We start from the raw sequence: 115,343 nt of genomic DNA, 5'->3' as shown, positions 1-115,343 counted from the left end.
TCCGCCGTGCTACGTTGTGCTGAATCTGCCCTTCGATGGTTCCTAAACGTTTTGCTCCTGCCGAGTTAATAATCCCCGTCCAGTTCTCTTCAAGATAATGCAATAGCTTGATGAGCCTCTTTTTCCGGTTGCCTCTGGTTTTTTTGATTGCTTCTGTGAGTATTGCTTGGGTTTCCTGCCAGTTGCTATGAGAGATGGCTGCGCCTACTTTCTGAAAGGTTTCTTCGTCATACCAAAGGGCTTCGGTTAAATGCCTGTTTAGATGGTATGGGTCTAAGCAGTATACGGCACCAGGGAAGTATTCCAGCCCCTCTTTGATCCATTTTGCTCCATCGCCACCTATGTAGATCTCTTTGATCTGTTCTAAATCCCATTTCCCCCCAGCCCGAGCATAGCTCTCTTCCCAGGCCACTTGTCCTTCACTTAGGGTGCTTACAACAAGCTTGTTTTGCAGGGCAAAGCGGTTCCGGCTAACTTGTTTCTTCCCTTCGTAGGTTACTATGTGTTTGATTTCTCCTCGCTTCTCTTTTTCCCGTTGCAGATTGACTATCACTCCGTCACCTTCAATATGCAACTCCCGAACCACTTCTTTCCCACTTGGTGCTTCTCCGTCTTCAAATACCGCCGCTCTCTTCTCTTCCCCTTCTTGCTGCAGTATTTCGCCTGCTTCCTGGGTGATATGCCAGATGGTCATGGTGCTTAATTTAGGTACAAGATAACTCAATATCTCCGCTGCCCGGCCAAAGGAAAGTTCGGTGCTTAGTTTGATTGCCAACTCTTTTAGGTAAGGAGTAACCCTGGCCCGCTCCGGCCAGCCCAGCAGTTCGTCTAAAAAGAATTTGGTTTCCCCGGTTTCTTTGTTCCTGTACAGGCGCCTTTTTAAGGGAAATTCCCCAAAGGTGCTGATGGCTGTTTTTGTCCGAAAACCGACAACCTCCCAGATGCTTCGGTCTCGTTCATTCATCAGATGGGTATCGATCTTTTCTAATGCCCAGGTGAAAATCTGGTTACACACGTCCTGGCAGAGTTCGTGAACTCCTTTCTCAAGCTCAGAAAAGTCTTCGCACTCTCCAATTAATTTGACTAAACCTTTGACAAAAAGAAGGACTGCCCCCACTATGTGGCGAATATCTAACATGAGACCTCACACTCCTTTTTGGGGTGATAGATTTTGGGTGCCGAGGTCTCTTTTCTTTTTAAGAAGCCGATCCCCTTCTTTTACCTACTGAAATTTTACATGGCCTTGAGCAAATTGGAATAAATTAACTTTATTGATTTTGTATAAAATTGCTGAAGCGGGTAAAAATAGTAGTGGCTAAAGGGTCTTCATGGGGAGGGCAAATGCAATAAGGTAACTTCTCTAGCAGCAGCAGAGGTTACTGAAATTCCCACCCCATGAGCTCTTCCTCCAGTTTCTCCTCTCCCACGCCATTGAGAACGCTTTACCTCCTGAAGGTAAGCGTCTCAATGGCGAGACAAATCGGCCGCAAACCATTGCGGCCTTTTTTATTCATTTTTTTCCAGGCATTCCCGATAAAGATTCCTGATCAACTGAAAGTCCTGCCAGGCGGGTTTTTTCTTTCCCGGATCGCGCAGCAGGGCTGCCGGATGATAGGTTGCTATGATCTTGATGCCGCCCTTTTCGAATACCTGTCCCCTGACCGCCGATACCTTAACCTGATGATGGATGAGGTACTGAGTTGCCAGCGTGCCCAGGCAAACAATCAGGCGCGGCTTGATCAGTTCTATCTGCCGAACCAGGTAGACATAGCAGCTATCCGCCTCATCCTTCCTCGGCAGCCTGTTCCCCGGCGGCCGGCATTTGGCGATATTGGTAATGTAGAGATCCTCCCGGCGGAATCCGGCCGCTGCCAGGATTTTATTCAACAACTTCCCCGCCGCTCCAACAAAAGGACGCCCCAGCCGCTCCTCTTCGGCGCCAGGCGCTTCTCCAACGAGCATCAACCTCGAATTCTCATTCCCCTCACCAAAAACCACCCTTTTCGAATTTTCTCGCAGTCCGCAGCGACGGCACTGAAGGCAGACATCCTGAAGCTCTTGAATAGTATTGCACCGGTCCAATTGCGGCAGCCAATCCATTCAAAAAGTTCACCTCTTCATATTTCTTAATTCGACCTTTTCGCTCAAAATCATTTTTTTCCGGCAAAAAAGAATGGTAATTTGTATAAATCGTAAACATTCTGTTAAAGATAAGAAAAGTAAGAATCAGAACACAACAGGAGCGGAGAATTTTGAGCGAACACCATGAAATATTCAATTCGGGTAACATCGGCATGCAAACCGATCTGGCTTTAGAGGCCCGGGATCTGATCCGGGGGGCTACCGGCAAGGAAATCCCGGGAGTAATCGAGGAAAAGCAGAGTTTTGCCCATGGAACCATCACGGTTATTAAAATATTAGACAACAATGCCGCAAGTGTGATGGGCAAACCACCGGGAACCTACGTAACCATTGAAGCGCCCGAGCTTAAGTTTAAATCCCCGGAGGTTCAAAAAAGCGTCGCCGCTATTTTAGCACAACAACTGAGGTCGTTGATAAGGATTTCTGATAACTCAACCGTTATCATTATCGGACTGGGGAACTGGCAGGCAACACCCGATGCTCTGGGGCCAACAGTTGTTAAATATTCGCTGATCACCCGTCACCTCTTCCAACACATGCCGGAGAGCGTTCCCAATTACAGCTCTGTCTGCGCTCTGGCCCCCGGTGTTCTGGGAATTACCGGCATTGAAACGGCAGAGATCATTCAGGGTGTCGTCGAGAAGGTTCATCCCGATGTCATCATTGCCATAGATTCTCTTGCTGCAACCAATATCTCCCGGCTGGGGACGACCGTTCAGATCGGGGACACCGGGATCTCGCCCGGTTCCGGCGTAAACAATAAAAGGACGGAAATCAGTTATCAAACGATAGGGGTTCCCGTCATCGCCATAGGAGTGCCGACGGTCGTCAGTGCTTCTGTAATCGCCCAGTTTGCCATAGAGGCATACCACAAAAAAATTCCCCGGGCGGAAAAATTTCATCCTGTCTACGCCCAGGAGAGCATTCGGGAGCTATTAGAGCCTTTTCAGGGGAACCTGATCGTAACACCGCGGGAAATCGATGATTTAATTGAGAATGCCGGAAGGACCATCAACAGAGGAATAACGATGGCTTTACATCCTAGAGTGCCAGTGGAAGAATTAGAAGCCTTAATGTATTAAAATAATAAAAGCGGACAGCAGAGAACTGTCCGCTAGGGGTTCATGTTTATCATTTATCGGATTGTGGTTGTGGTTTGTGGGTTCTGGCCGGCCAAGCTCTGCTGGTACTGCTGAATCATGCGCCGTACCATGGCCCCCCCAACCGCACCACAATCCCTTGAAGATATGTATCCCCAATAATCACCCTGAATCTGGTTGGCGATACCTACTTCATTGGCCATTTCATACTTGAACTGATACATGGCCTTGCTGGCTTCGGGTACGAGAAGCTTATTGCGCTTTTGTCCTTGACCCATTGAAAACCTCCTCCTTTCCGTTGGTTTAATCAATTAGGTGGTCTGAACGGTGTTGGTGCTGGCTATGGTCTGCCCGGGGTTTCCCTGTTGGGCAATCTGCTGTTCAATCGTCTGGATCATGCGCCGCACCATGGCTCCTCCAACGGCGCCGCAGTCACGGGAGGAGATATAACCCCAATAATCACCCTGAATCTGATTGGAAATACCTACTTCATTGGCCATTTCATACTTGAACTGATACATGGCCTTGCTGGCTTCGGGTACGAGAAGCTTATTGCGCTTTTGTCCCTGTCCCATCCTTTTTCCCTCCTTTCTTTTATTTTTAGTATTTGAGCCTTAAAGTTTTTTATCCTAGAAAGTATTTCCCACAACAGCTATTTTTAATACAAAAATATCGTTTTTACTTTGTACTTTTATTGTGAACAAAATATTAAACCACATACGAGTAAGATCAAACCAATAAGCCTCGCCTAAACGGCGAGGCTCTAAAACAAAAAATTAATATCCTAAATTTCACTATATCTTGAGGCCCTGAAGAAGATTAGGGAAACGAAAGTTGATCTCTTTCCAGACAATGGGTTCTATTTCATTAAAATTACAATTATTGAAATAATTTTTTATTTTCTTATAAACAGGCATATCCCTGAATATGTCCACCACCCGGAAATCGGAGTAGCCGTGCTGCCGCGTCCCTAACAGTTCCCCCGGGCCTCTTAAGGCCAGGTCATGCTCTGCCACCTGAAAGCCGTCATGGTATTTAACAAGTATTTTGATTCGTTCCCGTGCCTCCGGCGTCTGAGGGGCTCCTATCAACACGCAATAGCTCTCATGCGAACCCCTACCGACGCGCCCTCGCAGCTGATGCAGCTGAGCCAAACCAAACCGCTCCACCCCTTCGATGACGATGACCGAAGCATTGGGCACATCGATCCCCACCTCAATGACAGAGGTGGCAACCAGGAGCTGGATCTCCCCCTTTCGAAAGGCCTCCATAATTCCTTCCTTCTCTTCAATTTTCATCCTTCCGTGAAGGAGCTCCACACGGAAACCCGCAAACTCCTCTTTTAATTCCTCATAGCGGGCAACCGCCGCCTCAACATTCAGGTGCTCGGATTCCTCGATGAGAGGGCAGACAACATAGGCCTGTCTCCCGGCCATCAGTTCCTTTCTAACAAAGCGGTATACCCTTGACCTCTCGGAGGCCGGCAGAAAATAGGTCTTAACCGGTTTCCTTCCGGCCGGCAGCTCATCGATGACAGATACGTCCAGATCGCCGTAAACCGTCATCGTCATGCTGCGGGGAATCGGCGTCGCCGTCATCACCAGCACGTCAGGAGAGGCAGCTTTGGATAATAACAGATCTCGCTGCTGCACGCCAAACCTGTGCTGTTCATCTATAACGATCAGGCCGAGGTCGCGGAAGGCCACCTCCCTCTCCAGGAGGGCATGCGTCCCGATGATAATGTCGATCTCTCCGCTTCTCAGCCCGGCTAGATTTTGCTCTCTCTCCTTTTTGCTCAGAGAACCGGTGAGGAGGCCCACCCGTACACCGAGCGGAGATACGATTCTGTTGATCCCAAGGTAGTGCTGTTCGGCCAGGATCTCAGTAGGGGCCATCAGTGCCCCCTGATAACCAGCTGCCACAACCGATAAAAGGGCATAGATGGCAACGATGGTTTTGCCGCACCCGACATCACCCTGCACCAGGCGGTACATCCGCCTTGTGGACAGCAAATCTCGTTCGACTTCAGCAATCACCCGCCGCTGAGCTGCCGTCAGGGGAAAGGGCAGACTCTTTATGAAGGCCTTTGCCAGATCGGTCCTGGGCGGGCGAGCAACCCCATCTCTGCGCAAACTTTCCCGGATTTTGGAAAGTCCTGCTTCAAAGAGAAAAAGCTCTTCGAAGACCAGCCTCTCTCTCGCTCTCTCCAGGCTGACAGCATCCCGAGGAAAATGGATTTCTCTCAGGGCTTCGGAAGCGGAGTAGAGATTGAACCTCTGACGCAATTCCGGAGAAAGGACATCCTTCACCCTGGAGGCATACTTATGAACCAACTGAAAGATCACGCGCCTCAAATATCGCTGGCTCAGCTCCCCGGTAGTTCCATAAACAGGAACCAGACGCCCCACATGTACCGGTTCCTTACAATTTCCTATCTCGTAATCCACCACCGATATTTCATAACCGTAAAGGGTCTTTTCAACCTTTCCCGTCACCATCAGCGGTGTTCCCCGGCGCAGGGACCTTTTTAAAAAGGACTGGTTAAACCACAGGGCGGTACAGGTGCCGAAATTGCCATGCAGGATAACCCGGAGCAGCGTCAGGTTCCGGCGCAGTTTTACCTCCTCCCAACTATCGATTACCCCTGCAACGCTAACAGGCCCTTCCTCTGTAGCATTCAAAGAATCTCGTAGCCGGCGGTCCTCGTACCTCCTGGGAAGGTAATATAACAGGTCAAAGATGTTGGTGATACCGATTTTCTGAAAGAGCTTCGCCCGCTTCTCCCCGATCCTGGGCAGCGACGATATCTTGATCTCGGCGAGCTGTTCTCCCGTTAATAAACCTGCCCCTCCGATTCTTTCTCCACCTCTATTCTACACTGATCAGGAAGTAATAGACTGGCTGCCCACCTTCCTGGGCATCAACCTCCACATCGGGATAGGCATCCCGAATTCTGTTTGCGATTCTTTCCATCTCTGCAAGCTCAACACCGGCACCGGAGTACAGCGTCACCAACTCATCACGCTCTTCAACCATTCTCTCGAGCAAGGCGAGCACTGCCTCTTCTAGAGAGGAACCGGAGGCCACAACTTCCCCCCGGTAAATGGCGACAATGTCCCCCTCTTTGATCCGTTGGTCACCTATTACGGCATCGCGAACAGCATATGTCACCTCTCCGGTCTTCACGCATTCCAGCTGCTGGCACATCCTTTTTACGTTTTCCTCAAGGTTTAGGGAATCGTTAAACGCCAGCAGAGCGCTGATACCGGCAGGTATGCTCGTAGACGGCACGATCTCCACAGGGCGGCTTATCATTTGTTTGGCCTGTTCGGCCGCCATAACCAGATTTTTGTTGTTGGGAAGAACAATTACCTGTCTAGCAGGCACCTCCGCAATGGCCTGGATAAAGTCCTCGACAGGCGGGTTCATCGTTTGACCGCCCTCGATTATCCGGGCTACCCCTAGATTTAACAGGATGTTCTTAATGCCTTCACCGGCGGCTACGGCGACAATGCCGACCTCGGCCGTGCCGCCATCCTCTACGGGAGGTGCATCATCTTTTTCTTCCTCTCCGGTCCGGGACTCTTCATACTGATCGCGCATGTTGCTGATCTGAATATTATGCAGGGTGCCGTAGCGCTGACAGCGGTCAAGGATGCGGCCGGGATAATTGGTATGGATGTGAACTTTAATGTAGTCCTCGACATTCCCCGTCACCAGGCTGCCGCCCAGACCTTCTATCTCCTTTTTTATCTCCTGAATCTGGGATGGGCTTGCCTTCAATAAAAACTCCGTACAGTAAAGGTAAGTAAAATCATCCTCAGCTTCGTTAGGTGAAAGGAGGGGCGTTACCACATTTATTTCCTGCTGCCTATCACTAACAGCTGGTTGGAGCATGCCGTCACCGAGCGCCTGCAGCCCGCCTTCCAGAATCACCAAGAGGCCCTTGCCGCCGGCATCCACCACTCCCGCCTTTTTCAATGCGGGAAGCATTTCCGGAGTCTGCCTCAGAGTCTGATAGCCCCGCTGGATGGCGTGAGCAAGAACCTTTTTCAACTCCCCGCTACTCACTGCGGCCTCGTTCATTCCTTGAGTAAATCCCCTGGCAACGGTGAGCATTGTACCCTCTACCGGTTTAATAACCGCCCGATAGGCGCTGGACACGGCATTTTGCCATGCCTGGGCAAACTCCTGGACGCTGATCCTTTCCTTGCCTTTCATGCTGTCTGCCAGGCCGCGTATCAATTGGGACAAGATCACCCCTGAATTGCCGCGCGCTCCTAGCAGAGAGCCCCTGGCAACAGCTTCTCCAACAGATCCGATCCCCACACCGTTAACCTTATCCAGCTCTTTAACGGCCGCAGCCATGGTAAGGTACATATTCCGGCCTGTATCGCCATCGGGAACAGGGAAAACATTCAGGCGGTCGATCTCCTTCTGGTGCTCGGCGATCGCCGCCAGGCCACCCAAAAATAACTGTCTGACCTGCTCCCCGGTCACAACATCGTGATCCAATCCAGTTCCCCCTCACAGTTACTTGAAGAACATTTACTTGATGATCCGTACCCCCACCACATTGACATTAACTTCTATCGCATGCAAACCGGTCATCTTTTCAACTTCGTAACGGACGGTCTCCATAACATTGCGGGCGACCTCCGCCATCTTTACTCCATAGCACATAACCACCCAGAGATCGATTTTAACGTTCGACCCCTCCTGCCTTACCTCAACCCCTTTATTCAAGTCATCTTTGCCCAGTATCTCCGAGACCCCCTGTCGTAGCCCCCGGGGAACCATCCCCACGATCCCGTAACAGCGAACTGCTGCGGCACCGGCGATGGTAGCCAGCGCTTCCTCGGTGATCTCAATCTTTCCGTAATCCGTTTGCTGGCTTTCGCCCATGATCATGGCCTCCTTTTCCGGACTGTTTCCGGCCAAGTCATATTATACAATATATTGCCACACATTGCCCAGCATTACGGCATTTTGGCAACAGATAGCTACCAGTATAACTATATTTTACCATTTAGTCCCCAACGCTTAGCGGGCTTTTCTGGCAATCTCATCCTTAATCATGGACGCGAAATCCTCCAACCGGGCCGCACCCTGGTCGCCATAACCTCTCCGGCGAACCCTGACAGTACGGGATTCAACCTCCTGGTCACCTACCACCAGCAAATAAGGCACCTTCTCCAGTTCTCCCTCCCTGATCTTATACCCTACTCTTTCATTGCGGTCATCCTGCTCTACCCTAATTCCCTCCCTCTCCAGGTAACCGGCTACCTCACTGGCATAATGGGTGTGGCGGGAGGCGACGGTAAGCACCTTCACCTGCACCGGAGCCAGCCAGACCGGAAATGCGCCTGCATAATGCTCCGTAAGAATACCGAGAAACCGCTCAATACTTCCGAAAATAACGCGATGGATCATCACAGGGCGCTTCTTGCTGCCATCCTCAGCGATATAAGTCAGGTCGAAGTTCTCCGGATTCACAAAATCAAGCTGAATGGTGCCACACTGCCAGCTGCGGCCGAGGGAATCCGTAAGGTGAAAGTCGATCTTCGGCCCGTAAAAGGCACCATCACCCTCATTCACCCGGTACGGAAGTCCCTTCTGCTCCAGGGCAGCGACCAAAGCCCTGGTCGCCGTCTCCCATATTTCATCCGAACCCATGGCGTTTTCCGGCTTTGTAGAGAGCTCCACCCGATATGAAAAACCGAACGTCCGGTAAAAGTCATCGATCATATCCATAACATTGATGATCTCATCGGTGATCTGTTCGGGCAGCATGAAGATGTGGGCGTCATCCTGCGTAAAGCAGCGCACCCGCATTAAGCCATGCAAGACACCGGAACGCTCGTGGCGATGCACCAGCCCAAGCTCCCCGATGCGCAGCGGTAATTCCCGGTAAGAATGCAGTCTTGTTTTATAATAGATCATCGCCCCCGGGCAGTTCATGGGTTTGACTGCATAGTCCTGCCCGTCGATCTGGAGAAAATACATATTTTCCTGATAGTGCTCCCAATGGCCGGATCGCTCCCAAAGGGCACGGTTCAAAATGATCGGGCTTTTGATCTCCAGATAGCCCCTCTTCCGGTGTTCCGAACGCCAGTAGTTTTCCAACTCCGTCCTGATGATCATCCCCTTAGGGTAAAAGAAGGGAAATCCCGGGCCCTCATCGGCAATACCGAAGAGGTCGAGTTCCTGCCCCAGCCTCCTGTGATCCCGCCTCTTTGCTTCCTCAATCCGTTGCAGGTATTCGTCCAGATCCTTCTTCTTGGGGAAAGAGGTGCCGTAAATCCGCTGGAGCATTTTGTTCTTTTCGCTGCCCTTCCAGTAGGCCCCGGCCACGCTGAGCAGCTTGACCGCCCCGATACTCCCGGTACTCGGTAGATGCGGCCCCAGGCAAAGATCGCAGAATTCCCCCTGTCTATAAACGGTTACTTGAACATCCGGTGGTAATTCTTTGATCAATTCCACTTTGTAAGGTTCATTCCGCTCTTCAAAAAGGGCAATGGCCTCTTCATGAGATACCTCCTCCCGGATCACAGGGTAATTCTCCTTGATAATCCTCTTCATCTCTTCCTCAATCCGCCCCAGGTCTTCTGTTGTGAAGGGATGGTCGGTGTCGAAGTCGTAATAAAAACCATCCTCAATGGCCGGTCCGATGGCCAGTTTCGCATCGGGAAAGAGCCGTTTCACAGCCTGAGCAAGCACATGAGAAGAGGTATGGCGGTAAACAGCCCGCCCCTCCTCTTCGGCAAAAGTAAGAAACTCCACCCTTTTACCGGATTCGGCAAGACAGCTAAGATCCTGCAAGTCCCCGTCCACCCTGGCGGCAACCGCTTCCCTGGCCAGCCTTCTGCTTAAACCAGCGGCCACATCCCCCCAGGTGCTTCCCCAGGGTACTTCGCAACTGCTTCCATCCTTTAAAATAACAGTTATCATCCTCTGAGCTTCCTTCTGCTCCATCGCACTACTTACCTCCCGGCTATTCTTTTATAAAACGTTCATCCTCCGGCATAACACCCGAAGGACGGTGGTTTTGACGAAGACAGCCTTCCCGTATTTCATCAAAAAATCCCGTCCCATTCAGGGACGGGATATACCCGCGGTTCCACCCCGGTTAGCAGAAGACTTCTTCTGCTCACTCAAGATGCACCTTTAACGGTGTGCCACCGGGCGACGTACCTGCAGGGCGGTCTTCCCCAGACCTTTTGACAGGGGCGCTTCCAGCCGCGGCACCCCCTCTCTGTGACCAGTATCTAGGTACTCTTCCCTACCGTCGCCTGATCGTAATCGCCCTTTCTCGGCTCCTTGTGTGCAATTGTACAGCACCCGAAAAACCTTGTCAACAAATTGAGAGCTGTCTGTCCTTCCCTCCGTCCCCCAGGATTTTTTCACCCTGCAGCACCATCCGCTTCCCTGCGCAGTTCCAGCCATTGCCGTCTGGAGGAGCGGAATCTCCATTCCGAATACCTCTAACTCTTTTGGGAGAAACTAAGAGAGCCTTCAAAGCATTTTCTATTGCAAAGAAAAAACTCGACGACCGCCCGGATTATACACCTAAGGTATCCAACCCGCCCAGCAAACGCTTTCGGTGGTGATCAAACTGGAATGGACGGTCGGCAATGTTAAACCCATGGAACCCCAACCGTACCCCGAGCCCTTCGATTCCAGCAACCATTTTTTTGAAATCAAATGGGACGGGATGCGCCTGCTCGCATTTATCAAAGATAAAGAGGTGCGCTTGCAAAACCGCAACCTCCAGGAGCGTACCACTTACTTTCCGGAGCTAACAGAACTCTACCTGAGCTTTAAGGCTCGAAACGCCGTAATCGACGGGGAACTGATTGCCCTGGCCGGTCACAAACCCAGCTTCCCCCTCTTGATGAAGCGCATTGCAGGATCACCGGCAACGGCAGCAGCAAGGTCACACCTGATCCCGGTTATCTACATCCCGTTCGACATCCTGTTTCTGGAAGAAAAAAGCGTTACGCAATACGCATTTACAGAACGCAGAGAGATGCTGGAAGGCATCTTTCAAGGTGGAGAACACTGCGTTCTCTCACCCCTATTCCGGAAAGAAGGACGTTCCCTTTTCCAGATGGTCAAAGCTAAAGAACTTGAAGGTATCGTTGCCAAAGACAGGTCTTCACCCTACCTGATGGGGAAGAAGAGCAGGTACTGGTTGAAGATCAAAAACCGCAGAAGGCTGGCAACGGTCATCGGAGGCTATGTGACCGCTTCCGGTTGTCTGAACAGCATTCTGGTCGGGTGCTATCGGGATCGACACCTGCATTACCTGGGCCGCGTCGGCAGCGGTTTAAAAAGAGCAGAAGCAGAACTCGTCTCCCTTCTCCCTTCCCTGGTCCGTGACAGGTCGCCCTTTCATCTTTCACCCAGGTCTACTCTGAAGGTGAACTGGGTGGAACCGCTTCTGGTTGCAGAAATCGAATACCTGGAATGGACGGCCGATCTTAAACTCCGGCAGCCGGCTTTTATAAAACTGCTCTCATTGCCCCCGGAATCCTGCCGGCTTGATCTCGATTCAAAAGAATAACATTTAACAAAATTAAAACAATATTATCAAGGGATGTGGTCAAAGTTGCTGAGAGCATCACTGACAGGTTTATTATTTCTGATTACATTGCTCTATCCTTTACAGGATCTCTGGGGAATGCCCTGCGCCTGCGGTGAATACAACAGGGTTTTATATGAAACAACTCCTCCCCTGCAGGGGGAGGATGTGCGCGAACTCCAAAACCGGCTCCAACAGCTGGGCTTTTTCACCGGAAGGTGCGATGGTGTTTACGACAGCACCACGGCAACGGCCGTTCGCAACTTTCAAAAAGCAAGAAAACAGCCGGTTACGGGAAGTGTTGACCATGCCACCTGGAAGGAATTGGGGAAAGGTTGCGAACACCAGGCTGCAACCGCGCCGCCCACCGCCCCCCGCAACGTCAACATCCTCGTCGATCTTGAAAAACTGACACTGACCGTATTTGACGGTGACCGCCCTGTTCGGGAGTATCCGGTGGCAGCAGGCAAGCCCAGTACACCATCACCTGTAGGGGAGTGGAAAATAATCGACAAGTCCTCTGACTGGGGAGGTGCTTTCGGGGTTCGCTGGATGGGGCTCAACGTGCCTTGGGGCAATTACGGCATTCACGGAACAAACAATCCCTGGTCTATCGGAACCGCTGCCTCCGCCGGATGCATCAGGATGTTCAACGAGGATGTTATTCAGGTCTATGAATGGGCTCCTGTCGGTACCAGGGTGAAAATTCAAGCCCCCCTGACCTGGCTGGCCGGTTCCAGGTACCGCCTCCTGAAAGAGGGAGACTGCGGTCCGGATGTCGTTTACGCTCAGCTCTTGCTCAGGGAAGCCGGTTTTAACCCTTATTACTGCGACGGTTGGTACGGGCATCTCACCGAATTCGCAGTGAAGTGTTACCAATTGCATAGGGGACTCCCCATTACGGGAAAAATCGATGAGAAAACCTTTGAGGATCTTGAGAGGCGCGCCGGTCTTCTCGAATCAGAAGAATCAGAGATCACCACTGGCCCCTCGTTAAACCGGATAAAAACCGCCGGCAGGTGCCGAAATTCCGCAACAACAGCGGAAGCCGGCGCAGCATTCCACGGAATCCAACCCGACTGTACTCTCCGGCAATCAAACCGGCCAGATCATCTAGGGCCTTCCGGTCAAGACCTCTCCAGATCTTACAAAGGCGCCTTTCCACTTCCCATTTCGGCTGCAGAAGGCGCCTGATCTCACCGGAGAAGTCACCTCTGCAACCGGCGGCTATCCATCGCGCCGCCAGTCGTCCGGTGATCAGCGCTGCGTCAATTCCTCCACCATGCAAGGGTGAGGCGCAACCTGCGGCATCACCTACCAGAAGGATGTTCCGGTAGGTGAGTTTCTCGAGGACACGGATGGGAATAATCCCCCCATGCTTCCTCAAAATCGTCCCCTTTATTCCCTCCTGGGCTATAAAACGATCGAGTCTTTGCCAAAGAGCCTTTCCCCACCCGACACCTTCACCCTCGGGAAGAAACGAACCCACACCGACGTTGGCAATTTCACCGTTCTTAGGAAAAACCCAGAAATATCCCTCATAATAGGGCAAGAGGACGAACTTTAAGCGCTTCCCCAGGCGGGAGAAGTCCCCTTTGATCACACACTGCGCAGTTACCGCACCATAACGCCTGTAGTAATCCCGAAACCCGTACCTGATCGAGGTAACCGACGGGACGCCGCCGGCATCGATCACCCAATCGTAACTTTTCTGCAGCTCCTCCAGATCATCTGCCGTAATCCTGGTGTTCTCAACGACTCTGACCCCCGCCTTCCTCGCCTGCCCGGCAAGGTGGCGCTGCCACTCCCCCCGGTCGATCATCCAGAGGGCGATTTTCCGGCAATCCACCCTGTATTCCCTGTTTACCTTGAGTATTGACTCATCCACCTTAAAGCGCATACCGGCTGGTGGCTTACCCAAAATTTGCAGTGAGTCGTAGAAACCCTCCGCGCACCTGATGTTCTCCCCGATCCGGTTCCGCTCGAATAAGTCCACATCCAATCCCAGCCTGGCGCCCTCCAATGCCGCAGCAAGGCCTGCAGGGCCGCCACCGATCACACACACCCTGCTAGCAGGCATCTCTTTTGTCGCCTCCCACTCACAGCGAACTCTGCTCCTGGTCTCCGATTATCCGGTGATAATCCCTTGCAATAAAACCAAGTGCAGCAAAGGATAGCACCTTCCCCCACAAACCCTAAGAACGAATCCTACTCTTTCAAGTGGTCAGGTGATGAGCAGCGAACTCCCCGTCAGTAATCATCTTTTTGAGCCACTGCAAGCCCTGGAATTGTTTCTCAAACTCATCGTTGACTTCACTGATCAGGTATAGCTCAGGGTAAGACGCCAGCTCTCTGGAAATCCTCAGGTAATCGATGTTCCCACAGCCGATCCCCAGATGGCCGTCATTTCTTCCGTTATTATCGCTGATATGTAAATAATACCCTCCGACCCTCTCTATCCATCGGCAGGGATGATAATCCGACAAGCAGTTGGCATGGCCGAGATCGATGCAGGAGCGAAAGTGCGGAGAATTGATAATTGCTATTAGCTCCGCAAAGGTCTCCGGATTCCGGTCGTAAACGTTTTCCAGGAGAATGGTCACACCGCTCCCCCTTATTTTATCCAAAAAAGCCGTCCAGAATTTAACATTATCATCCAGCCACATCCGATCGTACCCCTGATACCCCGTTGTGGTATCGTAGAAGGAATGAACTACCAGGTGCTGCGCCCCGATCTTTTGCGCCGCTTCAACACCCTGGAGGTACCGCCGTTCGGCTACTCCTTTGACCAGCTTATCAATACTGGTAGGCGCCAGGTTTAGATAGGGACCGTGAAGGGTTATTTCTCCCTCGAAACCCGCCAGCATCACTCTATATTCTTTGATCAACGCGGGATTCTCAAGGTTATCAGGCATAATAAAATCCTGCAACTCCAAAACATCAAAGTGGGAAAGGCAATAGTCGAGACTTTTCGTCAGCCTTTCCTTATAGGATCCCGTTCCTAACTTGATGCACCCCATGGGAACTCCTCTCTCAACAATGCCTTAGGCGATCAAACCAGCAAAGAACTGAAAATAACCCGTCACCAGTAAAATCCGGTTCAGAGGTATTGAACTTAGTATTATCTTCAGCCAGCAATTTTCCCTGCCGGCATACTTACCTAAACTTAGATGCAAAAAGGTAAGCATTCTTCTTCCTTAAGTAAATTAAAAAACCCTCCCCTGACGACAGGGAAGAGGGCTTCTCCATTGCCATACCTGCCTACAACGGCGGTCGCGCCAAAAAATGGTGCCGAGGGAGGGAATCGAACCCTCACGAGCCGCGAGGCTCCCGGGATTTTAAGTCCCGTGCGTCTGCCAATTCCGCCACCCCGGCATAAAAATGGAGGGCAAGACCGGATTTGAACCGGTGCATGGCGGATTTGCAGTCCGCTGCGTTACCACTTCGCCACTTGCCCTCGCTTTGGCACTTACTATTATATAACAAAATGCTGCTCGAGACAACACCTGATTTTGCGTCGGTAGGGAGTCGGGAACGAAGTCTGACAACCATTTTTGGTGTAGAGATTCGTTACAGGCGGCGGGGGTATCGGAAGCAGAGTCTCAATGGTTACGAGTACCGTTATCCTCTGATGAGGTTTTTGGGATCAAGGGGGAAGAGCGTTTTTGTCCCTTGATCCAGCAGATAACAGTAGAGCTTGCGGCGAAGATGTCCTTTAGAAATCAACACATTTCATGCACTCCCTGATCGAGTGGGTCTGCCGTCATGAAAGGCTCGCCAAGTCAGGCAAACAGGCGCTGTTCATGTTTCGCATGCAGGCGACTCTGCGGCAGGGATGCCATCACAAGAGCCGGTCGGCTAAAGTCTGCGACAAGCTTAGGGCGAGCCAAACTGAAGTCCGGGAGCAACGACAGGATACAGGACGTATTCTCACGGCAGCCATTCAAAGATAAAAGGCTCCGCACTTGTCTGCGGAGCCTGACTTTTCTGGAGCGGAAGACGGGATTTGAACCCGCGGCCCTCGCCTTGGCAAGGCGATGCTCTACCGCTGAGCTACTTCCGCTAATCTGGTGGCTCAGGGCGGAATCGAACCGCCGACACGCGGATTTTCAGTCCGCTGCTCTACCAACTGAGCTACCGAGCCGGATATGGTTGGCGGAACTGACGGGACTCGAACCCGCGATCTCCGGCTTGACAGGCCGGTGTGTTAGACCAGCTACACCACAGTTCCACATTAATCAATTTATCATCAAATATCATCTTCCTGGTGGGCGATGACAGGCTCGAACTGCCGACCTCCTGCTTGTAAGGCAGGCGCTCTTACCAGCTGAGCTAATCGCCCCCGCCACCGTTCATCAATCTTCAAGGCAAGCTTATTATAACATCCCATTCCAGGTACGTCAATATCAATTTGAACATAATCAATCAACAGATTTGCCGCCTTTTCTGTCCCCGGTCGGCGAATTCCGCCCCTCAACCCCCCGGGAAAAAGCCAGCAGAGCTTCCCTCACCAGTTTGGCGGCGAGGAGCGAGGTAATCCCGCTCCGATCGTAGACGGGAGCAAGTTCCACAAAATCGCAACCGACGATACGGCAGCCCTCTAAAAGCTCAAAAACACGAAAAAGTTCTTGAGGCGTCACTCCACCGGGCTCCGGCGTTCCCGTCCCCGGAGCGTAAGCGGGGTCAATGACGTCGATATCAACCGTCACATAAACAGGGTGCCCCTCTAAGGACTGTAAGCAGGATTCCAGACCGGGTAAGATCTCAAAGGGATAAAAAACGGTGCAGGATCTGCCATATTCAAACTCTTCTTTCGTCCCCGATCTGATCCCGAACTGGTATACATTGCCTGCTCCGACGATCTCACAGACCCTCCTGATCACAGTGGCGTGGGAGTACTTTTCCCCCAGGTAGTCGTCGCACAGATCGGCATGGGCATCGAAATGCAGAACCTTGAGGCCGCTATATGCCTCCGCCAGCGTTTTGACTACCGGAAAGGTGATCAGGTGTTCCCCCCCGAGAAATACCGGTATTTTTGCATCGGCCAGCAGCACCCTGCAGAGGGCCTCAATCCTCTGAAAAGCTACCTGGAGATTCCCGAAAGGCAGGGCCAGATCCCCGCAATCAAAGATTAAGTGGTCGTTTAAATCTTCCCGCAAATAGGGGCTGTACTCTTCCAGCCCCTGGGAGGCCGCTCTTATTGCCTGGGGCCCTTCCCGCGTTCCCGGGCGAAAGCTTACCGTGAGCTCCAGAGGCAATCCCGCCAGGACCAGCCGGGCCTCTTTATAGGAACCCTTGGCGGCCAGATATTGCCATTCCCGCACACAGAGCTCATTTAACATCACCCGGCCGTACCTCCCCGTCGAGGAGTTTGCGCACAAAATTCGGCAGTTGAAAGGCCGCCTTATGGACACCCGCATTGTAGTAGCGCAGCGACCCCTCAAGACCACTTTCCCGGAGAGGCAGTTCCGGGTCGTAATGCTTGGAGCCGATAGTAAAACTCCAAAGCCCGCTTGGATAAGTGGGGACAGGCGCCAGGTAAAGTCTCGCCATCGGGAAGATACCCCTCACCTCCCGATAGACCCGAGCGATCAAATCGGAGTTGACAAAGGGGGATTCGGTCTGCGCGGCGAAGATCCCATCCGGGCGTAGGGCTCGTAAAACCCCCTCATAGAACTCCCGGCTAAAAAGCCGCGCCGCCTGCCCGATAGGCTCCGGCGCATCGACGAGTATTATATCATACTCCGCCTGTCGGCCCAAAAGATAAGTTACTCCGTCTTCAAAAAGCACCTCCATCCTCTGGTCGTCAAAGGAACAGGAAACCTCCGGCAGAAAGTGCCTGCTGACATCCACAACCCGCCGGTCGATTTCCACGAGGGTAACCTTTTCCACCTGAGGATGGCGCAGCACCTCCCGGGCAGTGCCTCCGTCACCCCCGCCGACGATCAAGACATGGCGCGGAGCGGGGTGGCTGTGCAAGGGGACATGGGCCAGCATCTCATGATAGATGAATTCATCACCGATGGTCAACTGAACCATCCCGTTCAGGACTAGCATGCGCCCATACTGCTCGGTATCCAGAACCGCTATTTCCTGAAAAGGAGTTTTCTCCCGGTGGAGGGTTTGCAGTACTTTGCAGGTAATTCCCAAAGCCGGTGTCTGCTTCTCAGTGAACCAGAGTTCCATCTGCCTTTTTCTCCTTGCGCTATTAATGCGTTAGAATTTTGAGTTTATAAATCAATCAGGCTGGTTCAATACCAGAGCGGCACAGCTGCAAAAACACACCCGCAGCGGACAACACGGTGTTCGACGCCGACAACCTTGATCTCCTTTAAAGGCATTTCCCGGTAGCGAAAAGCCTCGATCACCATTTCCCTCACTTCACGCTCGGCTTCCTCCTGGCTGCAGAACCCGGAAAATTCCATGATCACCCCGAAACTCCCGGCGTCAGGCCCAACCCCTACAGCAACGGCAGCCGCAATAAGGGCACCCGGTTCGGTGCTGGAAAGACTTCCATAGGCAATCGGGACCAGAGACCCGGGGGGAATGTTCAACTTTTCCCTGTACTCGGCACCCGGCGGCAGGATGCTGCTCACCCTGACGAGGTTAACATTTCCGATTCCTGCCAGGAGAAGTGCCCGGTCAAAGGCTGTAAGTTCTTTTTCTCCTTCCGCTGCTGCTGCTACTAGTGTATAACTCTTCGGCGTCGGCAGCATCTCTATCACTTCTCCCCTCTCTCCCTGAATTCCGGTTCCTCTCCTGCGCTTGCCCCGGGCACCCTTAAACACCAACGAACGTCGGATAATCAGAGGTGGATAGTCGAATAAGGCCCGTGGGCAAGAGCGCCTCCCCCGAAATTACACGCTGAGCAAAACTAGAGAGATTATAACAACATTTTATATCCCGGTCAATTTCCGGAGCACCTTTTTTCCTTCGGCAACAGTGCGAGGAAGCAACTGTTTGTTGCCTGTTATGAAGTCCTGAAAAACCTGACTTACCAGAGGAAACCGCAATCCCGCCGCCTGAACCAGCTCCTCGTTAACCAGGAGGCAGGTGTCCCCCTGTGCCAGTACCCGCCCCTCCTTCAACAGGATGATTGAGGTTGCCCATTCCGCAGCCATGTCCACATCATGGGTGGCAATAATGACAGTCTTCCCCTCCCCATGCAGCCCCTCCAGGATCTTCAATAGAGCTCTCTGCCCCGCCGGATCGAGGAAGGCCGTCGGTTCATCCAGAACAACCACATCCGGGTCCATCGCCAGCACTCCCGCTATGGCCACGCGCTTCTTCTGACCATAGCTGAGGTGATGTGGAGCGCGGGAGCGGTATTCCCACATTCCTACGGCGTGGAGGGCTTCCTCAACCCGCCTTTCTATTTCCTGACGCTCCAGACCTAGATTGAGGGGGCCGAAGGCCACATCATCCCATACTGTGGGGGAAAAAACCTGGTCATCGGGGTCCTGGAACACAAGCCCCACCTTCTCCCGTACCCGGTGTTCGTTGTCCCGGGTTACCACTTCACCCGCCACCCGTACCGTACCCTGCTGGGCAAGGAATATCCCGTTCAGATGGAAAAGCAGTGTCGATTTGCCGGCACCGTTGGGGCCGAGGATGGCCACCTTTTCTCCTTCCCCGATGCTCAGGGAAACCCCCTTTAAAGCAGGTGTCCCATCATGATAATAAAATGATAAATCCTCAATTTCTAATAATGCAGCCATCCCCACCATCCCCGATCAATAATCAAACTCACAATCCCGTAAACGACAAGTGCCGTACCGATAGCGAAATCTTTCGAAGAAACTTGCAGGTCATCCAGCACCCTGACCTCTCCTCGATACCCGCGCGCCAGCATGGCGTAATAAATCCTTTCCCCCCGATCATAGGAGCGGATAAAAAGAACCCCCATCAATCCACCGAGAGTGCTGAATGTCTGCCTGTTCCAAAAATTTTTACCAGGCCGAAAATTCCTGGAGCGCCGCGCCCTGCTCATGCGAATGACTTCATCGTAAAGCACAAAAAAATAGCGCAGCGTAAACTGAATGAGCTGGATAAAGATCGCCGGTACTTTCAGGTCGATCAGGGAGCGCAGCAGTATATGGAATGGAGTAGTAAAGGTTACCAGGATAATGATCAGCGCCGCACAAAGAAGTCGCAGGAAAAAGAGCCCGCTTGCCTGCAGTCCCTGGAGGGTATAGTTCAGAGTAATACTTCCCGCGTTTAGCGAAAATAAAGGGATGCCCGGCCGGGCAAAGGGGAGAAAAAGGCATAAAACAACGACGATCGGTATAACAAATCCGAGTCTCATGAGAATTCGTCCAGCAGGAAGCCGGGCCAAAAAGGTGAGCAAAAAGATCCCACAAAGAGTAAACCCCAAACCCGTCGGAGTCTTCAAAGAAACGGCCACAACGAGCAAGAACAGACAACTGATAATCTTGGCCCGAGGGTCGAAGCGGTGAAAAAATGACTGGAGATGCGCGAATTCATCCAGGTGAATGTGCGCCCTGTCCAAGAAACGCCCCCCTATTCCTCTTCCTTCCGGAAGATCTCCTCATTTCCCTGAAACCATTCGGAAAGGGCATCCGCCAGGATCTTTTGGATATCCATCATCACCCGGCCGAAGCGGTATTCGGCGGCAAGGTAATCCTGCACTGTGGAGTTGGCACCCACCAGTTCGGCCAGCTGCTGAAAACGGCGCTTTGTTAACTCATCAACTTCCTCTTTCAGAGCGCGTGCTTTCTCCATCTCCCACTGGCACCGTCTGAAATCCAAGAGCATCTCTTTATTTTTAGGATCGGACTCCAGCTTTTTTCTCGCCTCCAACAAGTTACGATATTCTTCCGACTGCTTTAGAGCGCGAGCCAAGCTGTGGGCATGATCATAAACATTCATTTAAAATACCTCCCTTCGCAATCTCCCTTTTAATCTCCTTTTAAAACAATTGCACCGCCGCCTGAAAACCCTGAAAAGTAAAGAGTAAGGCCAGGACAACCACAAGAAGACCGCAGACAGCCATGATCCACCTGTAAACGGGAACGCTCAAAAACTTCTTTCCTGTGGCGATGAGAACGGCTACCAGAACGTACCAGGCAAAATCCGCCAGAAAATGGCCGGAATAGAACAAACCAATTCCAACCCATCCGAATTTCAAAGCCTGAGTCACATAGAGCATACCGATGGTCAACCACCAGATTATCCAGGTGGGATTGGCCATACTGACGACAATACCCGCACCCAGAATGCGCCAGAAGGCACTTTGTTGATGGCATCCGCCACCAGTACCAGACACCCCTTCTCCCGTCAGAGCAAGATCCTGCTTTTCCTTCAATGCCCCGGCAATCATATCAACTCCCATCAGTAACAAAACCAATCCCCCGGCAACACCCACCACGGCGCTGATCCACTGTGCCTGAAGTACTCTGCCCAAGCCGAGAACGAAAAGCCCGATCAGGAGAACCTCAGTAAGACCGTGTCCTATAGAGATAAACACTCCGGCAGGCCATCCTTCCTGCAAGCTTTCTTTAACGGTTACTGCCAGCATTGGACCCGGCATCATGGCACCGGACATGGCGATAAGAAAAGACGTTAAAAAAATGAGAGTCAACTCCATAAACAACACCTTTAAACTTTAAACTATAGTAAATAACAGAAAGATGACATAAAACAATCCACCGGCCAGGAGGGCATAGGCATTGAGCTTTTTCAGCGTCGCCAGGGAAAGAAAGACCAGTCCGGCGGAGACATAGGTCAAGAGCACAGGAACCAGAGCACCGAAAACGAAATGCCAGTCTGTAAAGAGGATCCCGATGCTCGGCAGAACCACACTTTGAAAAACCATGGCTCCGGTGATATTCCCGATTGCCAGGGTATCTTTCTTCTGTGTGAGCCAGATGATGCTGTTGAACTTCTCCGGTAGCTCTGTTGCTATAGGAGCGATGATCAGCGACAAGATAAAGGAAGGGATCCCGATCATCTTAGCTATTACCTCGACATTATCCACAAAAAGATCGGCACCTGCGATCAGCACCAGCAAAGCGAACAATACCTGGATGATAATCAGCAGCAAACGGGGATTTCTTCTGGAAGAGCTGAAATACAAAGGGTGGAGCTCGGAGTCATGGCCCGTCGTATGGCCTATCCTCAGCGTCAGCCAGACATAAAAACAATACCAGGCGAGCAGAAAAACGGCGATCAGATTCTCGAGCAGTTCGTTGTTGATAAAGGCCGCACCGATACCCAGGCTGTATCCCACAAAAAAGAAAGCCAGATCCCGCCTGACCACCCGCTCGTCAACGATGAGAAATGGAAAATCAAGGCGCTGGCGGGCTTCCAGAACCACCACAAGACCGCTGATAAAAAAGGCCAGGGTGCTCAACATGAAAGGTGCCCCGATGATCGCCCCCATGCCGATATGCTGCTGTTCCAATCCTTTTCCGAAAAGAAAGGCGATCAAGGGAATAAGGGACTCCGGCATCGCCGTCCCAACTGCAGCCAGAATACTGCCGACGGCCCCTTCGGTCAGCTTCAGGCGCACTCCAAGCCATTCCACGCCGTTGGTAAAGATCTTCGCCGCAAAAAGAATCATGCCGAGGCTTAATATGAGCAAGAGGAAAGCCAATCGCATCACTCCACAGCTAAATTGAAATAAGACTTCGCACCCTTTGTGAAAAAACCGCTATCTTGCGGTAGCCGACACGGAATAAAAGCTCATAAGCCTTAGCGAAATCTCTCCCCACATCACCGGCGGTATGGGCATCAGAACCGACGGTTACCGGAATATCCAATTCATAACACCTCTCCAGCAACTCCCGGGAAGGATAGATCTCGGAACATGGTTTGCGCAGTCCTGCAGTGTTGACTTCTACCGTCAGGTTCGCCTTCTGGACTGCTCTGATCGCTCGTTCAGCATAATCGGCGATCCTCCCTGCCGGCCGATAGCCGAAGACCTTAATCACATCCAGATGTCCTACTATATCGAAGAGCCCGGACATAGCCAGCTTTTCCAACACTAAGAAATATTTTCGATATAATTCATCGGCATCCCAGACGCGGTAAACCATCTCATACGCGGGATGATCGAACATCCAGGCATCCAGATCGTGAACAGATCCTATCAGGTAATCAAACCTGTGCCTTGCAGCAATCTCCGCGATCTCCCTTTCTCTGCCAGGTCGGTAGCTGATCTCCAAACCGAGTCTCACTTTAAGGGAAGGGAAGCGTCGCCTCACTGCAGCAATGCTTGTCTCATCCACACCTGTAAGAAACTCCTCATGATCGGAAAAACCGATCTCGCAAATCCTTTGGGCCCTGGCACTTGATAAAAATGAAGAAAGCTCCTCTTCGGTGTAGCGCCCTCCTCCATGGCCCAGAGGATGAGTGTGATAGTCTACGTACATAAAACTATTCACCGGCATTCGTTATTATTAGAGTTCACCACGGACAACCCACATAAAAAATTAAAACACGAAAAGCCCAAAGTTGCAATCTTCGCCCCGCCGGAATCAATACAGACTCCTTGTATCCCGGGTGTAAAAAAGATAAAATGAAAGAACAACAGACGAGGGGTGAGAAAATGGCAACTGTCATCCCATTTCGGGGAGTTCGCTACAATCCGCAAATTATTAAAGACCTGGCAGCGGTAGTCACGCCACCTTACGATGTCATCGACAGCGCTGCCCAGAAAAAATACTATGAGAAAAGCCCTTATAACATCATCCGTCTGGAGCTCGGATACAGCTTCCCCACCGATACGGAAACAAATAACAGGTATACCAGGGCTGCTAAGGATTTCCGGCAATGGCTGCAAAACGGCGTCTTGCTCCGGGAAAAAGTGGAGTCGATTTATCTCTTAGAGCAGGAGTTTACGGTAGGAAGCACCGTTTATCGCAGAACCGGCTTCTTCTCACGGGTACGACTGGAAGAATATCAAAACGGCAAAATCCTGCCCCACGAAGAAACCCTGGTTAAGCCAAAAGCCGACCGGCTATCCCTGATGACGGCCTGCATCGCCAACTTCAGCTCGGTTTTCGCTTTTTACGTCGACCCCGACCGGAAACTGGATCGGGAATTCACCCAGGTCAAAGAAACAATAGCACCCGATCAGGTGTTAACAGATGAAAATGGAGAAAAACACCGCCTCTGGGTGCTGACAGATACCGCTCTGCACAGAAAAATAACGGATAAATTGGCCTCTGAATCCCTCTACATTGCCGACGGTCATCACCGCTATGAAACGGCCCTGGAATTTAAACGCATAACAAAGGGAAAGTACCCCGGCAGCGATTACATCCTCATGTACCTTGTTAATGCCTGCGACCCCGGTATGGTCATTCTTCCAACCCACAGAGTCGTTCACGACCTGCCCGACTTCGATCTGTCACAACTCAAAAGACAACTCACGGCCGATTTTGCGGTCGAACAAATACCGCGGTCATCCCTAATGGATGTCTTAAAAGAACGGCGGCAAGAAGGCAGGATCTCCTTTGTCATGGCAACCCCAGAGCCTGCCGCTTATTTGCTGACAGTGCGCGACACAGACAGTGTCCAGGCCCTGCACCCCGACAAATCCCGCACCTGGTGCAGCCTGGACGCGGCAGTCCTTCAGACCCTGATCTTCCAGAAGCTGTTAGAAATGAGCAGCGACCAGATTTCCCGACAGGAATTCATCTCCTATACCAGAGATGAAGCTAAAGCCCTGAGAGCCGTTGACGAAAATAAAGCGCAACTCGCCTTCTTGCTCAACCCTACCAGGATAGAACAGATCGTCGAAGTAGCCCTGGCAGGAGAGAAAATGCCGCAAAAGTCCACTTACTTTTACCCAAAACTCCCGACAGGGCTTGTTATTAACGATCTCAGTGTCTAAGAAGACTTTGCTCCGGAAAGTAATTTAAGAGGAGAGGCGACAGGTTTCAATTCACTTGAGAGAAAAGCGCCTGACCAGGAAATCCGCCAGCCTCTCCACTTCATCCGGGGTAAAAGTTGGTATCTTTTCTTCAGAAGGGCAGTCGCTGACAACTGCAATCAGGTCACTTCCCAGATTCAGCCTCTGAGTGGTATAGCCCTTTCTCAGCACCTCGATTTTAGGGCCCGCTTGTTTTTTAAAGCCTTCGACAATTACCAGATCGACATCATTCTCTATCCTCTTAATGATATCCGGTAAAGCAGGTTCCTGCCGGTAAAAACTGTGATGGGTAAGTGACTCCGGCCCCACCACAACGACCTCATCCACCCCTGCCCGGCAGTAGCGCCAGGTGTCCTTTCCCTGGACGTCCGGCTCATATCCGTGGGGAGCATGTTTAATAACTGCGATCCGGTAATTCGACTTCTTGAGGACACCCACCAGCCGCTCTATCAACAGGGTTTTGCCCGTGTTGGAATTACCGACGATAAAAACAACCGGAACCAAATGAAACCTCCCCTTCCTGCTCACCAATTCGACCGGCAATTCCACTTCCGGCTCAACAAATGCCAGTTTTCCAAAAGACTGCCATGAAAATACGTTTCGGTTTATCCTTGCGCTTGCTCCCGGAATCCGGTTTAACTCGCCCTAACACTCGTCGATAGATAAGCAGCCGACCGGCTCCTATGCGCCTTCCCTGGCGCAGAGTCGCCTATCTCGACATCCTATCTCGATTCGGCTGCTCGCTATGCTCCTTCGTCAAGGGCGAGTAACAACCTCCGTCAGGTCGCTGCGCCGACAAGGATAAACCCTTTTTTCGTTCCTCTGTTGGTGCCGCCGATGGCGGCATGGTGGTCTACGGGAATAAAATCGGCCAATCTCGATCTTACTCGAAAGGGGAAGGTTTCACAAGGTCTGCTGAGGGAAAGGCGCAGTAGAGCGGAAAATATAGGGCGCGCCTTTAGGTCGCGCCCTAAATAAATCGTTAACTGCGCTTAAAGGTCTCACACTTTGTCTGATCGGAGGAATCGGCATCACTCGTGCCGTTACGGTCAACCTGAATCATAGGAGCACCGCATTTAATATTCTTATTATAGACACATTCGGTAACATTGCATTTTATTTCCGGCATCGCTGTCACCTCCTTGACCGTTATTCTCCCCCATCGTCGTGATTTCTATTCCCCCTTCGAAGTCCCCCGAATAAATTTCACCATCCCCCTGCATAATAATAAGGGTTTCATAAAAACAAAACATTTTTAAGACGGAGGTGGGAAGAATGGGATCTGTCGTTCTCGGCGTCTTCGATACCAGGGAACAGGCAGAGCAGGCAGCTTCAAGATTGCGAGATCAGGGCTTCCATAAGGACATCTCCATCGTAGCCAAAGAGGAGAAAGCAGAAAGACAAGAAGAAGGCGAACTCCGCATGGGTGGGGATGATACGGCTGTTGAAGGAATTACAACCGGAGGCGTTCTCGGAGGCATTGCCGGTCTGGCCGCTGGAGCTGGAGCACTGGTCATTCCGGGAATCGGTCCCCTAGTTGCCCTCGGCCCCATTGCCGGGCTGCTCTCAGGCGCAGCCACAGGAGGCCTGGCGGGTGGACTCCTCGACTGGGGAATTCCCGAAGAAGAAGGAAAGCATTACGAAGAAGATGTCCGGCAAGGAAAAATACTGCTCAGCGTTCAAGGGAGCGGTCCACGCCTGGATGAGGCAGCCAATATCTTGCGTCAGTCCGGCGCCCACGATGTCAAGGTCTTCTAAGAGTCAAGGGGAGGCTCAAGCCTCCCCTTAAATTTACTTGAAGAGCATAGATGCCTAGGGAGGCGTCAATTACTCCTACTCTGCATCAGACGATTCCGAGCCTTCTTCCTTCCGCTGCCGCTCTCCCTCCAAAGAAAGGGGCCCACCTTCTTCGGGCGCCGCTTTGTTATCCTTCCCCAGATCGCCATCCCCATCTGAGGACTTTTCAATCTTGAAGCGTTCGGTTAGTTTTTTCAATTCCCAAGCTATATCGCGCAGAGAAGAAGCGGCTGTAGCAAGTTCCTGCATATTAGCATTCTGTTCCTCTGTACCTGCTGCAACCTCTTCCGAGCTGGCAGCCGTTTCCTGAGCTATAGAAGCGATATTCTCCACAGCAGAAGCCGCCTGATTGGCAGCAAAGGTCATCTCCTGCATCTCTGCCGCCACTTCTCGGGCTCGCGCTGCCACGCTCTCGATAGCATCTCCGATCTCCTTAAAAGAAAGGCCGGCCTGCCGCACAACATCAATTCCCTGCTGCACTTCAACGGTGCCCTGTTCCATTGCCTGAACGGCTTTCTCAGTCTCCTCCTGAATTTCTCCGATCAGAAGGGAGATCTTCTCTGCGGCCTCCGCCGATTGCTCTGCCAGTTTGCGAACCTCTTCCGCCACAACGGCGAATCCTCTCCCCTGCTCACCGGCTCTGGCAGCTTCAATAGCAGCATTTAAAGCCAAAAGGTTGGTTTGATCAGCAATCTCCGTGATCACAGTTACAATCTGGCCGATTTCCTGTGATCTCTCCCCGAGACTTCTGACGGTTCCCGCAGAAATGCTTACTGCACTGCTGATCGCCTGCATCTGCTCCACAGTTTGAGTAATCGCTCTGTTGCCATCTTCCGTCGCCCGGTCCGCCCTTTCCGAAGCAGCGGCAACGGCAGTAACACACTGATTCACCTTTTGAACGCGGGCAATCATACCCGCCAGGCGGTTTGAGGTCTCTTCAATGCTCTTGGCCTGATTATCGGTGCCGCTCGCCACCTGCTCAATAGCAGCAGCGATCTGTTCCGTCACCTTAACAGCTTCACCCGTCCCGATACTGAGCTGTTCTGTAGAAACGAAAACGCTCTTCACCAACTCCACGACCTTAGTCAGCAGCTGTCCCAGCAACTCCATCATCTGATTGAACTTCTCACCTGTTTCTTCGAATTCATCCCGCGTCCGGATCGCAGCCCGGACGGTAAAATCCCCGTTCTGAGCCTCATTCATGACATCTGCGAGCTGATGGAGCGGCCTGCAGATGTAACCCGCCAAAAACCAGGATATGAGCGACATTCCCACTAAACCCAGAAGGGCAAAGCCGCCCAGTTTTAATGCAAAATCCACTGCCATCGCCCTGTAGGGGGTATCGGGTACTCCAACATACCAGATCCCGATGACCTGACCCTTGCTATCCCGAATGGGCTGATATGCCGTATGGTTGAGGGTTCCCACCACATCTGCTTTTCCAATGTACGTTCTCCCCTCATCCAGTACCGTCTTCTCCACTTCCGGAGCAACGGTAGTCCCTATTGCCCGTTCGCCGTCTTTGAAGACATTCGTGGCAACTCGAGTGTTGCCCTGAAAAATGGTCACCGTATCCCCAGTCAATTCACCTATTTTATCAACTGCCTGATTGTTGCCGTTCATCAGAGTATCTCCTTTATAAAGCTTCCCATCCCTGATCTCCCACGAACCCGGATATAGGAGATCCAGGTAGGCCTCTCCCAAAGCCAGATCGCTCTTTAATTTTTCATGAGAAGCTGCAGTCACCTTTCCGTACATGGTCAAGACACAGTAAAACCCCATTACAGCCGAAAACACCAGGAGCGATCCTGAGAGAAGCACCAGCAACTTCCACCGTAGCCGCAATCGCACCCCTATCTCCCCCCAAAGATAGTTCCTCGACCCCCTGTAAACTTACGGCAGAGAAAACTCTCCTGCCGTCATCCTCACCCTCCATTAAGCCCGCCCCGCCGAAAATGAGACAACAATCCTATCGAAAGCATATTCGACATATTATTGTAAATTCCTGCTTTTTTCGGTCAATGTTTGTTAATAACGGCAATTGGTAAAAATTAAGCCCCACGCGGGGCTTTTGCATGGGCCCGAATTCAATCTCGATTTCTAACTGACCGGCAGCGCCCACTTCGTGGTGGTGATACTTTACGGGAACGCCCAGCTTTTCAAGGCACAGACACATCTCATTTCTGAGATCCCGTGTTATATCCCAGGGCGCCGTCACGTGATAACCGCCGTGATGTGGGGTTTTATAACCCAGGTTCTGCCCTGAGTTATCCCCCATATTCCAGTTGGCCTGATGGGAATCGATTTCGAAAAAGGCGCGCTGAGGCAAATTCTCATAGGCAATATGGCTGAATACATAAAACTCAAACTCGGGCCCGATAATAAACTCATCGGCAACCCCCTGTTCTCTCATATCGCAGCACATTTTCTTTAAGGGCTCTTGCCGGGGAAGACCATAAATTAAAACGCCCTCAAAAGGGGGAAATTCCCTATTGAGGACTGACTTTACGTCTTACCGCCTGGTAAACACTTTTTTAAAACAGCATATTATTTCCTTATTTTTCCCTTCTCTGATCATGTTTTTTGTTATGAATTAAGCCGGACCAAATGTCAACAGGTCGAGCAAGAGTATACATAATTCATAATCCTCGTTTTTCCACCTTCATTCGGGCAATCAGCGCTGCCCCTAAAGCCCCCACAATCTGGGGCTCAGGAGGAACGACAACCTCCATTCCCAGCCTTTCCGTAAGCGCCTGGACAACCCCCGGATTCTTAGCGACCCCTCCTGTCATCATCACCCGGGGAGCCAAACCCAGCCGGTTGGCCATCGCCCCGATGCGGTCGGCAATAGCCCTGTGCAGACCCCGCACGATCTCCGAACGGGAAACACCCTGTGCGATCAAAGAAACCACCTCCGATTCGGCAAAGACCGTACACATACTGCTGATCGCCGCCGCCCCGGATGCTTTTTCATCCTCAGCCGCCAGATCCTCTATGGGAAGCCCCAGCCGTTCGGCCATCACTTCCAGGAAACGGCCGGTGCCTGCAGCGCACTTGTCGTTCATAAGAAAGTCAACAACGCTACCCTGTCCGTCCAGTTTGATCACCTTGCTGTCCTGGCCGCCGATATCGATGACCGTACGGACCTCCGGCGCCAGGAAGGCGGAACCCCTGCCGTGGCAGGTTATCTCCGTTACCTGCCCATCGGCGAACGGAACACTCATTCTCCCATAACCGGTAGCCACCACATAGGCTACATCCCTTGCATCCAGGCCTGCTTTCGCCAGTGCCTCTTTGTAGGCGTGCTCCACGGCCACCTGTGTCTGAGAACCGGTATTGACTATACTGTAAGCCAATACCTCTTCTCCCTCCAGCAGGACAGCATCTGTTGTCAACGACCCTACGTCAATCCCGGCGGTAATCATATTTATGCACCCAGCCTCCTTCTCTCCTCCAGCACCTCAAAAAAGGCCTGGAGCCGTGTCAGCATTCCAGCACCAGTCTCCGCCCTACCATCAAGGCAGTCCCCCTCCAGCAGAAGAACCGGAACTCCAGCCTCCTGAAGGGCGGCCTTCAGGAGCATCGATCCTCCCGTGCTCTGACGGCAGCCATGATGAGAAAAATGAACAACACCATCCACCCGAAACTTACGGGCGAGGTCTTTGACGGTCCTAATCCTGTAATCCAACGGTTTGTAATCGAAGTTAGCCATCACCTTCCGGGCCAGACTGAGAAAGGGCTGCTCTGGATCCAGGGGCGGCCAGTAGACATGGCTCATCTCTTCGCAAGCCAAAATGGCCCCCATCTCCTTTTCCACGAAATCCATCAACTCCCCGCTGTAGTAAGGCTTCAGATGGAGCCAGAGAATACGGAACCTCTCCCTTTGATCCGTGGGATGATTCTCCCCTATCTTTGCCGCCACCTCCCTCCTCAGGCAGGCGCTGATCTCCTCCGCTTCCCTGCTCCCCTGTCCGAGGAAGAAAAGGTAGATAAAGCCCAGCATGATATTCCCCGAGATGGGTGCCGGCACCTGCTGCCGCATCCTTTCCACAGCCTCCATATTCTCCCTGAAGGCGTTGCTAAAGCGGATGGCCTCTGCAAGCCGCGCATAATCGGGCTTTTGTCCGGCCAGTTCTGCCAAAGAGCGCCATATCTCCTCAAGTTGCCCCGCCACGTAAGCCTCCGCCTCCGGCAGGGGATGATAAGGAACGTCGAGGGTATAAAAAGGGGCTCCGTAGTATTCGGCCATATTCTGAAAGAGCAGCGGCGCCCCATCACACAGATGAGTGCTCGCCAGCAGCGCCACCGGGCGGGGCAGGCAATCACTATGGGCGGCACCGGCAATACAGCGGTGGAAAGAGCAGATATCCCTGCTGTAACCTGCTTCTTCACCTGCACTCAGCATCTCCGCCCCAAAACCCAGAGCAGCGATAAAGGCAGCGGCGATCTCCGGTGAAAAAGGGCAAAGCCCCAGGCTCCAGGCGATCTCTACCGGAAAGAAAGCGCTCGTCCAAACAACAGGCACCTTGCGGGAATAGGCATTTTCCGTCGCCTGAAGGGCGAAGCGCCCCAGCAAATAGGTGGACTGCCAGGAAAAGCTTTTCCTCCCCATTTTTAGAACACCGCCTAAAAGGCGATAGGAAAAAGGCGAAGAAAGCACCTTCCCCCATCGCTGGCGGTCCCTCAAGAGGTCACGAATAACCGACTTCCAGTCCAAGGTCAACACCACCGTTCTCGTGATTCACAACAAAATGCCGGAGGTTAGCCCAACAGGGCTTTACCCCACCATCTCCAGGAAGGCCTGAACCCGCGTTCTGGCCTGTTCCAATCCCACCCCCCGGTATTCGGTTTCCAGATAGAGCACCGGCAGCCCTTCATCTGCCAGGAACTGACGGATTAACGGAAACTGATACAGGTAACTGTCGCAGAACTTCAGAGCGTGGTAGACGACCCCATCCGGTCGACAGGACTCTAGCCGCTTCCGCAGCTGCTCCTTGTATTCCCCGGCGGACAGCATGCGCGGGCAGGGAACGCGCTCTAAATAGCCGCGGGCAAGGGCAGCAAAGGGGTCCGCTTCTTCGGCGATCTCCGGAAGACAGTACCGGTATCCCTGACAGAGATCATCCCCGACAATGTCAGCCCCCATTTCTTCAAACAGATCTAGATAAACTGAAGGAATAGAATTCCCCAGCACTAGAAGGCGCGGCCCTCCTGTAGAGCCCCGCCTTCGCATCCCCGACAGCAGCTTCTCCGCCCGAGAACCGGGAGCAGGGACCTCTCCGCCCAGCAACCCCTCAACTACACTCCGGAGAACAGGATAAAAATCGCTTTTTTTGCTTCTCCCGGCGGCGCGCACTGCTTCCAGCAAACCCGCTGCCCGAAGGCTCTCAGGGCGCTCCTGCTGGAAGAGGTAAATCCGGCGCAGGAGAGAGCGCACCTGCCGGTGTTCCTCCACGGCATTCCAGAATTTCCCTTCATCCCAAGTGACGCCATAAAAAGAGCTCAATTCCCGGACGAGATCGCGCAGGGATAAAGAAAAAGACACCCGGGCAGCCCTGTTGCGGAAGCCGCAAGTCCGGGGCAGGTCGAGCAGATAGACAAACAACCTCCTCTTTTGCCGGCAGGCGTTATCTTTAAAGCCGTTTGCCAGGTGCACCAAGGCATGGCAGGAGGCTGTTAGAACGATTCCCGACAGAGAAGAGTCTCTGAGCATCTCCTCCCCTTCACAGAAACACCCCCTCGCCAAGGGGCAAAAGTTCGCCGGAAAGTAAGATAAGGAAGCCGCTGCGGCTTGCCCAATGCCGTAGAGTCGGAAGGAATCCAGTCCCAAGGCAGAAAAAATCTCTTCCGGTGTATAGGCACAGATCCAACCCAGCATCTTTTCTTCTCCCATAAAACGCGTAAAAGATAGGATAATCCAAATAATAAAATAATAATAAAAACAAGGAGGTGAACACTATTGACAACCGGATGTCCGGTTTGCAATGGCCTCACCCCCATTGAAGAAACCTGCCCCTCCTGTGGGGCCTTGATGGAGGATTGTGGAAGCATGGCCGACCTCTCCGATCCCTACGGCCCTTATGAAGAGAAAAGAGAAAATATTGCAGGCTACACAGGAGATAACCTCTGCCTCCACTTCCTCCAGTGTCCCAATTGCGACGAGAGTATCAGCCACACCGTCACCGGCAGCAACGTTATTTAATTCTGCTTCCGGGCAGCCCAGATCGAGTCCGCAACCTCTTTCCAGGCGGCAGATCGCTTGTCGAGAAAGTCCCCGATTTCCCCTGATAACACCGTGTCCGCTCCCGGATGTGTGGGGCGGGCACCACTTTTAGCGACCATCTCCCTTAAAGCTTCGGGGTTGTCGATGATCGGACAGGGGCGCAGCAAATTCTCGGAGAACGGCTGCCGCCTCTGATACTCAGCAAACAGAGGGTTATTGAGGACCTCCTTAAGGCTCTTCTCTTTGATATTGTCCACGGCGAAGTGCACAAAGGCACAGGGTTCAACATCACCGCGTGCCGTTATATGGAAATAACTCTTGCCTCCGGCTATACAGCCGTCCGTCAACCTCCCGTCATTCCAAAAGTCAGCAACGGCAATAGGCTTACTCTTTCTGATCTCCTCCACGCGCTCAACCAGATAAGCTCGCTGCTCCGGAAGGATCATCAAATCCAGGTCCGGCTGCCGCCCGATTGGTATATAGTGGAAGCTCCAGAGGAAGCGGACGCCTTTGTCGACCAGAAAATCGATAAACTCATCGCTGGTAACCTCTTCAACATTATGCCTGGTTACGGTGATTGAGGCGCCGAATACAACCCCTCTTTCTTTCAATCGGTCCATTGCCTCAGTGATCTTCTTGAAAACACCTTTACCCCGCCGCTTATCTGTTGCTTCTTCCCATCCCTCCAGACTGATGGCCGGAGCGATATTTCCCAGCAACTGAAGCCGGTCCGCTACCCGGTCGTCAATTCTGGTGCCGTTGGTATAGATCATGAAGGCCATATCGTTGTGCTTCTCGGCTATGTCCAGGAGATGAGGGTAGACGAAGGGCTCCCCTCCGGACATCACAACTGCATAGATCCCCAAGTCTTTGGCCTCGCTCAAGATACGGTCGAGAAGTTCAGGTTCCAGCTGGTCATGCTTGGCATACTCCCCTGCCCAACAACCGGCGCACTTAAGATTGCAGGCACTGGTAGGATCGATGAGGATGGTATAAGGAATATGAATGCCCTCCTCCTTTTCCACCTGCTTTCGACGCGAGGCAGACAACATCATGGTATTGATCACAAAGTTGCACATCAGCTTATTGCGCACCTCGCGATCGATCTCATTAAAGATACTGTTAAAATAGGTTCTTATAGCGGGGTTTTGTTCATAATAGTTGCGCACATTGCGGAGCATCTCGCGGTAATGGGGAAATGGAGCGATCGTTTCCAAAATCCTAAACAGGCGCGGTATGTTGGTATCCGGGTTGCCCTCCAGGTAGTTCAACAGCTGTCTGAGAACGCTTTCCCCGATATAGCGTTTGGCAAAACTAAAGTTCAGTTTGCTCCCCGTCGTCTCAACACTGCCGGACATTCCTTTTCACCTCCATACATGGATAGCCAAAATTTCGCCCTCTACCCAAAAAACCAAAATATCACCTGAAAAACATCCCCCCGGCAACACTTCTCATCTCCTGGAAGTCTCCGGCGAGCATTACTATTTCAGTTTAACCGAAATCCCCGGCAATTATCCCCACCATCAGCAGGACACAGCCTGCAACAGGTCGTCAAGAAAACCTGCCAGCAAACGGTGCTGCTTCAGATCGATTCCGGCCAGGTACTGATGAAACTTATCGATCATTCCGGCCAGGAAACCTTCTTTGGTGGCAATGGCATCGCCATCACCACTACCGGGCATCTCCCTGGAGAAGATGCCGGCCACCGTCCCCGAAAAGAGGGAAAGGCGCTGCTCGGGGCCGGAGATCATGGCCACCATCTGCCGCACCATCTTCATCCTCTGCTCATTGAAGGTCTTGAGATAGGCAACAAAGAGAGCAATCAAACAGGCACAGGAGGCCGTAGGACCCTTGGCTTCCGGGAGCATGGCCAACAGTTCCTCGATCAGAGAGCCGCATTCACCGCCGTTCGAGCCCGACCGCAACCTCTCAAAGCGCTGAAACAGCATTCCTTTCCAGGCCTGCCATTCCCGGCGCAGAGAGGCATCCTCCTGCTCCAGCAACTTTTTCAACCCTGCCCCCGGCTCAAATAACAAAAGGGACCGCCCGGGAAGGCCTTTCTCGTTCACAGAGTAGCGGGAGGAAAGATAACCATTCCGTTCCAGACGCTTGAGCATGTCATAAGCCGTCCACTTGCTCACCCCCATCCACTTGGCTACGGTAGTATAGTGAACAGGCTCCTTATTCTTGAGAAAATGATCGCAGATCCGGTTTAAAAACTCCCTCTGACGCGGAGTCAGCCGCAACGAAGTCACTCCTTCATCCCAAAAAACCCAAGAAACCTCACTCATTACCCTCCTCCTTCTCATTATAAACATGTTCTTCTAATTGTCAAGAAATGGCTCTTCAGCCCGTATTCCAAGGAACTAACAGAAATGGGTAAAACCAACAAAAACTAACTTCCTTTGCAGGATAAAACAGGATAAAAGGAAATGACAGCTCTCCCCTTCAACATCTCTCCAGAAGGGGCAGCAAATCGCTCTTACATAAGGCATGTTTACCCAATAGCAATAACATTTTACCACAGGGTAATCAGCGGGGAAAGACAGATCATTCCATTTCAGTAAATACTGACGCCTTCTTCGCGGAGCTGCTTCTCAAAGAAGCTGACCTGTTCTGGTGCAGCAGGTGGGATAGCGGCGAGGGGATCGCAGAGACCCAGCTCCCTCCACTTCACAGCACCCATTTTGTGGTAGGGAAGAATCTGGACGGGAACATCCCTGGGAAAGGACTTTACAAGGTTAGAAAGGTCACGCGCATCCCGGGCCGAATCATTGATTCCGGGAATGAGAACATAACAGATCACCAGCTGCACCGGAAACTGCACGGCCAATTGAAGATTTTTCAGAATTTCCTCATTCCCCGTAGCAGTTAATAAGCGGTGTTTTTCCGGTTTGACGGCCTTAATGGAAAAGAGGACAAGGTCGGTGTGGGGCAAAACTTCGAGAATATTTCCTTTTCGGCAGAAACCAGAAGTGTCCAGAGCCCGGTGAATCCCCAACTCCCCCGCCCGGACGAACAGCTCCTTCACAAAGTGCGGCTGCAGCAAGGGTTCACCCCCTGAAACCGTCAGCCCCCCACCGGAGAGATCGAAAAAAGGTTTGTAGTCCTTCAGCTGTTCGATTATTTCCTCCACCGTTACCGGACGCCCCCTTTGAAGCCAGGTGTCCGGGTTGTGGCAGAACCGACAGTGAAGGGCACAGCCTTGCAGGAAGAGGACGAAGCGAATGCCGCCGTTGTCGACTGTACCCAGCGTTTCAATGGAGTGGACGTAGCCGGTCGTCACCTTAGGTCAATCCCCTGCTGAAAATTGTTCGCTTAATAACCTCTTCCTGCTGCTCTCTGCTCAGCTTCACAAAATTAACGGCGTATCCGGATACCCGAATGGTCAACTGGGGGTATTTCTCCGGGTGATGCATAGCATCGACCAGGAGTTCCCTGTCAAAGACATTAACATTGATATGATGCCCCTTCCTTAAAAAGTACCCGTCGAGCAGGGCTACCAGGTTTTTTATGCGACTATCCGTGTCGCGCCCGAGACCGCCCGGGGTAATGGAAAAGGTGTAGGAAATGCCGTCCAGAGCATGCTCGTAGGGGATTTTGGCCACCGAAGCCAGGGCGGCCAGGGCGCCTTTGGTATCCCTTCCATGCATGGGATTGGCGCCGGGGGCGAAGGGTTCCCCCGCCCTTCTTCCGTCCGGGGTAGTCCCGGTTTTCTTCCCGTAAACCACATTGCTGGTAATGGTCAGCAGAGAAAGTGTATGCCGCGCCCCTCTGTAGGCCGGATGCTTCTTGAGCTCGGTGTCGAAGAGCTTTGTTACTTCTACGGCGATCTCATCAGCCCGGTCATCATTGTTCCCATACTTGGGATAGTCGCCGCTGATCTGAAAATCCACAATCAAACCCTTCTCATCAAAAACCGGCTCCACCCGGGCATATTTAATGGCGCTCAAGGAATCGGCCACAACGGAGAGGCCGGCCAGTCCAAAAGCCATCAGCCGGTCTACCCGGGTGTCGTGCAGGGCCATCTGCAGGCTTTCGTAAGCATACTTGTCATGCATATAGTGGATGATGTTCATGGTGGCCACGTACTTCTCTGCCAGCCAGGCCACCATCCTTTGAAAGGCCGGCCATACCTCGTCAAATTTTAAAGGGCCGGGGCCCGGCACATAAACCTCCGGAGCGATCTTTTCTCCGCTGAATTCCTCCCGCCCGCCGTTCAGGGTCAGGAGCAGGCATTTGGCCAGGTTGGAGCGCGCCCCGAAAAACTGCATCTGCTTTCCCAACTGCATAGCCGACGTGCAGCAGGAGATGCCGTAGTCATCCCCGAAAATGGGGCGCATGAGGTCGTCATTTTCGTACTGGAGGCTGCAGGTCTCGATGGACACCCGGGCACAGTACTCCTTGAACGCCCGGGGAAGGTTCTGCGACCAGAGAATTGTCATATTGGGCTCAGGAAAGGGACCAAGGTTATACAGGGTGTGCAAGAAGCGGAAAGAGGTCCTGGTCACCAGAGTTCTCCCATCCAGGGCCATCCCGCCGATGGATTCGGTGATCCAATTGGGATCACCCGCAAAGAGCTCGTCGTACTCCTTCGTTCGCAGGTGCCTCGTTAAACGGAGCTTGATGACAAAATCATCGATCAGCTCTTGGGCCTCACTTTCGCACAACGACCCCTCTGCAAGGTCGCGCTCTAAGTAGATATCAAGAAATGTGCTCACTCTCCCCAGGGACATGGCCGCACCGTTCTGCTGCTTGATGGCCCCCAGGTAAGCGAAGTACAGCCACTGCACGGCTTCCCGGGCATTGGTCGCCGGACGGCCGATGTCATACCCGTAGCCCTCCGCCATTCTCTTGAGATCGTGAAGAGAATTGATCTGCTGCCTCACTTCTTCCCTCAGTCTGATCTTTTCTTCCCCGTCGATCTGCAGCATCTCCGGAGTGTTAAGGTCGGCTTCCTTTTGGGCGATCAACCGGTCGACGCCGTAGAGGGGCACGCGCCGGTAGTCGCCAATGATTCTCCCCCGCCCGTAGGCATCGGGCAACCCCGTGATGATCCCGAAGTGCCGGAGACGGCGCATTTCCGGCGTATAGGCCATATAAACCCCGTCATTGTGCGTCACCCGGTACTTCATAAAAATCTCTTTAAGTCGCGGGTTCAGTTCCTCCCCGTACTGGCGGCAGGCATTGTCCGCCATGCGGATTCCGCCAAATGGGTTGACCGCCCTCTTTAAAGGCTCGTCGGTCTGCAACCCGACTATGATCTCCAGTTCTTTGTCTATATAGCCTGGCCCATAGGCCGTGATGGTCTGGACGGTATCTGGATCGATCTTATAGACACCCCCCCTTTTGTATTCCTCCTGCAGCAGCTCCCGGCAGCGCTCCCAAAGCTCCCAGGTGCGCCGTGTAGGCCCCTCCAGGAAAGATGAATCTCCGTGGTATGGTGTAACATTGGACATGATAAAGTCCCGCACATCGATCCGCTCCCGCCAGGCGGTACCCGAGAAATTGCGATAACAATCCTTCTCCAGAACTGCTTCCATAAAAAATCACCCCGGAAATATCTTTTCCGGAGTGAGACATTTCATGCGCCACTGACTGCGCCAAATTACAAAAGGCTCCCTTATTCCTCTTCTCGGTAACCACAGGGCTGCGGACATTCGGCACATCTCTGCTTGATACCAGGCACCGGCGGTTCTCCTTTGATCCCCTTGATCAGTTCCATAACTCCCTTGACTGCCTCCTCCTCACCGGAGATGGCAATCGCAACTGCTCCTTCCGATCCGCCGACTCCACCGGCTCCCAGGGCTACGGCCTGCACCTGCCCCAGGATCTCCAGGGCGGTCAGTTCGGTGACAACCTTACCGTTGATCAAAGGAATGAGCCCAACCGGCAATCCCAGGCTCTGCTGAAAAACCATGTTACCGGCGCTCCTCGCCGCCACCTGAACGGAGGGGATCATTTTCTCCAGACCCACCGGGACGACCAAACGCGACCCGCGCGCCGCCACCACACCCAAAGCCTTCCCGATGGTACCTCCTGTCGGAGAGGCCACCATTACACCTGCCATCCCCGTGGCGTCGATGGCATTAGCCCCCTTGATAAAAACGTCCTCCGGCCCGAAGTCATTCAGCACATCCTCCCAGTCGGCGTCAACCACATCACCGTTGATGATGACAAAAGGCTTAATCCGCTTCCGGGGCGGGGTAACGCAAAGCCTGCCGTTGGTGACGATCCCGGCGGTGTAACACTCCCGGGCCAGCCTCCTACCGGTAATTTCCTCCACCACAAAGGCATTGGTAGTGCCCCCGGAAATGATCACCTTGCCGCACTGAAGTGCCTTTTGTACTTCCGGCAATTCCCTGACGCCCTTAGCAATCAGCCGCTTTCCTTCTGCCGGGGTCAACACGAACAGAGCACGTCGCATTTTTTTCATCCCTTCCTCAATGTTTTATATAAAGATGTTCGGGTTGACAAAGCTAACCATCTCCCTGAAAATAAAAGGGAACGCTAGAAAAAGGGGAGCAACCCTGCGGTGCGCTACGCCATCATCAGCGATATTCACGCCAATCTAGAAGCCCTCGAGGCCACGGTCGAGGACCTTCAAACCGTGCAGGTTGATCAGGTGATCTGCCTAGGTGACATTGTCGGCTACTACCCTAACCCCAACGAATGCACCGCCATCTGCCGTTCTCAGGGCTTTCGCTGCCTGCGCGGCAACCACGACGACGCCGCTCTCGGGCTGTGCGACATCGACGACTTCAATCCTGTAGCACGGGAGGCTCTCATCTGGACAGCAAGGGCACTTAAAGAAGAAAACAAAGAGTGGCTCCGCCAACTACCGGAAAAGCTCCTGGTCGATGGGAATTTTCTGGCGGTGCACGGTTCACCATGGGACCCTTACGCCTACATTTTTTCATCCGGAGGAGCTTTGCGGGCGTTCTCTTACATGCACACCCATCATCCAGAAATCGACATCTGCTTTTTCGGACACACCCATCAGAGAGCTCTTTATACTTCCGAGAAAGGTACGGTTCAGGAGAATTACAAGGGAAAGCTTTATATCTTAAGCAACCGGGGGCTCTATCTGATCAATCCCGGCAGCATCGGCCAGCCAAGAGACGGCCAGCCGGGGGCTTCTTACATCATCTACGACTCCCAGACCCGGGAAGTCGAATTCCGGCATGTCCCCTATGACATCAGCCTGACCCAGCGGAAAGTAGCAGCCGCCAAACTCCCGCTGATGCTTGCCGAACGCCTCAGCCTGGGGTATTAAAGTACTGCTGCAGCCAGTTCAGAGTGGCGCGCCCCGCCTCCACCTGATGTGCGGACAGATGATGATCCGCTCCGGGTAGCAGCACCAGTTCCTTAGGCTCTCCTGCCTGTTGGAATAGCAGCTGCGCGTCATCCACCGGCACCAGTTCGTCGGCTGTGCCGTGCACCAAAAGCAGCGGCCGCGGGCTTATCCTCGCAGCAACAGCGGGCATCCGGTACTTTTTCAGATCCCTTAAAAAAACAGCATCCTTGCGATAGCTGCGATTGCCGTCCTCGAAAACTATCGCTTCCCCATTCTGCAGTTTCCGCCAGTTCTGCTCTCCCAAAATCTTCTCCAGCACCTTACCCATATCTGCAGGGGTGCTCCAGAGACAGACTCCCCGAACCCGGGGGTCCTGATCGGCTGCCACCAGCGCAGCGTTCCCGCCGAAACTCCTGCCCAGTACGATGAAATTGGAAAACCCCCGCCCTTCCAAATAATTGAGGGCAGAGCGCAAATCCCCGACATTCTTGGTGAGGGTTGCAGCAGCGAAATCCCCTTCACTATCCCCAGAACCCGCGAAATCGAAAAGCAGGACGGCGTATCCCGCCTCCGACAGAAAGTCGGCAAGGCGCACCGCCCGTCCTCCTCCCCTGCGGCTGCCGAGAAAACCGTGGCAGATGACTACCACCGGTACCGGCAGCTGCCCTGAAGGAAGATGTAAATCACCCTTGAGGGCTTCTCCTTCTTGATTACAAAAGACCACCTGTTCCTTCACGGCCCTCGATTCACCCCTATTCCCAACATCTGAAGAAGAGACATCTGCCGCCTTTCAATTAGCGATAGCTCAACCTTATCCAGCGCCGCGGCCGGCATCATCTCTTTCAAGTATCCTCTTGGCCCGTTCCAGCAGGTATTCCCGACTGTTGCAGTGGGGGTCATCTAACACCTCTTCCCAGAGTTTGCGCAGGATTTTTCCCACCAGGGGGCCCGGGGGGACTGCCGTTGCCTCCATGATATCTCTGCCGCTGACGGCCAGATCCCTCATTACCAGAGGAATCTTTTCGGCCAGCGTTTTCTCCAGACGCCCAATAAAAACGTCATACTCATCCAGGGAACGCACCACCTGCTTCAGGCTGTGGGCTAAAATGTCGGCCCGCCGCACACTCAAGAGATGGGGAAGCAGTTCTTTTCCCACGCGGGCAACCAACCGGCGCTGAGCTGCCGGCCCCATCTCCAGGGCCAGCATGTGCTCTCTTACCAGCACTACCACATCTCTGATCAATCTTTTACTGTAGTGCAGCCTGCGCATAATCTGCTCCGCCATCTCGGCCCCGGCCAAAGCATGGCCGTAAAAGTGCCCTCTGCCGTCATCACCTCTGCTGAAACAGCGCGGTTTGGCCACGTCGTGCAACAGAACCGCCAGCCGCACCTTTAAAATCGGCGGCGTATAGCGCATCGCCTCCATGGTGTGGGCCAGAACCGTATACCGATGGGAAGGATGGTACTGGCTGAAGAGCCACCCCTCTTTCAACTCCGGAAAAATTACAAACAGAAGGCCGAATTCCAATAAGTACTCCAAACCCCTCTGAAAATGCGGGGCCAACAGAAGGCGGTTTAATTCGTCCCTGATGCGTTCCGCCGATATCCTGTTCAGGAGTTCGGCATTCCTGATAATGGCATGTTTGGTTTTCTCATCGATAGAAAATCCCAGTTCAGCAGCGAACCTCACCGCCCTCAGCATCCGCAGCGGGTCCTCGGAGAAGCGCTCTTCAGCATCTCCGACAGCCCTGATGATCTCCTTTATCAGGTCGCGCATCCCATGATAGGGATCGCAAAGGTGATAACGCAGAGGGTCGTAGGCAAGAGCATTGATCGTAAAATCCCGCCTGCCCAGATCGGCCTTAACGTCGGCCACAAAGTTAACCTGAGAGGGCCGGCGAAAATCGCTGTAGTTCGACTCTACCCGAAAGGTTGTGATCTCCAGAGGGAGGTCATTCATATAGACGGTTACTGTGCCGTACTTTACCCCGGTAGGAACCACCCGGAAACCGGCCCCTCCAAAAATCCGCTCCACTTCCCGGGGGCGGGCATCGGTGGCCAGGTCCCAATCCTGGGGCTGCATCCCCAAAACCAGATCCCTGATACCGCCGCCCACGACGAAGGCCTGTTTCCGGTGTCTGTTAAGAAGGCGACAGGCATCCCGCACCTCTTCCGGTAGTACTAGCTCCATCGGCATAACCCCTCTGAATGCTGAGCTGATCTCTTCCTTTAGGTTAACCCCTACCTGAGAAGATATTTCTCATCGAGAGAATAATTTCCTGCATCGATCAGGGCGGTACCGATAGGGCACAGGGACCCGTGGCGCACTTTCCGCAAACATCGGAGAGACCAAGGTCATTGTAGTAACCGTCCGCTCTCAGAAGGCAGCGATAGCACTCTTGTTTGTCCAGCCCATCCTTCTCCAGGGCACCGACGGGGCAGGCCCGGATACAGTAGTTGCAAACTAACCCGCGCCGGTATAAACAGTACTCCATTTGGGGAGAAGGGGTTTCCTGCAGCTCGGCGCTTACGACAAGGCTTCCCAGCCGTCCGGCACAACCAGAATCGGTAATCAGCATGGTGTGTAACCCGAAAGTTCCCAAACCGCACAGATAGGCCACATGCTTATGCGACCAGCGAGATGCCAAAGAAACCGGATCAAAGTTATGGGTCGGCTGCTGCCAGGCCGCATCCACCCCCGCTCTTCTGAGCTCCTCACAAAGGTGCTGACAGATAGCAGCAATAAGGCGGTTGGTCTCGATATAGGCCTCCGCCCACTCCCTGCTGATAAAGGGGTGCTTCTTGTGCCGGAGTACCAGCTCTTCCGAAAAAGGCAGAAAAAAGGCTACCACAGAGCGGGCTCCGGGAAGGAGGTCCTGCGGACGCAGGTGCCCTCTTCCGGCAACAGCGGAGAGCTTTCCAAAACCGGGGTTATCGGCACTGGCAAATCCGATCAGGGGAGCGCGATAGACGGTTTTGCCGCCAAAGCCCCGGACGGTTTCCTTAATCCCCTCTCTAATCAGCTCTTCAATCTCCTTCATTCGCCTTCTCCGGGGTCGGCGAGCAAATTCTTCCACATCCGCCCCTGTCTACCCTCCCCTGCCAATTGATGCACGCCATCCCAACGGACATCCTGGCCCTTCAGCAGTTCCTCGGCCCGGAGGCGCATTGCCGGGCGCAGGATCAGGGCTAAACCGCAGTCAGCTCTGATATCCCTGGGAAGGGGTATCAACAACGCCTTCACACCGGCCTCCTGGCAGATCTTCTCCGCTTTAAGGGCATAGTGCGTTGAAGGAAAGGTAAAAACAGTCACCGCAAAAGAGCCGCCGCCATCTGCCATCCTGAAGCCACCTTCCATCTCCAAATGACCGCATCTTTCCGCCACCGCAACCGGACATAATCTAATAAAAAATGAGCCGCAAATTTTATTAACTCCCGATTCTCGTATTCAATGACATAATGATATAATGAAATGAATTCAAATATTGCTTTCTTGTGGTGGCCGAAGTGAAAGCATAATAAATCTGGAGGTGTTTTCTATGAACAGACGACGAGGTGCAGGAGTATTTTTTTGTTTTATAGCAGCATTCCTACTGTTTATCAGGTATACCAGCGCTGCTATTTACGGTTCCGGCGTAGCTACCTGGAACGAGCAGACCTTCAATGCCATGCTCGGATACACCGGCAACACACTTGTGCTGTTAAGTTTCGTATCTTTAGGAGTAGGAATTATCTACCTGATAATGGCCGAAAAAACAGCGAAAACTGATTGAACACCGTAAGGGTCATCCGCCAATCACGGAAAGGCCACAGTTTCATTATATATGGATTGCCGTTGATTGTCACGGAGGGATAAAATCCCTTACCTCCCGACCTCCCCTTTCAAGCCCGGGTTGCCGCAGCAATCATGTTATTTTCCTCCGGGTGACAAGAAAACCTGCCAGCGTCCTAACGCCTTCTGGCGACAAAACCCCGTTCCTTTAAGACCCGCTGAGCCAAATCCGCTTCCTCGCTCTTTTTAAACGCCACCCTGAGGGTACCTCCATCCCCCTCTCTGACTCTGACGATCTCAATATCAACAATGTTCAATCCCTCAGCTGCTATCGCCGTGGACACCTCGGCGATGCTCCCCGGCCGGTCCGGAATCGTGACCATTACCTCATAGATCGCCGGGAGCAGACCCCTTGTTCGAAGAGGTATCCTCTCCCGCTCCCGCCGTGCCCTTTGCATTTCTGCTACTACGGCGTCAAAATCCTCCCGAAGCAAGCTCTCTTCTATTGTCTTCAGATAGCTCCGCAGCCTCCGGCTGACCTCCACGATATTCCTTCGATTGGTAGCATACACATCACGCCACATCGATGAATGGCTGGAGGCAATACGGGTAAGGTCACGAAACCCCCCCGCTGCCAGAGTCAACGTCTCCGGATGCTCGGCAGCAACCCCGGCAGCCAGATTCATCAAAGAAACCGCCAAGAGGTGCGGCAGGTGGCTGACCGCAGCCACCATCAGGTCATGCTCCTCCGGTGAGACACAAAGAACCCGCGCCCCTGTATCCTCCACCACAGCTCTTACCATCTCCAGAGCCTGAGTGTCTGTACGAGAATCAGGCGTCAGCACATAGACCGCATTTTCAAAGAGGTACTGGTCAGCTCCCCTGATTCCTCTGATCTCAGAACCGGTCATCGGATGCCCTCCCACGAACCGCCCCGAGAAATACTTCTCCAGGGTCTCGACGACGAGCCGCTTTGTGCTTCCAACATCCGTCACAACGGCTCTAGGGGGTAGGCTATCCTTAATCACTTCTGCCATTTCCATGATCGCGGTTACTGGCACAGCCAAAAAAACCACATCCGCCTGCCGGACCCCGGTACAAGCATCCCCCGTCACCTCGGCAGCCGCCCCGGTTTCAGCCGCCATTCGGAGGGCTTCAGGGTCTCTGTCAATCCCAATCACATGGTATCTTCCGGTTGCCCCGAGCGCCATCCCCAGCGAACCGCCGATCACGCCTAAACCAATGATGGCCACCTTCTTCATTTGGGCAACTGCTCCCCGGCAACAGTATTCGATAGCCTGCGCCCGACTGCTACAGCAATCTCTTTAACTGATGCCACAAGGTTTCGAAAATTCTCGGGGGTCAGGGACTGCTTTCCATCCGACAGGGCCTCACCGGGATCCGGATGCACCTCCACCATCAGACCATCCGCTCCGGCCGCAATTGCCGCCTGGGCCATAGGCTGAACCAGCCACCACTTTCCTGTACCGTGGCTGGGGTCAACGATCACAGGAAGGTGGGACAGGCGTTTGACGACGGGAACTGCACTGAGATCCAGAGTGTTGCGGGTAAAAGTCTCGAAGGTTCTGATGCCCCTCTCGCAAAGGATTATTTGATCGTTCCCTCCGAGCATAATATATTCAGCCGCCATCAACCATTCTTCAACTGTGGCAGACGGTCCCCTTTTCAGCAAAACCGGCTTCTTCACCTTAGCGACCTCTTTGAGCAGAAAGTAATTCTGCATGTTTCTCGCCCCGATCTGTAGCACATCCGCATACGATCCGACAAGGCTCACAAAACGCGGGTCTACTACTTCGGTCACAACAGGGAGACCGGTTCTTTCCCGGGCCTCGGCAAGGATCTCCAGGCCGGCCTCTTCAAGCCCCTGAAAAGAATACGGTGATGTACGGGGCTTAAAGGCACCCCCCCTCAACAGGGTAGCACCTGCCTCCTTGACCGCCCAGGCGGTTTCCAAAAGCTGCTCCCTCGACTCTACAGAACACGGCCCGGCGATCAAGTGCACCTCGTTGCCGCCCAGAACCCGCCCGTTAATACTGACGATGGTGTTTTCCTGCCGGAACTCCCGGCTGACGAGTTTAAAAGGATTTAAGACGGGAATTGCCTTTTCCACCCCCGGCATGGCCTCCAGCGCCAAACCCATGGCCCTGGTTCTGTCTCCGATGACACCGATGATGGTTCTGGCAACTCCCTCTGAAAGATGGACCGAAAACCCCTCCTGGACCAGTTTTGCACAAACCGCTTCGATTTCCCGCCTGGTAGCCGACGCCTCCATGACAATAATCATCTTAAGGCCTCCTTTGTAACGTTTTTAAGGAACAGACGGGAAAATACAACAAAAAGGATACCCCGCCAGGAGTATCCTGGATTGAACCATTCTCTCCCCGCCGTCCTTCCGTCCTACTTATAATAAATTTCTCACCGGGGCTACCAGTCTACCGTGATTCTCTCCCGGTTGAGGTTTATTTTAGCACATCACAGCCTCCACGACAATAAAAACCACAAACGCCGGATCCGCGCTGAGGCAATAAAAATGGCCATTATTCACTATTCACTTTAAAGAACCGGATTCAAATATCTTGGGTTCCAATCGATATTTCACCACTGAGATTTAACCTCCGTATTCCTTACAGCAATGGCGGAAGGGAAATTCCAAGCCGGAGCGAAATTAGCTTATATCACATTATTCTTACTTGCATAAGGTGTGGCTCCCATGAATCTATCATGGCTGCAGACTTTTATTTATATTGTCGAGAAAAAAAGCCTGACCAGAGCAGCGCGTGCCCTGCACCTCACCCAACCGGCCGTCAGCAAGCAGCTGAACTCCCTGGAAAGGTACTACGGTGTACCCCTGCTTTACCGCACGAGCCGCCACTTAGAGGTAACCGAGGCAGGCAAAATCGTCTACGAATACAGCAAGAAGATCATGGAGACGCTCACGGCGAGCCTCAACGATGTTAAGGCTTTGGACAAGACCATCCAGGGGAACCTGCTTCTAGGCGCCAGCACCATTCCCGGGGAATACATCCTGCCCGCAGCGCTCCAGCGTTTTCAGGAGCTCTATCCCCAGGTCAGAGCCAGGCTGGAGATCGGCGACAGCACGGAGATAGGAAATCTCATCCTGGACGGTGGAGTTGAGGCGGGAATAATCGGAGCGGATCTGAAGAATCCGATGTTGAAACAGGAGGTGATCCTCCAGGATGAACTGGTGGTGATCGCCCCGCCCCATCACCCCTTGGCCGGCCGGAAAACGATCACCATAAAAGATTTTGTACAGGAACAGGTAGTGGTACGGGAAAAGGGCTCCGGAACACGGCTGGTCATCGAAAACAGGTTAAAAGAAAAAGGCATTTCCCCGGAGAGGTTGAATATTAAGCTGGAGATGGGAAGCACCGAAGCCGTTGTCAATGCCGTGGCGGCAGGGCTGGGTATTTCCCTGGTATCTCACTTCGCAGTCAAGAAGCGCATTCAGGTGGGGGAACTGGTGATGCTGCGCATCGAGGATTTCCCGCCGCAGAGGGATATCTTCTTTGTTTCCCGCCAGAATCAGATGCTAAGCCCTCCCATGAAGACCTTTTACGCTTTTCTCAAAGACTACTTCAACACACACTAACTCCCTTCGAGTCAAGGGCCTTAAAAAAACTACCCACATAACGCTCCCTGAAGCTGAAAGCTTTAGCCGCAGGGAGATTTTTTTCAAGAAACACGCGATCCCCAACTATTACAGAATGTTATAAATAGCCGGCAGGATTATTACTGCGCGTGCACAATATTTATAAATTAAAATGATATTCCAATGACTGCCTTCACCCCCTGAGATACATAACGCTATGTTATAGATTTATAGGTCGAGCGGGGCACGCACCTATTTTGGTTGCGTAAAGCCAGCAAAACACCGCTAATAGAGAGGTCGGAATATCGGTCATGAACGATATTTATTTGGACAACGCAGCAACATCCTGGCCGAAGCCGGAATCTGTCTACAGGGCAGTGGATCACTTCAACCGCAAATTAGGAGCCAGCCCTGGCCGGGGGAGCCACCGCCGGTCCGTAATCTCCGGGCAGATTCTCCTGGAGACAAGGGAATCCCTGGCCAGGTTGTTTAATATCAAGGACAGTTCCCGCATCGCCTTCACGGTCAACGTCACCGAAGCCATCAACATCGCCCTGAAAGGTCTGCTGGAGCCGGGCGACCACGTTGTCATCAGCAGCATGGAGCACAACGCCGTTGTCCGTCCGCTGCACGCCCTGAAAGATAAAGGGGTGGAACTTACCGTCGTCCGGTGTTCACCAGACGGCACCCTCGATCCCTCTCTCCTGGAGCAGGCACTGACGTTGCGGACGCGCCTCGTGTGCCTGCTCCATGCTTCCAATATTACCGGCACCATCATGCCTGTTGCCGAGGTGGGGAGGATTGTCCGCCGGAAAGGAATACTGTTCATGGTAGATGCCGCCCAATCGGCGGGTGTGCTGCCGGTAGACGTGGAGGAGCAGAACATCGACCTCCTGGCTTTTACCGGCCACAAGGGGCTGTTGGGACCTCAGGGCACCGGAGGCCTGTACATCAGGCCGGGGCTGGATGTCCGGCCGCTTGTCGAGGGGGGAACCGGGTCACAATCGGAGCGGGTTGATCAGCCCGATTTCATGCCCGACAGGTTTGAGAGCGGAACCCCCAATACACCGGGGATAGCCGGTCTGAACGCCGGCGTGCAGTTCATCCAAGAAACGGGCCTGGAGAAGATCCGCCAACACGAACAGGAACTGACCGACGCCTTAATCCAGGGGTTACGCGAAATCAAAGGTGTAATTCTGTACGGTCCCTGCGACAGCCGACGGCAGACGGCAGTGGTTTCTTTCAATATCGAGGACAGGGACTGCGGCGAGGTGAGTTTCCTCCTGGATCAGAAGTACGGAATCCAAAGCAGGTCCGGACTGCACTGCGCCCCCCTGGCGCACCGGACCATGGGAACCCTGAAAAGGGGTGCCTGCCGCCTCAGCCCCGGCTTCTTCAATACCATGGAGGATATCCATAAAGTCATTAAGGCTGTTTATGAGATTGCCACTTCCGGCTAGGCGCTCCTGCCGCCCCATGAGGCTTGGGTATTTTCTTGCGAGCTTCCGTCATCCGACATTCCTCTTACTTCTATTTTCAGGGAGGAAACACACATCCGGCTCTGTACCGGAAAGCGTCGCCGAAGGCAACCATATAAGAAAAAAGCTTTAACGGGGGGATTGCTTTGAACAAGAACATCGATATTCAGAAGATCGAAGAAAAAGCGGCGGATTACTACCGCCGGGGGGACTTTTACTGTTCAGAAGCCATTGTGAAAGCCATCAAGGATGAATTCCAGCTGCCGCTGCCGGATGAGGTGATCGCCATGGCTTCCGGTTTCCCGGTGGGCATAGGCGGAGCGGGATGCACCTGTGGAGCCGTGGCAGGAGGCGTCATGGCCCTGGGAATGTTCTTCGGGCGGTCAGTTCCCGGGGATCCAGGAGTTCAAAAAGCCATGGAGCTGTCCAAGGAACTGCATGATACCTTTAAGAGCTGGCATAAGAGCACCTGCTGCCGCATACTGACGAAAGGGATGGAACTGGGCTCCTCCCAACATATGGAGCAGTGCATTGCTTTTACAGGGGAAGTCGCCCGAGAAGCAGCCCGGCTCATATTAAAAGGACTGCGGGAATAACTTTTTAAAAATCTTTTTAATGAACAGCAGGAATCTTCTGTTCTGCATAGAATAAATAATAGCAACAGAATCTCAGAAGATAATCCGGACCACGGAGGTCCTCGGTTCCACAGAAGTGGACGGGTACTCGTGGTTTTTTTATTTTAAATTTTTGAGTTGTTAAGGAGGTAAAAACATGCACATACCCGACGGTTTTCTAGATCCCAAAACCTGGGGGACTGCCTGGGTCCTCGGTGGTGCTTCAATAGGTTATGCAGTTACAAAAACAAAAGAGAGGCTTCAGGAGAGGCAGGTGCCTTTTATGGGGGTCATGGCCGCATTTATCTTCGCGGCCCAGATGATCAATTTTCCCATTGCCATGGGAACATCCGGACACCTGCTGGGAGCAGTGCTGGCAGCGGTAACGTTGGGCCCCTGGGCGGCAAGTATCATAATGGCCACCATACTCGCTCTGCAAGCATTCATCTTCCTTGACGGCGGAGTGACAGCCCTGGGAGCGAATATCCTTAATATGGCGGTAATCGGTGTTTTTGCCGGGTACGGTACTTACCTGTTGATCCAGCGGGCCTGGCCGAACCGGACGGGAACGCTGGTGGGGACCTTCGTGGCTTCCTGGGTATCTGTCGTGCTGGCTTCCGCCGCCTGCGCAGTAGAGCTTGCCATTTCCGGGATGGCTCCCTTCAATGCCGTGTTCCCCGCCATGCTGGGCTGGCATGTTCTCATCGGGATCGGAGAAGCGGTTATTACTACTGCCGTCGTCAGCTACCTTACCCAGGTGCGGCCGGACCTGGTCCATCAAACCGCAAAAGCGTGAGGTGAAAACAATGCGCAGAGAAATCTGGTTTTTATTGATACTTGCGCTGGCGCTCGCCCTCTTTCTCAGCCCCTTCGCCTCCTCCTTCCCGGACGGCCTGGAGAGGGTGGCCGAGGACCACGGTTTTATCGAGCAGGGGGAAGGGCAAGAGGTTATCCACTCCCCCATACCTGATTATGCCCTACCGGGGATAGCCAATGAAAAGGTGGCCACAGCCCTGGCGGGAATAATCGGTACACTGCTCACCCTGGCAGCTGCCTACGGCATTGCCTGCCTGCTGAAAAGCCGTCCGGCTCCGGAAAAAGAGATTGAACGGCCGCAAAGCAGCGCCAAGTAAGGGAAACAAATGAGGATCGCCGTTGTTGACGGGCAGGGAGGGGGTATCGGGCGCCTGATCACCGAGCAGGCAAGGAAAGCCCTTCCCCCGGAAACCGAGATTATTGCTCTCGGTACCAATGCCATCGCTACCTCCCTGATGCTCAAGGCAGGAGCCAACGAAGGGGCAAGCGGAGAGAACGCGGTTGTGCAGAACGCCGATGAGGTTGACGTAATCGTTGGGCCCTTAGGTATTATTCTCGCCCATTCCATGCGGGGAGAGCTGACGGCGAAGATGGCCGAAGCCATCGCCAAAAGCAAGGCGCAGAAGTTCCTTTTACCTCTGACACTTTCCAAGGTGGAAGTCATCGGCGTAGAACCGGAACCCTTACCGCATCAGGTTGAAAAGCTTATCAACAGATTGAAAGAATTAGCGGAGGTGAAGAAAGATGTGTGAGGCCCATGCTTACCTGCGCCGGGGCGATCGAGAGGAACTGATTTTTGAAAACGTTGATAAGGTCGAGCCGCAGAATGACTGTCTCCTCCTGGAGAACATTTTCGGCCAACGGAAAATGGTTAAAGCCCGGATCAAGGAACTGGCCCTGGTGGACCACAAAATTATCCTGGAAGAAGAATAAACAGCACTCTGGCAGATGAGGCCGTGGAGGCTTCGGAAGGACCTGCAAGGAGCAGGTCACCACGGTCCTTTTTTGCATACATTTAACCTCCCACAATACTACCCGGGAGCAGCAGATCCCGGGTAGAAAAAACATCCCCCTTTCCCGCCTGACATAAGGGTGGCCAACTCTTATGTCAGGCTTTTTCTCGGTGACGGGTTCTTCAAAGTGATATAATTGCCTATGGAGGCAGTTTTGCTCCAAATAAAAATCGGAGGCCGGATTGTCGGAGCCCCCAAAACACATCTTTCAGATGCAGACTGCCTTGCGGAGGCTCCAATCGCATTTCGGAAGCAAGCAGAAGGATGAATTACTGTTTTCGTCCTCTGATGCCGTCACCGGAGGCGTCATCGTCCTCTGTCTCAAGAAAAGTGACGGTTTTCGCCTGGTTCTGATGGTTTTGTCATGAAGCCATTGCCGACGCAAGAAGAGGTGATCCCGTGCGCACCGGATATGTGGACCTTCCCCTGCACGGCGGGCAGTGTCCCCCGTGGCTTTTCGAACGCATGACCAGGCTGGGGCGTTCCATCATCATCCTGCTCGTCCGCGACCAGGGTACAGCAGGCGTGCTGCAGAAGCTGGCCGACCCCTTCTGGTTCCAGGCCCTCGGCTGCCTGCTCGGTTTTGACTGGCACTCCTCCGGCCTCACCACCACCGTCTGCGGTGCCCTCAAGGAGGGGCTGCGCGGTTTAGAAAGGGAGCTCGGTCTCTTCATCGCCGGCGGGAAGGGAAAAAGATCCCTGAAAACACCCCAGGACATCATAACTTACGTCGATCGATACGCTCTGCCGGCTAAGGCAGAAAAACTCGTCTACGCCAGCAAAATGAGCGCCAAGGTGGACAACACAGCCGTCCAGGACGGGTACCAGCTCTACCATCATACCTTCATTTTTACAAGCAAAGGCGACTGGGCGGTGATCCAGCAGGGAATGAACCCCGATAGCAGACGCGCCCGCCGCTACCACTGGCTGGGAAGCAGGGTCACCGATTTCGTCAACGAGCCGCAGAACGCCATCTGCTGCGACCGGAGGGAGCAAAAGGTTTTAAACCTGGTCGACCGAAAAAGTGCAGACACCCGCCAGATGATCGCCTCACTGAGCTGCGCCGCTCCTGTCGAAATAGCAAGAGAATACAGGAGCTTAATCATGCCCTACCGCCACTCCCTTGGCCCTGGGGACATCCAGCCGCAAAGCCTGGAGCGTATCCTGCTCAAAACGTATGAGCGGCAGCCGGACAGCTTTGAAGCCGTGCTCACCATACCCGGAGTGGGCCCGAAAACCATCCGTGCCCTTTCCCTGATCTCCGAACTGGCCTACGGCGCCCGGCCCAGCTATCAAGACCCGGCAAAATACAGCTTCGCCCACGGTGGAAAAGACGGCTACCCCTACCCGGTCGACAGGAAGATCTACGACCAGTCGATCTCTATCCTGGAACAGGCCATCAAAGATGCCAAAATCGGGAGGGAGGAGAAGCTCGAGGCTTTCAAAAGGCTTCGCTTCATCACCGGAGAGAAAAAGAAGCCCTAAGGGTGGCCTCCCGGCAGATTCTGGGAAGTAATCGGGCAAAAAAGCGAGGAATTTCCATAAACGAAACCCCTCGCTTTTTCTATCGGCGTGAGCAAGCAGTCCTGTAAGCCGGGTTCTGTACCTTCCTTCCGAAGGTGATGATCATCTCTCTGGGACCCCGGTTGCCCGGGGCCTCAAGCAACCTACCCGGAGGCTCATGCGGGCCGCTTCATTGCCTCCCTATTCGGTCTTGCTCCAGGTGGGGTTTACCTAGCGGACCAGTCGCCTGGCCGCTGGTGCGCTCTTACCGCACCGTTCCACCCTTACCCGGCACCCGTTATGAGTACCGGGCGGTATCCATTTCTGTGGCACTTTCCTCGGGGTCACCCCCACTGGGTGTTACCCAGCACCCTGCCCTGTGGAGCCCGGACTTTCCTCACGTACCGCCTTTCGGCCCTGGCACGCGCGATCATCCGGACTGCTTGCTCTGCTTTATTTACTCCTCAGGCTCTCTGATTATAACACCGATGGAGACGAGATGCAAATCGCCGAGCCCATCATCTGCCTGGCACTGACGAAATAGTGCTGTTGCCGGTCATGAGCTGGCATCTGCCCGCTATCATAAGCTAGAGATAGGATTCCTCACTCAGCTTGATGGCCTTCTGTACCTCTGCCTCCAGCTCCGCGGGCAGCCCCATGATCCTCACGTTCAAAAACCCGCGCACGATCATGGCAGTGGCCTCCTCTTCGGAGAGGCCGCGCGCCATCAGGTATTCGATCTCTTCCTCGGCGATCTTACCGACCGCCGCCTCATGGGAAAGGTCAACCCCATCAACCCGGGCTTCCAGCTCGGGGACGGCATAGATCACTCCATCCGGAGAGAGCATCAGGCCGCGGCACTCCAGGTGGCCCTTCACCCCTGCCTGTTCCCCTATCAGGTGGCCGCGGTTGACGATCCTGCCCCCCTTGGTCAGCGATCTGGCGATGATCTCGGCACGGCTGCTCTCTCCCTGCAGCGCTACCCGTGACCCCACATCAAGGTTGGAATTAGGGTGTCCCACCATGATCGAATGGTACCTGGCAACGCTATTGCGCCCCCGCAAATAGCTGGTCGGGTACATCTGAATGTCCTTTACCGGGCGTAAGCAGATATAATTGGAAAGGAAGACCCCGCCTTCTTCGACAACCGTTACAGTACGCGGCCGGACTGCTACATCCTCTGCCCAGCTATGCACCATAGTAAAACTCAGCCTGGCATTTTTCTTCACGTAGATCTCCGAAACACCGATATGCATCCCCGAAGAGGCGTGACGGCCGGTTGTGCAGCCGGTGATCAGATGGAGATCGGAGCCCTCCTCGGCAATGATTATGTTATGGGCGCTCTGCAGCAGGCCCTCCTGCTTAATGAACATACAGGCCTGGACGGGATAAACGGCCTTCACTCCCGGCAACGCCCGGATAAAATAACCGTTTTCCCCCTCCCGGCTTGTTTTGGCCGTATACCTATCTTTGTCGGCCGGAATCAAGCGCCAGCAGTAGTCATGCAACCAGTCGTATTTCTCCAGGGCTTCGGCTGTGCTCAATACCTCTAAACCTTCCTGGAGTGCGGCCGCATGAATAACCGAATTATCTTCGAGAATAAAGGTCCCCGTTCTCTCCTTCCCAGTTGGGTCCACGCCTGCTACAAGCATATCCTCTTTCTCTTCCTCGGAGAGGTCGTCGAGGTTCTCTAAATAGGGGCGGTCTTTCCACCCGACCTGGTAGCGCTCAGGGTCTACTTCCTCTCCGAAAGAATCGCCGTTGTCAAACCTCTTCCGGGCTTTTTGCCTGTTTTCCTCCTGCATCATGCTTCCTCCTTACTGCAAACAATGCAAACAATCAGCATAACCCACCTTCTGAATGCATCCCAGAAGCTCCCGGGGGTTCAAACCGCTGCAGGAAAGCCTGCCGTCAAAGAGAACATGGCCGAGATCGGCAGGAACATAATCAAGAATATACCCGGTATGAGTAATAATCAGACCGGCTTTTTGGCGTCCCTCCTTAAACTCGCGCCGGGAACAGTGCTGCCCTCGTATGCCGTCCTTCCACAGCAGCTGATTAATAGCCTCCCCGATAGTGGCGATATTCTCAAGGTCAACTCCCGACTCCGGCTCATCAAGCAGGACCAGGTCCGGGCTCTGCGCCAGCAGCTGGAGCATTTCCGAACGCTTCACCTCTCCACCGGAAAAACCGTAATTGACATCCCGTTCCAGGAAGGTTTCCAGGTGAAGGGGTAAAGCCAGTTCATCAATATCCTTCCTTCCGTTCCCCGTAACCCGCAGTAGATCGCCCAGACTCACCCCCCTCAATACAGGCGGCCGCTGAAAGGCAACACCGATGCCGAGCCTCGCCCTTTCATGAACCGAAAGGTTGGTAATGTCCTCTCCTTTGAAAACAATCCTTCCACCGGTGATGCGGTACCGTTTAAACCCCATAATCGCCCCCAAAAGGGTGGATTTGCCCGAACCGTTCGGCCCGAACAAAACGTGGGTTTCACCCGGCTTGATGTGCAGATCCACCCCTTTAAGGATCGGTCTGCCTCCCACTTCTACGTGAAGATCCTCTATTCTGAGCATTGCATCCTCCCTCAATAACAGATAAATAACAGATAAACAACAGATAAATTGAACCTCATAGATCGTTCGGCACCTGTCCGGAAAAACCTGCAGCAACCGCAAAAAAGATGCTCCCGTTATCGTATTATACCAGATCCGGGAGCACTGTTTTAGCGTCAACGCCTCCTGGCGAAATCCTTTCCAAGAAAATAACCTTCGTTGACAGTCATCGTGGCGGAAAATCATGGGAAGAGAGGATGTTCAGAAAATGGAAGTAAGAGGTTTTGGATATACCATATATTGTCATCTTTCAAAAGTCACAGCACCGTGGCCGAACCTCGATAGACAAGGCCTCTCATGCTGTCAACAGTTATGGTGCCGCCGTCCTTGATGATCCTGGTTGCCCCAGCCACCCCGACGACTACGGGTATCCCTAAGTTCAACCCGACGATGGCCGCATGGGAGGTAAGCCCTCCTTCTTCTGTTATAATCGCTCCAGCCTTTTGTAGCGCAGGCACATAATCGCGATCTGTGCTCGTCGCGACCAGGATATCGCCGGTGCGGACCTTCTCTTTGGCCTCTTCCGGCGTTCTGCAGAGCCGCGCCTTCCCGATTACGGCCCGGTTGCCGATCCCCGTACCTCGCGCCAGCACCTCACCGACAACATGAACCTTGATCAGATTGGTGGTGCCCGGCACCCCTACAGGAACTCCGGCCGTGAGCACAATGAGATCCCCGCACTTGATCAACCCTTTCTCCAGGCTGATATCCACCGCCTGTTTGATCATCTCATCGGTGCTGTGGGTTGGCGGCACCTCGAGGGGGTATGCCCCCCAGATGAGGCAAAGCCTCCGGCGCACCCTTTCGTTGGGGGTGACGGCAATGATCGGCGCCTTCGGCCTGTATTTGGAAACCATCCTGGCCGTAAAGCCCGAGGACGTAGAAGTGATAATAGCCGCTGCTTTCAAATCCCGGGCAATGGTACAGGTGGCGTGGCTGATGGCATCGGTGGTGGTTCGGGGCATAGCCGCCATCCTCTTCCTGAGCAAGCCCTCATAATCGAGCGCCTCTTCAGCCCGTTCGGCTATCCGCGCCATCATCTCCACGGCCTCCACAGGATATTTGCCGGCCGCCGTTTCCCCTGACAGCATTACCGCATCGGTCCCATCGAAAATGGCATTGGCCACGTCACTGGCCTCGGCGCGGGTGGGCCGCGGGTTGCGGATCATGGAGTCCAACATCTGGGTAGCCGTAACCACCGGCTTTCCGGCGCTGTTACACTTCTGGATGATTTTCTTCTGAATCAAAGGCACTTCCTGGGTGGGCAGTACAACCCCCATATCTCCCCGGGCAACCATCACCCCGTCGGCCACCTTGATGATCTCATCAAGGTTGTTAACCCCTTCCTCGTTCTCGATCTTGGCGATAATATGAATATCCGCCTCCCGCGCTTCCAGCAGGCGCCTGATGGCAAGCACATCGCTGGCCCGGCGGACAAAAGAGGCAGCTATAAAATCCACACCCTGATCAATCCCGAAGTTGATATCATCAATATCCTTGTCGGTCAGAGCAGGGAGATCGAGGGAAACCCCGGGTACGTTGACATTTTTCTGGTTCCCCAGCTCCCCCCCTGTGATCACTACACATCTAATCTCCGAACCGGCAACCTCCTGAACTTTCAGTTCGATCATCCCGTCGGCAATGAGAATCCTGTTCCCCGGACCCACCGCCTGGGGCAGACCCTGGTGGGAAACGGAAAAGCGGTGTTCATCCCCGGTGATGCTCTCCGTTGTAATGGTGACCTGCTCTCCCTCTTTGAGGATAACCCGTCCCTCTTTAACAAAGCCCGTCCGGATCTCCGGCCCCTTGGTATCCAAAATCAAAGCGATTGTCTTGCCCGTTTCCTGAGCAGCCTGGCGCAGCCTTTGAATACGCCGTTCGTGCTCTTCGTGAGTTCCGTGGGAAAAGTTGAGACGAGCCACATCCATTCCGGCGAGGATCAGCTTCTTCATTACTTCCAGGGAGTCACTTGCCGGGCCTATCGTGCACACGATCTTCGTCTTTCTCATACCGCCCCCTCCTTCACAACATTAGATGGCAAGAATAGCCGCCAGTTCCCAGAGTTCGCGATTCAGCGCCCGTTTCCGGGATAACGCATCCTCAATATCCACCGCCACCAGCTGTCCGTTAACAATTCCCACCATTTTTCTGCTCTCCCCTTCCAGCAGCAGATCCACCGCTTTTGCTCCCATACAGCTCGCCAGCATCCTGTCTAGAGCTGTCGGTGTCCCCCCTCGCTGCAGGTGCCCGAGAATGGTAACCCGGGTTTCCTGGCCCATTCTCTTTTTGATCTCTTCCCCGATCGTCAGGCCGCTGGCAGCACCTTCAGCAACGATGATGATGCTGTGAAGCTTCCCCCGGTTGATGCCACGCTGCAGTTTAAAGATCACCTCATCGATATCGACGGGTATTTCCGGCACCAAAATGGATTCTGCCCCCCCGGAGAGCCCGGCATAAAGCGCTATGTGCCCGGCATGGCGCCCCATGACCTCAATGATAAAGATCCGTTCGTGGGAAGTGGCGGTGTCCCGGATCTTGTTGATGGCATCAACAACGTTGTTGACGGCGGTGTCGAAGCCGATGGTCAGATCGGTACCACCGACGTCGTTATCGATGGTTGCAGGCACCCCGATCACCGGCACTCCGAGCTTAGCCAGAGCCAGGGCGCCTTTGAAAGAACCATCACCACCGATGACAACAAGGCCGTCGATCCCCCCGTCCCGGAGATTATTGACCCCCTTCCGCTGTCCCTCTTCCGTCTTGAATTCCTCGCTCCGGGCGGTATGCAGGATGGTGCCCCCCCGGTGTATGATATCGGCCACAGAACCCAACTGGAGTTTCACAAACTCTTTCTTCAACAGGCCGTCGAAACCCCTCTTGATGCCGACAACCTCGAGTCCGTGGTAAATTGATTTTCGCACCACAGCCCTGATCGCGGCATTCATCCCAGGGGCGTCACCCCCACTGGTAAGCATACCGATACGATTCACCTGACGCTTCATTTCTCTCACACCTTTTCATATCATAGGAATATTTTTTCCCCCTCAACTTTCCCCTATGCTATTCCTTAGAAGAGCACCAAAGCCTTGAAGGCAAAATTCATCAGACATCGTATTTGACACCATAAAAAAAATTCCTGCCGGCTCAATGCCGCAGGAAAATCAACAATAACGATAATAAAGGCCTTCATAATTCCACAACATTCCCCAACCATCAGACCAGAACCGTGCTCGTCAAAATCTCGTGAGCTTCCTCTGCTTCCGACTCCGGAACGAGAATTTCCACGGCTCCGCCGCTGTTCTGATGCGGCACACCGGCAGAGCGAATTGTAACGAGAACCCCCTCAGAAACAAGCTTTTCTTTCAGAGTCTCCGCTCGAGCACGGTTCGGAGCGATATAAACTACCGTCCACATGAATTTTGGTCCCCCCCTCCAAAATTCTTGTGATAAAATTAAGATTCGACCCCCATGTAGAGATTCCTTCAACGCGGAACCCTACAGTTAAAAAATCATACTGTTGTTTCAATCGTACCATGCTTGGTATAGATCACAGCCCGGCCGCGCACCTTGATGGCAGAGGTGTTTTCCGTGAACTGAGCGATCATTACTTCCCCCTGGTCGAGCTTCTCGGTATGGTGAAACTTGGTGTCCTTCCCCCGGGTTAAACCGATGATGGTCACCCCATTTTCCAGGGCTTTAATCGCCACATAATCAGCCTGCACATAATTATCGGACAATGACCTTCACCCCCTTCCGAGCATGAACAGCTAAGCTGTTTCAGTAAAGACGGATGACCACAAATGGGAATCCTTATCCATCACAAAACAGGAACCCGGCCCGCACAACTCCTCTATCCGGTAGCAGAGTCCGGAGTCCGCCTCCACGCAAAAGGCAGGGCCTGCCTGAACCAGCGTCTTTTCCTCGACAAAGTAGAGAAGAACGGGAGTAGTTCCCCGGTGTTGGGTCAGAAGAACCCGCAGCCGCTCCAGCACCTCCGGGCTACAGGCATAAGAATTGAGCCTTATATAGAGAAAATGTTCAAAATCGGCCGAATTCAACTCCAGAGCTCTGATCTTCTCACCGAAAAGACGATAAGAGTCCTCCTGTACGCTCAGCCTCCCTTCTACCAAGATAACCGCATCCTCTTGGAGGCAGGAGAGATCCTCCAGGTGATTGCGAGGAAAGAAGATGACTTCGACACTCCCCTCCATATCCTCCAGAGTAAAGTAGATAACTCCATCACCGCGCCTGGTGGTGCTGCGCCTCAAGGAGGTGACAACCCCCCCTAGCCTGATGTGCTCCCCGTCCTGGAAATTGGCCAGACCGGCAATCCCCGTAGTCGTCGTTTTGGAGAGAAGTTCCTGACAGCCGTCGAGGGGATGTCCGCTGACATAAAACCCCAGAACCTCCTTCTCGCTGGCCAAAAGTTCACGCCGCGGGTACTCCTGAAGCTTAGGGAGAGGGCGCTTAACCGGTTCCCTCTGCGGTCCGGCGAGCATATCAAACAGCGCAATTTGACCGTCCACCTGAGCTTCTCGATCCCTTCTGCCTGACTGGGCAGCATCCAGACACTCATCGAGAACCGCCATCAGCTGGGAGCGATGTGCCCCGAGGGTATCAAAGGCTCCGCAGAGAATGAGGCTCTCAATCACGCGCTTGTTCACCTGACGCAGGTCCACCCGCCAGCAGAAGTCATCCAGAGAAGTGAAACGCCCACCCTCTTCCCTGGCCCTTATGATGGCCTCTACTGCTCCCTCACCAACATTTTTGACGGCAGTCAAACCGAAGCGGATTTTCTTGTCCCCCACCACGGTGAAGTTTTCCAGGGACTCGTTGACATCCGGAGGCAGGATCTCCAACCCCATCCTGCGGCACTCCTGAATATAGTAAGAAATCTTGTCCGAGTTGTTCCTGAAGCTCGTAAGAAGCGCCGCCATGTAGGCGATGGGATAGTTCGCCTTCAGGTAGGCGGTCTGGTAAGAGATCAGGGCATAGGCCGCAGAATGGCTCTTATTGAAACCGTATCCTGCGAAGTGCTCCATTAGGTCGAAAATCTCCCCTGCCTTCCCCGGTTCAACGTTGAGCTTCATCGCCCCCTCGAGAAAGTTTTTCCTCATCCCGGCGATCACTTCGGGCTTCTTTTTCCCCATCGCCCGCCGCAAGGAATCCGCCTCGGCCATGGTGAATCCGGCCAGCACGCTGGAGATCTGCATCACCTGCTCCTGGTAGAGAATCACCCCATAGGTCTCCTTCAACACCGGTTCCAGTAAAGGATGAGGGTACTCTACACGGGTCTGGCCGTTCTTCCTGGCGATGAAGTCATCCACCATCCCGCTTCCCAAGGGACCGGGACGGTAAAGAGCAACCAGGGCAATCAGATCCTCAAAGCGACGCGGCTTCATATTCTTCAGGATATGGCGCATCCCTGCGCTTTCCAGCTGGAAGACCCCGCTCGTCTCCCCTGAGCTTAAAAGCTCATAGGTGCGCCGGTCATCGAGGGGAAACTGATTGGGATCCAGCTTGATACCCTGACGGGTCTCGATTATCTGCAGGGCATCCCCGATGACAGTCAGGGTGCGCAGGCCCAGGAAGTCCATCTTAAGAAGCCCCAGTTCCTCCACAGTCTCTTTGGGAAACTGTGTGATGACGGCATCTCCGTTTCGTTGCAGGGGCAAATAATTGACTAAGGGCTCCGGCGAAATGACGATCCCGGCGGCGTGGGTGGAGGCGTGACGCGGCATCCCTTCGATGGCCCGCGCAAGGTCGATCAGCTGCCGGACATCCGGGTTCTTCTCATAGAGCTGACTGAGCTCCGGGGTCTGCAGGGCCTTTTCCAGGGTGACCCCAGGCTCTTCGGGCACCAGTTTGGCAATTCTGTCAACCTCCGCCAGAGGCATGCCCAGAACCCGCCCCACATCCCGGATTGCTCCCCGCGCCATCATGGTACCAAAAGTAATAATCTGGGCCACATGCTCATCTCCGTACTTTTTCACCACATAATCAATGACCTCATTCCGCCGCTCGTAACAGAAGTCGATGTCGATATCGGGCATGGTAATCCGGTCTGGATTGAGAAAGCGCTCGAAGAGCAGGCCGTACCTCAGAGGATCGATATTGGTAATACCAAGCACGTATGCCACCAGGGAACCCGCCGCCGAACCTCGTCCTGGCCCAACCGGTATTCCTCTCTTGCGCGCCCAGTTAACAAAATCCTGGACGATCAGAAAATAACCGGAGAAACCCATCTGCCCGATTACCCGCAGTTCGTGCTCCAGCCGCTCCCGGGCTTCTTGAGGAACCCCGTCTGGATAGCGGCGCTCCAGGCCCTCCTCGCAGAGCCTGCGCAGATAGCTGTTCAAATCATACCCCTCAGGCACCTGAAAGTCCGGCAGATGCATTTGACTGAAATCAAAGTCTACCCGGCAGCGTTCCGCAATCTCCACGGTCCGGTTCAGGGCATCCTGGTCTTCCGGAAAGAGCGCGGCCATCTCCTCCGGAGATTTCAGGTAAAACTCCTGCCCGGTAAAGCGGAGGCGGTTATCGTCATCAAGCGTCTTCCCGGTTTGTATGCAGAGGAGAATATCGTGGATCCGGGCATCTTCTCGGCGCAGGTAGTGGGAGTCATTGGTCACCACCAGGGGGATCCCGGTATCCCCGGATATTTTTCTCAACCCGGCGTTCACCTTCTCCTGCTCGGGCATCTGGTGATCCATCATTTCCAGATAAAAGTTATCCCTGCCGAAGATCTCCCGGTAGTGCAGGGCTACCTCCCGCGCTTTATCGACCTCTCCGGATAACAGCAGCCTGGGGATTTCCCCGGCAAGACAGGCGGTTAAGGCTATCAAACCCTTGCTGTGCCGTGCCAGCAGCTCCTTATCTACCCTCGGTTTGTAATAAAAACCATCCAGGTGGGCGGCGGATACCAAAGCCATCAGATTCTTATAGCCCCGCTCATTTTCCGCCAGGAGCACCAGGTGATGAGGAGAATCATCCACATGGGGATTCCTGTCATGACGGCTCCGGGGCGCCACATATACCTCACATCCCAGCACCGGATGTAAGCCTGCATTTTTCGCCAGCTTGTAAAAGTCGATCACACCGTACATAACCCCGTGGTCGGTGAGGGCCAGTGCCGGCATTTCCAGTTCCGCCGCCCTCTCCACCAGATCCCGGAGGCGGGAGGCTCCGTCTAAGAGGCTGTACTCACTGTGTACATGAAGGTGAACAAAGTTTGCACTCATCAAGGATGCTCCCTCAATCGGATTGACAGCGGCGCCGGCCGAACAGTCCTTTTTGCATTCCGGCGGCACCGTTTAAATTGAGCATAGTCGTCGTAATTGGCCGTTATTCCCATTGGAATCGCCCGGGTTTATAGAAACGAACAATAATAGGGCAGGTTAACAGGACTTCGAAGGGCAGGTGCCGGTGAAAACCGTTTTTCAGGCGGCATTTAAAGATCATTGATAAACGCCACCAGGTCCTGAAACGAACCCCGATAATCCGTTTCTATAGGTAAATCCCTGCTGTTCTGCAAGCAGTCCTCCACCAAAAAGGTCTTCATCCCGATCTTTCTGGCAGCCAGGTCCTCTTCCACATCATTTCCGACCATCAGGCACCTTTCCGGTTTTACTTTGAGCATATCCGCAACTTCACTATAGTATTCCGGATGCGGCTTGCAGTAGTGCATATTGTCATAAGTCGTGATCAAGCAGTAAGGGATATCTGCAACATCGACCCATCTCAGGCGCTCCTCGATAGCCCGGGGGGGAAAAACGGGATTGGTGGCAATCCCTACGCGCACGCCCTTCGCCAAGAGCGTCTCCATCACCGGCCGCGCCTTCGGATTTGGCCGGGTAACATTCTTCAGATGGGGAAAATCCTTTTCGTAATAATCTTCAAAAAGTGACTCCAGAGTATCCTTATCGATCCCGATTCTCCTGGGGAAATAGTCCCAAAAAACATCGTAGTTCGTCCTTTTAGGATCCCGATCGTTCAGCATCATCATGGTACCCTGTTGGATCTCTCTCACCAGTAGCTCGGGCGGAATCACCCCAGCGAAGCGGGCACACACAGAATTGAAGTAAGCTTTAATAAATGCTTCCAGATCCATCGGCACCAGGGTACCGTCCAGATCAAAGAGGACAACGTCAAACACCTAAAAAACCCCCTTTTAACCTACCACCGGCCGCAGCTCGCCTGGCAACAGTCTACCATAAGCCTCCCAATCATCACAAGCTTCCCCTGGACCTTAAAAAAATTAAAACCCCTTTTAGAGACGGGGTTCTTGACTTCTTTGAGCACACCTTCCTGTTACCGTACTCATTATTTAATTTAATTATAAATTAAAATGGTCGGGATGACTGGATTTGAACCAGCGACCTCACGGTCCCGAACCGTGCGCTCTAGCCAAACTGAGCTACATCCCGAACTTTTCAGGGTATATTTTAATCCTTTTCTATCCCGGCGTCAAGCACCTGTACTGGTTTGTCCATGTCAAGATCCAGTAGGTATTTTTAATAAAATTTTTCCCCTTAAGAGACCTCGACGTTCAAAACCTTAAGCTTCAAAGCAATGGCTTTGACCTTGAATTTAACTGAAGATTGTTGAGATAAACTTGACAACCAGGTAGCTAGGAGGAACAGACAACAATAACACGTCACCCCGTCGCAAAACATTTAACACATGTAGAGGCCAAGCTATCAGTGCTACTCGGGAAACCGGTTAGCAAATAAGAGCAGCAAATTCCGGCCGGGTCAGTTCCCGTAAAACATGTTTTATCCAGGGACGATCCGCAAAAGGCCCTTTTAATGCCGGTATTGTCGCCTGCAGCCATTCCCCTATTTCTCCGGCTTTTTGTTTTTCTACCGACTTTTCTACCGGTTTTATCTGCGCTATCTCCTTCAGCTTTCCATGTTCCACTGGCCAGCGCGAAGCATAATTGCTAAGCTCTCCGTTTGCTTTGGCAGCCAGAAGCCGGGCCATCCGGTCTCCTCCGGTTGTGGTCCACTTGGCCCCCAGGCGTTTCATCCGCCGTGCTACGTTGTGCTGAATCTGCCCTTCGATGGTTCCTAAACGTTTTGCTCCTGCCGAGTTAATAATCCCCGTCCAGTTCTCTTCAAGATAATGCAATAGCTTGATGAGCCTCTTTTTCCGGTTGCCTCTGGTTTTTTTGATTGCTTCTGTGAGTATTGCTTGGGTTTCCTGCCAGTTGCTATGAGAGATGGCTGCGCCTACTTTCTGAAAGGTTTCTTCGTCATACCAAAGGGCTTCGGTTAAATGCCTGTTTAGATGGTATGGGTCTAAGCAGTATACGGCACCAGGGAAGTATTCCAGCCCCTCTTTGATCCATTTTGCTCCATCGCCACCTATGTAGATCTCTTTGATCTGTTCTAAATCCCATTTCCCCCCAGCCCGAGCATAGCTCTCTTCCCAGGCCACTTGTCCTTCACTTAGGGTGCTTACAACAAGCTTGTTTTGCAGGGCAAAGCGGTTCCGGCTAACTTGTTTCTTCCCTTCGTAGGTTACTATGTGTTTGATTTCTCCTCGCTTCTCTTTTTCCCGTTGCAGATTGACTATCACTCCGTCACCTTCAATATGCAACTCCCGAACCACTTCTTTCCCACTTGGTGCTTCTCCGTCTTCAAATACCGCCGCTCTCTTCTCTTCCCCTTCTTGCTGCAGTATTTCGCCTGCTTCTTGGGTGATATGCCAGATGGTCATGGTGCTTAATTTAGGTACAAGATAACTCAATATCTCCGCTGCCCGGCCAAAGGAAAGTTCGGTGCTTAGTTTGATTGCCAACTCTTTTAGGTAAGGAGTAACCCTGGCCCGCTCCGGCCAGCCCAGCAGTTCGTCTAAAAAGAATTTGGTTTCCCCGGTTTCTTTGTTCCTGTACAGCCGCCTTTTTAAGGAAAATTCCCCAAAGGTGCTGATGGCTGTTTTTGTCCGAAAACCGACCACCTCCCAGATGCTTCGGTCTCGTTCATTCATCAGACGGGTATCGATCTTTTCTAATGCCCAGGTGAAAATCTGGTTACACACGTCCTGGCAGAGTTCGTGAACTCCTTTCTCAAGCTCAGAAAAGTCTTCGCACTCTCCAATTAATTTGACTAAACCTTTGACAAAAAGAAGGACTGCCCCCACTATGTGGCGAATATCCAACATGAGACCTCACACTCCTTTTTGGGGTGATAGATTTTGGGTGCCGAGGTCTCTTTTCTTTTTAAGAAGCCGATCCCCTTCTTTTACCTACTGAAATTTTACATGGCCTACTGGTTTATAGAGGATGCATACTGTTGCCGGAATTGGACGGGGCTCATATCTCAGGTTTTGGTTTGGCCTATCTCGATTTTAAACCTCGCTTATCCGCCGCTTCAATTCCCCAGGCTGGTTTCGTGTAATCATTTTGTGATATTGTCACAATCTAATAGTGCTCCCGAAAATGTCCCCATGAGAGGAGACCTCTCTTCCCCCAACGGGAGCGGCCAAGGTACCTGCCGGGAGCAAACCGGTCACCGCAACAGAGCAACCAGCAGCACAACGGCTCCCAGGAGAAAACGATACCAGACAAAGGGAAGGTAATCTTTCGTCTGAACATAACGCAGGAGAAATCCGATGCTGGCGACGCCGGAGAGAGCGGAGACGAGTACCCCCACCAGGAAGGGAGCGTCAATCATCCCCGGCTGGGTCAAGAGTTCCGGCATCTTGACAACGCCCGCGCCGAAGATGATCGGCGCCGACAGAAGAAAGGAAAAGCGGGCAGCCCCTTCTCTCGTCAGTCCCGTGATAAGGCCTGTCGTCATGGTAATGCCCGAACGGGAGACGCCGGGGATTATGGCCAGGGCCTGCGAAATGCCGATCAGCAGGCTCTGCCAGAGAGTAACACGGCCGATATCTGTCTTCTTCTTCCCCTTCCGGTCGGCCAGGTAAAGGACCATGCCCATCAGGATCAGCATCACCGCGATCAGCGCCGGAGTCCGGAAAACCGTTTCCGCATAGTCTTCCAGAAGATAACCCGCTGCCGCTCCCGGGAGAGAAGCCAGAACCAAATACCAGAAGAGGCGTCCCTCTTTCGTCCGGAAACCCTTACAGGCACCGAGAAACAGCTTCAGCCAGTCACGCCAGAAATAAGCCACCACCGCCACCAGGGTTCCCAGGTGTAGGGCGACATCGAAGGCCAAACCCGGGTCAGGCCACCGAAAAAGCCAGGGCACCAGCACCAGATGCGCCGAACTGGAAATAGGGAGGAACTCCCCCAAACCCTGCACCAGTCCTAGCACTACCGCCTGCCATATTGTCACGATCAATACCTCCTGTCTAGCAATACAAAATCTCGAGCCTTACCGATTTGTAGGAAGAAAGGACCTTTAGCGAATGCGCCTGACTCTGCTGGCGCCATGCTGCATCTCCACCAGGTAGGCAATATCCGCCGTATCCGCCAGATGCTGGTTGTGGGATACCATGATCACCTGACGCCCCAGACTCTGACTGAAGCTCTTCAAGAAGCGGGCGAGCTGGGGAGCATACTCCTCAGACACATGTTTCCCCGGCTCATCTAAAACGGCGGGTCCTCCCACCGGAGGCCGGAAGGCATGCAAGAGGGCAAGGCGCAGGGCCAAAGAGATTACATCGACGACACCGCCTCCTCTGGCGTCCTGGGGGGGAGTTTCCACCCGGTAGTTACCGCCGTAGGTAGAGCAAACATAGAACTCTGCCTCCGGACGATCCCGTTTCTCTTCCACCTCAACCTTAAATTCCACATCCCCACCGAAGACGAATTGAAGCGCCTGGGAGACCAGGTACTCCACCTGGCGGCGCCCCTGCTCCCGGGCGTGCCGGGCCGCCTCCAGCAGCAGGAGGCGCACCTGTTCTAAGCATTCCCCCTCATCCTTAACCTGAGCCAGGCGTTCCCGCTGAACCTTTTCCTCTTCAAGGATCTTCGCCTGTTCCCCCCTCTGTCTGTGATAAACGGCCTTCAGCTCTTCAAGGGCCTTTTTTAGGGCATTAAGATCCTGCTTCACCGGGAGCGCTCCTTTTCTAAAAGGTCCCAGGGAATCATCTTTCCCGCCTCCTCCAGCAACCTATCCATTTCTTCCTTGAGAGCGGCGATCTTCCCCTCCAACTCCTCCGGCTTCACCCCGTACTCAGCTGCCTTCTGGTAAAGCTTTTCCCGCTGCTGCTCCAGCAGCTCCTTCTGGCTGAGGGCACGCTCCCTGAGATCCCGGGAGCGGCGCAGGGCCTCTTTTAAGTGATTGATCCTCTTTTCGTACTGGATCTGTTCGTTCTGATCCGCCAACCTCATTCCCCCCTTATCGATACTCATCAAGCACCCGCTTTATGGCTTCCCGATCCAATTCCCCCAGGCACACCGGGCACCTCCCCAGCTCCATCAGGAGATCGCGGAACGCCTTCAGTTGCTGCTCTATCTCCTTCTGATAGCGCTCCGCAGCCAAGCAGACTCCCCGGTAGGCCTTTTCATGTTCCCGCCACTCCCGCAGCACTTCCCTGCAGGAGGTGAGCGTGCGGAGCACCTCTTCCGCACCGGACAGGCGTGCCTCTCCCACCCCCAGCTCCCCGGTTCTGCCGGCGATCAGCGCAATCCTGTTCAGCAGAGCCGTCACCCTCGCCAACTCGCCGGAGGTCTGGCTGAGCTCACTCCACTCTTTGTAAAGGTCGGCAGCCTTAACGAGCAGGTCCTCGGCGGCGGGAACCCGTCCGGAACCGGTGATCACCTGCTCCGCCTGCTTAAGCCGGTTCTCCACCAGTCTCATCTCCTGCAGAAGGGCCGTCATTTCCCGGTATTTACGGCCGATCCCCTCCAGGTACCGCACCCTCTCCTCCGCCTCTTCGCAACCGGCCAGCTCCGACAGGGTGCGCTCCGTCTCCGCCAGAGCAGCGGAGTTCTCCTCCCATTCCCTCCGGAGGGCAAGCAGTTCGCCGATCGCGCGCTCTTTTTCCTCAGCCTGCCGCAAAAGATCTGCGCACCGTTCAATTCTGTCTTGCAGTACGGGTAGGTGCTCATAAGCGCGAAGGGCTTCCACCAGATTTTCCAGCCTTTCTCCGATACGGTTTTCCTCATCGCGCAGGCGCCGCAGTTCCGTGTTCACCGAACGCTGCGCCCAGTCCAGCAGGTGTACACCGCCCAATTGCCCGATCACCTTGGCCCTGACCGCCCCGTTCTCTGCCAGGAGAAAGGGGCCGTCAAGCTGTCCGCCCAGGTTCAGCTCCGCTTTGCTGTGCTCATCCACCAGGATCTTCCGGACGCCCGTCGTCTTGATGACCTCGGCCGGGACCTCGCTTCCGAACCCTTCAAAAACCACCTCCTCTTCTCCCGGCTTCTGCAGCAGGTACTGATTCTTGCCGGAGGTGGTCCGCAGCCGGGTCACCACAGTACCGTCATCCATCACCACCCGTACCCGGCATAGCTGGGCTCCCACCCTGATGAAGCCGGTCCCCCGCGGTTCATTATAAAAAAGCCAGCGCAAGGCCCTGACAAGGGCGCTCTTGCCGTGGTCGGAGGGCCCCACGATGACATTTAAACCGGGGCCGAACTCGACTTCCGTATGCTCGTGAGACTGGAAATTATCCACCACCAGCTTCTTGATGTAACTCATACCCCGTCCTCCCCCTGCATCAGCGCCTCCTCGGCCTGGGCAATCCGCTTCAGAGCCTCCTGGATCACCTTCGGAGGCAGTTTTTCCGAACGGGCGATCTCCTCCAGCAGGGCACGGACATCGGTGCGTCGGTACGACCCCGCCGCCTTAACCTCGGCCAGGTAGCCCGCCAGCCTCTGCTCCCTGAAGGCGCTCTCTTCCAGGCGCGTCCGGTCGAGAACATCTTCCCCGGGAGCGGCGCTCTTGAGCCGAACGGTTTCATAGGCCGGGCGGCTGCCGCCGAGGTCAATGATAACCACCTGTACCGGCCTCTTCATCTCCGCCGGGTGGTTAGAGAGGCGCGCCAGCGCTCCGGGATTTAAGAAGTACTTCCCATCCCTTTCGGTGGCCTTGAACCCCAGGTGGTTGTGGCCGACAAGGGTGAAATCGGCCTCCGTATCCCAGACCTGCTCGATCAGGGTATAGAACGCCCCGGGGAAAATCGCCCTCTCCAGGAGCATCCCGTGTACCACATGAATGGCATAGTCGCAGTCCTTCTTTTTAACGGTGTAATCCAGGCGGGGATCGCGCCGGTCCATATCAACATGATAGCCCTGTCCGGTCAACTGCACCCTGAGGCCGTTTTTCTCCAGATAAACCGGGTCTCTCTCTAACAAACGCACGATACCCAGCCGGGCGGCAAACCCCAGCATGGTCCGGGGCAGGGTTTCACTGTTGTGTCCAAAGAGGTCGTGGTTGCCCGGAATCGTGAAAACAGGTACGGGAAACTGCTGGAAGATCTCCAGGAAATCGGCGCAAACACTGAGAGCGGGGGCAGGCACATCGAAAAAATCACCCCCGTGCAGCACATAGTCCACATCCCGCTCACGGGCGATCTGCACCACCTCTCTGAGCTTTCGCTCAAGGGCAGCAGGAAAGTTGTCCTTCCTGTTTTCAGGAGTGGTACCGCGCTTGTGATCATCCGTAAAAAAAAGAAAACGCATCCTTCTTCTCCCCTTGAGTCAAGGGATCGGCCGTCACGGCTCCGTCCCCAACCCGTCAAGATCGGCTGTCAAGTGCGGGGTGACCGGGCAAGCAGTCACCCCTCCTCAGATGGCTCTCTGAAGGTGGGCCCAAAGGGGCCCTCCACCCTTTCCAGCATCCCGGCAGCCGCCAGATCCTCAAGCCACCGCAAGACTTCATCGAAGGTAACCGGCCTGCCCAGCGCCTCCTCGAGGTCGGGGAGGTAAAGGTTCACCTGCCCGGCGTCTAAGGGAAGGAGCCTGCGGAGAGCGCTCCAGAGCCTCTCATCAACCCCTCCAAAATCATTTTCCAGTTCGGTAAAGGGGTTGACGGATCGCGGAGCCTGGGTCCGGGCGCAGCGGATTCTGACCGCAACCGTCCTCCCAACGATGGCCGAAGAAATAAAGGCGGTACCGGAAGGGAGATAGGGAAGCCTCCCCGCTTCCTCCCCGGAGATATCGGTTTCCTCCTGGATCACCCGGATGTCGTGCGCCCTGACTGTGCGAAAGATGATCTTGGTGTTGAGCTGGGCGGTAATGGTTTCATCGAGCAGGGCAGGGCGCTGGGTGGCAAGGATCAGGAAAACCCCATATTTTCTGCCTTCCTGGGCTACTTCCCGGAAGACCCCCCGCGCCGGTGCTGCGAACTCGATCCCCCGGGGGGCAAAGTTATGGGCCTCATCGGTCACTATGAAAAAGGGCGGGAACTTGTCACCCAGGGGTTCACAGCGCTGAAGGGCATCGATGTAATTGCGGCGCATCCGGTATAGTTTGCGGACGAGATAAGCGCTGAAAACGGTCAGAAGCCAGATGGGGCCCCTGATGACCGTGAGGCACCTGCGCTGCAGTGCATCGGTAATGGGTGAAATATCCTGCCGGAAAATCCCTTCCCTCTCCAGGCGGTAGAGCCGCCAGCGGATCCCCCTCAGACTGCTGGGGTGTCCCGCCTGGCGGGCCATATTCTCGATCTTCCTCTCGTAAGCAGAGCCCTCCCCATACCTCTTGCGGATCCTCTCCCTGGTCTCCTCCTCCTTTTCAACCAGCCCGATACAGTCATCCAGCTTCTGGGTAAAACTCAGCAGGGAGTCCTTCTCCTGGTGAATGGTCTTTAAGGCGTTATCCATCCCTTCCGTAAAGTTCCCCCCTGCCGCCGCCAGGAGGGAAGCAAGCTCATTGCCGGTCAGGTCCTCGAAGTTCACCCCCGTATCCCTGCCGACGGTGAGCACCTCCGTCCGGAGGATGTACCTGTCGGCGGCATCCTTGCTCATCCCTTCAAAGGGAGTGGTAAAGCTCATTTCATAGTGGGGATCAAAAACCAAAGCAGGAATCCTCTTTTCCAGCAGCTCCTCCAGAATCACCCGCATCCCGAAGGACTTTCCGGACCCCGAACCCCCAAAAATCCCGATATGGGGGTATTCCTGCATCGCCCGGTGATCGAAAACAAAGGGCACCCCGCGCTGCGGCAGAACCCCCTCACCCTTGACGAAAAGGGGTGCCCGTTCCCGGAGCTCCTCCGGCAGACCGTCCTGCAACTCCTCGGTTCCCAGGATGACACCGAGCACCAGCCCGGCGTCCGGCTCACAGGAGAGCAGCAGATCGGAAACCTCTGAAAATGAGGGAAGGCGCGCCCCGGCTCCTACCGCCACAGGGTAAGGAATGTCGCTCAAAATGCGCACTTTCGCCAGGTGAATGGTCTCCTCACCCAGGCGAAATCCCACCTGCTCCAACCCCTCCCAGACATCGGGATCGATGAGGGGGCTGCGCTCCATGGTGAGAGGCAGAAATCTATTAAAAGATTTTGTCTCCACCACCTCACCCCGCGGGCGGAGTTCCGGGTCATCGATGATCAGGATCTCCCCAATCCGGAACCTCCGCTCCCGGGAGGCAACATAGACATACTGCTGTGTGGTTACCCCAACCACTTGCATGCACTTATTACCCCCTACCGTCTCCTGTTTATCCCGGCTGTCGCCAGCTTCTCCTCGTTTGGGACGTTCCCAACTCCTGCCAGGCGCTTGCACAGATTATGCTCATTCTCCGGAGACCGTCTCCCCGTCTGGATATTCTTTCCGTGCCCGATGCCTACAGCTCTCTGTTTGCCCGCAGAGGGCGCAGGAACACCTCGGCCATGGCCGGTTCTAGTGAAGCCGCAAGCAGCGCCTCCACGTATTCCCCTGTCAGACGCACCTCGTTGTCCACCACATCCAGCCAGAGGGGAAACCCCCTTCCGTGAGCGGGTGTAATTGTATACAAAAAGTTCAAGGCCTGTGCTAGTTCTTTCTCTTGAGCTGTCAGGTAGTCCACAGCAACAACCTGGGGATGCCCGGCAAAACGCACGTAAATCCTCCCCTTCTCCCCCGTACCTTCCTCCTCAAGCAGGTAGGTCTCCCCCGGCTGCAGCAGGCCGAAGAGCACCTCCCTGTCGGCGGCGGCTTCCGCCAAGAGGCCGTCCCCCCACAGAGCCTTGGCCAGGGAACGAGAGGCGATCTCCTCGGTGACCCCCAAAATCACCACATCCCGGTCGAGGGCGGCTGCCTTCAAGCTCCCCCACATCTGCGGAGCATGCTTCTCCAGGCGGGCAAAACCGCCGTCCAGGAGCATAAGGCGCGGGCGTTCTTTGGCCAATGCTTCTGCACAGACCCTTGCCTCGAGCTGCGCCAGGATCCCCCAGCGCAGGTGGGCCATAGCCTCTTCGGCGCCCAATCCCTGCTCCAGTTTTGCCTGGAGGCTTTCCTGAAACCTGGGAAGAAGGGGAGAGAAGAGTTCCTCAGCCCAGATCCGGCGCCCTCCGCCGTTACCGGTTGTCCGCGCCAGTGCCCGGAAAAGGGTCACCACATAGGGATAGCTGGCTCCGGTGGTAACGAGGGATCCATCCACACCGCCGAGCGTCCTCTCCTGAAAAAAATCCCGGATCTCCTTTCCGGAAAGGCGGCGCAGACTGGCAAAAACCCCCCGTTCCCGGGCACGCCCCCTCCTCTCCAGGATGGTACCTCCTGCCCGGTAGCGCCTCCGCAAATGCCTGTTCAGCTCTTCCAGCTCTGATAACAGCAGACCTCTATCTGAGGGCAACTAGCATCTACCCCCGTGCTAAGAATTCTCCCCTGATGAGGGAATACCTGCCCGCTCCCGGAAAATCATTTTACCCGGACAGAATCCCGTTCTTTTGCCCTCCAACAGCACCGGCTGCCCGTTGACAAAGACGGATCTGAGAGAGAATCCTTTTCCGGTTCTTCTCACGATCAGAAGGTCGGCGTAAGTGCCGGGAGTGATGCTCCCTCTGCCCCTGATCCCCAGCAATTCTGCCGGAAGGGAGGTCAGACGCCGCACCCTCTCCTCAAGAGAACCGGAAAGCCTCTCGTCCACGAGCAGATCCAGGTATACGGGCACATCAACGTCGACCCCCAAGAAAAACCCCGGAGGGGATTGCCAGCAGAAATAGGGTTCAGAAGAAAAGGCCATTTCACTCCCGGTTTCCACTACCTCCACCAGAACGGCCGTGCCCCCGGAGCGTTTCTTTATTCCGGCAGCCAGTTCCGCCACAGATACCCCCTGCTCCCGGGCAACTTCCCCAAGGGTCCTCCCCTGAAGGCTTCTGAGTGTCGGAGGGGTATCCGCAAAGCGGAGGGCATCAGAGGGGAAGCGGCCCAGAGCTCCCTCCAGCGTATGGCGCGGCTCACCGCACAACAAAAAGGGGTTGAGATCTCCCTTCACACCGGCCCTTTCCAGCCACCCCCTGACTTCTGCCGCCTCCTCCTGAGACAGCTCCCGGCACAGCCGAAAATGGCGCAGGTATAATTCAAATGAATCCCGAAGCTCAGCAGGATATATCCTTTCCAAAAAGGCAAGCAGGCTTTGAGGATCAGAGCAAACCTCTTCCGCCGGATGCAGTACCAAAAGCGGCCTGGGGAGAATACCCTCCATGAGTGGTTGAAGATCTCGTAGATCTAGCAGGGCGTCACGGGGATCATCCAGGTCTAAGCCGAAACCGAGAAATCCTTCTGCAAGGCACTCCTCCGCCACTTCCCGGGGATTATCCGCCTCCAGCAGAGCTGCGGCTCTCAGCAGCACACCGTAATTGAGAATCGACCCTGGGCGACCGGGCTCACCCCCACCCCTTCGCAAACCGTCTGTGGTGCAGGCGATGGTGGTAACCCCAGAAGCCACAAGCGCTTCCTGCACCTCCCGGCCCGGAAGGGAACCATCATAAATCTGAACGAGACCCGGGAAGAGCAGGCATCCCCGGGCATCCACTACCCGGGCTCCCGGTGCCGCCTTGATTCCCTTTCCTATGGCTACGACCCTTCCGTCCCGGATCAGCACATCCGCTCTGAACATCTCCTTGCCCGTCCCGTCGACTATCATCCCCCCCTGCAGCAGGGTCTCCCTCCAGGTTGCCCTGGTAACCTCCCGCAGAACGAAGAACCAGAGGTTGTAGCTTGCCAGAAAAAGGATCAAACATAAGGCCAGAGAATGCCAAAGGCGCTTCAAAAAAACCGAACCCCCAGGTTGCTGCCAACCGATTTATTTACAATTATACTAAAAATGCCGCTGCTGCGTATCGAGGAAACCACCAGCAACCTCCTCGTACAGAAAAGCTCAAAGGGTCTGATTCAGCAGAAAGGCTATTGCCGTCATCAGGATATTCCAAATGCTGTGGGCGAACAGAGAAGGATAAAGCGATCCCGTTTTTTCGCATAAGAGGGTCAGGAATGCCCCGCCCAGGGAGAGGGGTAGAAACCTGATCGGATCGAAGTGAAGGCCACCGAAAAAGCAGGCGGTAAGAATGATTCCCCCGGCAACACCGGTGCGGTTCCGCAAAACCGGGTAGACAAAGCCCCGGAAAAACAGTTCCTCACTTAAGGGCGCAAAAACACCCACCAGCAGCAAAGGCAACAGGACCTCCCTCCAGCTACGGGTATTAGCAATGAGTTCGGCGATCGGCTGCGGCGGCGGCGTATGAGGAAGGAAAGAGATGATCAGGACCATAAGCAAGCTCACCAGGAAAAATACTCCGACCCCTCCCATCACCCCGTAAATGAAGACATCATGCCAGAAAAAACCCCTCAATCCCAAAGCTGCGGGCGAGGCTTTGCGGAGCCGGACAACGGCCAGAACAAACCCACCCAGCAGAACGGCCTGGAGGAAACCCGCCATGAGAAGAAATGTCGCCCTGGTGTCCAACCCCAAAAAGAAGGCCACCCGGTCAAGCCACCGGGTGCTGCAGAATCCAAAGCCGATCCCGCAGAGGTAAACCAGAACAATAACTACGATCACCTCGGTCAGACCCCAGGGGGGACGGTGGTATGGGTAAAAAGCATTCTCTTTCAGCTGCTTATCCATCAACATCAGCGATGAATATTCTCCACGTCTCCTTATGAGTTATCACCCTTTTCGGCCTCCTCAGCGGATACGCAGGGTTCCTCCCCACCTTTCAGCAGATCCGCGGCAGCGGCTCACCTTCCAGCATGGTCAGGATTCGGGTCGCCCCCAGTTCGGTCTCCAGAAGCACCAGCCCCTCATCGGAGGACAACACCTCCCCGATCTCCACTGCTTCCCGCCCTTCTGGCAGGCTCTTCATGACCTTTAGAACCATCTCTGCCTTCTCAGGGGCAACAACTGCGATTAACTTCCCCTCGTTGGCCAGGTAGAGGGGATCGATCCCCAGCATCTCGCAGGCTCCCCTCACCTCTCGCCGCACGGGGATCAGCTCCTCCTTGACGAGAATCCCTCTGCCGCTCTGCCCGGCGAGTTCGTTCAGGGTCGTTGCCAGGCCGCCCCGGGTAGGGTCACGCATGCATCTGACCCCGTCCCCCCCTGCCTCCAGCACAGCAGCGGTGATTCTGTTGAGAGGAGCACAATCGCTCTCCACAGGGGTGGAAAAGGACAGCCCTTCACGTTGCGCCAGAATCGCCAGTCCGTGATCCCCCATCGTCCCGCTTACCAGCACAACATCCCCCGGTTCCATGCACCGCGGAGAAAGCCGCCTGCCTCCCGGGATTACACCGATCCCGGCAGTATTGATAAAGACCTTGTCGGCATTCCCTCTGCCGACGACCTTGGTGTCCCCCGTCACCACCCGGACACCGGCACGTTCCGCCGCTTCCCGCATGGACCGAACGATCCGGCGCAGATCCGGGATGGGAAAGCCCTCCTCGATGATAAACCCAGCGCTCAAGAAGAGAGGCTCGGCCCCGCTCACCGCCAGATCGTTGACCGTACCGCAGACGGCGATCTTTCCGATATCCCCACCGGGAAAGAAAATAGGGTCTACCACAAAGGAATCGGTGGTAAAAGCGAGCCTGCTGCCTCCGACCTCCAGCACCGCCGCATCCAGCAGCTCATCCAGGATGGGGTTATCAAAGGTATGCTGAAACACCTCCCGGACCAACCGGTTGGTGAGATCCCCACCGCTACCATGTCCCAACTGAATAACATCGTCTCCAGGTATTTTCAAGGACAAGCACCCGCCTTCTTCTTTCCGTAACGGTAATAGGCCGCACAGGATCCCTCCGTAGAAACCATGCACGGCCCTACAGGCCTCGCCGGTGTGCACACCTTCCGGAAGAGGGGGCATTCATAGGGCAGCTTCAGTCCCTTCAGTACCTCCCCGCAGGCGCACCTTTTCTTGCGCTTCCTAAGCCTCGCGGTGACCGGAAAGCGCAACCGGGCGTTGTACCGGGCGTACTCCTCCCGTAGTTCCAGACCGCTTTCCGGTATCTCCCCGATCCCCCGCCAGCGAGCCCCCACGGGTTGGAAGTACTTCTCGATATAGTCCACCGCCACCGGGTTCCCCTCCGGGCGCACCGCCCGACGGTACTGGATCTCCACAGAAGGCCGCCCCTCCCGGTACTGGCGCACGATGAGAAGCAGGGCCTCCAGAATGTCGGTGGCATCGAACCCTGCCACCACACAAGGTTTGCCGTACTGCTCAGAGATGAAGGAGAATGGCCCCGTTCCCAGGATGGTGCAGACATGGCCTGGGTTCAAGAAGGCATCGATCTTCACCTCCGGGTCTTCCAGCAACACCCTCATGACGGGAGGCACCAGTTTGTGCAGGGAATAAACTGAAAAGTTCTCAAGCCCCATCTCTATCGCCTGCTCCAGGGCAGCGGCCACAACCGGAACGGTTGTCTCGAACCCCACCCCGAGAAAAACCACCTGGGAACTCGGGTTTTCGGCAGCCAGCCGCAGGGCATCGGCAGGCGAGTAGACGATCCTCACATCGGCGCCTCTGCTCTTCTCCTGCAGGAGGCTGCTCTCCGTTCCCGGGACGCGCATCATATCCCCAAAGGTGGCCAGAATAACATCCTTCTCCCGGGAGAGGGCGATCACCAAGTCGAGATCGAGGTCATCGGTGACGCAGACCGGGCAACCTGGCCCGGAGAGAAGGCGCATCTTGTCCGGCAGGAGATCCCGCAGGCCGCTCCGGGCGATGGCCACGGTGTGGGTGCCGCAGACCTCCATCACCGTGAGAGGCCGCTCGATCTCCCGGTGCAGCCGCTCGAGCAGAAAGCTGGCGTATTCCTTCTTATTGGAGTGCTTCATAGGCTTCCTCCCAGGCATCGAAGATCTCCTCGGCCGATTTCTCATCGATCACCTGAATGGCATAACCTGCATGGAGGAGCACATAATCACCGACCTTGGCCTCCGGGGTCAGCACGATGTTGATCTCTTTCGTGTTCCCCCCCACATCCACTTCGGCAACCGGTCCCTTAATTTTCACAATCCTGGCCGGAATAGCAAGACACATCTTCTCTGATCACCTCGCTCGCGATATAGACTTGCCCCAAGGAAAGCCCACCGTCATTGGTGGGAACCTTTTTATGATAAAGAACCTGAAAACCTTCCTCCGCCAACCTCCGGCAAAGCAGGAGAAAGAGGAGTTTGTTCTGAAAAACCCCGCCGCTTAAGGCCACCAGGTTGAGCCCGGTTTCCTCACGCATCCTTTTGACCACCATAACGATCATTTCGACAAGCGTGCGGTGAAACCTTCCGGCGCTCTCCGAAACAGGAACCCCCTGTTCGAGATCGGCCAAGATTCCCTCGAAGATCCCTCTCACACCGAGCTTATAGGGCTTGACTCCTGTTTGGAACTCGAAGTCGTACACCCCCCCGGAGCCGTCCCTGCTTGCCAGGGTCTCCATCTCGATGGCCGCCTGCCCCTCGTACTGCACCCGGGTGCAGATGCCCAGCAAGGCGGATACTGCGTCAAAGAGGCGGCCACAGCTCGATGTGGGTACGGTATTAAACCGGTTCTCCAGCTGTCTCACCAGCAGCCGCTGCTCCTCCAGGGGAAGCGCCGGCAGGTACCTGCGGGCATAATCCAACCCGCGGTCACCGAACAGTTCGTAAAGATAAACCAGGGACATCCGCGCCGGGCGCTTGATGGTAATCTCACCGGGCAGCGGGAGGTAGTCGAGATGGGCCATCCGTTCCAGGTGCCCCGGTGTACCTGCAAAGAACTCAAATCCCCAGATCGCCCCATCCAGCCCGTAGCCCGTCCCGTCACAGACCACACCAAGGGCAGGGGCGGTCACCAGATTTTCCGCCAGACAGCTGGCCATATGGGCATGATGGTGCTGAACCCCTACTTTCCGCACCCCCTGCAGCCCCTGAGCCCAGCGGGTTGCCATATACTGCGGATGCAGGTCGTAGGCCACGACCTCCGGCCGCACATCCAGCATTTTTTCAAAACGGGGTATGGTGTATAAGAACTGCTGGTAGTTGCCGTAGTGGTTGATATCCCCCAGGTGCTGGCTTAAATAAGCGCTTTTTCCCTTGGTCATGCAGAAGGTGTTCTTCAGTTCCCCTCCACAGCCCAGGATCGGCGCAGCGGGCTCAACGGGCAGGTCAACGGGAAGCGGCACATAACCCCGTGCCCTGCGGTAGATCTGGACTTCACCCCCCACAACGGCTGCTACCGAATCATCACAGCGGTTGTAGATCCTGCGGTTATGCATCAGAAAATAATCAGCAATCCCCCGCAGTTTCTGCAAGGCCTCATCATTGTCGATAATCAAAGGGTCATCGCTGATGTTAGCGCTGGTCATAATGAGGATCTCCAGACCCTTATCGAAGAGCAGGTGGTGCAGCGGGGTATAGGGAAGCATCACCCCGAGGGTGGCGATTCCGGGAGCGATCTCCGGGGGCAGGTCGTCCAGGCGGCGCCGCTCCAGGATAACTATGGGGTGCGCCGGGCTCTCCAGCAGCCTGGCCTCCTCGGGGGAAATGCGGCAGTACTTCTCCGCCACCTGCAGGTCCCTGCACATCACGGCAAAGGGCTTGTACTCCCTGATCTTGCGCCGCCGTAAAGCCGCCACCGCCTCCCTGTTGGTGGCATCACAAACAAGATGGAACCCTCCCAACCCCTTAACGGCGACAATCTTCCCCGCTTTTAAAAATTCCCAACCGAGCCCGGGATAGACATTTCCCTCCGGATCCTGCAGGAATGTATGGGGGCCGCACTCCGGACAGCAGTTGGGCTGGGCGTGAAAGCGCCGGTACATGGGGTCTTCGAACTCTTGGGCACAGGCAGGGCACATGGGGAAATCCTTCATCGTGGTCTTTTCCCGGTCATAGGGAACGTCCATGATGATAGTAAAGCGGGGGCCGCAGTTGGTACAGTTGGTAAAGGGATAACGGTAGCGTCGATCCGCCGGATCCATGACTTCTCGATAGCATTCTTCACAGGTACTGACATCGGGGGAAATGATGACATCCTTGCGGTCGCTCTTTTCGCTGTGTTTGATGAAGAAGCGGTCAAACCCCTGCGGTTCCCCGGGACGCATCCTATGATTGACGATCATGGCCAGTTTCGGAGGGCGCTCGAGGATCGAGCGATAAAAAGCGGCAATTGTCTCTTCCGAAGCCTCCGCCCAGATGGTCACACCCTCCGATGAGTTTAAGACCCATCCCTTGATCCCGTATTCGTGCGCCAGACGAAAAATAAAGGGGCGAAATCCCACTCCCTGGACTACCCCTTCGATTCTGATCTCCCGGGCTACAACTGTCATCCCGGCCTCCCCCCGTCCCGAGAATGCCTGAACCAATATAATCTTAACACAACACCAGGGGGGTGTAAATTAACCGTGCAAAAGAAAACACCGTCATGGTGTTGACAACGCCTGCAGCTTTTCCAGGTAATTGGCCACCGTCATGACGAAGGTGCTGTGTGACCAAGTAAGGGGGGCAACAGATAAAGGCTCCCCGGTGTAGGGATGGATCTGTTCGGAGAGCACCCCGCTCTCCATGGCGTGGTCGGCCACCCACTCCAAAACCTTCCGGGCAGAAGCCAGGTCATCCCTGGTTCTGGCACGGGCAATATACCAGTCGGCAAGCCAGAGGGTCGTAATGAACCAGGGGCTCCCCGGAACGCTCTCGATATCTTCGCTCATCCTGAAGTACCAGTCTCCTGTATAGCGGGCAATCCCTCCTATCCCGGTCTTTACCCGGAGGGATTCCTCCACCGCAGTCATCGTTCTTTCTACCCGCGGGTCATCTGTTGAGAATGCCCCAAAGGCAAACAATCCGTAGAGACTGGCATCCAGCGTAAAGTCCGGAACCAACTCCATTCTGGAATTGCGCCGCCGTGGGTAAACACCTCGCAGGAAACGACCGATTTTGCCATCATAAAGAAAACGCTCCATTGCTTCACGCACCTCCCGGGCACCCTGACGGTAGGCCGCCGCGCTCTTACCGTCCCCGAAGAGTTCCCCGAAATTGGCGGCGGCGAGCAATCCGGCATAAACGGTGGCAACGGTGAAGCTGAAGATCCCCCGCCGCTCCTCCCAGAGGTCATAACTGGGGAGCGGAAGCTTGGTGGCAGGATCCCGGAATTGATTTAAAAAATCCCCGATCTTTTTGACGAGGTCCCAGTAGAAAGGCGCCAATGCCTCATAATCACGGTACTGTCGGTAGTGGTACCAGAGAGCGCAGTTAATCAGCGCAGATTCATCCTCCTGGATGGGCAGCTGCTCTTCGTCATCCCGGATCAGGGGATACCAGCTCGAACCTTGAGTGCCGTCGGCATTGTACCTCTGCAGGTTGAAGCCGCCCTCTGTAAGCATTTTCACGGCCAACCGGAAAAAACTCTGCGGCACCTCCGGAAACCCCACCCGGTCCAGCGCCATGGCCACCAGAGCGGCATCCCGCGGCCAGATATAGCTGTAGTGATCCCGGGCGGTAGCTAAAACATCGCTATCGGTCGCCGCCAGGATGGCTCCCCTGTTATCACACTGGGTTCGTATGATGAGAAGGCTCAGCTTGAAGAGCCTGCTCACCTTTTCAGGAAGATCCCCGAAATTCCAATCGTGCCTGTTGACCCAATTCTTCCAATAGTTATCCGTCTCCTGTAGCAGGTGTTCCGGCCCCCGGTCCAGCACCAAACTGTTCAGCTGGCGGACAACTTGAAGGCGATCCCCCAAAGCAATCCAGTACCAGAGATTCTCCTCCTCCTTCGCCTCCAGGCAGAGCTCAAAACTGATGGTGCTGTCGACCGATCCGTGGTCGATGGGGTTTCCTTCCAACCAGCCGTCTTCCGCATCCCGCCAGGTGCCTTCGGCACCCCCGAAGCGCTTGCGTCCGGTCGCATACTGGAAAATCCCCTTACCCTGCGCCAATCCGTTGGCCAGCAGGTAGATACTCCTCTTGTAATGGCAGACACCTCGGGAAACCGGATCAACAAGGGCGGTGTCGCCAATCTCGGTACCGCTTATAGAAAAGTCGTGCGAAAAAAAAATCCGCAGCTTACGTCGCCAGCTTTTCCGGTTCCTGATCCGCATCCGGCGGATAAACAGGTCGTAACGGGGATGCACGGCATCGCTGATCAACAGTTCCAAACCCAGCCTGTCGTTGACCACCTGCGCCATCGTCACCAGGGAATCCTCCCGGTACCTCAGTCTCCTCTGCCAGGATTCTTCTCCTAACCAGGAAAACACACCCTCATCCCAAAAACCGATCCTGCAATGCGGCCCTCCTACATGGTTGTCCAATCCGATAACGGGAAAATAGAGATCTCTAAGATTCAGCTTTTCATCAAAATTAATGAGAACGTTCCCGTTACCCAAAACCAGTATCCTCGGCATCCGCAAAATCCCCTCATATTACAAAATAACACCCATGAAAAAAACAGATCGCTTTTGGACATAATACAAGAGAGCCGTTTCCCCTTTCTTCATTGTTCCCGGGGACGAGGAATTTAATCTCCCAAACAGGTACCAGTTGGTGACACCCAGGGAAGGAGGGAGTCGCAAGTGGTCTTATTAGATCTTTTACTTTTATTTTTGGCACTCTTATTTGTAGGAGGTTTGGTCTGGATGTCCAGAAAAAAAATTGCCAAAATAAAGCGATCCGGCGTCAGGAAAGGCATCGGAGCCCGCACCAATATACTTCACAAGGTGGCAATGGAGGCAGCGGAGGAGGTGATGCCCGAATCACACTGGATCTCCCCTCCGGAAGAAAAAAGCGCGGAAAAAAAGGTCACACTCCCGGAAATTCCCTTTAGTTACGGCGATACCAGAATCGTCGCCATGGCCCGCGACCCGTACTGGCTTTTCGCTTACTGGGAAATCGGCGAAGCCTTCAAGGATGAAATAAGGAGGCGTTACGGTGCGCAGGCCTGGGATTCCGCCCGGCTTGTGCTGAAGGTTTATGACGCTACGAACCTCTATTTCTACGAATCCCGGCAGGCTATGGAAATCGCCATCGATAAGTTTGCCAACAACTGGTACATCTACACCGGACAGCCAAACCATTCTTACCTGGTAGAGCTGGGGGGCGTCCTGCCCGATGGAACCTATTTTTTAATCGCCCGTTCCGACATCGTAACCACACCGCGCGATGATGTTTCTGAGGTCGTTAACTTGGAGTGGCTCCTGCCCACCGAATACGAAAAGGTGTTGTACGGGAGGTTTGCCGGTGCCGGCCCGGGTTCCCCGGGCTTTCTCAAGGAAATGGCCCACAAAGAAGCCGCCCGTAAGCGGGAGGCATATATCAGTTCTCCGCTGAACTGGTAAATTTATTTTGGAAGGGAATGTTATATGGCGAAGGGATATCTGGCAATAATTCTCCACGCGCACCTTCCCTATGTGCGTCATCCGGAACACGAATACTTCCTGGAGGAAAAGTGGTTTTACGAAGCGGTCACCGAGACCTACATTCCCCTCCTCCGGACCTGCGAAAAACTGGCAGAAGACGGAGTGGGCTTCCGGCTGACCGTGAATCTTTCTCCGACACTCATCTCCATGTTTAACGATGACCTGCTGCGCAGTCGCTATGTGCGGCAGCTGGAAAGGATGCTGGAGCTGGCGGATCGGGAGGTGCACCGCACCAGACACCAGCCGGAATTTCACAATACCGCTTTGATGTACAGAGACCTCTTCTCCGGCGTGCACCACCTCTTTACAGAAAAATACCGCCGGAATCTGGTAGAGGCCTTTAAGAAGCTGCAGGAAGCCGGCATGCTGGAAATCATCACAACAGGCGCCACTCACGGTTATTTCCCTCTACTGGGAAGACAGCGGGAGGTCATCAACGCTCAGGTGGCTGTGGCCGTAGACCTCTATGAACGCTCTTTCGGGCGCCGCCCCGCCGGCTTCTGGCTGCCGGAGTGCGGTTACAAGCCGGGGGATGACCTGATTTTGAAGAAATACGGAATCGACTACTTCATCATGGAAACGCACGGCCTCCTTTACGCCTCTCCGCGCCCCAAATACGGGAATTACGCCCCGATCTACTGCCCCTCCGGCGTTGCCGCCTTCGGCAGGGATGTGGAGTCTTCCAAGCAGGTCTGGAGCGCCAAAGAGGGCTACCCCGGAGACTTCGACTACCGGGACTTCTATCGAGACATCGGCTACGACCTCGACCTCTCCTACATCGGGCCCTACCTGCCCGATGGAAAAATTCGCACCCATACCGGGATCAAATACTACCGGATCACGGGGAATTCCGACCATAAAGAACCCTATGTGAGAAGCTGGGCTCTGGAAAAGGCGGCCATCCACGCGGGAAATTTCATGTTCAACAGAGAGAAGCAGGTAGAGTGGCTGTCTCAGATCCTCGACCGCAAACCCCTGGTGGTGGCGCCCTATGACGCGGAACTCTTCGGACACTGGTGGTTCGAGGGGCCGCAGTGGCTGGACTTCTTAATAAGAAAAATTCACTTCGACCAGCAGACGATAAAAATGATCACTCCGGGGGATTACCTGAAGATCTATCCCTGCAATCAGGTCTCCACCCCCTGCGAATCCAGCTGGGGCTGGAAAGGCTACCATGAGGTGTGGCTGAACGGAGCAAATGACTGGATCTGGCGGCACCTGCATAAGGCAGGGGAACGAATGGTAGAACTGGCCAACGCCCACCAGGAGGCTCATGGAGTGGTAAGGCGCGCCCTCAATCAGGCGGCACGGGAGCTCCTGCTGGCGCAGAGCAGCGACTGGCCGTTCATTATGAAGACCGGAACAATGGTGGAATACGCCAAAATGCGCTTCCAATCCCACATCGCCAACTTCACCAGGCTCTATGAAGAGATCAAAAGAAACCAGATAGATGAAGGCTGGCTGGGATGGCTGGAAAGCAAAAACAACATCTTCCCGGCAATCGATTACCGCGTCTACCAGAGCCGGCATATAACGGAGCTGCCCGGCCAAATTACCGAGCAAGAAGCGCTGTTAAGTGGATAGTTGAACGGGGCTACCGGGACCATCACAATCCCGGTAGCCCCGGTGCCAACAGCGAAACCATCAATGCATCTCTGTTTTCAAAGGGCTGTCTCTGGCCTACCTCCATTCCGAGAGAATCACCAAGTTTTTCTCCTGGCGCACCTCGCCCGGCATGGCCCTTCTCCTGTTCCCCAGCCGTTCAAATGCCTGATTCCCCCCCGGCAGCACCATATTCCGTTTCCAGAGGGTACCTGAACACAACAACCGTTATCACAATCATCAACAAAGTAGCAGATCCTCTATAAAAAATTGTGAGTAATTTTCAACGTTGGCTATTGACAAACGGTCAAATATGGACTATTATAGTCCACAAAAGGAGCGTTGATTTTATGGAAATTATCAGGCGCAATACTGAATACGGTATTAGAGCCTTATTGCACCTGGCCCTCCATCGTCAGTCCATGGTGACTGCCGGTGAAATCGCCGAACAACAGGACGTGCCGATTGATTTTTTGCAGAAAATCCTTCAAAAGTTCGTGAAAGCCGGCATGGTAGATTCCTATCGTGGTGCCCAAGGCGGGTTTTCTCTGGCAAAAGAACCCCAAGAGATCAGCGTGCTGGAAGTGCTGGAAATATTACAGGGAAAACTGGCCGTTAACAAGTGTTTTCTGGGTGAAAACAACGGCTGCCCCCGGTCGTCCGAATGCCCTTTAAAGTATAACTGGCTGCAGTTGCAGCAAAAGATCGAAGCCTTTCTGAAGGACATTACCCTGCAAGACCTGGTCGACCAGTGGCTAGGCAGCGATGACCCGAAGGGGGTGGAAGAAAAGCATTGAACTTTTAAGCTTTTTTCGCCCGTAAGTGGACTATTATAGTCTTAATTTTCAATCATTAATAAAAGGATCGGGAGGGAGAAACGCATGTTTTGTTATCAGTGTGAACAGACTGCAGGTGGAACCGGGTGCACCAGGTCGGGAGTGTGCGGGAAAAATGAGGATCTCGCCGGTCTCCAGGATACCCTGTTGATTGCTCTCAAAGGAATAGCTGCTTATGCATACCACGCGAGGGAGTTGGGATTTTCTGACGAGCAAGTTGACGCCTTCATTGCCGAAGCCCTGTTTTCAACCCTGACCAATGTCAACTTTAACCTCGAAAGCCATCTGGCACTTCTATTGAAGGCCGGGGAGATAAACCTCCGGGTCATGAAGCTGCTGGATCAGGCCCACACAGAACGCTTCGGAACACCGGAACCCACCGAGGTAATGGTGGGAACGAAGGCCGGGCCGGGCATTCTGGTGACAGGGCACGACATCCTGGACCTCTATGAACTCCTTAGACAGACTGAAGGGAAGGGCATCAATGTTTATACGCACGGGGAGATGCTACCGGCCCTGGCCTATCCAGAGCTGAAGAAGTTCCCTCACCTGGTGGGGAATTACGGAACGGCCTGGCAGAACCAGCGCAAAGAATTCGAAGAATTTTCCGGTGCCATTCTGGGAACTACCAACTGCGTGCTTCTTCCCAGAGAATCATACAAAGATCGCCTGTTTACTTGCGGTGTCGCCGATCTTCCCGGCGTGATCCACATCCAGGGCCGCAATTTCGCTCCGGTAATCGAGAAGGCGCTGACACTCCCACCCTTGCCGGATAACCAGGTTGCCCAAACGGTCACCGGTTTTCATCACCAGGTTGTACTCGGTCTGGCCGACAAGGTGATCGCAGCAGTCAAAGCGGGTAAGATCCGCCACTTCTTCCTGGTTGGCGGGTGCGACGGCATCAAGCAGGCAAGGAGCTATTACACCGAATTCGTCCGGAAGCTGCCTAAGGACTGCGTGATCATCACCCTCGGTTGCTGCAAATTCCGCTTCAACTATCTCGAACTGGGCGAAATCGAGGGAATCCCCCGGCTCCTGGATATGGGACAGTGCAACAACGCCTACTCGGCCATCCAGGTGGCTCTGGCCCTGGCTGAGGCCTTCAACTGTGGAGTAAACGAGCTGCCTCTGAGCCTGGTGCTTTCCTGGTTCGAACAGAAGGCGGTGGCCATCCTGCTGACCCTGCTGCACCTTGGCATCAAAAACATCCGGATCGGCCCGAGCCTTCCCGCTTTCATCACACCCAATGTATTGAAGATGCTTCAGGATCAATTCAGTATCCAGCCGATCAGCACACCGGAAGAAGATATTAAGGCCATCCTCGGATAAACGAATGGAACAGGTGAGAGGCGGCCGGTTCGACCGACCGCCTCAAATCTTCGAGTTCATGCGGAGCAATAAGAGCCGGTTATTTTGGGGGAACCCGAAGAGCAGGTTACCCCCCGCCTCTTTATCCGGCACACACTTCGTCGGCAACCTTAACGGCCACATCGGCACTCGTACCGAAGTAGTCCGCTCCGCAGTACTCCTTCACCTTTTCATCCACGTAATTGCCGCCGATGAGAACCTTAACGTCATGCAGTCCGGCATCCTTGATCGCCTTGATGGTCTCTTTCATCGCGTCCTGACATGCCGTCAGCATCACGCTCATACCCACAAGAGGCGCCTTGGACTCCTTCAAAGCCTCGATGAACTTCTGCTCCGGGACATCAACCCCAAGGTCGATCACATTGTAGCCTGCTCCTTTGAGCAGCATGATGACGATATTCTTGCCCAGGTCATGAATGTCACCCTTGACGGTGCCGATCACCACAGTTCCCTTATATTCTGGATTCTCCCCGACCAGGAGTGGCTCCAGCTTCTCCATGACCTGCTTCATAATCTCCCCGCACATTATCAACTCACTTAAAAATACCTCGCCCTTGGCAAAAGCTTCTCCTACCTCGGCCATCCCTTTTTGTAAAGCTCCGACAACCGCCATCGGGCTGACACCGTCTCCCAAATGCTTGTCAACAGCTTTCAAAACCTGATCTTGATCGAGTTCACGGATGTACTTGGCAAGATCTGTTAAGTCGCCGGGCATCTATAAATCCCCCCTTGTTTTTGTGAAGATCTAACACTTAACGCTGCACCCACCACCACAGGTATATATAAGCAAACGCGTCCAAATTCTCCCATTCGCTTTTGATGATCTCCTCCTTGCCGAGGATCTCACCAAAATCCGGGCGCTTTTCTTCCCAGGGAAGGCAAACGCCTGGCGGAACAACAGTGTTTTGCTTCTTATCCTTACCGAGAGACACCTCATGCCACCTCCTCATGTGTTATTTATAAACCCCGTACTCTCTCGCCGCTTCGATCAAAGCTCTGATATTCTCCTCTTTGGCATCCGCCTGAATGACGCCGCCCGCATCAATGATAAACCCACCGTCGGCAGCGTACTCATCGATCAGCTTCTTGCAGTAATCGCGCACCTCTTCGGGCTTTCCATAGGCCAGCAGGGTATTGGGCACATTTCCGCTCAGGCAGAATCTTCCTCCCAACACCTTCTTGGCCTTTGCCATATCGGTCATATCCACATGGAAAACAATACTCTTATCCGGGAGCTCGGCGATCCTCTCCAGATAGGGCGTCCAGTTCCCCTCAGCATAGAAAAGCGTCCGCTTCCCGCGAGCCCAGAGTCCCTCGATCACCTTTTTCAGGGTCGGCCAATAGAACTTGTCCCACTGCTCAGGATTCAAGAAGGGATAGCTCCCGCGGTGCAGAGGCATGAAAGCGGGGAATTGAGTATCACCCTGTGAGGTGGCCATGGCATAGTAGATGTTGTGCTCTACCAACATCTCTGTAGCTGCGAGGACTTTGTCGGGGCGCAGATGGATGTCCATCATAATACCGTTCAAACCGCGCAGCACATCTCCGAGGGTGTCGAAGGGAGCCTTGGTCATGCCCGTCATGCCGGGCGGCCTGCCGTACTTCTTAGCCCATACCTCAGCCGCCTGACCTGTCTGGCCGTTGTACATGGCCATAGCGGCCGCCCCTTTGATGAGGGCCAAATTAGCACGGTAAGATCCGGGTTCGCTAAATTCTTTATGGATGCGAGGGAGAAAGGAGGTCAAAATCCACTTGGTGGGGTTGGCAATAAAGGAATCATAATCATCAGGCTGCATATAGGCGTCCTCTATAAACTGGAACTGCTTATTTTCATCCAGATCCCGTCCGGCAAACTTGAGGTATCTGGCACCGACAGCATCGTGGAGGGAAGCCCACCAGAGGCTGGGAGTCGTCGGGGCAACATCTACGTCATATTCCTCCAAAAATCTGTTAACGGCTTCAATGTTCTTATCGACCTGATAGTAGATCTCTTGAAGAGTAAATCCTGCAGATTTGGCCGCAAACTCCGAGACAAACAGCCTGATCGGAACTCTATCAGGCTTGCCGCAATCCATCGCTGTCAGATAACGCTTAAGCCTCTCCTGATAAAGCCTCTCAGTATCAGTCATTCTTTCAACCCCTTTCTAGTTTTTAAATCCCCAACGGACGGCAACACTCTCAGTTGAATGCCGGATGCTTCCTCTAACCTCACCCCCCTAAAAACAACTTTTTATCAAGAAAGGCAAAATGGTGGCAGTTCGGGGGAATCACTGGGGATACAATTGCAGGAAATACAGGTGCTGGAGCATGAGCAAATTGCAGGTGCTTACAACTACATATGTCTATACATATTATTATAAACCTATACCTACACATTTTATTATAAAACGTTGCTACCAATAAGCAATAATTAATAATAAACACAACAAACGAGATAACCTTTCTATTGCAGATTATCTCGTTTATGCTCATCGCGACGCTTCTTTTCCAATCTTTCGCCGGCAACTATTCTCTGTCGTTAACGGCAGTTTTCGGAGATAAATTGCCGTTATTTTACCTAGTCTGACGCTCTTCCGTCCCCACACAGGTCGCGGATTTTCTGCACATACATCTCCGACAGCGATTCGGCCACTTCCTGGTTAAAGGCCTCGCAGTAAACCCGGCATAAGGGCTCATCGGCATCGGGCAGCACCAGCGCCCAACCTTCCGGATGCTGCACCTTGATCCCTTCATCGGTATCCAGCCTTCGCTCCCCTACGTCCTCCACCAGGCGGCGCAGTACCTTTCCCTTGGCATCCCAGCCGACCTCTACATTCTTCCTGACAGTGGTGAAGCCGGGCATCTCCATCAACACTTGAGAGAGCGGTTTCCCCTCCTGCGCCAGGAATTCCACCAGCGATGCCAGGACCGCCAGGGCATCCCCGTAGAGCAGAAACTGAGGGCAGCGCCGCTGGGAAACAAGAACATCCTCATCCAGGAACGCCTGCATTAAGGCCCAAGGAGCGGTTTTGGTGCGCTTCACCTCTGCACCCCGGTCTCTGGCCATTTCCACCACAGACTCCGGAACGGTAACCGGCAGGGCCAGGACGGTGCGCCGGTTGTTGGCATTCAAAACGATTAAGGAGAGGAGGGCATCCAGAGCCTCCTCACCGATAATCCTACCTTTTTCGTCGACGATGATCACCTCTTCCCCCCCTGCATCCAAAACCGCCCCGAAATCCGCCCCCTCAACCCGTACGACATCCCCAAAGAGTTCCGCCGTCTTCAGCATCTCCGCAAAGGTCCGGTCCTGATTGCGGGGTGTGGCTAAGGTGATCACCTCGCAGCCGAGGGCATCGAACAGATCGGCTACAAGGGAACCCAGCCGGTCCGGATCATAATCGATCACAATTTTGATGCGGGACCTCCCTGTTAATTCGCGGTCGAAGAATCCCAACAGGTAATTGATGTAGGATCTCGCCGCATCGGGGAGGTATTCAACAGGGAGGACGGCCTCAGGGGAGGTCAGACGGTATTCCTCGCGGCCGAGCAAACCCTCCACCTTCCGCTGTTCATCCCGGGAATATTCCGCACCGCATTGATTCAGAAAGCGAATGCTGATCTTTCCCCTTCCTCTCCGGCAAATGTGTAGCCCCCCTTTAAGATCAAAGGCGCGGACCCCGTAGCGTATGACCGGAAAAGTCACCTTCCCCAGATCAATAACCTGCAGTCCCGTACTCATCAAACCGGAGAGCACGGCATTTTTTATCATCAGAGTGTCGGGCTGACCGTCACTACCAATGGCAAAGCGTCCTGACGCTTTGACACCGGAGCCAGCCGCCATCCCGATGCGACAGGCGAAATCCGGAGTGATCTCGGTAAACAACTCGCCGGTAATTCCCTTGCTGCCGAAAATGCGCGCCCTCCCGCAGTTTCCCCAGACGAGGCTGTTGGACAATCTGGCCCCCTTTTCCACCCATTTACCGGGCCAGACCTTGACGCCGGCCTTGAGTTCGCTATCTTCGCCTATCACAGTGCGATCCCCGACCACCGCACCCTCGAAAAGCCTAGCTCCGGAGAGGACGCGCCCTCCTTTCCCGACAATGGCGCCGCGCAGTTCCGCCCTCTCCCCGATCCAGGCATGGTCCCAAATGACGCTCCGCTTTAAAGAAGCCATCCTGCCGACTCTAACACCTTTTCCCAAGACTACCGCAGGCCCCACTCTGGCGCCCGGACCAACCGAACAGTCGTCCCCGATGACTACGGGAGGAATCGTCTTCGCCGCCGGATCGATACGGGTGTTGCGGCCTACCCAGACACCCGGCCGGATCTCCGTGCCGGGGAGCGGAAGCAATATCCCCTTCTTCTCGAGAATGTCAAACTGCGCCTGCAAATACTGCTCCACATTTCCGATGTCGCACCAATAGTCCTCCATCACAAAGGCGTAGAGTCCCATCTCCTCCGCCAGCAGGCGAGGGTAAAGATCCTTGGAAAAGTCCACCATCCTGTTCTCCTCGATATAGTCCAGGATTTCCGGCTCCAGGATATAAATGCCGGTGTTAACGGTGTCGCTGAAGACTTCTCCCCACCCCGGTTTTTCTAAAAATCGCGTTATTCGCCCCTCCCGGTCGGCGATGACGACCCCGTACTCCAGTGGGCAGGGCACTGAGGTCAAAACCAGGGTGGCCAGAGCCTTCCTCTCTCTGTGAAAGGCCGCCGCCTTCTCCAGCTGACAGTCGGTCAGGGCATCCCCGCTGATGACGATAAACGTCTCATCAAGAAAGGAGGCTGCATTCTTGACGCTCCCCGCCGTCCCCAAGGGGGTGTCTTCCGTAAAATAGACCAGATTTACGCCGAAGTCCCCACCGTCCCCAAAGTAGGAGCGGATCTCCTCCGGGAGGTATTGAAGGGTGACGGCGATATCGCGGATGCCGTGCCGGCGCAAGAGATTAACGATATACTCCATACAGGGACGGTTCACAATCGGCACCATCGGTTTGGGAAGCGCACAGGTGAGCGGGCGCAGTCGCGAGCCTTCGCCTCCGGCCATAATCACAGCTTTCAATGGTATCCCCCTCCTGCCTCATCTTTTTTGAAATCTCCTCTCGTTCTCTCCGGGAGCAGGTAGCCGGGGAAGGCGTACCTGCCCGTTTCTATGATCTCCTTCCGCATCCTTTTGAGCATATCCACCCCGGACTTCCGGGAATCGGTTTTCCAGGCACTCGCCTCATAGTCGTCGTAAACCTCTTCATAAACCTCCCTGGTTTTATGGGCAATCTCCTCCCAGGTGTACTGCTGGCGCAAGTCCCGATAGGCGCGCTCCGCCAGCCTTTCCGCCAGCTTCGGGTCATAGAGGAGGCGCAGGATATTGTCGGCAAGAGAGTTGGGATTTCCCGGGTAGCACTTGAGCCCGTTGACCTCATGCTCGACTATCTCCGCCAGCCCGCCTACATCCGCCACCACAACCGGAGTCCGGGCGGCCATGGCCTCCAGGGCAACCATCCCGAAGGGCTCGTAGAGGCTGGGGAAGACGGCCACATCCGCCTCCCTGTAAAGAAAGTCCCGCGTGGCGTCATCGATGTAACCGGTGAAATAGATCCGGTCGTAGACATCCATGTCCCGCGCCCTGTCCTTCAGATAATCCAGGGCGGGCCCCTTCCCGGAGATGACGAACTTGGTCTTGGAATAGTGTTGAAGCACCTTGGGAACGGCTTCCAGGAGGATGTGCGCCCCCTTCTCTTGAACCAGCCTGCCCACGTAAAAGACGATCTTTTCATCGGGAGCCGCAAAAGAATTCCTGGATAAATGCTCCCCATCCCTTTTCCGGTAACGGCTGAGATCGACCCCGTTGGGGATGACCCGGATCTTGTCCGCAGGCAGCTGGAAGATCCGCAGAAGTTCCCTTTCCATATAGCGGCTGCAGACGATCACCCGCCAGGCCTCATAGGTCAGCCACCACTCCACATCGCTGATATAGCGCTGAAGGTCGTTGTGCAATCCCTGATTGCGCCCGTACTCGGTGGCATGGATGGTGGCAATCAGCGGTATCTTGTAAGCGTGTTTGAGAAGCCTCCCGGCATAGGCCACCAGCCAGTCATGGGCATGCACCAGGTCGAGAGCGGCCAGGGAGTTCACCAGGGGTACGGCGTACTCCACCATACTCATGTTCAGCTGCAGGATCCAGGTAAGGAAATCGGGTGCAGAGAGGTTGTAGGGCTGCACCCGGTAGACATGGACACCGTTGACATCTTCCCTCTCCCCGGCTCCACCCCCTCCCAGGGTAATCAGGTGGATCTCCTCTCCCGCCGCTGCCAGGGCGTTCGTCAGATCATAAACATGCTGAGCGAGCCCCCCTACGCTGCGCGGGGGGTACTCCCAGGAAAGCATTAAAACCCGCATTGCTGCATCTCCCGTCAACTATCTTGTTAATTTCAAAAATAAATGAGATGGGTCCCCGGAATAATCGTGAGATGAGCCTCCGGAAGTAATTGAGCTTGCCGCGACCACGGGTGTGCCTCCGCACCCCGAAAACCAGGGACTGAAGGGCACCTGGCGCCGCCGGAAGCATATTTTTTAGAAGGAGCAGCGTGGGGGTCCAACCCCGAAAAACTGGGCTGAGCCGTCTCAATTTCGTAAAACCCCGCCGCTTCGGCAATATTCAATAGTCGGCGCCTGATGGTTTGACCGGCAGGCAGGTGCCCGGCGATAATCCCGCCAAGGCCAACACAGCCGGCGTAAGTCCGATCACCGCTTCCGCAATAAACCGCCATTGTTGTTCTCACCCGTGCAGGAAGCTTCCACCGGGAAGGGCCGGAAAAAGAGGCCTTAAGGCCGCTCTCCCGTATGAACCTCCAGGCTCCAGTCCCGGCCGTTGTTGTTGTCCCAGTTCCCGGCATGATCCCTGAAACAAAAGTTAAGCCTGCTCCCGTCATGCACCTCGAAGCGGGCCTCCCATGAGCCATTGCTCTTTTCCATGGGGATGTCGGCAACAGAAGTCCAGCTGTGTGCCGGACCATACCCCCTGTGCAGATAGATCTGGCTCGCCCCCGATTGCGCCAGCCGCCCCTTGTACCTTATCGTCACCCGCTCTCCCAGGGTGAGGGGAACAGGCGAGACGGTGACACCCCCTTCGATTTCTACCTCCCTTTCCTTGCGCCGGGCGGCACCCTGACGGGCAAGTGGTTGAGATCGGGCTTCTCGTCCAGATTTCTGCCTGGGCAAGCAACTCACTCCCTTCTTAAAAGTCATGATGTCAACCTACCTCGTAACTTGCCCAAAACCACATGGCGGCTGTACGAACTGGCCGCCGGTTTAAGGGCAGAAGCAAAAAAGATGGAGAGCCGGCTTATTCCGGCCTTTTTTCTTCTGTTTAGTATGCAACTCCAGATGGGAAATATACAGGAAACACATGAAAAGGATCGATTTAGAGATAATATTCAATAAAAGCATTACCTGGCAAAGTGGGGAAAAACATGATTGCCTTTCTGAAATGGCTTGGTAAAATTATCAGGCGTCTGACAGGCGCGGCTGCCGGGTACTCTCTCCAACCGGGCGATCCCGGTTACCAGGAGAGGCGCACCATCACTTCCAATCTGGATCAAAACCTGAAAGTGATCACCGAAATCTTCGCTCTCAGCGACGACCTGATGGTCCGCCGGGTTATCATCGGAAGAGGAAGACAACGCGTCCAGGCGGCAATCGTTTACCTGGATCCGTTGATCGATCAGGCTAACCTTCAGCAGGGTCTGATGCATTCACTGCTGACCGTAGAACGGCTCCCCAGCGCCGGAATCAGTTCCGACTGGATGATTAAAAATGTCCTTTCCCACGGCAGGGTCATTGAAAAAAGCAGATGGGTGGAAATAACCGACGAGATCAACCGCGGCGCGGTGTGCCTTTTGGTGAACGGATTGGACAAAGCACTGCTTATCAGAATTGCCGAAAAAATAAGCCGCCAGGTAGACCAGCCCGTCGCAGAAACGGTGGTCAAAGGGCCTCAGGACGGCTTCAATGAAAATGTGCGCACCAACATCGCCCTATTGCGCAAACGCCTGCGCACCTCCCGCCTTGCCGTGGAAAACCTGGAAGTGGGCGCACTGACCAAAACCGAGGTCAAGCTCGTTTACCTGAAAGGCTATGCCTCCGAAGGGTTGATTGCCGAAATCAAGGAACGCCTCCGGCGCATCAGGGTTGACGGGATCGTCGACAGCGGCCAGGTGGAGGAGTTGATTCAGGACGAGGCCTACAGTCTGTTCAGCACTTTGGTAATTACTGAGAGGCCGGACAGGGTCGCAGCCCAACTTTTGGAGGGAAAGGCGGCTTTAATATTCGACAACACACCTTTTGCCCTGATCATCCCCGGTACCCTGGTCGCTCATATACAAAGCCCACAGGACTACTATGACCGCTACTGGTACAGTTCCTTTATCAGGATTCTCCGCTGGGGAGCAGTCCTGGTGGCGCTGCTCGGCCCCTCGATCTACATCGCCATTGTCACCTTTCACCAAGAGCTGCTGCCTACACTCCTGTTAACCACCATCATAATTTCCCGGGAAGGAGTGCCTTTCCCCGCTCTGGTGGAGGCCCTGCTGATGGAAATCACCCTGGAAGTACTGAGAGAAGCGGGGCTCCGCCTCCCCCGCTCATTTGGTCAGACCATCAGCATCGTCGGCGCCATCGTCATCGGCCAGACGGCCGTCAATGCAGGGCTGGTATCACCTGCAATGGTGATTGCGGTTGCTGTAACGGCAATCGCCAATTTCGCCATCCCCTCGCCGAGCCTGGCCAACACCATCCGCGTCCTGCGCTTCTCTTTTATGCTCCTGGCGGCCTCCTTCGGCTTGATCGGCATACTCGTGGGCTTTTCCGCCCTGACCTTTCACCTCTGTTCCCTGCGCTCCTTCGGTGTTCCTTATCTGTCCTCTCTGGCGCCGGCGTCTTTCAGTGATTTGAAAGACACCTTCCTCCGTCTTCCCTCTTGGAGTATGCGCGTCCGGCCGCGCCACACCGGTTTTAACGAGCCCCGGCGGCAGAACTCCGGCCAAAAACCAAGCCCACCTGCCGTAAGAGGTGAAACCTCTGCCGGGAAAAGGAGAAATAATTGATGCTGGATAAGGGACGCATCACCAGCGTGCAGCTTCTCTTCCTCTTAATTATTACCGACGCTGCCACCGCTTTTCTCTTCATCCCGGCAGGAATCATCCAATTCGCCGGCCGAGACAGCTGGCTCGGCGCAGCAGTATTTGCCTCGCTATTCGGACTGGCAGTAGCCCTGGTATCTATCGGACTGGCCCGCAGGTTCCCGCAGCAGGTCTTAGCCGAGTACCTGCCGGAGATCCTGGGCGGCATCCCGGGGAAAATCCTGGCCGCCGCCTACACCGCCGTTTTCATCCACTACACCGCCGTTATCGTCAACGAGTGTTCCACTTTCATCCATGTGGCATTTTTAAGGGAAACCCCGCTGACTATCCTGGAAATCCTGATTGCCCTGGCGGCCGTCTACGGTGCCTATCTGGGCATCGAGGTCATCGCCCGGCAAAACGAACTGGTCTGGCCGGTGTGGCTTCTTTCCCTTTTCCTGGTGCTTCTTCTCGTGGCCAAGGAAATCAATCCCGATAACCTGAGGCCGTTCCTGGAAAACGGGGTCCTTCCGGTCCTCAAAGGAAGTGCGGTGATCGGCCCCTTCCGGGGAGAGATCTTCCTTTTACTCATGCTTTTCCCCTACCTCCACCGGAAACGGGAAGCACTGAAAACCGCCGGTTACTTTCTGGTTGCAGAGGCAGTCATCTCGGGAACAATAACAGCGGTAATAATAGGCGTCTTCGGCGATATCGTACCCACTTACATGCTCTTCCCCATTTATGAACTCGCCTGGTACATTTCGACGGCTCAGTTCCTGGAACGCATTCAGATTCTGATCGTGGTCATGTGGATAGCAGGAGTGATCGTCAAAATGGCCGTATTCTATCACTCCGCGGCAGTTGCCGCTGCCGCAACCCTGGGACTCAAGAACTACCGGATTACCATCCTTCCTATAATGGCAGCCACAGTGGTGATCAGCAGGGTGTTTTACGGAACCCATCTGCAGTTGACCGATTTCCTGTTCAAGATTTTGCCCTACTACGGGCCGGCGGTGGAACTCTTGATACCCGCCCTGATTTTATTAATCGCCATCATCCGCAGGAAAGGTGGAGAGAAACCCAAATGATCGTGTTGAACCGCCGAACATTGAGCATCTTACTGGTCATTTTGCTCCTTTCCACCTCCGGGTGCTGGAGCAGGAGGGAAATACAGACTCTGACCATCAATTCTGCCATCGGTATTGACCGGACCACCACCAACGGACGGCCCAAAATCCTGCTCTCCGTGCTCACGCTCAGGCCGACCCGAGCCGCCGGGGTCAGGAGCGGAGGGAACACAGGCCAGTCACCGGAAACAAGTCCCGGGCAGGTCATTTCGGTCACCGGGGAGACCATCCAGGACGCGGTGCGCAACTGGAACATGCGCTCCTCCAGGCAGCTCTTCATGGCCCATACCGTGCTTATTGTGATCGGGGAGACCGTTGCCAGAGAAGGGATCGGCCGGGTGATCGATTTCGGCAACCGCAACCGGGATATTCCCAAGCGGGCGATGGTGGTGGTCTGCCAGGGGCAGGCTCGGGACTGTCTCCAGGCCATTCCCGAGTTCGAACCGCTGCTTGCCACTGAGGCCTATAATATACTTAACCTGAATAAATTATTTACTTCGAAAACAAGGGGAAGGAATCTTCTTCAGGTGATGTACGACCTCATGACCCCCGGGATAGAAACAACCCTGGCCTTCCTGAAAACCTTCATACCACCGGAAAAAGGATCGACCATCAGGCAGGGGGCTCAAGGGGCGGGGGGAAAAGAGTCCGGTGATAGGAACCAACCCCAGCAGAAGACTTTTTCTGTGACCGGAGTTATGGCCTTCCGAGGCGATCGAGCGGTGGGGCGATTAAATGAGGTAGAAACCCAGGGGCTAATGTTCATCAGAGATGAGGCACAGGGAGGAATAATTCCACTGGCCTTCAATTCCACCCAGGATAACGCATCCTATCTCTTTCGCGATGTCCGTACCAAAGTAAAACCGATAGTCAAAAGGACGGGAATCGCCTTTCAGGTTAAAATTAAGGGAACAGGAGAATTGATAGCAACAGCACCGGAAACCGTTGATATTACAAAGAGAGGAGATGTCAAAAAAATGGAGGCTCTGATCAACCGGGAGGTGGAGCGGCGCTGCCGGAATGCCGTAGCCAGAGCCAAGGGACTAAGGTCCGATGTCTTCGGGTTCGGTGATAAACTCCACCGCACCCATCCCCAGGTTTGGAGGAAGATCGAGAACCGCTGGGAAGAGACCTTCCCTTACGTTAATGTGGATATCCAGGCAGATTTCTCCTTAGAGCACTCCGGTCTGCTCACCAGGTCACTGAAGATAAGATAGCAAAATTTTTCCGGCGCAGAAAGCTTGAAGAGCAGCCTTTCCGCCGGATGACGAAAAAACTGCTCCCCTTCTCTTTCTTATCCCGGCATCTGGTCCCAGGTCAGAGCCTCCCGGCAATCGCCTTGGCCATCTCCGATGCCCTGGCAGTGCCTCCTAAGTCGTAGGTCAGGTATTTCCCCTCGGTGAGGACATCATCGACCGCCTTTTGCACCCGCTCAGCGGCCTCCCTCTCACCCAGGTGCTTGAGCATCATTACCCCGGAGAGGATCGTCGCCAGAGGGTTCACCTTATCCATCCCGGTGTACTTTGGAGCGCTTCCGTGTACCGGCTCAAAAACGGCATAGTCCTTTCCGATGTTGGCACCGGGAGCCACACCCAGCCCGCCGACAAGCCCGGCGCAGAGGTCGGAAAGGATGTCCCCGTAGAGGTTGGGCATCACCAGTACGTCAAAATCCTCCGGCCTCTGAACGAGCTTCATGGAGCAGGCATCGACAATCCGGTCCTCGAATTCGATATCCGGATAGTCCGCGGCCACCTCCCGGGCCACCTCCAGGAAGAGGCCGTCCGTGCACTTCATGATGTTGGCCTTATGCACTGCGGTGACCTTTTTGCGCCCTTCGCGCCGGGCAAGTTCAAAGGCAAAGCGGACGATCCGCTCCGAACCGGGGCGGGTGATGATCTTGATGCTCTCAGCAGCATCTTTGCCTACCATATGTTCAATACCCGCATAAAGGTCCTCGGTGTTTTCCCGCACCACAATCAGATCAACGTTGCGGTAGGGGGTGTTGACGGCGGGGAGGTTTTTGGCCGGGCGCACGTTGGCGAAGAGGTCCAGCTCCTTGCGCAGTGCCACATTGACGCTGCGAAATCCCGTGCCTACCGGTGTCGTCAAGGGCCCCTTGAGGGCGACTTTGTTCCTCCTGATGGATTCCAGAACCTGATCGGGAAGGGGTGTGCCGTACTTTTCGATCACACCGGCTCCGGCTTCCACAACCTCCCATTCGATCCCCACATCAGCAGCATCGAGGACGATTTGGGCCGCTCTGGTTACATCCGGCCCTATTCCATCACCCGGAATCAAAGTAATGGTATACTTCTTCAACGCTCCACACTCCTTCGATTGGTGCCGCAAAGTAACTTATTCCAGATTAAATGTCCCGTACTTACGGAAGTGCTCCACAAGACCCCCATCTGCCAGGATCTTCAGCATAAAAGGGGGCAGGGGCTTGATAGGGGTCTCCGTCCCCTGCGTCAGGTTCTTGAGCACGCCCCGTTCCAGGTTCACAACCAGCTCATCCCCCGACCGAATGGAGGAGGTGTCACAGACCACCACCGGGAGCCCAGTGTTGATGGCATTCCTGTAAAAGATCCGGGCAAACGACTGTGCCAGCACGGCACCGACACCGGCGTTGAGCAGGGCGAGGGGGGCCTGTTCCCGGGAAGAACCGCAGCCGAAGTTGCGGCCGGCCACCACGAAATCACCGGGCTGCACCTTTCGGGCAAAATCCGGGTCCAGGTCTTCCATCACATGCTGCGCCAGCTCCTTCATATCAAGGGTCTTGAATTTATACTTTCCGGAGATGATATAATCGGTGTTCACGTCGTTTCCAAAGCAATGGGCCCTACCCCGCAGTTCCATAACCTGCAACCTCCTTTACTCCAGAAACTCCCTGGGATCCGTAATCTCTCCCCTGACGGCAGAAGCAGCCACGGTGGCTGGAGAGGCCAGGTAGATAAAGGCCTTATTGTTGGCCATGCGCCCCTTGAAATTCCGGTTCGCCGTGGAAATCACATTTTCCCCGTCCGAGGGGATGCCGTTATGAGTGCCCACGCAGGGGCCGCAACCGGGGGTCACGACCGCCGCCCCGGCGCGCACCAGGGTCTGGAGCACTCCGGTTTCCATGGCCTCCAGATAAACTTTGCGAGAGGCGGGAGCAACGATCAGGCGGACACCGGGGTGAACCCTGCGCTGGTGCAGAATCCGGGCCGCCACGGCCAGATCCTCCAGCCTGCCGTTAGTGCAGGTCCCCAGCACAGCCTGCTGGATGGGTGTGCCCTTTACCTCCCCTACCGGCACTCCGTTGTCCACCCTGTGGGGTTTGGCCACATAGGGCTCCAGGTTGCTCACATCATACTCCTTGACCGCAGCATAACTGGCATCGGGGTCAGGGCTAACGGCCTCAAACTCCCCGCTTCCATGGCTGCGTACCCACTCCCAGACCTTGTCGTCCGCCTCCATCAGGCCGACCTTGGCTCCCATCTCAATGGCCATGTTGGAGATGGTGAAACGCCCCTCCACAGAGAGGGCACAGATCGCTTCTCCTGTGTACTCCGCAGCCATGTATGTGGCACCATCGGCGGTCACCTGGCTGATCAGGTACAGGATCAGATCCTTGGAGTAGACCCCTTTGGGAAGACGCCCGTGGCAGATGAATTTGATGGTTTCGGGTACCTTGAACCACATCTTGCCTGAGATTAAGGCTGCTGCCAGATCGGTGGAACCGACACCGGTGGCGAAGGCATTTAAGGCACCGTAGGTACAGGTGTGCGAATCCGCGCCGATCACCAGCGACCCCGGCCCTACATGCCCCTTCTCCGGCAGAAGCTGATGGCAGACACCCTCACCGACGTCGTATAAAGTTATCCCCTTTTCCTTTGCAAATCTGCGCATCAGGCTGTGAAGAGCAGAAACACCCTCCAGAGGGCTGGGGGCACTGTGGTCGATGACAAAGGCAACCCGCTCCGGATCAAAGACGCTCTCCCCGTTCATCTTCTCAAAAGAGCGAATGGCCAGAGGGGCCGTGCCATCCTGCCCCATCCGGAAGTCGACATCGGCAACTACAATATCGTTGGCATAGGCATCCCGTCCGCTCTTCCTGCTGAGAATCTTTTCCGCTATGGTTTTCCCCAAGTTTTCTCCTCCTCCTATTGCTTCGCCGCCTGTCCGGCCTCGCGCTCGCGGATATAATCCTCATAGATGTAAACAAGCTCCTTGTCAAAGAGCGGCCGTTTCAATTCCACCGCGGCCACGCGCACCCGGGCCAGAATATCCTCGGCGGCCTCTCTGCTCAGGTGAATGCCGTATTCTTCAAACTTGGCCCGGATGGCACTGGTCCCGGAATGCTTTCCGATGACGATCTGACGCTCCAGCCCTACCTCCTCGGGGCAGAAGACCTCGTAGGTGCGCGGGTCCTTCAAGGCGCCGTCGGCATGGATCCCGGACTCATGGGCGAACATGTTGGAGCCGACTATCGGTTTCCAGGCCGGCAACTCCCTCTTGGATGCCAGGGAAACATACTCGGCTATTTCCCTGAACTTCTCGGTTTTAAAATTGAGGTCGATTCCCTGAAGGTGCTTCAGGGCCATCACCACCTCTTCCAGGGCAGCATTACCCGCCCGTTCACCCAGGCCGATCACCGTAACCCCGACCCAAGTGGCACCTGCCCGCACCCCGGCCAGGGCATTGGCGGTGGCCATCCCAAAGTCGTTGTGGGTATGCATCTCTATTTCAATTCCCACCCTGGCTATCAAATCCCCGATCTTCTCATAAGTCGTAAAAGGATCCAGGATTCCTACGGTGTCGCAGTAGCGCAGGCGGTCGGCACCGGCCTCCTTGGCCGCGCGCGCAAACTCGCAGAGGAAGTCGGGATCCGAGCGTGAGGCATCTTCGGCGTTGACAGAAACATAAACTCCGTGCTTTTTGGCAAACTCCGTGGCCTTGACCATGCTCTCCAGCACCTTTGCCCTGGTGCTGCGCAGCTTGTGCTCGATATGAATATCCGAAGTGGAAATGGAAATGGCCACAGCGTCAACACCGCAATCGAGAGATTCTTCGATATCTCTGATCACGGCGCGGTTCCATCCCATGATGCTCGCCTTCAAACCGAGCTTGCAGATTTCCTTAATCGCCTCTTTTTCATGCCCCCCCATTACCGGGATTCCGGCTTCGATCTGATCTACCCCGAGAGAATCCAGCATCCTGGCAATGCGTATCTTTTCCTGGTTGGCAAAGACAACTCCTGCGGTTTGTTCCCCATCACGAAGTGTGGTATCAACAATCTTGATCTTGCTCATAAGTTTCACCCCTCCCCGGAGCAATAAATACTAGCGACAACCATCAAGAGACCATACTTGCCGTAGCCCTAGAGGACAACAACTGTAACCTGCTAATAGCCGGCTTCTCATAAGAAATACTGTATTCACAAGATTTCTAGGCTGCCGTCTCTCATTCCTCCAGCCGCGGGCTGTCACTTTCAGGGACAGCTTGAGCATCCGGGTAGCACCAGCAGGAGGTGAAATCCCGGAACAGTGTCCATCCCTAACCACCGAGCGAAAACACAGGCAGTTCCTTCTTCCTGCAGGCGATAGCTGCCCTCCTGACTCTTGCACCGGTATTGAAAATTCAGGCGGAGCATTTCGCTTATATCCTCTCCTCCAGCATTCTGTTGACGAGCTGGGGGTTGGCCTTTCCCTTGGTGCGCTTCATCACCTGTCCTACGAGGAAACCGAGGGCCTTTCTCTTCCCCTTCCGGTAATCATCGACTACCTGTGGATGGGCGGCCAAAACCTCCTCCACAATCCCAGCCAGTTCGCCCTCATCGCTGATCTGAACCAGGCCCTTCTCTTCAACGATCTGGGCGGCTCTCTTTCCGGTGTTGAACATCTCCTCAAAAACCGTTTTGGCGATCTTCCCGCTGATGATCCCCTCATCCATCAACTGCAGCATCTCAACCAGATGGGAGGGAGACAGCTTCGCCTGCTTCACCTCCAGGTTCTGGCTGTTAAGCAACCGCAGAAATTCCCCCATTACCCAGTTGCTCACCTTTTTGGCATCCGGATAGACACGGACGCACTCCTCAAAAAAGTCCGCCAGATCGCGGGAGGCGGTAAGCACGCCGGCATCATAGGCAGGCAGTCCGTAATCCCTGATCAGGCGCTCCCGGCGGGCAACCGGGAGCTCCGGCAGACTTCTGCGCAAACGCTCCACCTCTTCCGGGGACAGGACGATGGGCACGAGGTCGGGGTCCGGGAAGTACCTGTAATCGGAGGCCTCCTCCTTGGACCTCATGACAACGGTAATTCCTCTGTCTTCATCCCATCCCCGTGTCTCCTGGAAGACAACACCACCTGATTCATAAATAGAGCGCTGGCGCTGCACCTCCCCTTCCAAGGCACGCTGCACAGCCCGAAAGGAGTTCATGTTCTTGATCTCCACTTTGGTATTGAGGACATCTGTCCCCGCCGGTCGGAGAGAGACATTGGCATCGCAGCGGAGGGAACCCTCCTCCATCTTGCAGTCGGAAACATCCAGGTACTGAAGAATGGCCTTCAAATTCTCCAGAAACAGCCGCGCCTCCTCCGGAGTCCTGATATCCGGCTCGGTAACGATCTCCAGCAGCGGGACCCCCGCCCTGTTGAGGTCGACCAGGGAATAGCCGGGATTTCCCTCTCCATGCAACAGCTTTCCGGCATCCTCCTCCATGTGTACCCTGGTGATCCCCACCCGCCGGGTATACCCGTCAACCTCTACGTCCAGGTAGCCGTTCCGGCACAGGGGCAGGTCATACTGAGAGATCTGGTAGGCCTTGGGCAGATCGGGATAGAAATAATTCTTCCGGTCGAACTTGCTGAACGGAGCTATTTCACAGTTTAAGGCCAACCCTACCTGTACTGCATACTCCAGGAGGGACCTGTTCAAAACGGGGAGCACTCCAGGCAATGCCAGGCAGACAGGGCAGACATTGGTGTTGGGCTCACTGCCGAACTCATTGGGGCAGGAACAGAAAGCCTTTGTTTTCGTCCGCAGCTCGACATGCACCTCTAACCCGATGACAGCTTCATATCCGGCCATCAAGCTCACCCTCCCTCAACGGCCTCAGCCGGGGATTTCCCTTGCAAAGGTGGCCGCTCTTTATGGTAAGGTGTATTCTGTTCAAAGGCGTAGGCAACCTGCAGCAGGTCCCCCTCCTTAAAAGCGGGGGCGATAAGCTGCATCCCCACCGGCAGCCCGCGCACGAAGCCGCAGGGCAGAGAGATGGCAGGAAGACCGGCCAGGTTGACGGGCACTGTATAAACATCTGCCAGATAAAGGACAATAGGGTCATCCAATTTCTCCCCCAGCGGAAAAGGCAGACAAGGCGCCGTCGGGGAAACGAGCAGGTCAAAATTTTGAAAGAGGCGGCGGTAATCCTCCCTGATCAGCGTCCTCACCTTAAGGGCCTTCAGGTAATAGGCGTCATAATAACCGGAGCTCAAGGCATATGTCCCTACCAGGATACGCCTCTTCACCTCGGGGCCAAACCCCTCGCTGCGCGTCCTGAGGTACAGCTCCTGAAGATCGAGCTCTTTTCCCTCTTCCTGGTTTGCCCGATAGCCATAGCGAATACCGTCAAAACGCGCCAGGTTGGAGCTGGCTTCGGCCGGAGCTATAATGTAGTAAATCGCTATAGCATACTCGGCATGGGGGAAAGAGCACTCCTCAACAATCCCCCCGAGCTCCTCCAACTTCTTTACTCCCTTTTTAACGACCTCCGCCATCTCCGGGTCAAGCCCCTCGTCGAACATCTCCTTAATGACCCCAATCCTCTTACCTTTCATTTCTCCGGTCAAAAAGGAGGTATAATCCGGCACTTCCATAGGCACAGATGTAGAATCAAGAGGATCATGTCCGGCAATGGCGTTGAGCACCAAGGCGCAATCACGGACATCCTTGGTCAGCGATCCCACCTGATCCAGAGATGAGGCGAAGGCCACCAAACCGTAACGGGAAACCAGGCCGTAGGTGGGCTTCATCCCCACAACCCCGCAAAAGGACGCCGGCTGCCTGATGGAGCCCCCGGTGTCGGAACCAAGAGCGTAAATCGCCTCACCTGCCGCTACTGCCGCCGCCGCCCCCCCACTGGATCCTCCGGGGACGCGGCTCAAGTCCCAGGGATTGCGCGTCGGGAAGAAGGCGGAATACTCTGTTGTCGACCCCATGGCGAACTCATCCATATTCAGCTTGCCGGTCACCACAGCTCCTGCCTGATACAGTTTTTCAACAACGGTGGCATTATAAGGGGGCACAAAGTTCTCCAGCATACGGGAGGCGCAGGTGGTGCGCACCCCCTGCGTGCAGAGGTTGTCCTTCAACCCCACAGGGATGCCCGCCAAGGGCCCGCTGTCTTCCTCCTTCTGCCTCCGGGCATCTACCGCCCTGGCCGCAGCCAAAGCTCGATCCCTTGTAACGGTAAGATAAGCCCGGACATCTTCTTCTACCTGATCAATCCTTCTCAAAACGGAATCGGCGATCTCTTCGGCAGATACTTCTCCCCTCCGGATCAGATCCGCTAACTCGTGGGCCGTCAGTTCAAACAACTCCATAGCCAAAATCTCCTTTTCGTTAAGTACCTCTTTGCTAAGTACTTCTCACCAAACCTGCCACCCAGCTTCGCTACGGTTTCCCCATTGCGGGGCTGTCCCGCCATTGCTTTCAGCGATAGCTCATCGATCCCTTAAAGCGGGGGAACTTAAAGAATCCGGGGAACCCTGAAGTAACTCCCCTCCCGCTGAGGTGCATTTCTGAAGGTTTCCTCCTGAACCAAAGGAGGGCGCTCTTCATCCTGGCGCCAGACATTTTTAATGGGCAACACGTGGTAGGTCGGCTCCACACCTTCCGTATCGATTCTGTTTATCTTTTCGACAAACTCCAGGATGGAACTGAGTTGGGCGCCGACATCCTCGATTTCATCATCCCTCAATGACAAGCGCGCCAGCATGGCCACGTGTTCCACTTCTTTCCTGCTCAGTTTCATAAGCAAACCCCCTCAAACTCTAAGCCTTACCCCGGAAACATCGATTTTCGAGGACTGCACCCATTTTACCGCAGGGAAGCATCAGGTCCGACAACAAGCCTCAAAACGGTGCAGGCAGAGAAAGAAAAAGGGAGTAATCACTACCGGCACCGGCTTCAATCACATTTATACTCCTAGATTATAGCAGAACAGGCAGAACACCGCAAGATAACGCGATAACGCGATCCTGAGCAGAGATTGCGCTTCCAGCTTCAGCTCCCGGTCTCCTGGTAAAGAGTGTAAATATTCACCTCTCCCTGAATTATCTTTTTTCAGGGAACGTTTTAAACGCTATTCACGTTCAACGGCTTAGGGAGAGAACCATTCCCGTCAAAACTGTCATTCTTTTTGGCTCTCAGGCCAGGGGTACCGCAGGAGAAGAATTCTATATTGATCTTTTGGTCGTCGTAGAAAAGCTGAACAGAAACATTTGCGAAACTATTATCAACGAAGCTTATAACGTGAGTTTGGAAGAAGACGTAGATTTTATCGCCCTTCCCTGTGACATTCAAAAATTTACTTCTCCTTTATTTCAGGCAGATGCTTTTTGACAGAAACGTGCAAAATGACGTGGTGGTTATCAGATGAGTGATACACAATTAAAACATGACCTCGCCAGAGCAAAGATGGAAAAAAGCGCGGGAAGCATGGGAGGAAGCACCTCCACTCATACCTCACGGCCCTTGAACCGCGCCTTTCGTCTTGCACAGAGCCAACCCCTCACCACACCCGCCGGAGCTTCCCGTCTTCTACTCCCCGCCTTTTTGGGTTCCCCTCGCCGCTTAACGCTGCTGCTTTAGCGAGAAAAGTATTTCCCCCAAGAGAGCTATCAGAGTACCCCCCCCCCCCCCCCCCAATATCTTCCATTTCGTCCTGCGGAATCCGTAGAAAAGCATCCACCACCCGGGGATCAAACTGCTGACCCGCACACCGTCCCAGTTCCTCCTGCGCCCGCCGCACAGTAAACGCCTCGCGGTATGGCCTGGCCGACGTCATCGCATCGTAAGCATCCGCCACGCGGATAATACGCGCCAAAAGCGGGATCTCTTCTCCCACCAGGCCCGCAGGATAACCACCGCCCCCGTAGTCTTCGTGGTGGTACCGCACAGCCTCAATGACCGCAGCCGGAAACCTGGCTGGCTCCAGAATCCTGACCCCCACTTCGGGGTGACTCTGCATCTCCTTTCTTTCTTCCGCAGTGAGAAGCCCTGGCTTGAGCAAAATGTCCTCCCTCACACCGATCTTGCCCAGATCGTGTAAAAGCCCGGCCACGTAAACCTGTTCCTGTTCTTCAACACCAAGCCCCAGCACGCGGGCACATGCCCGTGCCCATTTCGCTACCCGCACGGAATGACCCCTCGTGTAAACGTCCTTGGCTTCCAAGGCTGCCGCCAGCGCCTGCACAGCGCTCAAATAATATTCCCGCAGCGACGAGTAAAGACGTGCGTTCTCCAGCGCCAACCCGGTCTGACTGGCGATGGTCGCCAAGTAGCCGATCTCTTCTTCGCTCCAGCGCCGCGGTTCAGGGGAATAAACCTTCAATGTGCCCAGAATCTTTCCGCATGCCTCCACCGGCACCACGGCAACAGCACGCATCTCTACCGCATAATAGGGTAGGCGCAACCTGGATCCGCTAGCGGTTAAATCTTCAACGACGATGGGTTTTCCCGTCTGGAGAACCTTGTTCAGCAGAGTACCGTCCGGTCGGACACGGCCAGCCTTAGCTTGCAACTCCGCGCTCATCCCTAGGCTGGCCTTCAGCACCAGTTCACCCGTCTCCTCGTCAAGCAACCGCAACGCACACCATTGCGTGCTTAGCATGTCCCTTACATTCTCCAGAGCCGATTCAAGTACCAGGTCTACATCGAGGTTGCTCGATATCACCCGTCCTACTTTAATAAGCCGTTCCAGCATGGTTGCCCTTGCCTGCAATTGACGAAATAGACGGGCATTTTCCAACGCCAGCCCAAGACTGGTACCCAGGGTAGTTAAAAAAACGGTGTCATCTTTCGTAAAGCGCGCACCTTTCGGCCTACCTGCTATGGTCAGTACACCCGTCACTTTACCTCCAACCGTAAGAGGTATGGCCACCGCCGGCCGCCTTTCTTCAGGCGTGTTGCCTTCGGGACGGCTGTCAAAGTGCGCGGCGCAGGCCTCTCGCTCAACGGCGGCGACTATTTCGCCTGTAGGTACGACCCGAAACTCCTCGTCAGACTCCAGGGTAGCCGCCATTTCGCTTTCCGTAACCCCCGGCATCGCCTCACTAAGCATTAACACCGAACCACTGGTAGCCTCTGTCAACCCAAGCACCGCTTTCAGGGCCTGCTGCGCTACTTCGGTCACCTGGAGACTGCCGGAGATCGTCCGGGTGAACTCAAAGAGAGCGGTAAGCTCGTCCACCTTTCTCTGAAGGTCCTGTCTGGCATATAGCAGCCGGGCTACGGTGTCCGTCACTACCCGTACCAGCTCCATGGCAGCCCGGAGCCGCTCTTCCGGCCAGATGGGTATCGCTCCGGATGCCGCCTGAAGTTTTTCCAGGTCAAGGCCCGTTTCCCTGGCTAGCCGCACCACCGCTTCCTCTGCCAGCGGCCGCAGGGCCACGTTGCCGCCCAGCACCACGGCTACAATCTCTCCAGCCACCCGCAGGGGAACCGCCAGATATGCCAGCCCGGCGTGGCAGGTGTGAAGAATCTCCTTTCCTGCAGTCGCAGCAGCCCTCGCAGAAGCCGTACGCGAAGCTACACACCTGGTCCGAGCCTCTGGGTTGCCGTCAAGCAGGCTGCAGAAAGAACACAGGTTAAACGGCCCGGTCAGCGGTCGTCCGTCCGGGTACGCAACCATAGTCGCGAGTTCCAGGGCCCGGCTCATGTTCTCTTCGACTTCCTGTAATCCTATCTGCTTGAGCTCTTCATAGAACATCAACTTCTTCTTATTAACCATAAATGCGCTCAGTCACCCCTTCCCACCTCCAACCCGCCCGTCGGGAGCCTGATCCCGCACCTTCCAGCCTTCCGCGTACTTCACCCCCAAAACCTGCTAGAAAGCGTACCCAACACCTTGCTCCGGGCCGGCACAGGCACCACGATGACCGCCTGCATCTCAGGCGCAGCATGGGAAGCGTAAAGAACGGTCACCCGCTGCCAGAGCTCCAACGGCCACGCGCGTGCCCCGTCTTGACTACCTCGTCCAGGACGATATCTTCTGGCCGCACCCACCCCCTTTTAGCCTTGATTCCTCCCCGAGCCCCAGGCTGGCTCTCAACGTCAGCTCACTCGTCTGCTCGTCGAGCAGCCTCAGCACACACCTTCCGCACCAGGAATTTCCTTGGCGCTCTCATAAGCCAATTCCAGAAGCTCCTTTCCCATCGATGGCACCCTTCTTACCCTGCCTCTTTCAACTCCACTCGCCCGGCTACGATTACGGCTTTCTTTTCCTTTTTGGCCCTGGCCGACGCCAAGCTGGCCATGTTTATGAGGTCACTGACCGTGCATGCCTCATCCCCCTCGGGTCGTGAGCAGCTCCGCCGCCCCCCGGCTATGCCCGCAGAACCCGTCACCTTCAGTCCATGCGGCCAGTTCTCCTCGATAAGCGCAGTTACCATCCGCAGGGCAAGCTTCTTGGCCTCTTCGAAAGGCCTCAAGGTGACGACGGCAAATTCGTCTCCTGCGTAACGACATAGGTAATCAATTCCGTCCTCCATCACGCTTCTCAGAACTTGTGCTGCATGCTGCAGAATCCTATCTCCCATCACGTGGCCTAGCTCTTTGTCAATTGCTCCAAAATCGTCCAGATCCAGAAAAATAATAGCAATCTCCTGTCCGCCCTGCAAGAACTCCGATGCCTTCCACTGCAAAAACTCTGCACGGTTAAGACCCGTCAGCGCATCTATCCTCTTTCCGAGCTCAGCATAAAGCTGAGATTTCGTAACTATCCCAACCAGGCGTCCGTCCTTCACCACCGGCAGACGCTCGATCCCGTGCTGCTCCAGAAGCTCCTTTGCCTCCCACAACGAACATTCGCCGGATACGACCACCACCTGTTTGCTCATGGCATCGGCAACTAGCCTGTTGAAATGAGAAGTTCTCACATCTCGAGAAGTTATAATCCCGATAAGCCGCCCATCCTCCACCACCGGCAGACCGCCTATCCTATGCTGATTCATTAGTGCGGCCGCGCGCTCAACGCTTTCGCCGGGTCCAATGGTCAGCGGGCTCCGCGTCATAATATCGCGTATGCTGAACATCACAAGTCCACCACCCGGCTCACCTGGATTTCGATGTTCACCTGGGCTTTCACTACCGTCTTCTCAGTAGCAATGCGGGCACCTTCCTCCAGAATGAGCGGTAAGAGCTTCTCCTTGGGAAGAAGTTTCACCAACGATTTCTTCAACACCACGGCCTCGAAGATATCATGGTCGAGCTGAATGACCTCGTACTGATCCGGCGACAGGGCGCTCACCATTCGTCTTATAGCCTCAGGGCCGATGGGCGCCCTCTTCCCTACGAGCAAGACATCCTGCATCGGCGGAATCTCAAACTCGGACAACCGGATGTTTACATCGGCCTTACGCTTTGGTTCGGACGGGGACGAAGGAAGAAGTGATTTGGATGGCATTAGATACCCACCTTCCTCTGCGAAGAGAGCTTGGCCTGCATGCCTGAGTGCACTGCCTGAGGATGATGACCTCACCGGTTTTTATCTTCAGTCGGAACTTAAGCGGTGTAAGACTTGATTGGTAATTATCTCTGCCAGGGTCGTCCTCCCGTTTTATTAAGCATAACATAAAATATCGAAAAAAGTGTAGCTTTTTGCGCTGTGATTAATCGGCAGGCAGCATCCGGAGGAGGGCGGCTTCATCGATGATGGGAATGCCAAGCTCTCGTGCTTTGTCGTACTTCTGACCGGGCTCCTTACCCGCGACGAGGTAGTCGGTCCTCTTGCTGACGCTGGAGGAAATCCTCCCACCGTATTTCTTGATCAGATCCTCTGCCTCCTTCCGGGTGAGGCTGGGAAGGGTACCGGTAATCACGAAAGTCTTCCCGGTAAGAGGGAGATCGTTGGTTTCGGGGAGCTCCTGCCGTTCCATCAGGACACCGGCTTCCTTCAGTTTGGCGATAACCCGTCCGGTCTGTTCCTGTTTAAAAAATGTGGCAACGCTCGCAGCGATCTTCGGCCCGATCTCGGGAATGGCGGTCAGCTCCTCTTCACCGGCGGCGGCCAGAGCGTCCAGAGAGCCGAACCTCTCCGCCAGTATTTCCGCCGCCCGCGTGCCTACATAGCGGATCCCCAGAGCAAAGAGGAGCGGGGCCAGACCCCTCTTTTTGCTCTTCTCCAGGGCCCGCAAAAGGTTATCCGCCGACTTGTCCCCCATGCGCTCCAGATTCACCAGGTCTTCCTTCCGGAGGAAGTAGAGGTCGGCAGGGTCTCTGATCAGTCCTTTGTCCACCAGCTGCGCCACCAGAGCGGGGCCGATCCCCTCCACATCCATCCCTTCCCGGGAAACGAAGTGGAGAACGAGCTCCTTCAATTGGGCAGGGCAGGCGATCCCCGTACAGCGAGCGGCAACCTCCCCTTCCGGGCGCAAAACTCTGCCACCACAGACGGGACAGCGGTCCGGCATCCGAAAAACCCTCTCTACTCCGGTTCTCCTCTCCGGAAGCACCCGCACCACCTCGGGGATCACATCGCCGGCCCGCTGGATGACCACATGATCACCGATGCGGACGTCCTTCTCCCGTATCATGTCCTCATTATGGAGGGTTGCCCGGGAAACGACCACCCCCGCCACCACTACCGGCCGGAGAACCGCAGTAGGGGTCAGCACCCCCGTCCTTCCTACCCGCACGATAATGTCCTTGACCTGCGTTACAGCCTGTTCGGCGGGAAACTTGAAGGCGATTGCCCAGCGCGGGCTCTTGGCGGTGTTTCCCAAGACCTTCTGGAGGCGTAGAGAATTGACCTTGACCACCATTCCGTCGATCTCGTAATTGAGGACATGCCTCTTCTCGATCCAGCTGTTGCAGTAAGCGATAACCTCTTCGATGTCCCGGCAGCGCTTGTTTTGCTCCTGCACCGAAAAACCCACTTCTTTCAGGAAGCTCAGAGCCTCCCACTGGGTGGTGAACTCCCGCCCCTCACACTCGATGATTTGATAGGCATAAAAACCCAGGGTGCGCCCCGCCGTCACCTTCGGATCGAGCTGGCGCAGCGAACCGGCAGCAGCATTGCGGGGATTGGCAAAGGGCGGTTCCCCCCTGTTATCCCGCTCCTCATTGAGCCGGGCAAAAGCCTTTTTCGGCATGAAGGCCTCCCCGCGCACGACCAGGCGGCGCGGCGCTCCCAAGAGCCTTAAAGGCAACAACCTCACGGTTCGCAAGTTTTCCGTGATGTCCTCCCCCGTCAGCCCGTCCCCGCGGGTAGCCCCCAGGACAAAATTGCCGTTCTCGTAAGTGAGTACTACGGTGAGGCCGTCGATCTTAGGTTCGACAACATAGTCCACAGCCTCCCCCACCAGCTGACGCACCCGGCGATCGAAGTCCCGCAGCTCTCCGGCATCGAAGGCATTCCCCAGGCTGAGCAGGGGGGTGCTGTGCCTGACCGAGCGAAACTGCTTAAGGGGTGCTCCACCCACCCTTTGAGTAGGGGAATCCGGAGTAACCAGCTCCGGATACCGCCTTTCCAGCTCAACAAGCTCCCGCATCAGGGAATCGTATTCCTGGTCGGTGATCAAAGGGTTGTCCAGAACGTAATAATGATAATCGTGCTTCCTGATCTCCCGTCGCAGTTCTTCAGCCCGCTTCCGGGCCTCCTCCGGTAGGCTCATCGCACCAACCCCTTCTTAAACAAACTCGTCAAATAACCGGCGCCGCCCAGATTCACCGCGCCGGCCGTCTGAGTCAGCCCGCTCCTCGCAGGAAACGGCTCCGGACGGTATGGATCATCCCTTCTCATATCTCTTTCCATTTACCCATTCCTCTAAACATCCAGGGTCTCCGTCAAACCTTCTTGAGAGGAGCATACTTCGCCATCAGGTGTTTAAAACCGGCGGATTCAAAGGACACAAAGATCTCCAGGTCACCCCCGGGGCCGATTCTGGTCTCCATGACTACCCCCCGCCCGAATTTCTTGTGTTCCACCTTATCCCCCACCCGGTAGGTAACCTCTGATTCCACGGCCGCTATGGCAACCTCCTCGGTGCCGGCGGAGGCCTCATTAAGAGCACCAATGTCTCCAATTCCCTGTCCACTCTCGGCACCCGACCGCTCAGGCCCGGCAGCAGCATCCCCCTCCCCGGGCACCACTGGATGCAGGAACTCCGGCGGTATCTCTTCGAGGAAGCGGGAAGGCTCCCGGAAGGTGCCGTTGCCATGCAGGTAGCGCTTGGTGGCCCAGGATAGATAAAGCCTGCGTTGCGCCCTGGTGATACCCACGTAGCAAAGGCGGCGCTCCTCCTCTATCTCCGCCTCTTCGGCCAGAGCGCGGGCGTGAGGAAACAGCCCCTCCTCCATTCCGGTGAGGAAGACGACGGGAAACTCCATCCCCTTGGCGCTGTGAATGGTCATCAGAACCACTGCCTGCTCCTCCGGCCGGTAATTGTCGATATCCGCCACCAGGGCAAGCTCCTCCAGGAAACCGGCGAGAGATTTATCAAGTCCGGCGTCGTACTGCCGGGCCACGCCCAGGAACTCTTTGAGGTTCTCCAGGCGCGTCTCCGCCTCTACGGTCTTTTCGGCCTCCAGGAGGGAGATGTAGCCGGTTTCGTCGAGAACCCGCTCCACAAGTTCCGCTATGGGCAGCGATCCCTCCAGCCGCCGCCAGCCGTCCACCATGCGGAAGAATTCCCGGACTGCCTTCACGGCACGACCTCCCAGCCCCGGAATCCGCTCCGGCTCCGCCAGAACGACGGCCAGGCTCTTACCCTCCCTGAGGGCGACCTCTTCAGCCCGGGCGAGGACCGTTTCACCGATCCCCCGGCGCGGCACATTGATGATCCGCCGCAGGGACACCTCATCGGCGGGGTTGGCGATCAGTCGCAGATAGGCGAGGATATCCTTGATCTCTTTGCGTTCATAGAAGCGCACCCCGCCGTAAATGCGGTAGGGGATGTTGCAGCGGATGAACTCCTCCTCAAAGGAGCGGGACTGGGCATTGGTCCTGTAGAATACGGCGCAGTCCCCAAAGCCGGCTTCCTCCCGCTTTACCAGTTCCCGGATGGTGGCGGTCACGAACTGCGCCTCATCCCGCTCATCAAAAGCCTGATAATAATAGACAGGATCCCCGATTCCGTTGGAAGTCCACAGCTCCTTGGGCTTTCGCCCCCGGTTGTTGGCGATCACGGCATTGGCTACCGCCAGGATGCGCTGGGTAGACCGGTAGTTCTGCTCCAGCTTGAATACCCGGGCCTCTGGATAGTCCTTCTCGAATTCCAGTATATTCCTGATATCCGCTCCTCGCCAGCGGTAAATGGATTGATCGTCGTCCCCAACCACGCAGAGGTTCCGGTGCCCCCCGGCCAGCTGCCGCACCAGGACGTACTGGGCGCGATTGGTATCCTGGTACTCGTCCACCAGAATATGCTGAAAACGGCGCTGGTAGTGCTCCAGCACACAAGGCTCCCTCCGGAAAAGCTCCACCGTCTGCATCAAGAGGTCGTCAAAATCCAGGGCGTTCTGCTGGAGAAGCTTCTCCTGGTAACGGGCATAGAGCCGGGCAATGGTCTCCTCCCGCGGATTGCGCGTCATCTGCCTGTAATCATCGGGTGTAATCAGTTCATTTTTCAGGCTACCGATCTCCGCCAGGACGCCGCGCGGGCGGAATTTCCTGTCGTCGACGCTCAACTCCTGAAGGCAGTGCTTGATCAGCGTCAACTGATCGGCTTCGTCGAAAATAACGAAATCGCGGTCATAGGACAGAAAGCGCGCCTCCTGCCGGAGGATCCTTACTGCCAGAGAATGGAAGGTGCTGATCCAGATGTCCCGGGCGGCGCTGCCCACCAGCTGCCGTACCCTCTCCCGCATTTCCGCGGCGGCGCGGTTGGTAAAGGTCACCGCCAGGACCCGGAAGGGGGACACC

The 115,343-nt window shown here is 54.7% G+C and carries 103 protein-coding genes, 7 tRNA genes, 1 other RNA gene and 1 pseudogene (2 of these 112 running past the window's edge); 24 read left to right on the top strand and 88 right to left on the bottom strand.

Annotated elements, in window-relative coordinates; all coding sequences use genetic code 11:
• On the bottom strand, window positions 1-1,138 hold the 5' portion of the coding sequence (locus TPH_RS05010) for an ISLre2-like element ISTph1 family transposase (RefSeq protein ID WP_015050107.1). Its footprint begins 305 nt before the window's first position; only the first 1,138 of its 1,443 coding nucleotides appear in the window; it begins with the start codon at window positions 1,136-1,138; its stop codon lies off the left edge, out of view.
• Between the two features lie 368 nt (window positions 1,139-1,506).
• Entirely contained in the window at window positions 1,507-2,100 is a 594-nt protein-coding gene (locus TPH_RS05005; RefSeq protein ID WP_015050106.1) for a uracil-DNA glycosylase, read from the bottom strand.
• A 152-nt stretch (window positions 2,101-2,252) separates the two neighbouring features.
• On the opposite strand from TPH_RS05005, the gene gpr reads away from it, so the two are divergent.
• Entirely contained in the window at window positions 2,253-3,224 is a 972-nt protein-coding gene (gene gpr, locus TPH_RS05000; RefSeq protein ID WP_015050105.1) for a GPR endopeptidase, read from the top strand.
• 53 nt (window positions 3,225-3,277) lie between these two features.
• Here the strand turns inward: gpr and TPH_RS04995 are convergent, their stop codons facing one another.
• From TPH_RS04995 to thrS, 6 genes are all read right to left on the bottom strand, one after another.
• The gene (locus TPH_RS04995; RefSeq protein WP_015050104.1) at window positions 3,278-3,520 is read right to left on the bottom strand and encodes an alpha/beta-type small acid-soluble spore protein; all 243 of its coding nucleotides are present in this window, start codon (window positions 3,518-3,520) and stop codon (window positions 3,278-3,280) included.
• Window positions 3,521-3,553: 33 nt separating this feature from the next.
• Window positions 3,554-3,817 (bottom strand): alpha/beta-type small acid-soluble spore protein, encoded by a 264-nt coding sequence (locus TPH_RS04990; protein WP_015050103.1) that lies wholly within the window; start codon window positions 3,815-3,817, stop codon window positions 3,554-3,556.
• Window positions 3,818-4,036: 219 nt separating this feature from the next.
• Window positions 4,037-6,055: an ATP-dependent DNA helicase RecG gene (gene recG / locus TPH_RS04985; RefSeq protein WP_028991063.1), complete on the bottom strand. Its 2,019-nt coding sequence runs from the start codon at window positions 6,053-6,055 to the stop codon at window positions 4,037-4,039.
• 55 nt (window positions 6,056-6,110) lie between these two features.
• Window positions 6,111-7,757, bottom strand: a complete 1,647-nt coding sequence (locus TPH_RS04980; protein WP_015050101.1) for a DAK2 domain-containing protein — start codon at window positions 7,755-7,757, stop codon at window positions 6,111-6,113.
• Between the two features lie 33 nt (window positions 7,758-7,790).
• Window positions 7,791-8,147 (bottom strand): Asp23/Gls24 family envelope stress response protein, encoded by a 357-nt coding sequence (locus tag TPH_RS04975; RefSeq protein ID WP_015050100.1) that lies wholly within the window; start codon window positions 8,145-8,147, stop codon window positions 7,791-7,793.
• A 138-nt stretch (window positions 8,148-8,285) separates the two neighbouring features.
• Window positions 8,286-10,190: a threonine--tRNA ligase gene (gene thrS, locus TPH_RS04970; protein WP_201764533.1), complete on the bottom strand. Its 1,905-nt coding sequence runs from the start codon at window positions 10,188-10,190 to the stop codon at window positions 8,286-8,288.
• Between the two features lie 655 nt (window positions 10,191-10,845).
• On the opposite strand from thrS, the gene ligD reads away from it, so the two are divergent.
• Both ligD and TPH_RS14680 read left to right on the top strand, forming a co-directional pair.
• The gene (ligD, locus tag TPH_RS04960; protein ID WP_015050097.1) at window positions 10,846-11,808 is read left to right on the top strand and encodes a non-homologous end-joining DNA ligase; all 963 of its coding nucleotides are present in this window, start codon (window positions 10,846-10,848) and stop codon (window positions 11,806-11,808) included.
• Window positions 11,809-11,841: 33 nt separating this feature from the next.
• Window positions 11,842-12,744 (top strand): annotated as a pseudogene (locus tag TPH_RS14680) (L,D-transpeptidase family protein); the annotation flags it as partial.
• A gap of 58 nt (window positions 12,745-12,802) precedes the next feature.
• Here TPH_RS14680 and TPH_RS15915 read toward each other — a convergent pair.
• The 17 genes from TPH_RS15915 to TPH_RS04870 all read right to left on the bottom strand — a co-directional run bounded on the left by TPH_RS15915 (window position 12,803) and on the right by TPH_RS04870 (window position 23,219).
• Window positions 12,803-13,906: an FAD-dependent oxidoreductase gene (locus TPH_RS15915; protein WP_015050095.1), complete on the bottom strand. Its 1,104-nt coding sequence runs from the start codon at window positions 13,904-13,906 to the stop codon at window positions 12,803-12,805.
• Between the two features lie 136 nt (window positions 13,907-14,042).
• Window positions 14,043-14,846: a sugar phosphate isomerase/epimerase family protein gene (locus TPH_RS04945; protein ID WP_015050094.1), complete on the bottom strand. Its 804-nt coding sequence runs from the start codon at window positions 14,844-14,846 to the stop codon at window positions 14,043-14,045.
• 266 nt (window positions 14,847-15,112) lie between these two features.
• Window positions 15,113-15,201, bottom strand: a tRNA-Leu gene (locus TPH_RS04940).
• A 7-nt stretch (window positions 15,202-15,208) separates the two neighbouring features.
• A tRNA-Cys gene (locus tag TPH_RS04935) sits at window positions 15,209-15,283 on the bottom strand.
• A 531-nt stretch (window positions 15,284-15,814) separates the two neighbouring features.
• Window positions 15,815-15,889 (bottom strand) — tRNA-Gly (locus TPH_RS04930).
• 5 nt (window positions 15,890-15,894) lie between these two features.
• Window positions 15,895-15,970 (bottom strand) — tRNA-Phe (locus TPH_RS04925).
• A 9-nt stretch (window positions 15,971-15,979) separates the two neighbouring features.
• Window positions 15,980-16,057 (bottom strand) — tRNA-Asp (locus tag TPH_RS04920).
• Window positions 16,058-16,091: 34 nt separating this feature from the next.
• Window positions 16,092-16,168, bottom strand: a tRNA-Val gene (locus tag TPH_RS04915).
• Window positions 16,169-16,247: 79 nt separating this feature from the next.
• Window positions 16,248-17,168, bottom strand: coding sequence for an agmatinase (gene speB, locus TPH_RS04910; protein WP_015050092.1), 921 nt, complete (start codon window positions 17,166-17,168; stop codon window positions 16,248-16,250).
• Entirely contained in the window at window positions 17,158-18,012 is an 855-nt protein-coding gene (speE, locus tag TPH_RS04905) for a polyamine aminopropyltransferase (RefSeq protein ID WP_015050091.1), read from the bottom strand. Before speE ends, speB begins: the two co-directional genes overlap by 11 nt.
• A gap of 65 nt (window positions 18,013-18,077) precedes the next feature.
• On the bottom strand, window positions 18,078-18,542 hold the full coding sequence (locus TPH_RS04900) for a pyruvoyl-dependent arginine decarboxylase (protein WP_015050090.1): 465 nt from the start codon (window positions 18,540-18,542) through the stop codon (window positions 18,078-18,080).
• A 180-nt stretch (window positions 18,543-18,722) separates the two neighbouring features.
• Window positions 18,723-19,544 carry an ATP-binding cassette domain-containing protein gene (locus TPH_RS04895; RefSeq protein ID WP_015050089.1) on the bottom strand — a complete coding sequence of 274 codons (822 nt, stop codon included), beginning with the start codon at window positions 19,542-19,544 and terminating at the stop codon, window positions 18,723-18,725.
• Window positions 19,529-20,335, bottom strand: a complete 807-nt coding sequence (gene cbiQ, locus TPH_RS04890) for a cobalt ECF transporter T component CbiQ (protein WP_015050088.1) — start codon at window positions 20,333-20,335, stop codon at window positions 19,529-19,531. The genes TPH_RS04895 and cbiQ overlap by 16 nt, the downstream gene beginning before the upstream one ends.
• An 11-nt stretch (window positions 20,336-20,346) precedes the next feature.
• The gene (locus TPH_RS04885) at window positions 20,347-20,715 is read right to left on the bottom strand and encodes a YlbF family regulator (protein WP_015050087.1); all 369 of its coding nucleotides are present in this window, start codon (window positions 20,713-20,715) and stop codon (window positions 20,347-20,349) included.
• Between the two features lie 40 nt (window positions 20,716-20,755).
• Window positions 20,756-21,433: a LysE family transporter gene (locus TPH_RS04880; RefSeq protein ID WP_015050086.1), complete on the bottom strand. Its 678-nt coding sequence runs from the start codon at window positions 21,431-21,433 to the stop codon at window positions 20,756-20,758.
• Window positions 21,434-21,451: 18 nt separating this feature from the next.
• Entirely contained in the window at window positions 21,452-22,447 is a 996-nt protein-coding gene (locus TPH_RS04875) for a sodium:calcium antiporter (RefSeq protein ID WP_028991065.1), read from the bottom strand.
• A gap of 10 nt (window positions 22,448-22,457) precedes the next feature.
• Window positions 22,458-23,219: a histidinol-phosphatase HisJ family protein gene (locus tag TPH_RS04870; protein WP_028991066.1), complete on the bottom strand. Its 762-nt coding sequence runs from the start codon at window positions 23,217-23,219 to the stop codon at window positions 22,458-22,460.
• 176 nt (window positions 23,220-23,395) lie between these two features.
• Here TPH_RS04870 and TPH_RS04865 point away from each other — a divergent pair, with 176 nt between their 5' ends.
• Window positions 23,396-24,685, top strand: coding sequence for a DUF1015 domain-containing protein (locus tag TPH_RS04865; protein WP_015050083.1), 1,290 nt, complete (start codon window positions 23,396-23,398; stop codon window positions 24,683-24,685).
• Window positions 24,686-24,736: 51 nt separating this feature from the next.
• On the opposite strand, the gene mobB is transcribed toward TPH_RS04865, so the two are convergent.
• Window positions 24,737-25,267: a molybdopterin-guanine dinucleotide biosynthesis protein B gene (gene mobB / locus TPH_RS04860; protein ID WP_158502657.1), complete on the bottom strand. Its 531-nt coding sequence runs from the start codon at window positions 25,265-25,267 to the stop codon at window positions 24,737-24,739.
• A gap of 439 nt (window positions 25,268-25,706) precedes the next feature.
• A complete protein-coding gene (locus TPH_RS16180; protein ID WP_015050081.1) occupies window positions 25,707-25,853 on the bottom strand; it encodes a DUF1540 domain-containing protein in 147 nt (48 codons plus the stop codon).
• Window positions 25,854-25,999: 146 nt separating this feature from the next.
• Here TPH_RS16180 and TPH_RS04855 point away from each other — a divergent pair, with 146 nt between their 5' ends.
• Window positions 26,000-26,482, top strand: a complete 483-nt coding sequence (locus TPH_RS04855) for a general stress protein (RefSeq protein WP_015050080.1) — start codon at window positions 26,000-26,002, stop codon at window positions 26,480-26,482.
• Between the two features lie 75 nt (window positions 26,483-26,557).
• On the opposite strand, the gene TPH_RS04850 is transcribed toward TPH_RS04855, so the two are convergent.
• From TPH_RS04850 to TPH_RS04830, 5 genes are all read right to left on the bottom strand, one after another.
• Entirely contained in the window at window positions 26,558-28,372 is a 1,815-nt protein-coding gene (locus TPH_RS04850; protein WP_015050079.1) for a methyl-accepting chemotaxis protein, read from the bottom strand.
• A gap of 118 nt (window positions 28,373-28,490) precedes the next feature.
• Window positions 28,491-28,982 carry a glutamine synthetase family protein gene (locus tag TPH_RS04845; RefSeq protein ID WP_269077494.1) on the bottom strand — a complete coding sequence of 164 codons (492 nt, stop codon included), beginning with the start codon at window positions 28,980-28,982 and terminating at the stop codon, window positions 28,491-28,493.
• A 178-nt stretch (window positions 28,983-29,160) separates the two neighbouring features.
• Entirely contained in the window at window positions 29,161-29,946 is a 786-nt protein-coding gene (locus TPH_RS04840) for an acyl-CoA dehydratase activase (RefSeq protein ID WP_015050077.1), read from the bottom strand.
• A gap of 2 nt (window positions 29,947-29,948) precedes the next feature.
• Window positions 29,949-31,238 (bottom strand): 2-hydroxyacyl-CoA dehydratase subunit D, encoded by a 1,290-nt coding sequence (locus TPH_RS04835; RefSeq protein ID WP_148275847.1) that lies wholly within the window; start codon window positions 31,236-31,238, stop codon window positions 29,949-29,951.
• Between the two features lie 60 nt (window positions 31,239-31,298).
• Window positions 31,299-32,399 carry a 2-hydroxyacyl-CoA dehydratase subunit D gene (locus TPH_RS04830; RefSeq protein WP_015050075.1) on the bottom strand — a complete coding sequence of 367 codons (1,101 nt, stop codon included), beginning with the start codon at window positions 32,397-32,399 and terminating at the stop codon, window positions 31,299-31,301.
• A gap of 81 nt (window positions 32,400-32,480) precedes the next feature.
• Here TPH_RS04830 and TPH_RS04825 point away from each other — a divergent pair, with 81 nt between their 5' ends.
• Complete coding sequence (locus TPH_RS04825; RefSeq protein WP_015050074.1) at window positions 32,481-32,723, top strand: hypothetical protein; 243 nt, start codon at window positions 32,481-32,483, stop codon at window positions 32,721-32,723.
• Here the strand turns inward: TPH_RS04825 and TPH_RS04820 are convergent.
• The 5 genes from TPH_RS04820 to TPH_RS04800 all read right to left on the bottom strand — a co-directional run bounded on the left by TPH_RS04820 (window position 32,720) and on the right by TPH_RS04800 (window position 39,180).
• On the bottom strand, window positions 32,720-34,102 hold the full coding sequence (locus TPH_RS04820) for a radical SAM protein (RefSeq protein ID WP_015050073.1): 1,383 nt from the start codon (window positions 34,100-34,102) through the stop codon (window positions 32,720-32,722). The genes TPH_RS04825 and TPH_RS04820 overlap by 4 nt on opposite strands.
• Before the next feature lie 165 nt (window positions 34,103-34,267).
• Window positions 34,268-35,035, bottom strand: a complete 768-nt coding sequence (locus TPH_RS04815) for an iron-dependent repressor (protein ID WP_015050072.1) — start codon at window positions 35,033-35,035, stop codon at window positions 34,268-34,270.
• A 269-nt stretch (window positions 35,036-35,304) separates the two neighbouring features.
• Window positions 35,305-36,030 (bottom strand): pyruvate formate-lyase-activating protein, encoded by a 726-nt coding sequence (gene pflA / locus TPH_RS04810; protein ID WP_015050071.1) that lies wholly within the window; start codon window positions 36,028-36,030, stop codon window positions 35,305-35,307.
• Between the two features lies 1 nt (window position 36,031).
• Complete coding sequence (gene pflB, locus TPH_RS04805; RefSeq protein WP_015050070.1) at window positions 36,032-38,287, bottom strand: formate C-acetyltransferase; 2,256 nt, start codon at window positions 38,285-38,287, stop codon at window positions 36,032-36,034.
• Window positions 38,288-38,367: 80 nt separating this feature from the next.
• Window positions 38,368-39,180: a hypothetical protein gene (locus tag TPH_RS04800; protein WP_015050069.1), complete on the bottom strand. Its 813-nt coding sequence runs from the start codon at window positions 39,178-39,180 to the stop codon at window positions 38,368-38,370.
• 99 nt (window positions 39,181-39,279) lie between these two features.
• Here TPH_RS04800 and TPH_RS04795 point away from each other — a divergent pair, with 99 nt between their 5' ends.
• Window positions 39,280-40,020 (top strand): metallophosphoesterase family protein, encoded by a 741-nt coding sequence (locus TPH_RS04795; RefSeq protein ID WP_015050068.1) that lies wholly within the window; start codon window positions 39,280-39,282, stop codon window positions 40,018-40,020.
• On the opposite strand, the gene TPH_RS04790 is transcribed toward TPH_RS04795, so the two are convergent.
• From TPH_RS04790 to TPH_RS04775, 4 genes are all read right to left on the bottom strand, one after another.
• Window positions 40,004-40,777 carry an alpha/beta hydrolase gene (locus TPH_RS04790; RefSeq protein ID WP_015050067.1) on the bottom strand — a complete coding sequence of 258 codons (774 nt, stop codon included), beginning with the start codon at window positions 40,775-40,777 and terminating at the stop codon, window positions 40,004-40,006. The genes TPH_RS04795 and TPH_RS04790 overlap by 17 nt on opposite strands.
• A 75-nt stretch (window positions 40,778-40,852) precedes the next feature.
• Complete coding sequence (locus TPH_RS04785) at window positions 40,853-42,232, bottom strand: CCA tRNA nucleotidyltransferase (RefSeq protein ID WP_015050066.1); 1,380 nt, start codon at window positions 42,230-42,232, stop codon at window positions 40,853-40,855.
• Window positions 42,233-42,329: 97 nt separating this feature from the next.
• Window positions 42,330-43,082, bottom strand: coding sequence for an epoxyqueuosine reductase (locus tag TPH_RS04780; RefSeq protein WP_015050065.1), 753 nt, complete (start codon window positions 43,080-43,082; stop codon window positions 42,330-42,332).
• On the bottom strand, window positions 43,079-43,381 hold the full coding sequence (locus TPH_RS04775) for a DUF3343 domain-containing protein (RefSeq protein WP_015050064.1): 303 nt from the start codon (window positions 43,379-43,381) through the stop codon (window positions 43,079-43,081). The genes TPH_RS04780 and TPH_RS04775 overlap by 4 nt, the downstream gene beginning before the upstream one ends.
• A gap of 199 nt (window positions 43,382-43,580) precedes the next feature.
• Between TPH_RS04775 and TPH_RS04770 the strand changes: the two genes are divergently transcribed.
• Window positions 43,581-43,814 carry a hypothetical protein gene (locus tag TPH_RS04770; RefSeq protein ID WP_015050063.1) on the top strand — a complete coding sequence of 78 codons (234 nt, stop codon included), beginning with the start codon at window positions 43,581-43,583 and terminating at the stop codon, window positions 43,812-43,814.
• Between the two features lie 175 nt (window positions 43,815-43,989).
• On the opposite strand, the gene TPH_RS04765 is transcribed toward TPH_RS04770, so the two are convergent.
• Window positions 43,990-45,075, bottom strand: a complete 1,086-nt coding sequence (locus TPH_RS04765; protein WP_015050062.1) for a prephenate dehydrogenase — start codon at window positions 45,073-45,075, stop codon at window positions 43,990-43,992.
• Entirely contained in the window at window positions 45,072-46,118 is a 1,047-nt protein-coding gene (aroF, locus tag TPH_RS04760; RefSeq protein ID WP_015050061.1) for a 3-deoxy-7-phosphoheptulonate synthase, read from the bottom strand. The genes TPH_RS04765 and aroF overlap by 4 nt, the downstream gene beginning before the upstream one ends.
• A gap of 426 nt (window positions 46,119-46,544) precedes the next feature.
• On the opposite strand from aroF, the gene TPH_RS04755 reads away from it, so the two are divergent.
• The 8 genes from TPH_RS04755 to TPH_RS04715 all read left to right on the top strand — a co-directional run bounded on the left by TPH_RS04755 (window position 46,545) and on the right by TPH_RS04715 (window position 52,850).
• A complete protein-coding gene (locus tag TPH_RS04755; protein ID WP_015050060.1) occupies window positions 46,545-47,444 on the top strand; it encodes a selenium metabolism-associated LysR family transcriptional regulator in 900 nt (299 codons plus the stop codon).
• Window positions 47,445-47,755: 311 nt separating this feature from the next.
• A complete protein-coding gene (locus tag TPH_RS04750) occupies window positions 47,756-48,904 on the top strand; it encodes an aminotransferase class V-fold PLP-dependent enzyme (protein ID WP_015050059.1) in 1,149 nt (382 codons plus the stop codon).
• A gap of 164 nt (window positions 48,905-49,068) precedes the next feature.
• Window positions 49,069-49,518, top strand: coding sequence for a C-GCAxxG-C-C family (seleno)protein (locus TPH_RS04745; protein WP_015050058.1), 450 nt, complete (start codon window positions 49,069-49,071; stop codon window positions 49,516-49,518).
• Window positions 49,519-49,693: 175 nt separating this feature from the next.
• A complete protein-coding gene (locus TPH_RS04740) occupies window positions 49,694-50,332 on the top strand; it encodes an energy-coupling factor ABC transporter permease (protein ID WP_015050057.1) in 639 nt (212 codons plus the stop codon).
• 10 nt (window positions 50,333-50,342) lie between these two features.
• Window positions 50,343-50,669 (top strand): PDGLE domain-containing protein, encoded by a 327-nt coding sequence (locus TPH_RS04735; RefSeq protein ID WP_015050056.1) that lies wholly within the window; start codon window positions 50,343-50,345, stop codon window positions 50,667-50,669.
• Window positions 50,670-50,678: 9 nt separating this feature from the next.
• Window positions 50,679-51,104 (top strand): DUF3842 family protein, encoded by a 426-nt coding sequence (locus TPH_RS04730; RefSeq protein ID WP_015050055.1) that lies wholly within the window; start codon window positions 50,679-50,681, stop codon window positions 51,102-51,104.
• The gene (locus tag TPH_RS04725; RefSeq protein ID WP_015050054.1) at window positions 51,097-51,285 is read left to right on the top strand and encodes a CooT family nickel-binding protein; all 189 of its coding nucleotides are present in this window, start codon (window positions 51,097-51,099) and stop codon (window positions 51,283-51,285) included. Before TPH_RS04730 ends, TPH_RS04725 begins: the two co-directional genes overlap by 8 nt.
• Before the next feature lie 479 nt (window positions 51,286-51,764).
• The gene (locus TPH_RS04715; protein ID WP_015050052.1) at window positions 51,765-52,850 is read left to right on the top strand and encodes a DUF763 domain-containing protein; all 1,086 of its coding nucleotides are present in this window, start codon (window positions 51,765-51,767) and stop codon (window positions 52,848-52,850) included.
• Between the two features lie 88 nt (window positions 52,851-52,938).
• On the opposite strand, the gene rnpB is transcribed toward TPH_RS04715, so the two are convergent.
• The 25 genes from rnpB to TPH_RS04595 form a co-directional block, all read right to left on the bottom strand.
• Window positions 52,939-53,314, bottom strand: an RNA gene (gene rnpB / locus TPH_RS14470) — RNase P RNA component class A.
• Between the two features lie 141 nt (window positions 53,315-53,455).
• Window positions 53,456-54,676, bottom strand: coding sequence for a SufB/SufD family protein (locus tag TPH_RS04710; protein ID WP_028991068.1), 1,221 nt, complete (start codon window positions 54,674-54,676; stop codon window positions 53,456-53,458).
• A gap of 9 nt (window positions 54,677-54,685) precedes the next feature.
• Window positions 54,686-55,444 (bottom strand): ABC transporter ATP-binding protein, encoded by a 759-nt coding sequence (locus TPH_RS04705; RefSeq protein ID WP_015050050.1) that lies wholly within the window; start codon window positions 55,442-55,444, stop codon window positions 54,686-54,688.
• Between the two features lie 296 nt (window positions 55,445-55,740).
• Window positions 55,741-57,492, bottom strand: coding sequence for a pyruvate kinase (gene pyk / locus TPH_RS04700; RefSeq protein WP_015050049.1), 1,752 nt, complete (start codon window positions 57,490-57,492; stop codon window positions 55,741-55,743).
• Between the two features lie 21 nt (window positions 57,493-57,513).
• Window positions 57,514-58,473: a 6-phosphofructokinase gene (pfkA, locus tag TPH_RS04695; RefSeq protein WP_028991069.1), complete on the bottom strand. Its 960-nt coding sequence runs from the start codon at window positions 58,471-58,473 to the stop codon at window positions 57,514-57,516.
• A gap of 223 nt (window positions 58,474-58,696) precedes the next feature.
• Window positions 58,697-58,897 (bottom strand): putative signal transducing protein, encoded by a 201-nt coding sequence (locus tag TPH_RS04690; RefSeq protein WP_015050046.1) that lies wholly within the window; start codon window positions 58,895-58,897, stop codon window positions 58,697-58,699.
• Between the two features lie 95 nt (window positions 58,898-58,992).
• Window positions 58,993-59,220: a trp RNA-binding attenuation protein MtrB gene (mtrB, locus tag TPH_RS04685; protein WP_015050045.1), complete on the bottom strand. Its 228-nt coding sequence runs from the start codon at window positions 59,218-59,220 to the stop codon at window positions 58,993-58,995.
• A gap of 30 nt (window positions 59,221-59,250) precedes the next feature.
• Window positions 59,251-62,724: a DNA polymerase III subunit alpha gene (locus TPH_RS04680; protein ID WP_015050044.1), complete on the bottom strand. Its 3,474-nt coding sequence runs from the start codon at window positions 62,722-62,724 to the stop codon at window positions 59,251-59,253.
• Window positions 62,725-62,933: 209 nt separating this feature from the next.
• The gene (locus tag TPH_RS04675; protein WP_015050043.1) at window positions 62,934-63,638 is read right to left on the bottom strand and encodes an HAD family hydrolase; all 705 of its coding nucleotides are present in this window, start codon (window positions 63,636-63,638) and stop codon (window positions 62,934-62,936) included.
• 193 nt (window positions 63,639-63,831) lie between these two features.
• Window positions 63,832-63,909 (bottom strand) — tRNA-Pro (locus TPH_RS04670).
• A gap of 295 nt (window positions 63,910-64,204) precedes the next feature.
• Complete coding sequence (locus tag TPH_RS04665) at window positions 64,205-65,647, bottom strand: ISLre2-like element ISTph1 family transposase (RefSeq protein ID WP_015050042.1); 1,443 nt, start codon at window positions 65,645-65,647, stop codon at window positions 64,205-64,207.
• A 347-nt stretch (window positions 65,648-65,994) separates the two neighbouring features.
• Window positions 65,995-66,783, bottom strand: coding sequence for an undecaprenyl-diphosphatase UppP (uppP, locus tag TPH_RS04660; RefSeq protein ID WP_015050041.1), 789 nt, complete (start codon window positions 66,781-66,783; stop codon window positions 65,995-65,997).
• A gap of 66 nt (window positions 66,784-66,849) precedes the next feature.
• Window positions 66,850-67,503 (bottom strand): P-loop NTPase family protein, encoded by a 654-nt coding sequence (locus tag TPH_RS04655; RefSeq protein ID WP_015050040.1) that lies wholly within the window; start codon window positions 67,501-67,503, stop codon window positions 66,850-66,852.
• Window positions 67,500-67,805 carry a hypothetical protein gene (locus TPH_RS04650; protein WP_148275846.1) on the bottom strand — a complete coding sequence of 102 codons (306 nt, stop codon included), beginning with the start codon at window positions 67,803-67,805 and terminating at the stop codon, window positions 67,500-67,502. Before TPH_RS04650 ends, TPH_RS04655 begins: the two co-directional genes overlap by 4 nt.
• Window positions 67,792-69,096: an AAA family ATPase gene (locus TPH_RS04645; protein ID WP_015050038.1), complete on the bottom strand. Its 1,305-nt coding sequence runs from the start codon at window positions 69,094-69,096 to the stop codon at window positions 67,792-67,794. Before TPH_RS04645 ends, TPH_RS04650 begins: the two co-directional genes overlap by 14 nt.
• Complete coding sequence (locus tag TPH_RS04640) at window positions 69,093-70,079, bottom strand: metallophosphoesterase family protein (protein ID WP_015050037.1); 987 nt, start codon at window positions 70,077-70,079, stop codon at window positions 69,093-69,095. The genes TPH_RS04645 and TPH_RS04640 overlap by 4 nt, the downstream gene beginning before the upstream one ends.
• Before the next feature lie 95 nt (window positions 70,080-70,174).
• Window positions 70,175-72,025: an ATP-binding protein gene (locus TPH_RS04635; RefSeq protein WP_015050036.1), complete on the bottom strand. Its 1,851-nt coding sequence runs from the start codon at window positions 72,023-72,025 to the stop codon at window positions 70,175-70,177.
• Window positions 72,026-72,179: 154 nt separating this feature from the next.
• The gene (locus TPH_RS04630; protein WP_015050035.1) at window positions 72,180-73,166 is read right to left on the bottom strand and encodes a DNA double-strand break repair nuclease NurA; all 987 of its coding nucleotides are present in this window, start codon (window positions 73,164-73,166) and stop codon (window positions 72,180-72,182) included.
• Between the two features lie 18 nt (window positions 73,167-73,184).
• The gene (locus tag TPH_RS04625; protein ID WP_015050034.1) at window positions 73,185-74,585 is read right to left on the bottom strand and encodes an amidohydrolase family protein; all 1,401 of its coding nucleotides are present in this window, start codon (window positions 74,583-74,585) and stop codon (window positions 73,185-73,187) included.
• 108 nt (window positions 74,586-74,693) lie between these two features.
• Window positions 74,694-75,443: a CPBP family intramembrane glutamic endopeptidase gene (locus TPH_RS04620; protein ID WP_015050033.1), complete on the bottom strand. Its 750-nt coding sequence runs from the start codon at window positions 75,441-75,443 to the stop codon at window positions 74,694-74,696.
• A gap of 85 nt (window positions 75,444-75,528) precedes the next feature.
• Window positions 75,529-76,551: a hydrogenase expression/formation protein HypE gene (gene hypE, locus TPH_RS04615; RefSeq protein ID WP_015050032.1), complete on the bottom strand. Its 1,023-nt coding sequence runs from the start codon at window positions 76,549-76,551 to the stop codon at window positions 75,529-75,531.
• Window positions 76,548-77,642 carry a hydrogenase formation protein HypD gene (gene hypD, locus TPH_RS04610; protein ID WP_015050031.1) on the bottom strand — a complete coding sequence of 365 codons (1,095 nt, stop codon included), beginning with the start codon at window positions 77,640-77,642 and terminating at the stop codon, window positions 76,548-76,550. Before hypD ends, hypE begins: the two co-directional genes overlap by 4 nt.
• Entirely contained in the window at window positions 77,626-77,820 is a 195-nt protein-coding gene (locus tag TPH_RS04605) for a HypC/HybG/HupF family hydrogenase formation chaperone (protein WP_236608823.1), read from the bottom strand. The genes hypD and TPH_RS04605 overlap by 17 nt, the downstream gene beginning before the upstream one ends.
• Window positions 77,810-80,110: a carbamoyltransferase HypF gene (gene hypF, locus TPH_RS04600; RefSeq protein WP_015050029.1), complete on the bottom strand. Its 2,301-nt coding sequence runs from the start codon at window positions 80,108-80,110 to the stop codon at window positions 77,810-77,812. The genes TPH_RS04605 and hypF overlap by 11 nt, the downstream gene beginning before the upstream one ends.
• Before the next feature lie 93 nt (window positions 80,111-80,203).
• Window positions 80,204-82,180: a glycoside hydrolase family 15 protein gene (locus tag TPH_RS04595; RefSeq protein ID WP_028991070.1), complete on the bottom strand. Its 1,977-nt coding sequence runs from the start codon at window positions 82,178-82,180 to the stop codon at window positions 80,204-80,206.
• A gap of 231 nt (window positions 82,181-82,411) precedes the next feature.
• Here TPH_RS04595 and TPH_RS04590 point away from each other — a divergent pair, with 231 nt between their 5' ends.
• The 4 genes from TPH_RS04590 (at window position 82,412) to hcp (ending at window position 86,958) form a co-directional block, all read left to right on the top strand.
• Window positions 82,412-83,110 carry a DUF4912 domain-containing protein gene (locus tag TPH_RS04590; protein ID WP_148275844.1) on the top strand — a complete coding sequence of 233 codons (699 nt, stop codon included), beginning with the start codon at window positions 82,412-82,414 and terminating at the stop codon, window positions 83,108-83,110.
• Between the two features lie 24 nt (window positions 83,111-83,134).
• Window positions 83,135-84,775 (top strand): glycoside hydrolase family 57 protein, encoded by a 1,641-nt coding sequence (locus TPH_RS04585; protein WP_015050026.1) that lies wholly within the window; start codon window positions 83,135-83,137, stop codon window positions 84,773-84,775.
• A 368-nt stretch (window positions 84,776-85,143) separates the two neighbouring features.
• Entirely contained in the window at window positions 85,144-85,590 is a 447-nt protein-coding gene (locus tag TPH_RS04580) for an RrF2 family transcriptional regulator (RefSeq protein ID WP_015050025.1), read from the top strand.
• An 84-nt stretch (window positions 85,591-85,674) separates the two neighbouring features.
• On the top strand, window positions 85,675-86,958 hold the full coding sequence (hcp, locus tag TPH_RS04575) for a hydroxylamine reductase (protein WP_015050024.1): 1,284 nt from the start codon (window positions 85,675-85,677) through the stop codon (window positions 86,956-86,958).
• Between the two features lie 121 nt (window positions 86,959-87,079).
• Here hcp and TPH_RS04570 read toward each other — a convergent pair whose 3' ends face one another.
• From TPH_RS04570 to TPH_RS04540, 6 genes are all read right to left on the bottom strand, one after another.
• Window positions 87,080-87,712, bottom strand: a complete 633-nt coding sequence (locus TPH_RS04570) for a cobalamin B12-binding domain-containing protein (RefSeq protein ID WP_015050023.1) — start codon at window positions 87,710-87,712, stop codon at window positions 87,080-87,082.
• A 37-nt stretch (window positions 87,713-87,749) separates the two neighbouring features.
• On the bottom strand, window positions 87,750-87,929 hold the full coding sequence (locus TPH_RS04565) for a hypothetical protein (RefSeq protein ID WP_015050022.1): 180 nt from the start codon (window positions 87,927-87,929) through the stop codon (window positions 87,750-87,752).
• Window positions 87,930-87,950: 21 nt separating this feature from the next.
• Window positions 87,951-89,126: a uroporphyrinogen decarboxylase family protein gene (locus tag TPH_RS04560; protein WP_015050021.1), complete on the bottom strand. Its 1,176-nt coding sequence runs from the start codon at window positions 89,124-89,126 to the stop codon at window positions 87,951-87,953.
• A gap of 428 nt (window positions 89,127-89,554) precedes the next feature.
• The gene (locus tag TPH_RS04555; protein WP_236608857.1) at window positions 89,555-92,032 is read right to left on the bottom strand and encodes a sugar phosphate nucleotidyltransferase; all 2,478 of its coding nucleotides are present in this window, start codon (window positions 92,030-92,032) and stop codon (window positions 89,555-89,557) included.
• A gap of 5 nt (window positions 92,033-92,037) precedes the next feature.
• Complete coding sequence (locus tag TPH_RS04550) at window positions 92,038-93,375, bottom strand: glycosyltransferase family 4 protein (protein WP_015050019.1); 1,338 nt, start codon at window positions 93,373-93,375, stop codon at window positions 92,038-92,040.
• Window positions 93,376-93,801: 426 nt separating this feature from the next.
• On the bottom strand, window positions 93,802-94,206 hold the full coding sequence (locus TPH_RS04540) for a carbohydrate-binding protein (RefSeq protein WP_408033290.1): 405 nt from the start codon (window positions 94,204-94,206) through the stop codon (window positions 93,802-93,804).
• 242 nt (window positions 94,207-94,448) lie between these two features.
• Between TPH_RS04540 and TPH_RS04535 the strand changes: the two genes are divergently transcribed.
• The 3 genes from TPH_RS04535 to TPH_RS04525 are packed head-to-tail and all read left to right on the top strand — an operon-like array spanning window position 94,449 to window position 98,439.
• Entirely contained in the window at window positions 94,449-96,080 is a 1,632-nt protein-coding gene (locus TPH_RS04535; protein WP_015050017.1) for a spore germination protein, read from the top strand.
• Window positions 96,080-97,183, top strand: coding sequence for a GerAB/ArcD/ProY family transporter (locus TPH_RS04530; protein WP_015050016.1), 1,104 nt, complete (start codon window positions 96,080-96,082; stop codon window positions 97,181-97,183). Before TPH_RS04535 ends, TPH_RS04530 begins: the two co-directional genes overlap by 1 nt.
• Window positions 97,180-98,439: a Ger(x)C family spore germination protein gene (locus TPH_RS04525; RefSeq protein WP_015050015.1), complete on the top strand. Its 1,260-nt coding sequence runs from the start codon at window positions 97,180-97,182 to the stop codon at window positions 98,437-98,439. Before TPH_RS04530 ends, TPH_RS04525 begins: the two co-directional genes overlap by 4 nt.
• A gap of 100 nt (window positions 98,440-98,539) precedes the next feature.
• Here TPH_RS04525 and TPH_RS04520 read toward each other — a convergent pair whose 3' ends face one another.
• The 7 genes from TPH_RS04520 to gatC all read right to left on the bottom strand — a co-directional run bounded on the left by TPH_RS04520 (window position 98,540) and on the right by gatC (window position 106,232).
• A complete protein-coding gene (locus tag TPH_RS04520; protein ID WP_015050014.1) occupies window positions 98,540-99,541 on the bottom strand; it encodes an isocitrate/isopropylmalate dehydrogenase family protein in 1,002 nt (333 codons plus the stop codon).
• 36 nt (window positions 99,542-99,577) lie between these two features.
• A complete protein-coding gene (locus tag TPH_RS04515) occupies window positions 99,578-100,078 on the bottom strand; it encodes a 3-isopropylmalate dehydratase small subunit (protein WP_015050013.1) in 501 nt (166 codons plus the stop codon).
• A gap of 15 nt (window positions 100,079-100,093) precedes the next feature.
• The gene (locus TPH_RS04510) at window positions 100,094-101,350 is read right to left on the bottom strand and encodes a 3-isopropylmalate dehydratase large subunit (protein ID WP_015050012.1); all 1,257 of its coding nucleotides are present in this window, start codon (window positions 101,348-101,350) and stop codon (window positions 100,094-100,096) included.
• 14 nt (window positions 101,351-101,364) lie between these two features.
• Entirely contained in the window at window positions 101,365-102,513 is a 1,149-nt protein-coding gene (nifV, locus tag TPH_RS04505) for a homocitrate synthase (protein ID WP_015050011.1), read from the bottom strand.
• 346 nt (window positions 102,514-102,859) lie between these two features.
• A complete protein-coding gene (gatB, locus tag TPH_RS04500; RefSeq protein ID WP_015050009.1) occupies window positions 102,860-104,290 on the bottom strand; it encodes an Asp-tRNA(Asn)/Glu-tRNA(Gln) amidotransferase subunit GatB in 1,431 nt (476 codons plus the stop codon).
• Between the two features lie 5 nt (window positions 104,291-104,295).
• The gene (gene gatA / locus TPH_RS04495) at window positions 104,296-105,801 is read right to left on the bottom strand and encodes an Asp-tRNA(Asn)/Glu-tRNA(Gln) amidotransferase subunit GatA (protein WP_015050008.1); all 1,506 of its coding nucleotides are present in this window, start codon (window positions 105,799-105,801) and stop codon (window positions 104,296-104,298) included.
• A gap of 146 nt (window positions 105,802-105,947) precedes the next feature.
• Window positions 105,948-106,232: an Asp-tRNA(Asn)/Glu-tRNA(Gln) amidotransferase subunit GatC gene (gatC, locus tag TPH_RS04490; protein ID WP_015050007.1), complete on the bottom strand. Its 285-nt coding sequence runs from the start codon at window positions 106,230-106,232 to the stop codon at window positions 105,948-105,950.
• Window positions 106,233-106,468: 236 nt separating this feature from the next.
• Between gatC and TPH_RS16450 the strand changes: the two genes are divergently transcribed.
• Entirely contained in the window at window positions 106,469-106,822 is a 354-nt protein-coding gene (locus tag TPH_RS16450; protein ID WP_201764531.1) for a nucleotidyltransferase domain-containing protein, read from the top strand.
• Window positions 106,823-106,991: 169 nt separating this feature from the next.
• Here the strand turns inward: TPH_RS16450 and TPH_RS04480 are convergent, their stop codons facing one another.
• The 7 genes from TPH_RS04480 to pcrA form a co-directional block, all read right to left on the bottom strand.
• Window positions 106,992-109,211 carry an HD domain-containing phosphohydrolase gene (locus tag TPH_RS04480; RefSeq protein WP_015050005.1) on the bottom strand — a complete coding sequence of 740 codons (2,220 nt, stop codon included), beginning with the start codon at window positions 109,209-109,211 and terminating at the stop codon, window positions 106,992-106,994.
• Between the two features lie 80 nt (window positions 109,212-109,291).
• Window positions 109,292-109,423: a hypothetical protein gene (locus tag TPH_RS16175; RefSeq protein ID WP_269077482.1), complete on the bottom strand. Its 132-nt coding sequence runs from the start codon at window positions 109,421-109,423 to the stop codon at window positions 109,292-109,294.
• Between the two features lie 227 nt (window positions 109,424-109,650).
• The gene (locus TPH_RS04475) at window positions 109,651-110,493 is read right to left on the bottom strand and encodes a CBS domain-containing protein (protein WP_236608855.1); all 843 of its coding nucleotides are present in this window, start codon (window positions 110,491-110,493) and stop codon (window positions 109,651-109,653) included.
• A gap of 20 nt (window positions 110,494-110,513) precedes the next feature.
• Window positions 110,514-110,885 carry a hypothetical protein gene (locus TPH_RS04470; RefSeq protein WP_015050003.1) on the bottom strand — a complete coding sequence of 124 codons (372 nt, stop codon included), beginning with the start codon at window positions 110,883-110,885 and terminating at the stop codon, window positions 110,514-110,516.
• A 205-nt stretch (window positions 110,886-111,090) separates the two neighbouring features.
• On the bottom strand, window positions 111,091-113,094 hold the full coding sequence (gene ligA / locus TPH_RS04465; RefSeq protein WP_015050002.1) for an NAD-dependent DNA ligase LigA: 2,004 nt from the start codon (window positions 113,092-113,094) through the stop codon (window positions 111,091-111,093).
• On the bottom strand, window positions 113,091-113,234 hold the full coding sequence (locus tag TPH_RS15365) for a hypothetical protein (RefSeq protein WP_015050001.1): 144 nt from the start codon (window positions 113,232-113,234) through the stop codon (window positions 113,091-113,093). The genes ligA and TPH_RS15365 overlap by 4 nt, the downstream gene beginning before the upstream one ends.
• A gap of 32 nt (window positions 113,235-113,266) precedes the next feature.
• Window positions 113,267-115,343: the 3' portion of a DNA helicase PcrA gene (pcrA, locus tag TPH_RS04460; protein ID WP_015050000.1), read on the bottom strand. Its footprint extends 140 nt past the window's final position; 2,077 of the gene's 2,217 nt are visible here — the last part of the coding sequence; its start codon lies off the right edge, out of view; its stop codon occupies window positions 113,267-113,269.

The organism is Thermacetogenium phaeum DSM 12270 (genome assembly GCF_000305935.1).
Taxonomy (GTDB): Bacteria; Bacillota; DSM-12270; order Thermacetogeniales; family Thermacetogeniaceae; genus Thermacetogenium; species Thermacetogenium phaeum.
The sequence above is the reverse complement of the archived record's forward strand: the minus strand, read 5'-3'. Positions and strand labels throughout refer to the sequence as shown.

What these genes read in the sequence shown, in the direction of transcription:
- TPH_RS05005 (WP_015050106.1), bottom strand. Translation starts at nt 2,100, where the DNA reads ATGGATTGGCTGCCGCAATTGGACCGGTGCAATACTATTCAAGAGCTT.
- TPH_RS04995 (WP_015050104.1), bottom strand. Translation starts at nt 3,520, where the DNA reads ATGGGTCAAGGACAAAAGCGCAATAAGCTTCTCGTACCCGAAGCCAGC.
- TPH_RS04990 (WP_015050103.1), bottom strand. Translation starts at nt 3,817, where the DNA reads ATGGGACAGGGACAAAAGCGCAATAAGCTTCTCGTACCCGAAGCCAGC.
- TPH_RS04975 (WP_015050100.1), bottom strand. Translation starts at nt 8,147, where the DNA reads ATGGGCGAAAGCCAGCAAACGGATTACGGAAAGATTGAGATCACCGAG.
- TPH_RS15915 (WP_015050095.1), bottom strand. Translation starts at nt 13,906, where the DNA reads ATGCCTGCTAGCAGGGTGTGTGTGATCGGTGGCGGCCCTGCAGGCCTT.
- TPH_RS04945 (WP_015050094.1), bottom strand. Translation starts at nt 14,846, where the DNA reads ATGGGGTGCATCAAGTTAGGAACGGGATCCTATAAGGAAAGGCTGACG.
- speB (WP_015050092.1), bottom strand. Translation starts at nt 17,168, where the DNA reads ATGTTAAATGAGCTCTGTGTGCGGGAATGGCAATATCTGGCCGCCAAG.
- speE (WP_015050091.1), bottom strand. Translation starts at nt 18,012, where the DNA reads ATGGAACTCTGGTTCACTGAGAAGCAGACACCGGCTTTGGGAATTACC.
- TPH_RS04900 (WP_015050090.1), bottom strand. Translation starts at nt 18,542, where the DNA reads ATGCTGCCGACGCCGAAGAGTTATACACTAGTAGCAGCAGCAGCGGAA.
- TPH_RS04895 (WP_015050089.1), bottom strand. Translation starts at nt 19,544, where the DNA reads ATGGCTGCATTATTAGAAATTGAGGATTTATCATTTTATTATCATGAT.
- TPH_RS04885 (WP_015050087.1), bottom strand. Translation starts at nt 20,715, where the DNA reads ATGAATGTTTATGATCATGCCCACAGCTTGGCTCGCGCTCTAAAGCAG.
- TPH_RS04880 (WP_015050086.1), bottom strand. Translation starts at nt 21,433, where the DNA reads ATGGAGTTGACTCTCATTTTTTTAACGTCTTTTCTTATCGCCATGTCC.
- TPH_RS04875 (WP_028991065.1), bottom strand. Translation starts at nt 22,447, where the DNA reads ATGCGATTGGCTTTCCTCTTGCTCATATTAAGCCTCGGCATGATTCTT.
- TPH_RS04870 (WP_028991066.1), bottom strand. Translation starts at nt 23,219, where the DNA reads ATGTACGTAGACTATCACACTCATCCTCTGGGCCATGGAGGAGGGCGC.
- TPH_RS04865 (WP_015050083.1), top strand. Translation starts at nt 23,396, where the DNA reads ATGGCAACTGTCATCCCATTTCGGGGAGTTCGCTACAATCCGCAAATT.
- TPH_RS16180 (WP_015050081.1), bottom strand. Translation starts at nt 25,853, where the DNA reads ATGCCGGAAATAAAATGCAATGTTACCGAATGTGTCTATAATAAGAAT.
- TPH_RS04855 (WP_015050080.1), top strand. Translation starts at nt 26,000, where the DNA reads ATGGGATCTGTCGTTCTCGGCGTCTTCGATACCAGGGAACAGGCAGAG.
- TPH_RS04840 (WP_015050077.1), bottom strand. Translation starts at nt 29,946, where the DNA reads ATGATTACCGCCGGGATTGACGTAGGGTCGTTGACAACAGATGCTGTC.
- TPH_RS04830 (WP_015050075.1), bottom strand. Translation starts at nt 32,399, where the DNA reads ATGCTGGGTTGGATCTGTGCCTATACACCGGAAGAGATTTTTTCTGCC.
- TPH_RS04820 (WP_015050073.1), bottom strand. Translation starts at nt 34,102, where the DNA reads ATGTCCGGCAGTGTTGAGACGACGGGGAGCAAACTGAACTTTAGTTTT.
- TPH_RS04815 (WP_015050072.1), bottom strand. Translation starts at nt 35,035, where the DNA reads ATGAGTGAGGTTTCTTGGGTTTTTTGGGATGAAGGAGTGACTTCGTTG.
- pflB (WP_015050070.1), bottom strand. Translation starts at nt 38,287, where the DNA reads ATGGAAGCAGTTCTGGAGAAGGATTGTTATCGCAATTTCTCGGGTACC.
- TPH_RS04800 (WP_015050069.1), bottom strand. Translation starts at nt 39,180, where the DNA reads ATGAAAAAAATGCGACGTGCTCTGTTCGTGTTGACCCCGGCAGAAGGA.
- TPH_RS04785 (WP_015050066.1), bottom strand. Translation starts at nt 42,232, where the DNA reads ATGGAGCTAGTACTACCGGAAGAGGTGCGGGATGCCTGTCGCCTTCTT.
- TPH_RS04780 (WP_015050065.1), bottom strand. Translation starts at nt 43,082, where the DNA reads ATGAAGGAGATTGAAGAGCTGATTAGAGAGGGGATTAAGGAAACCGTC.
- TPH_RS04775 (WP_015050064.1), bottom strand. Translation starts at nt 43,381, where the DNA reads ATGGCAGATGGCGGCGGCTCTTTTGCGGTGACTGTTTTTACCTTTCCT.
- TPH_RS04770 (WP_015050063.1), top strand. Translation starts at nt 43,581, where the DNA reads ATGAACAGACGACGAGGTGCAGGAGTATTTTTTTGTTTTATAGCAGCA.
- TPH_RS04765 (WP_015050062.1), bottom strand. Translation starts at nt 45,075, where the DNA reads ATGAAGAAGGTGGCCATCATTGGTTTAGGCGTGATCGGCGGTTCGCTG.
- aroF (WP_015050061.1), bottom strand. Translation starts at nt 46,118, where the DNA reads ATGATTATTGTCATGGAGGCGTCGGCTACCAGGCGGGAAATCGAAGCG.
- TPH_RS04755 (WP_015050060.1), top strand. Translation starts at nt 46,545, where the DNA reads ATGAATCTATCATGGCTGCAGACTTTTATTTATATTGTCGAGAAAAAA.
- TPH_RS04750 (WP_015050059.1), top strand. Translation starts at nt 47,756, where the DNA reads ATGAACGATATTTATTTGGACAACGCAGCAACATCCTGGCCGAAGCCG.
- TPH_RS04740 (WP_015050057.1), top strand. Translation starts at nt 49,694, where the DNA reads ATGCACATACCCGACGGTTTTCTAGATCCCAAAACCTGGGGGACTGCC.
- TPH_RS04735 (WP_015050056.1), top strand. Translation starts at nt 50,343, where the DNA reads ATGCGCAGAGAAATCTGGTTTTTATTGATACTTGCGCTGGCGCTCGCC.
- TPH_RS04730 (WP_015050055.1), top strand. Translation starts at nt 50,679, where the DNA reads ATGAGGATCGCCGTTGTTGACGGGCAGGGAGGGGGTATCGGGCGCCTG.
- TPH_RS04725 (WP_015050054.1), top strand. Translation starts at nt 51,097, where the DNA reads ATGTGTGAGGCCCATGCTTACCTGCGCCGGGGCGATCGAGAGGAACTG.
- TPH_RS04710 (WP_028991068.1), bottom strand. Translation starts at nt 54,676, where the DNA reads ATGATGCAGGAGGAAAACAGGCAAAAAGCCCGGAAGAGGTTTGACAAC.
- TPH_RS04705 (WP_015050050.1), bottom strand. Translation starts at nt 55,444, where the DNA reads ATGCTCAGAATAGAGGATCTTCACGTAGAAGTGGGAGGCAGACCGATC.
- pyk (WP_015050049.1), bottom strand. Translation starts at nt 57,492, where the DNA reads ATGAGAAAGACGAAGATCGTGTGCACGATAGGCCCGGCAAGTGACTCC.
- TPH_RS04690 (WP_015050046.1), bottom strand. Translation starts at nt 58,897, where the DNA reads ATGTGGACGGTAGTTTATATCGCTCCGAACCGTGCTCGAGCGGAGACT.
- TPH_RS04680 (WP_015050044.1), bottom strand. Translation starts at nt 62,724, where the DNA reads ATGAGTGCAAACTTTGTTCACCTTCATGTACACAGTGAGTACAGCCTC.
- TPH_RS04665 (WP_015050042.1), bottom strand. Translation starts at nt 65,647, where the DNA reads ATGTTGGATATTCGCCACATAGTGGGGGCAGTCCTTCTTTTTGTCAAA.
- TPH_RS04650 (WP_148275846.1), bottom strand. Translation starts at nt 67,805, where the DNA reads ATGAGTATCGATAAGGGGGGAATGAGGTTGGCGGATCAGAACGAACAG.
- TPH_RS04645 (WP_015050038.1), bottom strand. Translation starts at nt 69,096, where the DNA reads ATGAGTTACATCAAGAAGCTGGTGGTGGATAATTTCCAGTCTCACGAG.
- TPH_RS04640 (WP_015050037.1), bottom strand. Translation starts at nt 70,079, where the DNA reads ATGCGTTTTCTTTTTTTTACGGATGATCACAAGCGCGGTACCACTCCT.
- TPH_RS04635 (WP_015050036.1), bottom strand. Translation starts at nt 72,025, where the DNA reads ATGCAAGTGGTTGGGGTAACCACACAGCAGTATGTCTATGTTGCCTCC.
- TPH_RS04620 (WP_015050033.1), bottom strand. Translation starts at nt 75,443, where the DNA reads ATGTTGATGGATAAGCAGCTGAAAGAGAATGCTTTTTACCCATACCAC.
- hypD (WP_015050031.1), bottom strand. Translation starts at nt 77,642, where the DNA reads ATGAAGCACTCCAATAAGAAGGAATACGCCAGCTTTCTGCTCGAGCGG.
- hypF (WP_015050029.1), bottom strand. Translation starts at nt 80,110, where the DNA reads ATGACAGTTGTAGCCCGGGAGATCAGAATCGAAGGGGTAGTCCAGGGA.
- TPH_RS04595 (WP_028991070.1), bottom strand. Translation starts at nt 82,180, where the DNA reads ATGCCGAGGATACTGGTTTTGGGTAACGGGAACGTTCTCATTAATTTT.
- TPH_RS04590 (WP_148275844.1), top strand. Translation starts at nt 82,412, where the DNA reads ATGTCCAGAAAAAAAATTGCCAAAATAAAGCGATCCGGCGTCAGGAAA.
- TPH_RS04585 (WP_015050026.1), top strand. Translation starts at nt 83,135, where the DNA reads ATGGCGAAGGGATATCTGGCAATAATTCTCCACGCGCACCTTCCCTAT.
- TPH_RS04580 (WP_015050025.1), top strand. Translation starts at nt 85,144, where the DNA reads ATGGAAATTATCAGGCGCAATACTGAATACGGTATTAGAGCCTTATTG.
- hcp (WP_015050024.1), top strand. Translation starts at nt 85,675, where the DNA reads ATGTTTTGTTATCAGTGTGAACAGACTGCAGGTGGAACCGGGTGCACC.
- TPH_RS04570 (WP_015050023.1), bottom strand. Translation starts at nt 87,712, where the DNA reads ATGCCCGGCGACTTAACAGATCTTGCCAAGTACATCCGTGAACTCGAT.
- TPH_RS04560 (WP_015050021.1), bottom strand. Translation starts at nt 89,126, where the DNA reads ATGACTGATACTGAGAGGCTTTATCAGGAGAGGCTTAAGCGTTATCTG.
- TPH_RS04550 (WP_015050019.1), bottom strand. Translation starts at nt 93,375, where the DNA reads ATGCGGGTTTTAATGCTTTCCTGGGAGTACCCCCCGCGCAGCGTAGGG.
- TPH_RS04535 (WP_015050017.1), top strand. Translation starts at nt 94,449, where the DNA reads ATGATTGCCTTTCTGAAATGGCTTGGTAAAATTATCAGGCGTCTGACA.
- TPH_RS04530 (WP_015050016.1), top strand. Translation starts at nt 96,080, where the DNA reads ATGCTGGATAAGGGACGCATCACCAGCGTGCAGCTTCTCTTCCTCTTA.
- TPH_RS04525 (WP_015050015.1), top strand. Translation starts at nt 97,180, where the DNA reads ATGATCGTGTTGAACCGCCGAACATTGAGCATCTTACTGGTCATTTTG.
- TPH_RS04515 (WP_015050013.1), bottom strand. Translation starts at nt 100,078, where the DNA reads ATGGAACTGCGGGGTAGGGCCCATTGCTTTGGAAACGACGTGAACACC.
- nifV (WP_015050011.1), bottom strand. Translation starts at nt 102,513, where the DNA reads ATGAGCAAGATCAAGATTGTTGATACCACACTTCGTGATGGGGAACAA.
- gatB (WP_015050009.1), bottom strand. Translation starts at nt 104,290, where the DNA reads ATGGCCGGATATGAAGCTGTCATCGGGTTAGAGGTGCATGTCGAGCTG.
- gatA (WP_015050008.1), bottom strand. Translation starts at nt 105,801, where the DNA reads ATGGAGTTGTTTGAACTGACGGCCCACGAGTTAGCGGATCTGATCCGG.
- gatC (WP_015050007.1), bottom strand. Translation starts at nt 106,232, where the DNA reads ATGAAACTGAGCAGGAAAGAAGTGGAACACGTGGCCATGCTGGCGCGC.
- TPH_RS04480 (WP_015050005.1), bottom strand. Translation starts at nt 109,211, where the DNA reads ATGGTTAATAAGAAGAAGTTGATGTTCTATGAAGAGCTCAAGCAGATA.
- TPH_RS04475 (WP_236608855.1), bottom strand. Translation starts at nt 110,493, where the DNA reads ATGACGCGGAGCCCGCTGACCATTGGACCCGGCGAAAGCGTTGAGCGC.
- TPH_RS04470 (WP_015050003.1), bottom strand. Translation starts at nt 110,885, where the DNA reads ATGCCATCCAAATCACTTCTTCCTTCGTCCCCGTCCGAACCAAAGCGT.
- ligA (WP_015050002.1), bottom strand. Translation starts at nt 113,094, where the DNA reads ATGAGCCTACCGGAGGAGGCCCGGAAGCGGGCTGAAGAACTGCGACGG.
- TPH_RS15365 (WP_015050001.1), bottom strand. Translation starts at nt 113,234, where the DNA reads ATGGAAAGAGATATGAGAAGGGATGATCCATACCGTCCGGAGCCGTTT.